The sequence below is a fragment of the Nonomuraea spiralis genome (assembly GCF_014648435.1).
In the GTDB taxonomy this organism is placed as follows: domain Bacteria; phylum Actinomycetota; class Actinomycetes; order Streptosporangiales; family Streptosporangiaceae; genus Nonomuraea; species Nonomuraea spiralis.
The window spans coordinates 392405-504900 of record NZ_BMRC01000003.1 but is presented as its reverse complement, the minus strand read 5'-3'; the positions used below and the strand labels follow the sequence as shown (position 1 = coordinate 504900).

Annotated in this window: 106 protein-coding genes, 2 tRNA genes and 1 riboswitch (2 of these 109 running past the window's edge); of the genes, 50 read left to right on the top strand and 58 right to left on the bottom strand. The window is 71.0% G+C overall.

Features of this window, described 5'->3' with window-relative positions; all coding sequences use genetic code 11:
• The 7 genes from IEZ27_RS09690 to IEZ27_RS09660 form a co-directional block, all read left to right on the top strand.
• Nucleotides 1-1021, top strand: the 3' portion of a protein-coding gene (locus IEZ27_RS09690; RefSeq protein ID WP_189646876.1) for an RNA polymerase sigma factor. Its footprint begins 557 nt before the window's first position; 1021 of the gene's 1578 nt are visible here — the last part of the coding sequence; its start codon lies off the left edge, out of view; it ends in the stop codon at nucleotides 1019-1021.
• 274 nt (nucleotides 1022-1295) lie between these two features.
• Nucleotides 1296-1664, top strand: coding sequence for a hypothetical protein (locus IEZ27_RS09685; protein WP_125636955.1), 369 nt, complete (start codon nucleotides 1296-1298; stop codon nucleotides 1662-1664).
• Nucleotides 1661-2791: a GNAT family N-acetyltransferase gene (locus IEZ27_RS09680; protein ID WP_189646875.1), complete on the top strand. Its 1131-nt coding sequence runs from the start codon at nucleotides 1661-1663 to the stop codon at nucleotides 2789-2791. The genes IEZ27_RS09685 and IEZ27_RS09680 overlap by 4 nt, the downstream gene beginning before the upstream one ends.
• Nucleotides 2792-2940: 149 nt before the next feature.
• Complete coding sequence (locus IEZ27_RS09675) at nucleotides 2941-3774, top strand: glycosyltransferase family 2 protein (protein WP_125636957.1); 834 nt, start codon at nucleotides 2941-2943, stop codon at nucleotides 3772-3774.
• Between the two features lie 11 nt (nucleotides 3775-3785).
• Complete coding sequence (locus tag IEZ27_RS09670) at nucleotides 3786-4727, top strand: glycosyltransferase family 2 protein (RefSeq protein WP_189646874.1); 942 nt, start codon at nucleotides 3786-3788, stop codon at nucleotides 4725-4727.
• Entirely contained in the window at nucleotides 4724-5527 is an 804-nt protein-coding gene (locus IEZ27_RS09665; protein WP_125636959.1) for a polysaccharide deacetylase family protein, read from the top strand. The genes IEZ27_RS09670 and IEZ27_RS09665 overlap by 4 nt, the downstream gene beginning before the upstream one ends.
• Nucleotides 5520-6836 carry a lipopolysaccharide biosynthesis protein gene (locus IEZ27_RS09660; protein ID WP_189646873.1) on the top strand — a complete coding sequence of 439 codons (1317 nt, stop codon included), beginning with the start codon at nucleotides 5520-5522 and terminating at the stop codon, nucleotides 6834-6836. The genes IEZ27_RS09665 and IEZ27_RS09660 overlap by 8 nt, the downstream gene beginning before the upstream one ends.
• Here the strand turns inward: IEZ27_RS09660 and IEZ27_RS09655 are convergent.
• Nucleotides 6808-7365 (bottom strand): hypothetical protein, encoded by a 558-nt coding sequence (locus tag IEZ27_RS09655; RefSeq protein WP_189646872.1) that lies wholly within the window; start codon nucleotides 7363-7365, stop codon nucleotides 6808-6810. The two genes, IEZ27_RS09660 and IEZ27_RS09655, sit on opposite strands and share 29 nt — an antisense overlap.
• A gap of 532 nt (nucleotides 7366-7897) precedes the next feature.
• Here IEZ27_RS09655 and IEZ27_RS09650 point away from each other — a divergent pair.
• Together IEZ27_RS09650 and IEZ27_RS09645 are read left to right on the top strand one after the other, a co-directional pair.
• A complete protein-coding gene (locus IEZ27_RS09650) occupies nucleotides 7898-10084 on the top strand; it encodes a hypothetical protein (RefSeq protein ID WP_189646871.1) in 2187 nt (728 codons plus the stop codon).
• Between the two features lie 70 nt (nucleotides 10085-10154).
• Nucleotides 10155-11360, top strand: a complete 1206-nt coding sequence (locus tag IEZ27_RS09645; protein WP_229823776.1) for a DUF418 domain-containing protein — start codon at nucleotides 10155-10157, stop codon at nucleotides 11358-11360.
• Nucleotides 11361-11393: 33 nt separating this feature from the next.
• On the opposite strand, the gene IEZ27_RS09640 is transcribed toward IEZ27_RS09645, so the two are convergent.
• The gene (locus IEZ27_RS09640) at nucleotides 11394-11858 is read right to left on the bottom strand and encodes a DUF2867 domain-containing protein (protein ID WP_189646869.1); all 465 of its coding nucleotides are present in this window, start codon (nucleotides 11856-11858) and stop codon (nucleotides 11394-11396) included.
• A 52-nt stretch (nucleotides 11859-11910) separates the two neighbouring features.
• Here IEZ27_RS09640 and IEZ27_RS09635 point away from each other — a divergent pair, with 52 nt between their 5' ends.
• Nucleotides 11911-12486: a TetR/AcrR family transcriptional regulator gene (locus IEZ27_RS09635; RefSeq protein WP_189646868.1), complete on the top strand. Its 576-nt coding sequence runs from the start codon at nucleotides 11911-11913 to the stop codon at nucleotides 12484-12486.
• A gap of 42 nt (nucleotides 12487-12528) precedes the next feature.
• Here the strand turns inward: IEZ27_RS09635 and IEZ27_RS09630 are convergent, their stop codons facing one another.
• The gene (locus IEZ27_RS09630; protein WP_189646867.1) at nucleotides 12529-13311 is read right to left on the bottom strand and encodes a class I SAM-dependent methyltransferase; all 783 of its coding nucleotides are present in this window, start codon (nucleotides 13309-13311) and stop codon (nucleotides 12529-12531) included.
• Nucleotides 13312-13452: 141 nt separating this feature from the next.
• Complete coding sequence (locus tag IEZ27_RS09625; protein ID WP_189646866.1) at nucleotides 13453-14559, bottom strand: PucR family transcriptional regulator; 1107 nt, start codon at nucleotides 14557-14559, stop codon at nucleotides 13453-13455.
• Between the two features lie 96 nt (nucleotides 14560-14655).
• Here IEZ27_RS09625 and IEZ27_RS09620 point away from each other — a divergent pair, with 96 nt between their 5' ends.
• A complete protein-coding gene (locus IEZ27_RS09620) occupies nucleotides 14656-15051 on the top strand; it encodes a cupin domain-containing protein (protein WP_189646865.1) in 396 nt (131 codons plus the stop codon).
• Nucleotides 15052-15251: 200 nt separating this feature from the next.
• On the opposite strand, the gene IEZ27_RS09615 is transcribed toward IEZ27_RS09620, so the two are convergent.
• The 3 genes from IEZ27_RS09615 to IEZ27_RS09605 all read right to left on the bottom strand — a co-directional run bounded on the left by IEZ27_RS09615 (nucleotide 15252) and on the right by IEZ27_RS09605 (nucleotide 18552).
• Nucleotides 15252-16643: a GH39 family glycosyl hydrolase gene (locus IEZ27_RS09615; RefSeq protein WP_229823774.1), complete on the bottom strand. Its 1392-nt coding sequence runs from the start codon at nucleotides 16641-16643 to the stop codon at nucleotides 15252-15254.
• A gap of 91 nt (nucleotides 16644-16734) precedes the next feature.
• Nucleotides 16735-17487, bottom strand: a complete 753-nt coding sequence (locus tag IEZ27_RS09610; protein WP_125636970.1) for an SDR family oxidoreductase — start codon at nucleotides 17485-17487, stop codon at nucleotides 16735-16737.
• Nucleotides 17488-17505: 18 nt separating this feature from the next.
• Nucleotides 17506-18552 carry a phosphotransferase family protein gene (locus IEZ27_RS09605; protein ID WP_125636971.1) on the bottom strand — a complete coding sequence of 349 codons (1047 nt, stop codon included), beginning with the start codon at nucleotides 18550-18552 and terminating at the stop codon, nucleotides 17506-17508.
• A 157-nt stretch (nucleotides 18553-18709) separates the two neighbouring features.
• Between IEZ27_RS09605 and IEZ27_RS09600 the strand changes: the two genes are divergently transcribed.
• Together IEZ27_RS09600 and IEZ27_RS09595 are read left to right on the top strand one after the other, a co-directional pair.
• Nucleotides 18710-19795 carry a GNAT family N-acetyltransferase gene (locus IEZ27_RS09600; RefSeq protein ID WP_189646863.1) on the top strand — a complete coding sequence of 362 codons (1086 nt, stop codon included), beginning with the start codon at nucleotides 18710-18712 and terminating at the stop codon, nucleotides 19793-19795.
• A complete protein-coding gene (locus IEZ27_RS09595) occupies nucleotides 19792-20943 on the top strand; it encodes a DegT/DnrJ/EryC1/StrS family aminotransferase (RefSeq protein WP_229823768.1) in 1152 nt (383 codons plus the stop codon). Before IEZ27_RS09600 ends, IEZ27_RS09595 begins: the two co-directional genes overlap by 4 nt.
• Here IEZ27_RS09595 and IEZ27_RS09590 read toward each other — a convergent pair.
• The gene (locus IEZ27_RS09590; protein ID WP_189646862.1) at nucleotides 20894-21613 is read right to left on the bottom strand and encodes a hypothetical protein; all 720 of its coding nucleotides are present in this window, start codon (nucleotides 21611-21613) and stop codon (nucleotides 20894-20896) included. The two genes, IEZ27_RS09595 and IEZ27_RS09590, sit on opposite strands and share 50 nt — an antisense overlap.
• Before the next feature lie 41 nt (nucleotides 21614-21654).
• Complete coding sequence (gene pdxR / locus IEZ27_RS09585; protein WP_189646861.1) at nucleotides 21655-23049, bottom strand: MocR-like pyridoxine biosynthesis transcription factor PdxR; 1395 nt, start codon at nucleotides 23047-23049, stop codon at nucleotides 21655-21657.
• A 71-nt stretch (nucleotides 23050-23120) separates the two neighbouring features.
• Here pdxR and IEZ27_RS09580 point away from each other — a divergent pair, with 71 nt between their 5' ends.
• The 8 genes from IEZ27_RS09580 (at nucleotide 23121) to IEZ27_RS09545 (ending at nucleotide 31846) form a co-directional block, all read left to right on the top strand.
• Nucleotides 23121-23759, top strand: coding sequence for a pyridoxamine 5'-phosphate oxidase family protein (locus IEZ27_RS09580; protein WP_189646860.1), 639 nt, complete (start codon nucleotides 23121-23123; stop codon nucleotides 23757-23759).
• An 85-nt stretch (nucleotides 23760-23844) separates the two neighbouring features.
• Nucleotides 23845-26247 (top strand): serine/threonine-protein kinase, encoded by a 2403-nt coding sequence (locus IEZ27_RS54935; protein WP_189646859.1) that lies wholly within the window; start codon nucleotides 23845-23847, stop codon nucleotides 26245-26247.
• Between the two features lie 113 nt (nucleotides 26248-26360).
• Nucleotides 26361-28043 carry a serine/threonine-protein kinase gene (locus tag IEZ27_RS54930; protein ID WP_189646858.1) on the top strand — a complete coding sequence of 561 codons (1683 nt, stop codon included), beginning with the start codon at nucleotides 26361-26363 and terminating at the stop codon, nucleotides 28041-28043.
• A 21-nt stretch (nucleotides 28044-28064) separates the two neighbouring features.
• On the top strand, nucleotides 28065-29447 hold the full coding sequence (locus IEZ27_RS09565) for a protein kinase family protein (RefSeq protein WP_189646857.1): 1383 nt from the start codon (nucleotides 28065-28067) through the stop codon (nucleotides 29445-29447).
• A gap of 46 nt (nucleotides 29448-29493) precedes the next feature.
• Nucleotides 29494-30651 carry a DUF2510 domain-containing protein gene (locus tag IEZ27_RS53735; protein ID WP_229823763.1) on the top strand — a complete coding sequence of 386 codons (1158 nt, stop codon included), beginning with the start codon at nucleotides 29494-29496 and terminating at the stop codon, nucleotides 30649-30651.
• Between the two features lie 68 nt (nucleotides 30652-30719).
• Nucleotides 30720-31313 carry an oligoribonuclease gene (gene orn / locus IEZ27_RS09555; protein WP_189646856.1) on the top strand — a complete coding sequence of 198 codons (594 nt, stop codon included), beginning with the start codon at nucleotides 30720-30722 and terminating at the stop codon, nucleotides 31311-31313.
• Nucleotides 31314-31381: 68 nt separating this feature from the next.
• Nucleotides 31382-31457: transfer RNA gene (locus IEZ27_RS09550), tRNA-His, on the top strand.
• A 185-nt stretch (nucleotides 31458-31642) separates the two neighbouring features.
• Entirely contained in the window at nucleotides 31643-31846 is a 204-nt protein-coding gene (locus IEZ27_RS09545; protein WP_229823760.1) for a helix-turn-helix domain-containing protein, read from the top strand.
• A gap of 66 nt (nucleotides 31847-31912) precedes the next feature.
• Here IEZ27_RS09545 and IEZ27_RS09540 read toward each other — a convergent pair whose 3' ends face one another.
• Nucleotides 31913-32584 (bottom strand): helix-turn-helix domain-containing protein, encoded by a 672-nt coding sequence (locus tag IEZ27_RS09540; RefSeq protein ID WP_189646854.1) that lies wholly within the window; start codon nucleotides 32582-32584, stop codon nucleotides 31913-31915.
• Between the two features lie 116 nt (nucleotides 32585-32700).
• Here IEZ27_RS09540 and IEZ27_RS09535 point away from each other — a divergent pair, with 116 nt between their 5' ends.
• A complete protein-coding gene (locus IEZ27_RS09535; RefSeq protein WP_189646853.1) occupies nucleotides 32701-33927 on the top strand; it encodes an NAD(P)/FAD-dependent oxidoreductase in 1227 nt (408 codons plus the stop codon).
• A gap of 31 nt (nucleotides 33928-33958) precedes the next feature.
• On the opposite strand, the gene lat is transcribed toward IEZ27_RS09535, so the two are convergent.
• From lat to IEZ27_RS09515, 4 genes are all read right to left on the bottom strand, one after another.
• A complete protein-coding gene (gene lat, locus IEZ27_RS09530) occupies nucleotides 33959-35227 on the bottom strand; it encodes an L-lysine 6-transaminase (protein ID WP_189646852.1) in 1269 nt (422 codons plus the stop codon).
• Nucleotides 35228-35302: 75 nt separating this feature from the next.
• Nucleotides 35303-35836 (bottom strand): HdeD family acid-resistance protein, encoded by a 534-nt coding sequence (locus IEZ27_RS09525; RefSeq protein WP_189646851.1) that lies wholly within the window; start codon nucleotides 35834-35836, stop codon nucleotides 35303-35305.
• A gap of 58 nt (nucleotides 35837-35894) precedes the next feature.
• Entirely contained in the window at nucleotides 35895-36542 is a 648-nt protein-coding gene (gene trhA, locus IEZ27_RS09520; RefSeq protein ID WP_125636985.1) for a PAQR family membrane homeostasis protein TrhA, read from the bottom strand.
• Nucleotides 36543-36589: 47 nt separating this feature from the next.
• Entirely contained in the window at nucleotides 36590-38122 is a 1533-nt protein-coding gene (locus IEZ27_RS09515) for a penicillin-binding transpeptidase domain-containing protein (RefSeq protein ID WP_189646850.1), read from the bottom strand.
• A 67-nt stretch (nucleotides 38123-38189) separates the two neighbouring features.
• Here IEZ27_RS09515 and IEZ27_RS09510 point away from each other — a divergent pair, with 67 nt between their 5' ends.
• Nucleotides 38190-38993 (top strand): spermidine synthase, encoded by an 804-nt coding sequence (locus IEZ27_RS09510; protein ID WP_229823758.1) that lies wholly within the window; start codon nucleotides 38190-38192, stop codon nucleotides 38991-38993.
• Here the strand turns inward: IEZ27_RS09510 and IEZ27_RS09505 are convergent.
• Nucleotides 38990-39667 carry a response regulator transcription factor gene (locus IEZ27_RS09505; protein WP_189646848.1) on the bottom strand — a complete coding sequence of 226 codons (678 nt, stop codon included), beginning with the start codon at nucleotides 39665-39667 and terminating at the stop codon, nucleotides 38990-38992. The two genes, IEZ27_RS09510 and IEZ27_RS09505, sit on opposite strands and share 4 nt — an antisense overlap.
• The gene (locus IEZ27_RS09500; RefSeq protein ID WP_189646847.1) at nucleotides 39660-41402 is read right to left on the bottom strand and encodes a sensor histidine kinase; all 1743 of its coding nucleotides are present in this window, start codon (nucleotides 41400-41402) and stop codon (nucleotides 39660-39662) included. Before IEZ27_RS09500 ends, IEZ27_RS09505 begins: the two co-directional genes overlap by 8 nt.
• Nucleotides 41403-41535: 133 nt before the next feature.
• Here IEZ27_RS09500 and IEZ27_RS09495 point away from each other — a divergent pair, with 133 nt between their 5' ends.
• On the top strand, nucleotides 41536-42888 hold the full coding sequence (locus IEZ27_RS09495) for a serine hydrolase (protein ID WP_189646846.1): 1353 nt from the start codon (nucleotides 41536-41538) through the stop codon (nucleotides 42886-42888).
• Here the strand turns inward: IEZ27_RS09495 and IEZ27_RS09490 are convergent.
• Genes IEZ27_RS09490 through IEZ27_RS09450 form a run of 9 tightly spaced genes read right to left on the bottom strand, consistent with a single transcriptional unit; the run spans nucleotide 42883 to nucleotide 54300 of the window.
• Nucleotides 42883-44421, bottom strand: a complete 1539-nt coding sequence (locus IEZ27_RS09490) for an amylo-alpha-1,6-glucosidase (RefSeq protein WP_189646845.1) — start codon at nucleotides 44419-44421, stop codon at nucleotides 42883-42885. The genes IEZ27_RS09495 and IEZ27_RS09490 overlap by 6 nt on opposite strands.
• Nucleotides 44422-45243: a carbohydrate ABC transporter permease gene (locus IEZ27_RS09485; protein ID WP_189646844.1), complete on the bottom strand. Its 822-nt coding sequence runs from the start codon at nucleotides 45241-45243 to the stop codon at nucleotides 44422-44424.
• 10 nt (nucleotides 45244-45253) lie between these two features.
• On the bottom strand, nucleotides 45254-46183 hold the full coding sequence (locus tag IEZ27_RS09480; protein WP_189646843.1) for a carbohydrate ABC transporter permease: 930 nt from the start codon (nucleotides 46181-46183) through the stop codon (nucleotides 45254-45256).
• A 3-nt stretch (nucleotides 46184-46186) separates the two neighbouring features.
• Nucleotides 46187-47476 carry an ABC transporter substrate-binding protein gene (locus IEZ27_RS09475; protein ID WP_125636994.1) on the bottom strand — a complete coding sequence of 430 codons (1290 nt, stop codon included), beginning with the start codon at nucleotides 47474-47476 and terminating at the stop codon, nucleotides 46187-46189.
• 35 nt (nucleotides 47477-47511) lie between these two features.
• A complete protein-coding gene (locus IEZ27_RS09470; protein WP_125636995.1) occupies nucleotides 47512-48267 on the bottom strand; it encodes an SDR family NAD(P)-dependent oxidoreductase in 756 nt (251 codons plus the stop codon).
• Nucleotides 48264-49448, bottom strand: coding sequence for an ATP-NAD kinase family protein (locus IEZ27_RS09465; RefSeq protein WP_229823755.1), 1185 nt, complete (start codon nucleotides 49446-49448; stop codon nucleotides 48264-48266). Before IEZ27_RS09465 ends, IEZ27_RS09470 begins: the two co-directional genes overlap by 4 nt.
• A 24-nt stretch (nucleotides 49449-49472) precedes the next feature.
• The gene (gene gcvPB, locus IEZ27_RS09460) at nucleotides 49473-51029 is read right to left on the bottom strand and encodes an aminomethyl-transferring glycine dehydrogenase subunit GcvPB (protein ID WP_189646841.1); all 1557 of its coding nucleotides are present in this window, start codon (nucleotides 51027-51029) and stop codon (nucleotides 49473-49475) included.
• Nucleotides 51026-52357 (bottom strand): aminomethyl-transferring glycine dehydrogenase subunit GcvPA, encoded by a 1332-nt coding sequence (gene gcvPA / locus IEZ27_RS09455; protein WP_189646840.1) that lies wholly within the window; start codon nucleotides 52355-52357, stop codon nucleotides 51026-51028. The genes gcvPB and gcvPA overlap by 4 nt, the downstream gene beginning before the upstream one ends.
• A complete protein-coding gene (locus IEZ27_RS09450) occupies nucleotides 52354-54300 on the bottom strand; it encodes a beta-galactosidase (RefSeq protein ID WP_229823753.1) in 1947 nt (648 codons plus the stop codon). The genes gcvPA and IEZ27_RS09450 overlap by 4 nt, the downstream gene beginning before the upstream one ends.
• Before the next feature lie 111 nt (nucleotides 54301-54411).
• Here IEZ27_RS09450 and IEZ27_RS09445 point away from each other — a divergent pair, with 111 nt between their 5' ends.
• From IEZ27_RS09445 to IEZ27_RS09430, 4 genes are all read left to right on the top strand, one after another.
• The gene (locus IEZ27_RS09445) at nucleotides 54412-55050 is read left to right on the top strand and encodes a GntR family transcriptional regulator (protein WP_189646839.1); all 639 of its coding nucleotides are present in this window, start codon (nucleotides 54412-54414) and stop codon (nucleotides 55048-55050) included.
• A 66-nt stretch (nucleotides 55051-55116) separates the two neighbouring features.
• Entirely contained in the window at nucleotides 55117-55938 is an 822-nt protein-coding gene (locus IEZ27_RS09440; protein ID WP_189646838.1) for a pirin family protein, read from the top strand.
• 66 nt (nucleotides 55939-56004) lie between these two features.
• On the top strand, nucleotides 56005-56553 hold the full coding sequence (locus IEZ27_RS09435) for a MarR family winged helix-turn-helix transcriptional regulator (RefSeq protein WP_229823749.1): 549 nt from the start codon (nucleotides 56005-56007) through the stop codon (nucleotides 56551-56553).
• Entirely contained in the window at nucleotides 56550-56915 is a 366-nt protein-coding gene (locus IEZ27_RS09430; RefSeq protein WP_189646837.1) for a hypothetical protein, read from the top strand. Before IEZ27_RS09435 ends, IEZ27_RS09430 begins: the two co-directional genes overlap by 4 nt.
• Before the next feature lie 31 nt (nucleotides 56916-56946).
• On the opposite strand, the gene IEZ27_RS09425 is transcribed toward IEZ27_RS09430, so the two are convergent.
• The 6 genes from IEZ27_RS09425 to ngcE form a co-directional block, all read right to left on the bottom strand.
• Nucleotides 56947-57273, bottom strand: coding sequence for a nuclear transport factor 2 family protein (locus IEZ27_RS09425; RefSeq protein ID WP_189646836.1), 327 nt, complete (start codon nucleotides 57271-57273; stop codon nucleotides 56947-56949).
• Entirely contained in the window at nucleotides 57270-58340 is a 1071-nt protein-coding gene (locus tag IEZ27_RS09420; protein WP_189646835.1) for a low temperature requirement protein A, read from the bottom strand. Before IEZ27_RS09420 ends, IEZ27_RS09425 begins: the two co-directional genes overlap by 4 nt.
• 112 nt (nucleotides 58341-58452) lie before the next feature.
• Nucleotides 58453-58998 carry a superoxide dismutase family protein gene (locus IEZ27_RS09415; RefSeq protein ID WP_189646834.1) on the bottom strand — a complete coding sequence of 182 codons (546 nt, stop codon included), beginning with the start codon at nucleotides 58996-58998 and terminating at the stop codon, nucleotides 58453-58455.
• Nucleotides 58999-59091: 93 nt separating this feature from the next.
• Nucleotides 59092-59946, bottom strand: coding sequence for a carbohydrate ABC transporter permease (locus IEZ27_RS09410; RefSeq protein WP_125637005.1), 855 nt, complete (start codon nucleotides 59944-59946; stop codon nucleotides 59092-59094).
• On the bottom strand, nucleotides 59946-60863 hold the full coding sequence (locus tag IEZ27_RS09405; RefSeq protein ID WP_125637006.1) for a carbohydrate ABC transporter permease: 918 nt from the start codon (nucleotides 60861-60863) through the stop codon (nucleotides 59946-59948). The genes IEZ27_RS09410 and IEZ27_RS09405 overlap by 1 nt, the downstream gene beginning before the upstream one ends.
• 4 nt (nucleotides 60864-60867) lie before the next feature.
• On the bottom strand, nucleotides 60868-62265 hold the full coding sequence (ngcE, locus tag IEZ27_RS09400; protein WP_229823745.1) for an N-acetylglucosamine/diacetylchitobiose ABC transporter substrate-binding protein: 1398 nt from the start codon (nucleotides 62263-62265) through the stop codon (nucleotides 60868-60870).
• A 204-nt stretch (nucleotides 62266-62469) separates the two neighbouring features.
• On the opposite strand from ngcE, the gene IEZ27_RS09395 reads away from it, so the two are divergent.
• Entirely contained in the window at nucleotides 62470-63735 is a 1266-nt protein-coding gene (locus IEZ27_RS09395; protein WP_229823740.1) for an alkyl sulfatase dimerization domain-containing protein, read from the top strand.
• Between the two features lie 34 nt (nucleotides 63736-63769).
• Here IEZ27_RS09395 and IEZ27_RS09390 read toward each other — a convergent pair whose 3' ends face one another.
• The 6 genes from IEZ27_RS09390 to IEZ27_RS09365 form a co-directional block, all read right to left on the bottom strand.
• The gene (locus IEZ27_RS09390; RefSeq protein ID WP_189646831.1) at nucleotides 63770-64660 is read right to left on the bottom strand and encodes a hypothetical protein; all 891 of its coding nucleotides are present in this window, start codon (nucleotides 64658-64660) and stop codon (nucleotides 63770-63772) included.
• A gap of 80 nt (nucleotides 64661-64740) precedes the next feature.
• Entirely contained in the window at nucleotides 64741-65283 is a 543-nt protein-coding gene (locus tag IEZ27_RS09385; protein WP_189646830.1) for an RNA polymerase sigma factor, read from the bottom strand.
• Nucleotides 65284-65593: 310 nt separating this feature from the next.
• Complete coding sequence (locus IEZ27_RS09380; protein ID WP_189646829.1) at nucleotides 65594-65893, bottom strand: hypothetical protein; 300 nt, start codon at nucleotides 65891-65893, stop codon at nucleotides 65594-65596.
• Between the two features lie 135 nt (nucleotides 65894-66028).
• The gene (locus IEZ27_RS09375; protein WP_229823733.1) at nucleotides 66029-66922 is read right to left on the bottom strand and encodes an RpnC/YadD family protein; all 894 of its coding nucleotides are present in this window, start codon (nucleotides 66920-66922) and stop codon (nucleotides 66029-66031) included.
• A gap of 232 nt (nucleotides 66923-67154) precedes the next feature.
• On the bottom strand, nucleotides 67155-68369 hold the full coding sequence (locus IEZ27_RS09370) for an aminotransferase class III-fold pyridoxal phosphate-dependent enzyme (RefSeq protein ID WP_189646828.1): 1215 nt from the start codon (nucleotides 68367-68369) through the stop codon (nucleotides 67155-67157).
• A complete protein-coding gene (locus tag IEZ27_RS09365; RefSeq protein WP_189646827.1) occupies nucleotides 68366-69307 on the bottom strand; it encodes a carbohydrate kinase family protein in 942 nt (313 codons plus the stop codon). The genes IEZ27_RS09370 and IEZ27_RS09365 overlap by 4 nt, the downstream gene beginning before the upstream one ends.
• Before the next feature lie 72 nt (nucleotides 69308-69379).
• Here IEZ27_RS09365 and IEZ27_RS09360 point away from each other — a divergent pair, with 72 nt between their 5' ends.
• Nucleotides 69380-69964: a TetR/AcrR family transcriptional regulator gene (locus IEZ27_RS09360; RefSeq protein WP_189646826.1), complete on the top strand. Its 585-nt coding sequence runs from the start codon at nucleotides 69380-69382 to the stop codon at nucleotides 69962-69964.
• A 40-nt stretch (nucleotides 69965-70004) separates the two neighbouring features.
• Nucleotides 70005-70643, top strand: a complete 639-nt coding sequence (locus IEZ27_RS09355) for a class II aldolase/adducin family protein (protein ID WP_189646825.1) — start codon at nucleotides 70005-70007, stop codon at nucleotides 70641-70643.
• Here IEZ27_RS09355 and IEZ27_RS09350 read toward each other — a convergent pair.
• The gene (locus IEZ27_RS09350; protein WP_189646824.1) at nucleotides 70640-72208 is read right to left on the bottom strand and encodes a DUF885 domain-containing protein; all 1569 of its coding nucleotides are present in this window, start codon (nucleotides 72206-72208) and stop codon (nucleotides 70640-70642) included. The two genes, IEZ27_RS09355 and IEZ27_RS09350, sit on opposite strands and share 4 nt — an antisense overlap.
• A 23-nt stretch (nucleotides 72209-72231) precedes the next feature.
• Between IEZ27_RS09350 and IEZ27_RS09345 the strand changes: the two genes are divergently transcribed.
• Nucleotides 72232-73449 (top strand): DUF4032 domain-containing protein, encoded by a 1218-nt coding sequence (locus IEZ27_RS09345; protein WP_189646823.1) that lies wholly within the window; start codon nucleotides 72232-72234, stop codon nucleotides 73447-73449.
• Here IEZ27_RS09345 and IEZ27_RS09340 read toward each other — a convergent pair.
• On the bottom strand, nucleotides 73443-74045 hold the full coding sequence (locus tag IEZ27_RS09340) for an NAD(P)-dependent oxidoreductase (protein ID WP_189646822.1): 603 nt from the start codon (nucleotides 74043-74045) through the stop codon (nucleotides 73443-73445). The two genes, IEZ27_RS09345 and IEZ27_RS09340, sit on opposite strands and share 7 nt — an antisense overlap.
• A 54-nt stretch (nucleotides 74046-74099) precedes the next feature.
• On the opposite strand from IEZ27_RS09340, the gene IEZ27_RS09335 reads away from it, so the two are divergent.
• The 5 genes from IEZ27_RS09335 (at nucleotide 74100) to IEZ27_RS09315 (ending at nucleotide 76650) form a co-directional block, all read left to right on the top strand.
• Nucleotides 74100-74450: a winged helix-turn-helix transcriptional regulator gene (locus IEZ27_RS09335; RefSeq protein WP_125637018.1), complete on the top strand. Its 351-nt coding sequence runs from the start codon at nucleotides 74100-74102 to the stop codon at nucleotides 74448-74450.
• 137 nt (nucleotides 74451-74587) lie between these two features.
• Entirely contained in the window at nucleotides 74588-74962 is a 375-nt protein-coding gene (locus tag IEZ27_RS09330) for a roadblock/LC7 domain-containing protein (RefSeq protein WP_189646821.1), read from the top strand.
• Between the two features lie 3 nt (nucleotides 74963-74965).
• The gene (locus IEZ27_RS09325) at nucleotides 74966-75850 is read left to right on the top strand and encodes a transcriptional regulator (protein ID WP_189646820.1); all 885 of its coding nucleotides are present in this window, start codon (nucleotides 74966-74968) and stop codon (nucleotides 75848-75850) included.
• Between the two features lie 29 nt (nucleotides 75851-75879).
• Nucleotides 75880-76251, top strand: coding sequence for a roadblock/LC7 domain-containing protein (locus IEZ27_RS09320; RefSeq protein WP_125637021.1), 372 nt, complete (start codon nucleotides 75880-75882; stop codon nucleotides 76249-76251).
• A gap of 27 nt (nucleotides 76252-76278) precedes the next feature.
• On the top strand, nucleotides 76279-76650 hold the full coding sequence (locus IEZ27_RS09315; protein ID WP_125637022.1) for a hypothetical protein: 372 nt from the start codon (nucleotides 76279-76281) through the stop codon (nucleotides 76648-76650).
• Nucleotides 76651-76658: 8 nt separating this feature from the next.
• On the opposite strand, the gene IEZ27_RS09310 is transcribed toward IEZ27_RS09315, so the two are convergent.
• From IEZ27_RS09310 to IEZ27_RS09295, 4 genes are all read right to left on the bottom strand, one after another.
• Nucleotides 76659-77528, bottom strand: coding sequence for an alpha/beta fold hydrolase (locus tag IEZ27_RS09310; protein WP_229823731.1), 870 nt, complete (start codon nucleotides 77526-77528; stop codon nucleotides 76659-76661).
• Between the two features lie 54 nt (nucleotides 77529-77582).
• Nucleotides 77583-78299 carry a hypothetical protein gene (locus tag IEZ27_RS55265; protein ID WP_308427266.1) on the bottom strand — a complete coding sequence of 239 codons (717 nt, stop codon included), beginning with the start codon at nucleotides 78297-78299 and terminating at the stop codon, nucleotides 77583-77585.
• 178 nt (nucleotides 78300-78477) lie between these two features.
• Nucleotides 78478-78612, bottom strand: a riboswitch (cyclic di-AMP (ydaO/yuaA leader).
• A 165-nt stretch (nucleotides 78613-78777) separates the two neighbouring features.
• On the bottom strand, nucleotides 78778-78978 hold the full coding sequence (locus IEZ27_RS09300) for a DUF5302 domain-containing protein (protein WP_125637023.1): 201 nt from the start codon (nucleotides 78976-78978) through the stop codon (nucleotides 78778-78780).
• Nucleotides 78979-79025: 47 nt separating this feature from the next.
• Complete coding sequence (locus tag IEZ27_RS09295; protein WP_229823723.1) at nucleotides 79026-80480, bottom strand: MDR family MFS transporter; 1455 nt, start codon at nucleotides 80478-80480, stop codon at nucleotides 79026-79028.
• 55 nt (nucleotides 80481-80535) lie between these two features.
• On the opposite strand from IEZ27_RS09295, the gene IEZ27_RS09290 reads away from it, so the two are divergent.
• From IEZ27_RS09290 to IEZ27_RS09275, 4 genes are all read left to right on the top strand, one after another.
• A complete protein-coding gene (locus tag IEZ27_RS09290; protein WP_189646818.1) occupies nucleotides 80536-81033 on the top strand; it encodes a PadR family transcriptional regulator in 498 nt (165 codons plus the stop codon).
• A gap of 84 nt (nucleotides 81034-81117) precedes the next feature.
• Nucleotides 81118-82095 (top strand): rod shape-determining protein, encoded by a 978-nt coding sequence (locus IEZ27_RS09285; RefSeq protein WP_189646817.1) that lies wholly within the window; start codon nucleotides 81118-81120, stop codon nucleotides 82093-82095.
• Nucleotides 82092-82661, top strand: a complete 570-nt coding sequence (locus IEZ27_RS09280; RefSeq protein ID WP_189646816.1) for a YetF domain-containing protein — start codon at nucleotides 82092-82094, stop codon at nucleotides 82659-82661. Before IEZ27_RS09285 ends, IEZ27_RS09280 begins: the two co-directional genes overlap by 4 nt.
• A 90-nt stretch (nucleotides 82662-82751) precedes the next feature.
• Nucleotides 82752-83216, top strand: coding sequence for a hypothetical protein (locus IEZ27_RS09275; RefSeq protein ID WP_189646815.1), 465 nt, complete (start codon nucleotides 82752-82754; stop codon nucleotides 83214-83216).
• Between the two features lie 25 nt (nucleotides 83217-83241).
• On the opposite strand, the gene IEZ27_RS09270 is transcribed toward IEZ27_RS09275, so the two are convergent.
• From IEZ27_RS09270 to IEZ27_RS09255, 4 genes are read right to left on the bottom strand one after another with little or no spacing between them, the layout of a single operon-like run.
• Nucleotides 83242-84456 (bottom strand): ABC transporter permease, encoded by a 1215-nt coding sequence (locus IEZ27_RS09270; protein WP_189646814.1) that lies wholly within the window; start codon nucleotides 84454-84456, stop codon nucleotides 83242-83244.
• Nucleotides 84456-85319, bottom strand: a complete 864-nt coding sequence (locus IEZ27_RS09265) for an ABC transporter ATP-binding protein (protein WP_379478558.1) — start codon at nucleotides 85317-85319, stop codon at nucleotides 84456-84458. The genes IEZ27_RS09270 and IEZ27_RS09265 overlap by 1 nt, the downstream gene beginning before the upstream one ends.
• On the bottom strand, nucleotides 85316-86449 hold the full coding sequence (locus IEZ27_RS09260; RefSeq protein ID WP_189646813.1) for an efflux RND transporter periplasmic adaptor subunit: 1134 nt from the start codon (nucleotides 86447-86449) through the stop codon (nucleotides 85316-85318). The genes IEZ27_RS09265 and IEZ27_RS09260 overlap by 4 nt, the downstream gene beginning before the upstream one ends.
• Nucleotides 86449-86964: a hypothetical protein gene (locus IEZ27_RS09255; RefSeq protein ID WP_189646812.1), complete on the bottom strand. Its 516-nt coding sequence runs from the start codon at nucleotides 86962-86964 to the stop codon at nucleotides 86449-86451. The genes IEZ27_RS09260 and IEZ27_RS09255 overlap by 1 nt, the downstream gene beginning before the upstream one ends.
• A 136-nt stretch (nucleotides 86965-87100) precedes the next feature.
• Between IEZ27_RS09255 and IEZ27_RS09250 the strand changes: the two genes are divergently transcribed.
• The 4 genes from IEZ27_RS09250 to IEZ27_RS54920 all read left to right on the top strand — a co-directional run bounded on the left by IEZ27_RS09250 (nucleotide 87101) and on the right by IEZ27_RS54920 (nucleotide 92154).
• Entirely contained in the window at nucleotides 87101-87757 is a 657-nt protein-coding gene (locus IEZ27_RS09250) for a response regulator transcription factor (RefSeq protein ID WP_189646811.1), read from the top strand.
• Nucleotides 87754-88953, top strand: coding sequence for a sensor histidine kinase (locus tag IEZ27_RS09245; protein ID WP_189646810.1), 1200 nt, complete (start codon nucleotides 87754-87756; stop codon nucleotides 88951-88953). The genes IEZ27_RS09250 and IEZ27_RS09245 overlap by 4 nt, the downstream gene beginning before the upstream one ends.
• 70 nt (nucleotides 88954-89023) lie before the next feature.
• On the top strand, nucleotides 89024-90640 hold the full coding sequence (locus tag IEZ27_RS54925; RefSeq protein ID WP_268246050.1) for a serine/threonine-protein kinase: 1617 nt from the start codon (nucleotides 89024-89026) through the stop codon (nucleotides 90638-90640).
• On the top strand, nucleotides 90637-92154 hold the full coding sequence (locus tag IEZ27_RS54920; protein WP_268246049.1) for a serine/threonine-protein kinase: 1518 nt from the start codon (nucleotides 90637-90639) through the stop codon (nucleotides 92152-92154). Before IEZ27_RS54925 ends, IEZ27_RS54920 begins: the two co-directional genes overlap by 4 nt.
• Before the next feature lie 25 nt (nucleotides 92155-92179).
• On the opposite strand, the gene IEZ27_RS09230 is transcribed toward IEZ27_RS54920, so the two are convergent.
• Genes IEZ27_RS09230 through IEZ27_RS09215 form a run of 4 tightly spaced genes read right to left on the bottom strand, consistent with a single transcriptional unit; the run spans nucleotide 92180 to nucleotide 98451 of the window.
• Complete coding sequence (locus IEZ27_RS09230; RefSeq protein ID WP_189646809.1) at nucleotides 92180-93130, bottom strand: hypothetical protein; 951 nt, start codon at nucleotides 93128-93130, stop codon at nucleotides 92180-92182.
• On the bottom strand, nucleotides 93127-95547 hold the full coding sequence (locus IEZ27_RS09225; RefSeq protein ID WP_189646808.1) for an AAA family ATPase: 2421 nt from the start codon (nucleotides 95545-95547) through the stop codon (nucleotides 93127-93129). The genes IEZ27_RS09230 and IEZ27_RS09225 overlap by 4 nt, the downstream gene beginning before the upstream one ends.
• Nucleotides 95547-96686, bottom strand: a complete 1140-nt coding sequence (locus IEZ27_RS09220; RefSeq protein ID WP_189646807.1) for an exonuclease SbcCD subunit D — start codon at nucleotides 96684-96686, stop codon at nucleotides 95547-95549. Before IEZ27_RS09220 ends, IEZ27_RS09225 begins: the two co-directional genes overlap by 1 nt.
• 10 nt (nucleotides 96687-96696) lie before the next feature.
• Nucleotides 96697-98451: an ATP-binding protein gene (locus IEZ27_RS09215; RefSeq protein WP_189646806.1), complete on the bottom strand. Its 1755-nt coding sequence runs from the start codon at nucleotides 98449-98451 to the stop codon at nucleotides 96697-96699.
• Nucleotides 98452-98860: 409 nt separating this feature from the next.
• Here IEZ27_RS09215 and IEZ27_RS09210 point away from each other — a divergent pair, with 409 nt between their 5' ends.
• Entirely contained in the window at nucleotides 98861-99640 is a 780-nt protein-coding gene (locus tag IEZ27_RS09210; protein WP_189646805.1) for a hypothetical protein, read from the top strand.
• Between the two features lie 12 nt (nucleotides 99641-99652).
• On the opposite strand, the gene IEZ27_RS09205 is transcribed toward IEZ27_RS09210, so the two are convergent.
• Both IEZ27_RS09205 and IEZ27_RS09200 read right to left on the bottom strand, forming a co-directional pair.
• A complete protein-coding gene (locus IEZ27_RS09205) occupies nucleotides 99653-100624 on the bottom strand; it encodes a LuxR C-terminal-related transcriptional regulator (RefSeq protein WP_189646804.1) in 972 nt (323 codons plus the stop codon).
• Nucleotides 100621-101580: a LuxR family transcriptional regulator gene (locus tag IEZ27_RS09200; RefSeq protein ID WP_185844818.1), complete on the bottom strand. Its 960-nt coding sequence runs from the start codon at nucleotides 101578-101580 to the stop codon at nucleotides 100621-100623. The genes IEZ27_RS09205 and IEZ27_RS09200 overlap by 4 nt, the downstream gene beginning before the upstream one ends.
• 118 nt (nucleotides 101581-101698) lie before the next feature.
• Here IEZ27_RS09200 and IEZ27_RS09195 point away from each other — a divergent pair, with 118 nt between their 5' ends.
• Entirely contained in the window at nucleotides 101699-105568 is a 3870-nt protein-coding gene (locus tag IEZ27_RS09195) for a S8 family serine peptidase (protein ID WP_189646803.1), read from the top strand.
• Between the two features lie 168 nt (nucleotides 105569-105736).
• On the opposite strand, the gene IEZ27_RS09190 is transcribed toward IEZ27_RS09195, so the two are convergent.
• Nucleotides 105737-105810: transfer RNA gene (locus IEZ27_RS09190), tRNA-Lys, on the bottom strand.
• A 100-nt stretch (nucleotides 105811-105910) separates the two neighbouring features.
• Between IEZ27_RS09190 and IEZ27_RS09185 the strand changes: the two genes are divergently transcribed.
• Both IEZ27_RS09185 and IEZ27_RS09180 read left to right on the top strand, forming a co-directional pair.
• A complete protein-coding gene (locus tag IEZ27_RS09185; protein ID WP_189646802.1) occupies nucleotides 105911-106750 on the top strand; it encodes an AAA family ATPase in 840 nt (279 codons plus the stop codon).
• A complete protein-coding gene (locus IEZ27_RS09180) occupies nucleotides 106743-108122 on the top strand; it encodes a vWA domain-containing protein (protein WP_189646801.1) in 1380 nt (459 codons plus the stop codon). Before IEZ27_RS09185 ends, IEZ27_RS09180 begins: the two co-directional genes overlap by 8 nt.
• 8 nt (nucleotides 108123-108130) lie before the next feature.
• Here IEZ27_RS09180 and IEZ27_RS09175 read toward each other — a convergent pair whose 3' ends face one another.
• The gene (locus IEZ27_RS09175) at nucleotides 108131-108895 is read right to left on the bottom strand and encodes a nuclease-related domain-containing protein (protein ID WP_189646800.1); all 765 of its coding nucleotides are present in this window, start codon (nucleotides 108893-108895) and stop codon (nucleotides 108131-108133) included.
• Nucleotides 108896-109065: 170 nt separating this feature from the next.
• Between IEZ27_RS09175 and IEZ27_RS09170 the strand changes: the two genes are divergently transcribed.
• Nucleotides 109066-109659: a TetR/AcrR family transcriptional regulator gene (locus tag IEZ27_RS09170; RefSeq protein WP_189646799.1), complete on the top strand. Its 594-nt coding sequence runs from the start codon at nucleotides 109066-109068 to the stop codon at nucleotides 109657-109659.
• Here the strand turns inward: IEZ27_RS09170 and IEZ27_RS09165 are convergent.
• The 3 genes in view from IEZ27_RS09165 to IEZ27_RS09155 are tightly spaced (each overlapping or abutting the next) and all read right to left on the bottom strand, a layout consistent with a single transcriptional unit that may run on beyond the window.
• Entirely contained in the window at nucleotides 109618-110673 is a 1056-nt protein-coding gene (locus tag IEZ27_RS09165; protein WP_189646798.1) for an acyl-CoA dehydrogenase family protein, read from the bottom strand. The genes IEZ27_RS09170 and IEZ27_RS09165 overlap by 42 nt on opposite strands.
• The gene (locus IEZ27_RS09160) at nucleotides 110670-111833 is read right to left on the bottom strand and encodes an acyl-CoA dehydrogenase family protein (protein ID WP_189646797.1); all 1164 of its coding nucleotides are present in this window, start codon (nucleotides 111831-111833) and stop codon (nucleotides 110670-110672) included. Before IEZ27_RS09160 ends, IEZ27_RS09165 begins: the two co-directional genes overlap by 4 nt.
• On the bottom strand, nucleotides 111830-112496 hold the 3' portion of the coding sequence (locus tag IEZ27_RS09155; RefSeq protein WP_189646796.1) for an acyl-CoA dehydrogenase family protein. The gene runs 536 nt beyond the window's last position; only the last 667 of its 1203 coding nucleotides appear in the window; its start codon lies off the right edge, out of view; its stop codon occupies nucleotides 111830-111832. Before IEZ27_RS09155 ends, IEZ27_RS09160 begins: the two co-directional genes overlap by 4 nt.

Sequence of the window (112496 nt, the reverse complement as noted above, 5' to 3'; positions counted from 1 at the left end):
CGCGCACTGCCCGGACCTGTCGGCGATGGTGGACTCCTGGGAGGGGCCGCTCACCCCGCTGCTGCGGCGGCGGTTGTCCGCGCACATCGCCGGGTGCGAGGTGTGCACCGAGGGCAAGCACCGGCGGGTCTCGGCCACCCGCCTGCTCGGCCTGGTGCCCGTGGAGTTCCCGCCGCTCTCGCTGCGCCGCCGGGTGATCGACACGTGCGTCAACCCTCAGCGGGACCAGACCAGGACGCTGATCACCGACCGCGGCGACAACTTCGACAGGACCGGCTTCCCCGTGGCCGCCGAACGGCGCTCGCGCCGCCGCCGGCCGCGCCGCCTCGGGCCGGTGGTGCTGGCCGGCGCGTGCGTGCTGGCCGCGACCGGGGCGGTCGTCGTGATGAACGGCGCCGACAGCGGGCGGACCGCGCCGGCCGCGATGCGCCAGGCGCCCACGCCCGCCCCCTCCGCCTCCGCCTCCCCCTCTGTTGACGAGCGGACGGTCACGCCGGAGCCGGCGCTGGACGACGAGCTGACGCCCGAGCCCACGCCGAGCCCGAGCGCCTCGAAGACGTCCGCGCCGGCCGCGCCGACGACGCGCCCGACGGCCCGGCGCTCCGGCGGCAGGCCGGCCGTGCCCACGACCGGCCGTCGCAGGCCCGTACCGGTCGCCCGGCTCGGCACGTCGTGCCCTGCCTCGATCGAGGGCGCGGCCAAGATCAGGATGCGGGCGCGCAACGCCTCGGTCTCCTGGGTGGCGACCGCGTCCCAGGGGCTGGACGTGTTCCCCGCCACCGGTTCGATCAAGGCGGGCGGGTCGGTGTCGATCTGGGTGACCGTCATCGACCCGAGCGCCGCCGGCCGCGGCCGGGTCTCTTTCACCTCGAACGGCGGCACCGCCAGTTGCTCATTGGCCTGGAACGCCGACCGCGCCCCGCAGCCGGACCCGCCCTCGGACCCGCCGGCCTCCCCCGAGCCGTCCGAGGCGCCGAGCGAGACCCAGGCCTCGAATCTGGACGCAGCACCCCAAGGGTGACGAACAACCCCCAGGCCAGAAGCGACATAACGGGATAAACCGGACCCTGGCTCGAACATCATAGGCCACATAGGGCATTCTGGTTAGCTTGGGGAACACGCCTGGAAACCCGGAGTGACCACGTCATGTGGCGGACGTCACATGAGAAAGTTCGCCATGCCGGTGAACCTCGGCGGGCCCCCAAGCGTCGGCATTGACGTGTCCGGACACGGATTGGTCCCATGAAATGCGATCAACCATGTCTTAACCAGAAAGATCAGGAGAGAAACAGGAGATGCTCAAGCACCGCAGAGCGCTGGCATGGCTGCTGGCACTCGCCTGCATAGCGGGAGCCGTAGTCGCCTTGTTCGACCTCGACACCCCGCTACGCCCGCTCCTGATCTCCTTGTTCCTTCTGGTCGTCCCAGGGGCCGCGGTGGTGGGACTGTTGCGCGATCGTGACCCGCTTGCCGCACTATCAGTAGGAGCTGCGGCCAGCCTCGTCCTGAACGTGCTCCTCGCCGAAGCCATGCTGCTGTTCAACGCATGGTCGCCCAGAGCAGGGGTGGCGACGGTCGCCGTGCTCGGAGGGTTCATGTACGTGCTTCGCGTGTTGTACCGGGGGAAGAACATGCAGACCGAACAGGGGGCCAGGGCAAGGTGAACATCCAGGTAGTACGCCCGAGAGACCTCGGCGACTCCGAACGCGCCCGATGGCGTGAGCTACAGAAGGCCGACCCCAGTCTGGACAACCCGTTCCTTTCGGTCGAGTTCGCCGTAGCGATGGACCGCCTGCGCGACTACGTGAGGGTGGCGGTCCTCTCCGACGGGAACGGCATCGCCGGTTTCTTCCCGTACGAACGGCACAGCTTCGGCATCGGCAAGCCGCTCGGCGGCTTCCTCACCACCTGCCATGGCCTGATCGCGACCCCCGAGCTGCGGATCGACGCGAAGGACCTCCTGCGCGCCTGCAAGCTCAGCGTCTTCGACTTCGACCACATGGTCGCCGGCCAGCCGACGTTCGCCCCGTACGAGGCCGACGTGCGCCCGGCCCCGGTGATGGACTTCACCTCCGGCTTCGACTCCTGGCTGGAGCAGGTCAAGTCCAACTCCCCCAAGAACCTCAAGACCGTCCGCTACAAGGAGCGCAAGTTCGGCCGGGAGCAGGGCGGGCTGCGCTTCGAGTGGAACGCGACCGACCCGGAGGTCCTGCGTACGCTCCTGGCCTGGAAGTCCGACCAGTACCGGCGCACCGGCCGGGTGGACCGGTTCGCCCAGCCGTGGATCGTCGAGCTGATCGACATGATGCATGCCGAGAAGTCATCGGACTTCTCCGGCATCCTCACCATGCTTTATGCCGGGGACGTCCCCGTCGCGGGCCATTTCGGTCTCCGTACCGCCACGACGCTTGTAGGGTGGTTCCCCGCCTACGACACCGAGTACGCCCGATACTCGCCCGGCATCGTCCACCATCTGCAGATGGCCGAGGCCGCCGCGAACGACGGGATGCACATGGTCGACATGGGCAAGGGCGGCAAGGAGTACAAAGACTGGCTCAAGAGCGGGGTCCTGTACGTTGCCGAAGGCCGCATCTCCCGCCCGTCCGCGACAGCGGCGGTGCACTGGATGGGCCGAACTCCTTTCAACAAAGCTCGAACAATCGTCATGGATCGACCGTCTCTTTATAGGGCGGCCGACCGCGTCCTCAAGGGCTTTGGTCGGGTGCGCACCTCGATGCAGCAGCAGCAGGAGTCACCCAATGTAGTCAAGGAACCAACGGGAGCGGGCTGAGCGCTCCCGGTACCACCCCCGGCACCAGCACACACCCTCACTCCACAGGACCCTTCAATGCTCCGCTCGTCGGCTCCGCCATTCCCGCAGCACCCGGGGATGACTCCGTGCGGTAGGCAGGGTCGGGCCCCGGAAGGATATCCCTCGCCATGAGTCCCGAGATCACCAAGCACAACGGCAAGGCCCAGAAGTCGCCCTTGCGTTCCATGCCTCCCCCGTCCAGCTTCACGCCGGTCACACCTCACCTGGCCATTTCCCCAACGGTGAGCGTGGTCGTCCCGGCGATGAACGAGGCCGAGAACCTCCCGCACGTCTTCGCGACGATCCCCCAGTGGGTCGACGAGATCGTGCTCGTGGACGGCAACTCCGTCGACGACACGGTCGCGGTCGCCAAGCGCCTGCGGCCCAACGTCAAGATCGTCACGCAGACCGGCAAGGGCAAGGGCGACGCCCTGTCCGCCGGCTTCGCCGCGTGCACCAGCGACATCATCGTGATGATCGACGCCGACGGCTCGACCGACGGCCGCGAGATCATCTCGTTCGTGGGCGCCCTCGTCACCGGGGCCGACTTCGTCAAGGGCTCGCGCTACGCCGCCGGCGGCGGCAGCGACGACCTGACGCTCAACCGGCGGCTCGGCAACAAGGTCCTCACGGGCATCGTCAACGTCATGTACAAGACCAGCTACACCGACCTGTGCTACGGCTACAACGCGTTCTGGGCGCGTCACCTCGACGTGCTCGACCTCGACTGCGACGGCTTCGAGGTCGAGACCCTGATGAACGTGCGGGCCGCCAAGGCCGGGCTGAAGGTGCACGAGGTGCCGAGCCACGAACGCAACCGCATTCACGGCGAGAGCAACCTGCGTGCCGTACGAGATGGCTTCCGTGTGCTCAAGACGATCCTGAAGGAGTGGCGCCGCCAGCCCTCCGACCCTCAGCCTGAGCCCACCGCCACTCCCGCCGCTGACCGAGGCGTCGCGTAAGAGGAACCGTTGTGAACACGTCTGTTGTCATCTGCGTCTACACCGAAGAGCGCTGGGAGGACATCAGGCAGGCAGTCGAGTCGGTCGAGAACCAGACACGCCCGGCACACGAGCTGATCCTGGTGGTCGACCACAATCCGGACCTGCATCTGAAGCTCAAGCGCGCCTATCCACAGGCCATCGTGGTGGAGAACACGCACGAGCAGGGGCTGTCCGGAGGCAAGAACACCGGTGTCGCCACGGCGACCGGTGAGATCGTCGCGTTCCTCGACGATGACGCGGTCGCCGATGCGGGGTGGCTGGAGGCTTTGGAGGAGGGCTTCCAGGTATCCGGTGTTGTGGGCGTGGGCGGGCGTACCGACCCGTTGTGGGCGTCCAAGCGCCGGCCCCGCTGGTTCCCGTACGAGTTCGACTGGACGGTCGGGTGCACGTACCGCGGCATGCCCGCGGTACGCGCGCCCATCCGTAACGTCATGGGCGGCAACGCCGCCTTCCTGCGCGAGGTCGTCGCCGAGGTCGGCGGCTTCCACAGCGGCATCGGCCGCAGCGTGCAGGGCCGCAAGTCGCGCCCGCTGGGCTGCGAGGAGACCGAGTTCTGCATCCGGCTGAGCCAGCGCAAGCCCGGCTCGGTCATGTTGTTCGAGCCCCGCGCCGTCATCGGGCACAAGGTGTCCAGGCAGCGCGAGGGCTTCGCCTACTTCAGGTCCAGGTGTTACGCGGAGGGGCTGTCGAAGGCCCTGGTCACGCGGGAGGTCGGCACCCAGGACGGGCTGGCCAGCGAGCGTGCCCACGCCATGAAGACGCTGCCGCTCGGCGCGCTGCGCGGGGTGGGCGACGCCCTGCGCGGCGACGTGGCGGGCCTCGGCAGGGCCGCCGCGATCGTCGTCGGCCTGGCCTGGACGACCTGGGGTTACGTGGTGGGTACCGCACGGCTGAAGGTGGCACGCTCATGATCCGCATTCCGATCCTGATGTACCACTCCGTCAGCGACACCCCCAACGACGAGACGCGCCCGCACGCCGTCCGGCCGTCCGACCTGTCCGAACAGCTCGCGTACCTGTCGGAGAGCGGGTTCACCGCGCTCACGCTGGGCGACCTGGTGGCCGCGCTGAACAAGATCGACGGCCGTACGGTGCCCGACAAGCCCATCGTGCTGACCTTCGACGACGGCTACGCCGACTTCCACAGCCAGGCGCTGCCCCTGCTCGACCGCTACAACTTCCCGGCCACGGTCTTCCTGACCAGCGGCTGGGTGTCCGACGCGGGCAAGGACGCCGCGGGCCGGCCGCTCGACGACATGTTGTCGTGGGGCCAGGCCCGCGAGGCCGCGCAGACCGGCATCGAGATCGGCGGCCACAGCCACAGCCACCCGCAGCTCGACCAGCTCCGCACCGACGAGCTGCGGCAGGAGCTGCGCCGGAACAAGGGCCTGCTGGAGGAGAAGATCGGCGCGCCGGTCGCCACCATGGCCTATCCCTACGGCTACTCCAGCGCCAGGGTCCGCCACGAGGTGCGCAAGGCCGGCTACTTCGCCGCCTGCGCCGTGAGCAACACGATCGCGGCCGACCGCCACGACATGCTCGCCATCCCCCGCCTGACGGTCGGCAAGCCGACGACCATCAGCATGTTCAGACGCGCCGTCGAAGGCAACGCCGTCCCGCTCATCTACCTGCGCGAACGCATCCTCACCAAGGGCTACGCGGTCGTCCGGCGGACGAGGTACGGACTGCAACGGGTGCGCGGAAATGTCTAGCCTGCGGGAAAAGATCCTCCGCGACCTCAGCAATCCGCTCTTCCGCCAGGGTTACGCCCTGATGGCCAACACGGTCGTCACGGGCACCCTCGGTATGGGCTACTGGCTGCTGGCGGCGCACTTCTACACCCCAGAGGAGTTCGGGCGCGGCCAGGCGGTGATCACCGCGATGCGGCTGTTCGCCTCGCTGACCGCGCTGGGCTTCGTGGGCGCGCTGGCCCGCTTCCTGCCGGTGGCCGGGCGGCGCACGCCCGAGCTCATCCTGCGCGGCTACGGCCTGGCCGCCGCCACGGGCGGGGTCGCGGCGCTCGGCTTCCTGCTGACGCTGCCGCTGTGGGGGGCGACGTACTCGGTGCTGGCCGGGTTCGGGCCGGGGTTGTTCTTCCTGGCCTCGGTGCTGGTGTGGGCCGTCTTCACCCTCCAGGACGTCGTACTGACCGGGTTGCGCAAGGCCACCTGGGTGCCGGTCAACAACCTGGTGTTCGGCCTGGTCAAGATGGGACTGCTGGTCGCGCTGGCCGGCGCGCTGCCCGACGGCGGGATCTTCGTCTCGTGGATGATCCCGACCGCGCTCGCGCTGATCCCCGTCAACTGGCTGATCTTCGGCGTGGTGGTGCCCCGGCACGTCAAGAGCGTCGGCGCCGCCCAGGAACCTCCCAAACTGCGGCAGATCGGCCGGTTCCTGGCCGGTGACTTCCCCGGGACGTTGTCGATCCTGGCGATCGTCTACCTGGTGCCCGTGGTCGTGGCGACCAAGGTGGGCGAGGCCACGTTCGGGCGTTTCTCGATGGCGCACACCCTGGCCAGCATGATCGAGCTGCTGGCCATGAACATGGCGGTGTCGCTGACGGTCGAAGGCTCTTTCGATCGTTCCAAGCTGGCGCTGAACTGCCGGCGGGCGCTGCGGCGCGGCTTCATGATCGTGACGCCGATCATCGTGGTCGCGTTCCTCGGGGCGCCGTTGATTCTGACGATCTTCGGCGCGCAGTTCGCCGACGAGGGCTCGACGCTGCTGCGGCTGATGGCGCTGGCCGTACTGCCGCGGGTGCTGATCGAGGTGTACCTGAGCGCGCTGCGGGCCCAGAGCCACGCGCGCACGCTGGCGCTGGTGCAGATCGGGCTGGCGGTGCTGGTGCTGGTGTCCACGGTGGCGCTCTTCCCGACCTTCGGGGTGAACGCGGTGGGTTACGGGCTGCTCTTCAGCGAGCTGCTGGTGGCACTTTTGATCTTCGGAAATCTTCGCAAAATTCTCAATTTTGGTGAAACTGGACAGCCGACTGTCACTCAGGGGTCGTCCGGGGCCGCATGATGGTCAACGTGAGGCAACGGGACGGCGATGGCATGACTAAGGGGAAAACCGGCTCTTCGGACGTTCGCAAGGACGCCGTGGAGGAGACAGAGGCGCCCTTCGATCCGGAGGCCACGGGTGTGATCCCGCGGCTGACGTTCGACACCGGGCAGGGCGGCGCCTCCGAGGACCCCGCGGATTCCGAGGAGACGTCGGAGCCCCCGGCGGAGGTGAACGCCGACACGACGACGGCCTTCCGCATCCCCGGGACCGTGCACATCGGCCGTCCCCCGACGGCCGACGAGCCGTCGTCTTCGGCGTCTTCGTCGTCTTCGGCGCCTTCCCAGGCGTTCGCCGAGCGGGACAAGGCTGAACCGCCGACGGTCGCCGGGCCGAACGCGTTCACGTCCGCGCCGCCGCATGCGGGTGGAGCTGCCCCGGCGGGCGACGCGCCCGCGAAGGAGGCGTCCGGTTCGGAGAGCGCGGCCTCGGACGGTTCGGCCTCGGCTCCGAAGGGGGCGTCCAGCGCCGGCACCATGCCGATGCCCACAAGCACCCCCACCCAGGGCGCGCCGGACACAGGCACAGACGCGGGCACTTCGAGTCCGGCGGGTTCGGGCTCGGCCGGCGGTGTTCGCGGGACCGGTGGCCGGACGGCCGGCGCCGATGGGAACAGCGCCAAGACGGCCGGCGCCAGTGGGAGCAGTGCCAAGACTGCGGGTGACGGCGGAGCCGGTCCGAAGGCTGACGGTGTTGGTGGGGCCGGGGCCAAGAGCGTCGGTGCCGGTTCCGAGACGGCCGGCACCGGGGAAGACGGGGCTGGGGAGGCTGACGGGCGGACCGTGGCCTTCCGGGCGCCGGGTTCCAGGGCGACTGACGGCAGCGCTGCTCGTGGCGGTTCCGCCCCTGGTGGCACTGCCTCCCGTGGTTCTGTCCCCGGTGGTTCTGTCCCCGGTGGTTCTGTCCCTGGCGGTTCTGGCCCCGGTGGTTCTGTTCCCGCTGGGGCTGGTCGTGGCGGTTCCGGTGGTGCTGCTGGGGTTGGGGTTTTGGAGGCTGAGGCCGCCGGGCCCGCTGGTGGGGTTGTGCGGGACGGGGGCGGAGGTGGGCAGAAGGGCCGGGTCGCCGGGGGGCGGGTCGGGGCGCTGATCGCCAGTGCGCCCAAGTGGTTGCCCGTGGTCCTCGTGCTGGAGGGCCTGCTCATGTACATTCTCGCCCTGCGCGTGGCCCCGGGCCCGCTGCGGGGTGTGGACCCGGCGAACATCAACGGCCTGGGCCTGATCTCGGCGCTGCCGGTGACGGCGTTCATCGCCATCCTGATCATGATCGTGTCGTTCTTCGTCACGGTCGCCCAGAGCACCGACCGCAAGTTCCTGTTGCTGTTCCAGATCGCCGCCATCACGTTCGCCCTGCACGGCGCGGGCGCGCTGGTGGCGTCCGAGCCGCGTTTCCCCACGGCGTACATTCATGCCGGTTTCGTGGAGTTCATCTCCAGGACGGGTGAGACGGCGATCAGCATCGACGCCCGTATGGGGTGGCCGGGCTTCTTCGCGTTGTTCGCGTTCGTGACCAAGGCCGCCGGCATCACCGACATGACGACGATCCTGCAGTGGACGCCGCTCCTGTCGAACCTGCTCTACCTGTTGCCGTTCGTCCTGATCCTGCGTCAGGTGGTGGCGACGACCAAGGCCCGCTGGTTCGCGGCGCTGCTGTTCATCCTCGTGCAGTGGATCGGGCAGGACTACTTCTCGCCGCAGGGCTTCACGTTCGCGCTGTATCTGGCGTTCGTGGCGATCCTGCTGCGCTGGTTCGGACGGGTGGAGCCGCGTACGAAGCCGGTCCCGCCCAAGGGGCTGCGCAAGCTGCTCGGCAAGCTCGACGCGATGACGCCCGGCGAACTGGCGAACACCGGTACGTACCGGGCCGACAAGCTGCTGATGTTGTTGATGTTGCTGGCGCTGTTCCTCGCGTCGGTGGCCTCGCACCAGATCACGCCGTTCATGATGATGGGCGTCGTCACCGCGTTCCTGATCTTCAAGCGGACCTCGCTGACGTGGGCGCTGCCGTTCTTCCTCGGGCTTGTGACGCTGGCCTGGATCAGCTACATGACGGTGGGATTCTGGGCGGGCCAGATCGACGCGATCTTCGGCGGGCTGGGCAGGATCCTGCAGAACCTCGGCAGCGCCACCTCCGACCGCGTCGAGGGCAGCGACCCGGCGCACGCGCTCGTGTTGCAGGCGCGGCTCGGCATCCTCGTCGTCATCCTCTCGCTGGCGGCGGCCGGGCTGCTCAGGCGGTTGCGGCGCGGGGTGTTCGACCGGGCCGCGCTGATCCTGCTGTGCGTACCGGTGCTGGCGCTGGGGCTGCAGAGCTACGGCGGCGAGATCGGCCTGCGCATCTACATGTTCGCGCTGCCGGGCTCCTGCCTGCTGGCCGCGTTCGCGTTCTTCCCGAACCTGCCGGCCGACAGCGCCGACGTACGCGAGGAGACCGTGCCGCTGCGCAAGCGGAACGTGCGCTTCAACCCCGAGCTGACCAGGAAGATCTCGGTCGTGCTCGCGGCCTGCTTCGCGGTCCTGTTCGCCTTCGCGTTCCTGCTGGCCCGGTACGGCAACGAGAAGTTCGAACGGGTCACCACGGGCGAGGTCGCCGCCCTGCACTACGTCTACGACCACGACAAGCCGAGCGCCAAGGTGCTCTACCTGGTGCCCAAGGAGGGCCCGGAGGTCACGCCGACCCTGCCGTGGGGCGAACGGGACGTCGAACTGGTCAACTTCGGCGTACAGGCGCTGGTGCACAAGGATCCGACGCAGATCGCCGACGCGGTGCGGAAGCTGAAGGAGCAGCCGCGCAACTCGTACCTGATGGTGAGCCGGGGACAGGTCAGCTACCTGCAGCTCAACGAGGGCTTCTCGGAGGACTGGGGGACCAGGTTCAGGGCGGCGCTGGACGCCTCGCCCGACCTGAAGAAGGTCTTCTCCAACGAGGACGCGGCGCTCTACACGTGGAAGAAGTTCGTGAAGGGGACGGAGATCCCCGATCCCAACCCGTACAAGGGGCGTGGCGACCCCACCTCGCCGTGGACGCCCGTGGGCATCGGGGCGCTGGTCGTGACCTGGGTGGCACTGTTCGGCTACGAGGTCATCCGGCTGAACGGGCCCAACCGGGCCAAACGGGCGCGTCGTGGGCTGGTGTTCCTGGCCGTCCCGGCGTTCGCGATCTCCCTAGCAGTGATCATCGAGAGATTCATCCACATCGCATCAAATAACTGAATTCACAGGAAACGCTAAGGTTTTGCGGGATGATATACGCCTGATGAGGACACAGGAGACACATCCCGCTATGCCCGACGCACGACTCGCGGCTGCGAGGATCGCTTCTGTAGACGCCCTGCGCGGATTCTCCCTGCTGGGGATCCTCGTCGTGAACATCGCCTTCCTGGCCTCCGGCTACCGGATGGCCGGGATGGCGGAGCCCGGCTTCGACTCCTCGCTCGACTGGGTCGTGCGCTGGCTCGTGACCCTGTTCATGGAGAACAAGTTCTACCTGCTGTTCTCCTTCCTGTTCGGCTACAGCTTCACGCTCCAGCTCGACTCGGCCGTACGGCAGGGGCGGGCGTTCGTACCGATGTTCCTGCGCCGCCTGGCCGGGCTGCTGCTGATCGGCCTGGCCCACGCGGTGTTGTTGTTCCCCGGCGACATCCTGACGACGTACGCCTTCGTCGGGATCGCGCTGCTGGTGCTGCGCAGGATCGGCCCGAAGACCGCGGTCGTGCTGGCCGTGCTGCTGACCCTGATGCTGGCGCTCGGCTTCCTGCTGCTGGCCCTGCTGGCCATGGTCGGCCTGGACACGTCCGGCACGGTCGCCGAGGGCACCGCCGAGGCCGCCAGGTCCGACACCGCGCTCGGCGGGATGTTCTGGCAGATCATCTCCGAGCACATGCGCAAGCTGTCCCTGATCGTCCTGCTGCGGGTGTTGTTCCAGGGGCCGGCGGTGCTGGCCGCGTGCCTGATCGGGCTGGCGGTCGGCAAACTGGGCGCGCTGCGGAACCTGTCGGCCCACACGGTGGCGCTGCGCCGGCTCCAGTGGATCGGGTTCACGGTCGGGCTGGCCGGCGCCTTTGTCTACACGCAGTCTGCCTGGAACCACACCGTGAACAAGTTCCTGGGCGAGGCCGTGGACCTGGTGACCGCGCCGCTGCTGGCCGCCGCGTACGCGGCCACGTTCCTGCGGGTGCTGCCGTACCTGCCGCGGGTGGGCCGGGCCTTGGCCGCCCCGGGGCGCATGGCCCTGTCCAACTACCTGGGCCAGTCGCTGATCTGCTCCCTGATCTTCACCGGTTACGGTCTCGCCCTCGTGGACCAGGTGAGCCCCGGCGCCGAGGTGCTGATCGCGCTGGGCATCTTCGCCGTCCAGGTGCTCTACAGCCATTGGTGGCTCAAGGGCCACCGGTACGGCCCGGTGGAGTGGGTGCTGCGCTTCCTCACGTACTGGCGCAGGCCCACGGGCGAACGGCACCGGGACCGCAACTCCACGCAGGCCGCCTGAGAGCCGCCCGGCCCGAGGGGCCGTAGGGCGTCGTCAGCCTCCGGACGCCCCCAGGCGGCGCCGGGCCGCACGGAGCATGGACCGGACGACGATCGGGTGCATGAACCGTACCGGCCAGAAGTAGAGCCGGCCGCGCAGGCCCTTCAGCCGGACCGTGGTCGTGACCCGCACCAGCCGGGCCTCGGGATCGACCGCCACCCCGCAGCGGAAGTCGAGATGCCGGTCGTCGGCCACGATCAGCGCCTCCTCCCCCTCGACCCGGGCGACCTGGAAGACGTCGCGCGGCGCGCGCGGGATCCCGATCAGCGGGACGATCATCTGGCGCAGCCCCATGGCGGCGGCGATCCAGAGGGGCAGGGACCGGATCGAGAAGACGGCCTTCGCCCAGGCCTGCGGATCGGTGGTCGCCCGGGGCGGCAGCACGCCGATGATCACGTCGGCGTAGTCGGGTGCGGGGATGTCCTCCAGCGCGGACGACCAGTAGACGGGTGTTCTCATGACGCCTCCATACGGTGCCGTATGGCGAGGACTATACGGTACCGTATGGCGGGTGGCGCAAGGGGGCCGGATCACGGCGGACAAGTGGGTGGAGGCCGCGTACGCGCGCTTCACCAGGACCGGGCTGGACTCGGTGCGGGTCGAGGCCGTCGCGCGCGACCTCGGCGCCACCAAGGGTTCCTTCTACTGGCACCACGCCGACCGCGGCGCGCTCGTACGCGCGGTGATGGAACGCTGGGAGGCCGAGGAGACCGAGCACATCATCGCGGCCGCCTCCGCCGAGGCCGAGCCGCGGGCCCGGCTGCGCGCCCTGTTCACCACGGTCGCGGCCCGCGCCGGGCGGCGCGGCGGCGAGAGCCGCCTCTACCTCGACGCCGAACGCGAGGGCGTCACCGACATCGTCACCCGGGTCACCCGCCGCCGCGTCGACTTCGTCGCCGGGCTGCTGGCGGAGCTGGGCTTCGGCGCGGAGGAGGCCGAACGCCGCGCGCTGCTCGCGCTGGCGGTCGTGCTCGGCCTTCAGCAACTCGAACGCGGCACGAGACCCCACATCCCGCTCGACCACGCCCTCCTCACCGAGACCGCCTTCACGATGGCCGTCACCCCGCCACCCGCCCGGGACCGGTGAGTGCCGGTCACCCCTCCGCCCGCCCGGCCCGATGAGAGCCGTTCACTCCTCCGGGCCGTTGTGCTGGAGTTCCAGGAAGTCCTGGTCGCAGCTCAGCCGGTAGCCCTCCGGCGTGCGGAAGTGCTCGTCGAGGTAGGCGGCGACCTCTTCCAAGACGGGCGGCGCCTGCGGCAACGGGATCACGTTGAGCATGAACTGCGCGATGGCCAGGGCGGTGTCCAGGTCGGGCATCGTGATGAAGGCCGGGTCGGTGCTGATGCCCACCTCCCACTCCGCGCCGGCGGTGGCCGCGAAGGCGCGTCCGAGGGCGTCCAGGTCGTAGCGGTGGCCGGTGAACCGGCGCAGCAGGCGCATGCAGTCGCTGTCCGGGTTCTGCAGGACGACCACGGTGAAGCCGCCCTCGGCGGTCCAGGACGCCAACCGCTGGAGCTGCGACAACCAGGACGGCTGGGGCAGGTAGTACAGGACGTGCGCGCACAACACGAGGTCGGCCAGGACGCCCGGCTCGGCGACGGCGATGTCCTCACCGAGGACGGTGGCCTCGGGGCACCTGCGGGCCAGCTCCGTCCGCATGTGCTCGTTGGGCTCGATCGCGATCGTACGGTCGAACATGGGGGCCAGCCAGGCGGTGGTCTCGCCCGTCCCGGCGCCGGCGTCGATCAGGGCGCGGTGGCGGGGCAGCCGGCCCACCACCCGGGCCAGCTCCTCGCGGGCCCGGATCTTCTGGTCGGTGTGGGCCAGGAAGGTGCTGAAGGCGGCGTCGTAGGCCGCGCTCATCGGGTCGATGATGTGCACGATGGGCGGCTCGCTGTTGTGGTCGGTCATCACAGCCCCTGACATCACAAGTCGGCTACTTTCAGCTTATGGATGACCACTGTACGTTCTCGGGGTGTCCGGATCGGTGAGGTGGTGGACCGTGCCGGGCGGCGACCGGCTGTACCCCGGTTCGCGGTTCGCGTCAGGGAGTCAGGTGTCGAGCAGTCGCCAGGAGGTGAGGGCGAGCCTGGCGCGGACCAGGCCGGTGGGGTCGGTGAGGTCGATGCCGAGGCTCCTGCCGAGTTGTTCGACGCGCCGGGCGACGCTGCTGTGGTGCAGGTGCAGCAGGTCGGCGGCGCGGCGCAGGGAGCCGGTGGCGCAGTAGGCGTCGAGGGTCTCCAGGTCGTCCGGATCGGCGGCCAGGCGGGTGACCGCGGCCACGTCGGCGTTGCCCCGCGCGACGTCCTGGGGCACCTCGGCCAGCAGCGCCAGCGCGCCCAGGTCGTCGTGGTGGACGACCGGCCGGCGGGCGGTGGTGAAACGCAGGGCCGTACGGGCTTCCTGCCAGCCCCGTACGGGATGCCCGGCGGCGCCGATGCCCGCGCGTACGCCCGCCGGGAACCGGGCCGGATCGACGGCGGTGGCCAGCACGACGCCCACGTCCGCGAGCGGCGCCGCCTTCACCGGCCTGGACGGGCAGATCAGCCCGGCGACCCGGTCCAGCGGCAACTCCGAGCGGACGGCGACGACCCGTACCGGTGCGTCGGCGGCGAACCCCAGCAGCCGCAGCGCGCGGGCCGTGGCCGCCTCGTCGCCGTCGGCGCTGATCACCAGCTCGACGAGGGCGGGGTCGGCCATGGTGGTGCGGGCGGGGCCGTACCGCTCGACGACCGCCGCGGCGGCGATGGCGAGCCGGTCCAGCAGCAGTTCGTCGAGCGGGACGGGCGGTCCGGGCCGCTCCAGCCACACCGCGCCGATCTCCTCCTCGTCGAGCGTGATCGCCGTCGTGACGTACGCGACCCGCCCCGCCGCGTCCGCGACGTCCGTGCCGTCCGTGGCGTCAGCAGGGGGCGCTGTAGGCGTTGTGGGCACGGCGGACGTGGTGGGCGCCTCGCGGCCGTCGGGGCCGACGCGGATGACCTGGCCCGTGCCGTGGAGCCGGATCCCGGCCACGCACTCGGCCAGGACCGCCGAGGCCCGGGCGAGCGCCGGGAGGTCCACCCGGCGGCGCATCAGCGTGTCGTAGAACATGACGACCCGGACCGCTCCCCCGGCCTCCGGATCGAGGTGCGACAACCGTTGGGCCAGTGCCTCCATGCCCAGGAGGATAGGCGACGATCGGCGCGCCATCCATGGCAGGTGCGCGACGGGTGGCGGATGATCCTCAGGGCGCTGATCGGGATGATGGCTCGTATGGATCTGGACAAGGGTGTCGTTCCGATCGATCTTTTCGCGTCCTCCGTGCACCTCCGGCGGGACGGCGAGATCCACACCGCGCGCCGTACCGCAGCCCCCGAGCCGGACGGGTGGCGGCTGACGGCCTTCCACGCGAAGACCGCCGCCGACGTGCACGCCGATCAGTGGGAGGTGCATCCCGAGGCCGAGGAGATCGTGTCCTGCCTCATCGGGAAGATCCGCCTGTATCTGCGGCCGGAGCGGGAGGGAGAGGGGGAGGAGGAGATCCGGTTGACGGCGGGGACGGCGGTCGTGGTGCCACGGGGGCGGTGGCATCGGATCGAGCTGGACATCCCGAGCAACATCATGGTCGTCACGGTGCCGGACGGCGGGCGACTGGAGGCTCGGGTGTGAGGTCGGGGGGTGTTGGGTGTGCTCGCCGTACGACCGAAGCCCACTGCAAGCGAGCGGTACGGGCGAGTGACCGTAGAGGCGGTGGCCGATTGGGCGTCGGGCAGCGCACCGGAGACGACCGGCTGGTGGCTCTTCCCGTCAACGACCTCACAACAGACCCACCCGGTGGCCGGTCAACAGAGCGGCAACCATCGGCGTCGTCAGGCGCCGCCCCGGCCGGACCACTTGATCTCGTACGCCCCCAACGTCACCGTCCTGCCGTCCACCGTCGCCGTGACCTCCCGGTCCGACGTGTTCACCATGACGACCTGTTGCTCCTGCGCCAGCACCTTCACCTTGGGATCCGACGACGTCACCGCCCCGTCGAGCCGCGCCCCCGCCGGGAACCACCGGGTGAACCCGCTCAGCAGCCCCGCCATCGGCATCTCGTCCCCCCGCCCCGGCGCCCACAGGCAGCCGGGACACTCACCGGTCCCCTTCACCTGCGGGTTCCAGTACAGGGCGGTGGTGACGCCGCTCCTGGCGAACTCGATCATCGCCGCCGCCTGCACCGCCGTCCGCCGCTCCTCGCTCCAGCCGGAGTTCTCCGGCTCGACGTACCACTCGGCCCACCACACGGGCAGGTCGCCGCTCTTCTGCCGCAGCCACGTCGTGATCGCGCTGAACTTGCCGAGCGCGGCGAAGTCGTCGGGAACGTTCCCCTTGTCGTTCGTCATCGAGGCGCCGTCGACGACGATGAAGTCCGCGCCCTTCTTGTGCTGGATCCAGTACTCGATCGCGTCGAGCGCCCGCTGGTCGACGGTCCCCCACGGGCCCTTCAGGTCGGAGAGGCCGCCGCCCGAGCCGCTCTCGATCGGCATGTACGGCCCGCCCACCTTGATCTGCGGATCCACCTTCTTCAACGCCGTGTAGACCTTGTTGTAGAGCTGCGTGTACCCCTCGGCGTCCCACCGGTTGGTCGAGGGGTCCCAGAAGCCCTTGAACTCGTTCCACACCATGTAGTACTTGACGGTCGGGTACTGCCTGGCCACCCGCGCGGCGAGTTTGGCGTAGTCGTCGAAATGCTCGGGTTCGGGGGCGACGGTGTGGTTCTTGCTCCAGTCGGTACGTCCGGGCTGCCCGCCCTTCATCCAGTCGGGCGCGCAGCACAGCGTGATCACCGGCACCGCCCGCGAGGACGCCATGAACGTCAGCCGCCGGTCGAGGTCGCGGAAGCTGAACTGGCCGGGGCTCGGCTCGGGGTTGCCCACGCCCCAGCCCATGATGTGCTGGTTCTGCAGCATGGGGACCCGTCCGAGCATGCCCCTGGCCTGGTCGACGACCTGCCGCGGCTCGGTCTCGGTGCTGTACTGGGTGTGCGTGACGCCCCACCGGGGCCAGTCCTGGAGCACGGGCGGCTGGTCGAGCTGGGGCGGCGCCTGCGAGGGCCCGACGTCGGCGACCTCGCCGCCCTTGAACCCCTGGCGCGAGTTCGACCGCATGCCCGCGTAGATCATGATGCCGACGACGAGCAGGACCGCGAGGAGGCCCGCCCCAAGGGCGATCGGCCAGGTCGGCCGTCTGCGCGCGTGTTTGCCCTCGCTCGGAATCACGGGAACGCTCCTTACCATCACGCAACGTACAAGGGCCAGGCAGTGCCCTGCCCTTATGACGGTAATCGTCCCGCTTGCGAAAGACTTGCCATCAATCAGAAGCGGGTGGCCGCTGACCGCCCGCGGGCCCGGGAACCCCGGTGTAACGGTACGGCACCGGCTGCCTACCCGGCTGCACGACGAGCAGGGTGCCCGGCGTCTCGGCGTAGAAGGCGGTCTCGACGGCGGCGGCGACGTCCTCGGCCGTGAGCAGCGGGAATCCGGCGTTCACGAACATCTCCCGCGCTGCGGCCACCAGCGGCGTGTCGGTGAATCCCGGGCACACCGCGTTGATCCGGATGTTGCGCTGGGCGAGCGGCTCGGCCAGCGCTCTGACCAGGCCGACGACGGCGTGCTTGGTCATGGTGTAGATCGGGTCGCCGGCGAAGGCCACCAGCCCGGCCAGCGAGGACGTGGCCACGATCGCGCCGCCGCCCGACCTGATCAGCAGCGGGACGCTGGCGCGTACGCCGAAGACCACGCCGTCCACGTTCACGCCGACGATCGCGCGGTAGCGCTCCAGGTCGAAGTCCGCGAGGTCGACGCCGCCCGAGATGCCGGCGTTGAGGTGCACCAGGTCGAGGCGGCCGTACCGCTGCTCGGCCAGCGCGACGGCCTCCAGAGAGGCTTCCTCCTCGCTGACGTCGGCGGCCAGCCACGCGCCCTCGACCTCCTTGGCCAGCCGTTCGACGCCTTCGCCGTCACGGTCGACGAGGACGCACCTGACACCGCCCGACGACAGCCGCCGGGCCACCGCGGCGCCGATGCCGCTCGCCGCTCCGGTGATCAGTGCAACTGTGCTCATGGCGCTCCTTGAGGGGGGTCAGGGCTGGTCGAGCATGCGATGGGCGCGGGAGATCAGCGTCGGCACGGCCGCGCCGATGCGGTCGAACCCCTCCCCCACGGTCTTACCCTGCTTGAACCGGGCGTGGATACCCTCCACGATGACCGCGAGCTTGAAGTTGCCGAAGGCCACATAGAACCCGAGGTCCGAAATATCGCGTCCCGACACCTTGGTGTAGTGGTTGGCGAACTCGGCGGCGTTCATGAAACCCGGCGCCGCCGTCACGTCCCCCGCCACCGGGATGCGGGCCCGCTCGTCGTCCCCGCGATCATGCCAGTACGTCAGCGTCAGCCCCAGGTCGGCCACCGGGTCCCCGAGCGTGGACATCTCCCAGTCGACCACCGCCATGATCTCGATCTCGCCCGGCGGCGGCGTCGATCGCACCAGCGTGTTGTCGAGCCGGTAGTCGCCGTGCACCAGCGTGCTGTCGGAGTGGGCGGGCAGCCGCTCGCGCAACCGCCGTACGAGACTGTCGTAGTCGGGCAGGTCGGCGGTCTTCGACCGCTCCCACTGCTGGCACCAGCGGTCGAGCTGCCGGGCCAGGTACCCCTCGGGCCGGCCGAAGTCGCCGAGCCCCACCTCGCGGTAGTCCACGGCGTGGATGGCGGCCAGCACCTCGGCCAGCCGCTCCGACAACCGCCGTGCCTGGGCCGGCGTCGGCTCGCCCAGCCGGGCCAGTTCGGCCCTGGTCTGCACGGCGGCGCCCGGCACGTACCCCATGACGTAGAACGGCGCCCCGACCACCTCTTCGTCGGCGCAGAAGGCGACGGGCTCGGGCACCGGGACGGGCGTCGGCGCGAGCGCGGAGATGACCCGCCACTCCCGGCGCATGTCGTGGGCCGTGGGCAGCACGTGACCGAGCGGCGGCCTGCGCAGCACCAGCCGGCGCTCGCGCGCCTCCACCAGATAGGTCAGGTTCGACCTGCCCCCGGAGATCAGCGAGACGGACAGCGGCTCCCCGGCGTCCGGCACGTTCCTGCCCAGCCACGCGACCAGTCGAGGCCAGTCGATCCCTGGTACGGTCATGGACACACATTAGAACGCCACTCGGTCCTGAAAACCAGCTGAGAGTTGGATAACGGTACGCTCGGCATATGCCAGGCACGGACTCCCATCCTTTAACCTGGCCATACACCTCTGACCTCATGCTGGTCGGATCGTGGTAAGCCGACAGTAGGAGCCCATGCGCGTCACCGTTACCCACCCTCGCGAACTGGGACAGCCCGAACTCAGCCGATGGCGCGCCCTCCAGGAGTCCGACGCCGCCTTCGACAACCCGTTCCTGTCCCCGGAATTCACTGTCACGGTGGGTGAGCTCCGCGACCTGGTCCGGGTCGCGGTCCTCTACGACGGTCCGGACATCGTCGGCTTCTTCCCCTTCGAACGCCATCCGCTGGGCATCGGCAAACCGGTCGCGGCCGGGCTCACCGACGCGCAGGGCCTGGTCCACGCCAAGGGCCTCGACCTCGACCCGCGCCGGCTGATCAAGGACTGCGGGCTGTCGGTCTACGAGTTCGACCACCTGGTGGCGGGCCAGCCGCTGCTCGGCGACGGGCGGCACACCGTGCACCCGTCGCCGATCATCGACCTGCGCGACGGCTACGGCCCCTACACCGAGACGCTCAGGACCCACTCCGGCAAGACGTACAAGACGACGCTGGCCAAGTCGCGCAAGCTGCAACGCGAGGCGGGCCCGCTGCGCCACGACTACGCGACCACCGACACCGGGCCGCTGCACACGCTGCTCGGCTGGAAGACCGACCAGTACCGGCGCACCGGCCGTACCGACCGCTTCGCCCACCGGTGGATCGTCGAGCTGGTCGAGCGGCTGCTCGCCACGCAGTCCGACAGCTTCGCCGGCGTGCTCGACATGGTCTACGTCGACGACGTGCCGATGGCCGGCCACTTCGGGGTGCGCACGCGTACGACGCTGGCCGGCTGGTTCCCGGCCTACGACACGCAGTACGCCAAGTTCTCCCCCGGGCTCATCCACCACCTGGCGATGGCCGAGTCGGCCGCCGCGTCGGGCGTCCAGGTGATCGACATGGGCCGGGGCGAGAAGGAGTACAAGGACAAGCTCAAGAACGGCCAGCTCGAAGTGGCCGAAGGGCGGGTGGCCAGGGCCGGCGTGGCGGCCGGGGTCCACTGGATGATGCGGGTGCCGGTGCGCAAGACGCGCGCCACGGTGATGGCCAACCCGCTGCTGCTCAAGACCGCGGACAAGGCGTTGAAAACCTACGGGCGACTGCGTACCGTCCTACAAGGGTGAGACTCATCGCGGAGCGCACCGGGCGACACTGCCTGCGGCTCCCCTCCAACCGCCTCGGCCTCTACCTCGCGCTGCGCCATTGGTGCGTGCCGGGTCAGCGGCTGCTCATGTCGCCGATCTCGGCCGACGAGATCCTCTTCCTCGTGCTGGCGGCCGGCCTGCGCCCGGTGATCGCGCCGCTGTCCCCGCGCGACGGCAACATCGACGTCTCCCGCACGGACCTGTCCACGGTGGACGCCGTCCTGACCACCAACCTGTACGGCCTGCCCGACCAGGTCTCCGCCTTCGCGGGAAAGATCCTGATCGAGGACGTGGCGCACGCCCTGGAGAGCTCGGCCGGGGGACGTCCGCTGGGCACGTTCGGGCAGGCGGGGGTCTTCAGCCTGTCCAAACATCCGGGCGCGGGCTCGGGGGGCGTGCTGGCCGTGGCGGACCGCGCCGACCTCCAGGCGCTCGAACACGCCCGCGACGAGCTGCTCGTCCCCGGCGGGCTCCGCGCCGACCTGGTCAGCGTCGCCACCTCCATGGCCCGCCAGGCCGCGCTGAGGCTCGATCTCGTACGTCCCGCGCTCGCGCTCATGCGCGCCCTCGGCATGCAGGAGGAGCGGGAGGGCTACCGCATCGCCCTGGAGGCCGACGCCCTGGAGCTGGCGCTCAAGCAGGTGCCCGCGCTGCCGCCGTTCGACCCGTGGGTACGCGCCGACCTGGCCGCCTACCGCGCCCGCCGGGGCCGTCTGGTCCGGTGGTACCAGTCCAGGCGGCTGGCCAAGGTGCCCGGCGAGCGCGCCCGGCGGCTGGCCGGGGTCGCGCGGCTGGCCGAGCTGCCCACGGTGGCCCCGGCCGTGCCGGACAACCTGGACCAGCCGCTGTTCCGCGTCCCGCTGCTGGTACGCGACAGGGACGCGGCCATCGCCGAGCTGGAGCGCCGCGGTGTGGCCACCGGCTACCTCTACGACCCGCCGTACGACGACTACGCCCCCGGGTTCACCGACGCCTCGCCCGACCCCGGCCCGGCGCGCTGGTGGGCACGGCACGTGCTCCCGGTCGACCCGGTGTACGCGGCCCGCTCCCTGCCCGTGCTGCGCGGCCTCGAACCGCCTACGCGGGGTCCGCGCGAACCAGCCGAAGGAACGCCCGCAGGCCGGTGATGACCTCCTGGTTGTCGTTCAGGCCGTCCACGGTCTCCTCGAAGCGGCGGGCCATGAGGGTGAGGCGCCGGCTCAGGTCGTGGTCGGCACGTTCCAGTCCGGCCCTGGCGGCCGCGAGCTCGGTGCCGACCTCCTCGACCTCCCGCGTGAGCCGTTCGGAGGCGGCGGTCAGCGCCTCGACCTGGTCGCGCAGCGCGATCACGTCGAGGCGCGGGTAGCGGGCCTCGCGCCCCAGCGTCCTGACCCGCTCGCGCAGGTGGGCGACGTACGCCCCGGCCGGCCGGAACGCGGTGGCCAGCAGGTAGAACCCGGCGAAGTAGTAGCCGACGTCCCGCCCCGAGAAGAACGTGACCACCGCGACCACGACGGCCGACACCACGTGCCCGGCGACCGCGAGGACGAGCATGCGGCGGGCGATCGTCCTGGCCTCCTCCTCGCGGCCGGCCGGGACCTCGATGCCGGACTCGCGGGAGACCGCGATCTCGTGCACGACCTGCCGGGCGGCGAAGGACAGGTTCCACGGGAAGGTCAGCAGGACGACCAGCCAGACCAGGCAGACCGCACCGAGGCCCAGCGACAGCAGCGTGGACAGGGGCACGCCCGCGTAGAGGACGAGCCACGCGGTGAGCGCCGTGGCGAGCAGCGAGACCAGCAGGAACCAGGATTTCATGCCCGCCACCCTGCCGACGGCGGGGCCGGGGCCGCCAGCGCTCAAGTACTCAATCCGGCCTGAGCATCCCGGATCAGCTCGGCCAGTACCGCGCAGCCGCGCCGGACGTCCCGCAGCGAGGCCGAGCCGTAGCCGAGGACCAGGCCGTGCAGGCGGGCGCGGTCGTGGTGGTGGCGGTCGGCCGGGTCGAGCAGCACGCCGCGTTCCCTGGCCCGTTCCACGACCCCCTGGACGGCGCCCGCCGGCAGCTCGGCCACGACGTGCAGGCCGGCGGTGTCGCCGCGCAGGCGGCAGACCGGGCCGAGGAGCTCCACGACGACGGCGCGGCGGCGGGCGTACTCCAGGCGCATCCGGCGCAGGTGGCGGTCGAGGTCACCGCTTTCCAGGAGAGTGGCGACGGCCTGCTGGACCGGTCCGCTGGTGCGGTCGGAGACCGCGGCGCGCAGGGCGGCGATCCTGGCGACCAGGTCGGGCGTGCCGACCAGCCAGCCGACGCCGACGTCGGGGGCGAGGATCTTGGACAGCGAGCCGAGGAGCACGACGCGGGTGGGGTCGAGGCCGTAGAGGGCGGGCAGGGGGGCGACGTCGTAGCGGAACTCGGCGTCGTAGTCGTCCTCGACGATCGTGGCGCCGGTGCTCCTGGCCCAGGCCAGCAGGCGTTCCCTGCGCGGGATGGGCAGCCGGCCGCCCAGCGGGTACTGGTGGGCCGGGGTGGTGTACAGGACGCGCAGGTCGCGCGGGAGGTCGTCGACGATCACGCCGTCCTCGTCGACCGGGCAGGGCACGACCTCGGCGCCCCTGGCCGCGAACACGGTGCGGGCCACGTGGTAGCCCGGGTCCTCGACGCCGGCCCGCCCGCCGCCCGCCAGCAGGGCCAGCGCGCACAGGTCGAGCCCGTTGCCGGTGCCCCTGGTGACCAGGACGTTCTCCGGGCCGACGGCCATGCCTCTGGCCCTGCGCAGGTGGTCGGCGAGCAGTTCGCGCAGGCGCGGCAGGCCGTGGAGGTCGGGCGAGTCGCCCGGCGGCAGCTCGCCCGCCTTGCGCCAGGCGCGCTTCCAGGCGGCCCGGTCGTAGTCGCGTACCCAGGGCTCGCCGGGGCGCAGGTCGATCCACTCGCCCGCGGGGCGGCGGGCGGGGGGCGGCGGTTCGTACGAACGCTCGCGGGGCGGGACGTGCGACTCCATGGCCGCCACGAACGTGCCCGACCCGTGCCGTCCCTCCAGCCAGCCTTCGGCGTAGAGCTGCTGGTACGCCTCGGTCACCACCGTCCTGCTCACGGAGAGCTGGTCCGCCAGCGCCCGCGTGGACGGCAGCCGTTCGCCCGGGGCGAGCGCGCCGCCCATCATGGCCTGCCGCAGCCAGCCGGCGAGCTGGGTGGTGAGCGGCACGGCCGATTCGCGGGACAGGGATACCGGCAGGTCAATGTGGGTGCGCACGGAAGTGGTCTCTAGGAAGGGTCCGATAGTGGCCCTACAGGATAGGTCCACTTCACGATTAGCGTCGAATCATGCTCTCCTCCACTCCCCGCACGACTCTCGGCCGAGAGAAGCACCGCGGCAGCACCGACCCGAACGACCTGTACGAGGTGCTGGACACCGGGCTGTTCTGCCACCTGGGTGTCGTGGTCGACGGCCACCCCATGGTGGTGCCCACCGGCTACGGCAGGATCGGCGAGACCCTCTACCTGCACGGCTCCACCGGCGCCCGGTCACTGCGGGCCGGCGGCGGCGACGAGGTGTGCGTGACGGTCACGCACGTGGACGGCATCGTGCTGGCCCGGTCGGTCTTCAACCACTCCGTCAACTACCGTTCGGCGATCATCTACGGCCGCGCCCGGCTGGTGACGGACCCGGACGAGCGGCTGGCGGCCCTGCGGGCGCTCACCGAGCAGCTCGCCCCCGGCCAGTGGGACTACGTCCGGCAGCCCACGCGCAAGGAGCTGGCCGCCACGGCCGTGCTGGCGCTGCCGCTGGACGAGGCGTCGGTCAAGATCCGCCGCGGGGCGCCGATCGACGACGAGGAGGACTACGCGCTGCCGGTCTGGGCGGGCGTGCATCCCCTGGTCACGACGTGGGGCGAGCCGCAAGCGGATCCGGCACTTCCAGAAGGTATCGATATACCAGTTCACATCCTCCGTCGGGAGTAGTTCCATGAATCCGGAACCACCTGGCAAACCCGACTCCTTGATCACGCGTCTCATCAGGTGGGCCGGCTCCTGATGGGAGAGGGCGATGGAGTGGAGTGCTCCCGGTTACACGGAGATCAGACAGCTCGGCGCGGGCGCCAGCGGGCGGGTCGCGCTGGCCGTGCACGACGAGACGGGGGTGCGGGTCGCGGTCAAGTACCTCTCCGAGGCGCTGCTGCGCGACCCCGCCGCCCTGTCCCGCTTCCAGGCCGAGGCGCGGGTCCTGACCTCGTTACGCGACCCGCACATCGCCACGATGTGGGAGTACATCCAGGAGCCGAACGGCGCCTGCATCGTGATGGAACTGGTCAACGGCGTCTCGCTGCGCGCCCTGCTGCGCGAGAACGGCACCACCGAGCCTGAGGCCGCGCTCGTCGTGCTCAAGGGCTCGCTGCTGGGCCTGGCCAGGGCGCACAAGGCCGGGGTCGTGCACAAGGACTACAAGCCCGAGAACGTGCTCGTCCGCGACGACGGCGTGAGCAAGCTCGTGGACTTCGGCGTCGCGGTCCCGCAGGGCACGGCCACGCATCCCGAGGGGACGCCGCCGTACATGGCGCCGGAGTTGTGGGCGGGGCTGCCCGCCACGCCGGCGACCGACGTGTACGCGGCCACGGCGGTGTTCTTCGAGTGCCTGACCGGGCACCGGCCGTACCGGTCGACCGAGCCCAGCGTGCTCGGCTACCAGCACGTGCACGCGCCCGTACCGTTCCACGACGCGCCCGAGCCGGTGCAGGCGCTGATCCGGCGCGGTCTGGCCAAGGAGCCGCTGGACCGGCCGCCGAGCGCCCTCGCCTTCGTGGACGAGCTGGAGGCCACGGCGCAGGCCGCGTACGGCGAGGAGTGGGAGGAGCGGGGCAGGCGGCGCCTGGCCGCGCTCGTGGCCCTGCTCGCGCTGCTCCTGCCGGTCCCGCAGCAGCCCGTCCCCGAGGTGAGCACGTCGCTGGCCAGGACCGTCTTCCGCGGGCTGCGGTCCAACGCGGTGCGGGTGGGCATGGGGACCGCGCTGGCGGCGGTGGTGACGGTCGCGGTGGTGCTCGCGCTCGCCGCCCGGCGGCAGCCCCCCGAGCAGCCGGTCGGGGCGGCCGCGGCGGTACCGCCCGCCACGGTCACGACCGAGGACGTCGCCGCCCCGCCGAGCACGCCCGAGGCGACGCCGGAGACCTCCCCCGAGGAACGGCCCACGCCCACGGCCTCGCCCCAGCTGCTGCTGCCCCCGACGACCACCGACCCGGAGCCGCCCGCCACCACCGCGGCCCCGCACCCGCCGAGCGCCGGGCCCACGAGGAAACCCACGAGGCAGCCCACGAGCAAGCCCACCAGGACCGCATCGCCGAAGCCCCCGCCGACCCCCACCCGCACACCCACTCGCACGCCGACCCCCACGCCGACGCCCACGCGGACTCCGACCCCGACCCCGACCCCGACGCCCACGCCGACTCCCACTCCCACTCCCACTCCCGTCGCGACCGTCCTCGGGGTGAGCGTCGGCGACGTGACGGTGGACGGCGACGGCGTCGCGCGGGCCTCGGTGACCGTACGGACCGGCGGGGCCGCCGCCGTGACCGCCACCGGGACGTGGACCGCTCCCGGCAGCGGCGGCCGTACCCAGAGCCTGCGGCTGAGCGGCGCGACCTCCTACACCCGGTCCTTCACCTGGGACCTCGGCGAACGCCCCTGCGGCAGGACCGTCACGCTCACCGTCCTCACCTCCCCCGCCGCGCCGGGCGGCGCCCGGTCCTCCTCGGTGTCCGTGCCGGACTGCCCGACGCGGGTGAGCGGGCTGCGCGTCTCGCTGGTGATGCCCGACGCGCCGGGCCTGACCGCGCGCGCCCAGGTCAGGGTGACGGCCGACGGGACCGGCGAGATCCCGGTCGAGGCCGCGTTCGCGGTGAACGGCGACACCGTCGGCACCCGTACGGCGACCTTGTCCGGCCGTACCTCCTACTTCCGGGCCTTCGCCCACTCCTTCAGGTCGCGCCCCTGCGGCGCCACCCTCTCGGTACGGGTCCGCGCCGGCGACCGTACGCAGACCGCCCGTACCGAGGTCACCTGCCCGCCCGCCGTGAAGCAGGTCTCGATCGTCAGGGCCGGGCCCGGCGAGAGCGGCCTCGTGGCGACCGTCTCGGTGGTCACGGCCGACGACCGGCCGGTGACGCTCGACGTGGGGTTCCTGCTCGGCGGCGAGCAGGCCGGCTCGGAGCGGCTGACGTTGTCCGGCGACACCTCCTACACGAGGACGGTGAGCCGGTCGCTGAAGATCCCGTGCGGCACGACCTGGGCCGTCACGGCGAGCACGTCGCCCGGCGCGGCCAACGGCTCCGACCGGGCGAGCGGGAGAACCCCGGAGTGCCCCAGGGAGACCCCCAAACCAGAAGAGACCCCAAAACCGCACGAAACACCCAAACCGCAGGAATCCCCACAATCAGACACTCCCGACAGGGGCGACTGACCTCCCGATTCGGCCATATCGGCATATCGGTGGTGGGAAAGCCCTTCCCTCTGGTTAAGCTACGCAGCGTTTGATGCGGGTGGGGGCCCGATGACTCCAGAGGAGACCGTTTTATGTACGGCGAAGGGCAGTGGGGGGTCCCCGGCTATACCGAAGTCCGGGAACTGGGCAGCGGTGCCGCCGGCCGGGTGGTCCTGGCCACGCGCGATCACGACGGCGTGGAAGTCGCCATCAAATACCTCAACGACGAGCTCAGGTCCGACATGGGCTTCGTGGCCAGGTTCCGGCACGAGGCCCGGCTGATCGGCACCCTGCAGAGCTCGCACCACGCGCGCCTGATCGACTACGTCGAGTCCGGGCAGGGCGCCGCGATCGTCATGGAGCTGGTCAACGGCGTCTCGCTGCGCGAGATCCTCCGGTCCGAGGGGCCGACCGGGGCCGAGGCCGCGCTGGTCGTGCTCAAGGGCTCGCTCCAGGGCCTGGCCGCCGCGCACTCGATCGGCGTCGTCCACCGCGACTTCAAGCCCGAGAACGTGATGGTCCAGGGCGACGGCGTGAGCAAGCTGGTGGACTTCGGCATCGCGGTCCGGGCCGGCGAGGGGGTCAGCGCCGCGGGCACGCCGCCGTACATGGCGCCGGAGCAGTGGGCGGGCGGTCCCGCCGGGCCCACGACCGACGTCTACGCCGCCACCGTGGTGTTCTTCGAGTGCCTGACCGGCACCCGGCCCTACCGGGCGCCCAACATCGCCGCGCTCGCCCGCCAGCACCAGAGCGCGCCGCCACCCGTGGAGGAGGTGCCGCAGGCGCTGCAGGGCCTGGTCGAACGCGGCCTGGCCAAGCAGCCGGACGAGCGGCCGCCGTCCGCGGAGGCGTTCCTGACCGAGCTGGAGGCCATCGCGGCCGAGGCGTACGGCGCCGACTGGGAGGAGCGCGGACGCCGCCGCCTGGCCGCGCTCGCGGGCCTGCTGATCCTGCTGTTCCCGAGCCCGCTGCACGATCCGGTCGAGACGCAGACCGCGCTCACCGAGACCCGCTTCCCCGAACCCGCGCGCCTGCTCAGCAAGCTCTCGGCCAAGGTCGCGATCGGCGCGGTCGCCGTCGGCGTGGTGGTCACCGTGGGCGTGATCCTGGTCAACTCCTCCACCGACGAGCCGGTGCTGCGGGCGCAGACCAGCGAGGTCACGCCGAGCGGGGCCGACCCCGTGATCGAGGAGCCGACCGAGGAGGAGCCGACGGAGGAGGAGCCGACCGCGACGCCGGAGGAGACCACCTCCGAGCCCGACCCGACGCCGACGTCCACGGCCCCGGCGGTCTCGACGTCGCCGCCCGTCCTGCCGACGGCGACGGCGTCACCCTCGCCGTCGCGGACGCCCCGGCCGACCCCGACGCGCAAGCCGACCAGGAAGCCGGTCAGGACGCCGACCCCGACCGACTCGCCGGAGCCGGACATCACGGGCAAGAACAGCACGACCAGCAACGGCAGCAAGCCCACCTCGGCCGCCCCCACGCCCACCCCGACCCCGACCTCCGCCCCGCCCACGAGGACGCCCCCCACCCGGACGCCCCCGACCAGCACGCCCCCGACCAGCACGCCGCCCTCCGAGACGCAGGAGCCGACCCGGACCTCGACCGACGACGGCGGCGACGGCGGAGGCGGCACCCAGACGCCCACCCTGGACCAGGTGGGCAAGGCGCAGGCCGGACTCCTCGCGCTCGGCCTGATGACGTCCGGCGCGGTTCCGGTCACACTTGCGGTGAAGCGTCGCATGACGGGACGTCACAGAAAGCAGCGCTAGACGCGCCGGGGGGCAACGGCGATGGACAACCCTAGGAACGGAATCGCCGGGTTCCGGCTCACCGAGCACACCTGGATGACCGAGCTCGGCAACTGGATCGACGCCATCTCGCCGGACGGCCGCAGGGCCGGGGCGCTGCTGTTCGACCCTCGGGTCATCGGCATGCCCGGCGTACGGGAGCGTGTGGTGAGCGCCGTCATGACCGACCAGCACCTCGTGCTGGGCGGCCTGGGCGGGCTGATCCCGGTGGCCGACGTGGTGGCGGCGGGCGACCAGGTGTGGCTGCTCACCGCGCAGGCGGTCAGCCCGACGCTGGCCGACCTGCTCTCCGGCGCGCCCATCGACCCGGCGGGGGCGGCGTCGGTGCTGATGGAGACCGGGCAGACGCTGATCGCGCTGCACGCCGCCGGGGTCACGCACGGCTCGGTGCACCCCGGGACCGTGGTCGTCACCGCCGAGGGGGCCGCGCTGCTGTCCGAGCGCGGCCTGTCCGACGCGATCCGCGGCCAGGTCTCGCCGCGCGAGCGCGACGCGGCGGGCTGGGCGTCGCTGGCCCGCGGGCTGGCCGCCGCCTTCACGCAGACCGCGCCGCGCGCCGCCGGCCTGTTCGAACGGGCCGCCGGCACGGCCACCACGCTCGGCCTCGACGCGGCCAGGACCCTGCTGTCCCGGGAACGCGAGGCGCTGCCCGGCGGCCTGATCAGCCGGGACGCCCTGGCACGGGCGGCACGCGGCAGGTCGGCGTTCGCGCAGGCGCCGTTCGCCACGCAGCCGCCGCCGGCGCCGCAGGACGAGGGCGACATCGTCACGCTGCTGCGCGTGCCGGCGTCGGGCTCGCAACCCCGGCTGCAGTTCGGTCCGGGGGTGGGCACCGGGACCGGGACGGCCCAGCAGCGCCAGGAGACGACGGCCGAGCGGATCTGGCGCGAGGGACGGACCGGCGCCCCGACCGTCCACCAGCCGGGGAACCGGACCGCCGGCCGGGTGGCCAAGGTCTCGCGGCGACGACGGCGGCGCACGATCCTGTCCTCGGCGCTCTTCGCGGTCATCATGGCGGGCGCGATCATGGCCTGGTTCAGGCTGACGGACGTCCCCGAGCTGACGGTCATGTCGATCGACGTCACCGTGCCGAAGAAGACGCTGGGCTGCGACGACGCGATCGTCGTGACGGGCAGGGTGGTCACGAACGGGGGCGTGGGCGAGATCAGCTACGAGTGGCGCAAGAACCTGGACAAGGAGGTCGTCAAGGGCACATTACGCACAAGGTCGGACCAGACGTCGTACTCCGTGCCGCTGCGCTGGACGTTGTCGGGCAAGAGCAGCGTCAAGGCGACGGCCACGCTCAAGGTGCTCTCACCCGGCCCGGCGCGTACGGACAAGGCGAGCTTCACGTACAAGTGCTGACGCTCGCTGAATGCGCAACAAAGCGGTTCTTACTAATCTGACGGGCATGACCACGCAGACCCCCGCGGGCTGGTACCCCGACCCGTACGGAGAGCCGCAGCTCCGCTGGTGGGACGGCAACCAATGGACGGACGCCACCCACGCGCAGGAGCGGCAGCCGCAGCCGCAGGCCCAGCAGCCGTCCTCCGGGCCACAGTCCGGCCCCGGGCCGCAGCCCCAGTCGTCCCCCGACTGGTCGGCCACCCCGGCGAACCCCACACTCCAGTACGGCCAGCCCTCCTTCGGACAGCCCGCCTACGGGCAGTCCGCCCCCGACCAGCAGCCCACGCAGGCGCAGCCCGGCTACGGCCCGCAGCCGGGCGGGCAGCCCGGCCCGCAGCACGGCCCGCAGTCCGGTCCGTGGGCCGGTGGCCCGCTGCCCGGCCCCGGCTACGCGCCGCCGCCGCCCAAGCAGGGCAACCCGCTGCCGTGGGTGTTCGGCGGGCTGGCCGCGCTGGTCGTGGTCGCGCTGATCGTGGTGGCCGGGATCTTCTTCGTCAACCGCGGCGGCAGCACCCCTGTGGCCTCGCCCTCCACCGAGGACACCCAGCCGTTCCCGACGGAGGAGCCGCCCTCCAACGAGCCGCCGACCGAGCCGCCCGCGCAGGGCGGCGAGCTGCCGCAGCCGCAGGACGGCCGGATCACCGACCCCAAGAGCGGCCTGTCCTACCAGGTGCCCGACGGCTGGAAGGTGCCCGCGTACGGCGACGTCAACGGCTCCGACCCGACGCAGCAGATCTGGACGAGCGGGGTGAACGCCAGCTCGCAGGAGAACTACGAGGGCGAGAAGGACTGGATCGGCAACGCCTACGCGGGCCCGCTGGCCGCCCTGATCCCGTACGCGGGCGCCTCGGGGCTGGAGGAGACGGCGAAGGCGCTGTTCATGCAGTTCAGCACCGAGTTCTACGAGCCGCAGCACACCACCAAGATCATCGAGAACAAGGCCGTGAAGATCGGTGAGAACCAGGCGTGGGTGATGCAGTTCCAGCTCGACTTCACCGCCGTGGCGGAGGCGAAGGGCTACAAGTGGAAGAAGGAGAACGCCGCGCTCGTGCTCATGGACCGAGGGTCCGGCCAGCGCCCGACGCTGCTGTACGTCTCCGTTCCGGACAATCTGGGCACCGACGTGGTCGGGAAGGTTCTCGGCTCGCTCAAGCCCGCGTAACCGGTGGTACTAGGCTGGTGGGGTAACAAGCGGGCGGATTGCTCCGAGCCGCTGGGCGAGGAGATCGAATGAGTGACGTGCTGGTCTGGATCGACTGCGAGATGACCGGGCTCGACCTTGGGTGTGACGCGCTGGTCGAGGTGGCGTGTGTCATCACCGACAGCGAGCTCAATCAGCTCGACGAAGGCGTGAGCGTGGTCATCAAGCCGCCGCCGGAGTCGCTGGAGCAGATGTCGCAGGTCGTGCGCGAGATGCACACCGCCTCGGGCCTGCTGCCCGAGCTGCCGGGCGGGGTCACGCTGGCGGAGGCGGAGTCGCTCGTGCTCGACTACATCCGGCGGCACGTGCCGGAGCCGAAGAAGGCGCCGCTGTGCGGCAACTCGATCGGCACCGACCGCACGTTCATCGCCAGGGACATGCCCGGGGTCGATGCCTGGCTCCACTACCGGATGGTCGACGTCTCCTCGATCAAGGAGCTGGTCCGCCGCTGGTACCCGCGGGTCTACTTCGCCGCCCCCGAGAAGCAGGGCGGACACCGCGCGCTGGCCGACATCACGGAGAGCATCAGGGAGCTGCGTTACTACCGCGCGGCCATCTTCGTGGGCCAGCCGGGCCCCGACTCGGCGACCGCGCGGCAACTCGCCGAACGGGTCAGCGGGTAATTGGATGGCGTAAAGACTCCCGAACCCCGCTACACTTTTCCTGTGCCGTCACGGAGTGGGCGGTCATGGTGGGTGTAGCTCAGTTGGCAGAGCGCCAGGTTGTGGTCCTGGATGTCGAGGGTTCAAGTCCCTTCACTCACCCCAAGCACACGGCCGGTCCCTCGGGACCGGCTGTTGTCGTTTTCTCCCGGCAACGTCCCCAAATCAGGACAATGCGAGTTATGCTCGCTGTCTACCGCTAACGCCGGAAGCACGGGGGCCATCGGCGATCAGACCGTCTGCGCGCCCCCGGAGGCCGGATGAGAGTCGACGACGCAGCGTTCGATAGCGTGATCACGTCCTTGAGCAAACGCGAGGCCGAGGTCATGGACCTGATCGCCACGGGCCGGTCCAACGGCCAGATCGCCCAGTGCCTGTTCCTCAGCGAGAAGACCGTGAAGAACCACGTCAACCGGATCTACGCCAAGCTGGGCGTCGACTCCCGGGTGACGGCGATCGGACTGTGGCTCTCGCTCAGGAAGGACGGCTCCTGAGCCGGTCGGGTCCCTTGCCGCGGGGCCCCCGCCGTGGCCTGCCCGCGGGTGACGGGTCCGGCGGGGTCAGCCGGGCTGGATGCGGCGGCCGGTCAGGCGGGTGGGCCTGATCTTCAGGTAGCGCTGGCGCTGCCCGCCGGCCCACGGTTCGACGCCCGTCTGCTCCGCCTCGGCCCGTTCCTCGTCGGAGGTGACGTGGTGCAGCGAGCCGTGGACGAGGACGCTCCAGCCGCCCCGCGTCACCTCCTCGATGCGGTCGACCTCGAACGCGACCCCGTACTCGACGTTCTCGACGCCGGTGCTCAGGTCCTGGTCGGTGCTGCCGCCCGACACGGTGCGGAACACGATCGAGCCCTCGGACATCCGGAAGTTCACCGGCAGCACGGTCAGGCCGTAGCGGCCCTCGAAGGCGATCCGGCCCACTCCCCCGGGCCGGAGCAGGTGCAGGCACTCGTTCTCGTCGAGCACCTCCAGCGTGGCGTGGGCCGCGGTCGGGCCTGTCCCCAGCGGGATCCCGGCCACCTCGCCGAGCAGCTCCTCCACGGTCGTCTCCAGCGCCACGGCCAGGCGGGCCAGGGCCTCGCGCACCGAGATGCCGGACTGGTCCTCCAGGTAGGCGACGTAGCCGACCGCCACGCCCGACCTGTCCGCCAGGTCCTGCCTGCTCAGGTTCAGCGACTCGCGGCGTTCGGCTATCCGGCGGCCCAGACGTTCCATCGTGGTCACTTGCTCAGACATACGTGGTGCCCTACCCCGGATCTCCCCACCTCCCGGTGGTGTATCCGGCAGAAATGGTTTAAGTGATGCCCCGTGTGCCATATGGACCATGGAACGGAATCCGGAGGGACGTGATCATGGTGCAGAGAGCTCGCGTCGTCGTCGTGGGGGCCGGCTTCGCCGGGCTGTCCGCGACACGGGAGCTGGCCAAGGGCGGCGCGCTGGTCACGCTCGTGGACCGGAATCCGTACTCGACCTTCCAGCCCCTGCTCTACCAGGTGGCCACGGCGGGGATGGGCACGTCCGACGTCTCCTACCCGATCCGTACGTTCTCCGCGAAGTGGCCGAACGTCCGCGCCCACCGGGCCGCGCTGAGCAAGGTGCACCCCGGCGAGAAGCGGGTGGAGTTCGAGGACGGCTCCGCACTCGACTACGACTACCTGGTGATCGCCACCGGCGTCACCACCAACTGGATCGGCGTGGGCGGCGCCGCCGAGAACGCGCTGCCGATCTACTCGCTGCACGACGCGGCCGACCTGCGGCGACGCCTCCAGCACTACCTGGAGGACACCGCGGCGGGCCGGCGCGAGAGCGCCCACGTCGTGATCGTGGGCGGGGGCGCGACCGGCGTGGAGACCGCGGGCACGCTGGCCGAGTTGCGCCGCCGTACGATCCCGCTGACGCACCCCGAGATCCGGCCGGACCAGACGAGCGTCACCCTGGTCGAGCGGTTCGACTACGTGCTGGCGCCGTACAAGCCGCGGCTGCGGGACGCGGCGGCCGCGGCGCTGCGCAGGAGAGGGGTGCGTATGCGCCTGGGAGCCACGGTGGCGGGCGTGGAGCCGGACGCGGTCGTCCTGGACGACGGGACGCGCCTGCCGAGCGACGTCACCGTCTGGGCCCTCGGCGTGACCGCGCCCAAGCAAGTGGCCGACTGGGGGCTGCCGCAGGGCAAGGGCGGCCGGATCACGCTCACCGAGGCGCTCAACGTGCCCGGCCATCCGGAGATCTTCGTCGCCGGGGACCTGGCCGGGCAGCCGAACGCGCTGCCCCAGCTCGCCCAGCCGGCCATCCAGATGGGCAAGCACGTGGGCCGGCAGATCCTCGCCGCCGCGCACGGACGGCCGCTCAGCGCCTTCTCCTACCGCGACCCGGGGATCATGGCCACCGTCGGCAAGGCGGAGGCCGTGCTCCAGCTCGCGAACGGGCTGACCATGCGCGGCCTGCCCGCCTGGCTGGCCTGGATCTTCGTGCACGTGGCCTACCTGCTGGGCGGGCGCAACCGGGTCAGCGTGCTGCTGAACTTCTTCTGGCGCTACGGCGGCCCGCGCCGCAGCGCCACCAGCATCGCCTCACCGGACTGAGCCGCCGCGTCGTAGGTGTGCGTACGGGCGCTCAGAGCGCGGCGGACAGTGCGTTCAGGCCGTGTTCGAGGTCGGCCTCGGGGATGTTCAGCGCCGGGCGCAGGCGTACGGATCGGGGCCCGCAGGGCAGCGCCAGCACGCCGTGCTCCTCCCTGAGCCGGGTCACGAAGCCGTCGCGGGCGGCCTGGTCGGGCAGGTCGAAGGCGCACATGAGCCCCCTGCCGCGCACGCCCGAGACCGTGTCGGGGTGCTCGGCCTCCAGCTTGGTGAGCCGTTCGAGCAGCTCGCCGCCGAGCGTGCCGGCGCGGGCGATCAGGCCCTCACGCTCGACGATCTCCAGGATGCCGCGGCTGCGGACCATGTCCACCAGGCCGCCGCCCCACGTGGAGTTGATCCGGCCGCTGAGCTGGAAGACGTTGTCGGCCACCAGGTCCACCCTGCGGCCGGCCATGATCCCGCCCACCTGCACCTTCTTGGCGAAGGCCACCACGTCGGGGGCCAGGCCGAGCTGCTGGTAGGCCCAGGGCGTGCCGGTGGTGCCGCCGCCGGTCTGCACCTCGTCCAGGATGAACAGGGCGTCGTGCTCGTGGCACAGGTCCTGCATCGCGCGCAGGAACCCGGCCCGCATGTGGTTGTCGCCGCCCTCGCCCTGGATCGGCTCGGCGATGAAGCAGGCGATGTCGTGCGGGTGGCGTTCGAACGCGGCCCTGGCCTGGGCCAGCGCGCGCTCCTCGGCGGCCTCCACGTCACCGAGGTGAATGGCCGGTACGTCGATGCGCGGCCAGTCGAACTTCGGGAAGCGGTCGGTCTTGCCCGGTTCTGTGTTGGTCAGGCTCAGCGTGTAGCCGCTGCGGCCGTGGAAGGCCCGGGTCAGGTGCATGACCTTGGTGCCCAGGTCGCGGGGACGTCCGGCGGCCTCGTTGCGCCGGCTCTTCCAGTCGAAGGCGGTCTTGAGCGCGTTCTCCACGGCCAGGGCGCCGCCCTCGACGAAGAACAGGTGGGGCAGCTCCGGGTCGCCGAGCACGCGGGCGAAGGTGTCGACGAAGTCGGCCAGGTGCTCGGTGTAGATGTCGGGGTTGGCGGGCTTGTTACGCGCCACCTGGCCGAGCAGGGCGGCGAAGTCGGGGTCGAAGGGCGGGTTCACACCGAGCGGGGCCGAGGCGAAGAAGGTGTAGAAGTCCAGGTAGCGACGGCCGTTGCGGGCGTCGACCAGCCAGGAGCCGCGGCTGAGTTCGAGATCGAGGACGAGACGGTAACCATCGACGAGCAGGTGGCGGGCAAGGCGGGTGTGTACGTCCATGCCTTCTCCAAGATCGTTGGACAAGCCGGAGGTTCCTCATGAGAAAGACCGGCATATCCGTAAAATTTATGGTAGTCATGCCCTCGGAGTGAAGTTCTTCACACGAAGTGACAGAACAATCATGGCGATTCCGTACAGGATGGCGAAGATGCCGATGAGCCAGACGAGGCTCAGCATTCCGGCGCCGGGCCAGATGAGGAGCAGGATGCCGAAGATGACCGAGAGGATGCCGCCCACGATGAGCATCCATTCGTTGTCGATGACCTTGCGGAGTTGGATGCCGGCCACGATCTCGGAGACACCGGAGAAGATGGCCCAGAAGGCGATGAGGTAGAGCAGGGCGAGCGAGGTGATCCCCGGCCAGACGAAGGCCGCGATACCCGCCAGGATGCTGATGACGCCGGAGAAGATCAGCCAGCCCCGCGACCGTGTCTCGTGCCGGAACGCGGCGAACAGGGCGAAGACGCCGGAGACGATGGCGTACGCGCCGAAGAAGATCACCAGTACCAGCAGCGTGATCCCGGGCCAGATCAACGCCAGCACGCCGAAGATGATCGCGGCGATACCGCGTACGAGCAGCAGCCACCACGAACGCGAAATTTCCTGCATACTCGTCTGCTTTCCGTGATCCACGCGAAAACAGACCAGCATTGAGTCAAATGTCGGCCTATATGTGGGAGTAGACCACGATCGACACCGCTATGTACTGCACCAGGTACGCGGCCACCGTGAAAGCGTGGAAGACCTCGTGGAAGCCGAACCAGCGCGGAGAAGGATCGGGGCGGCGCAGACCGTAGACGACGGCCCCGGCCGTGTAGAACACCCCGCCCACCGCCACGAGCACGACGGCGGCCACCCCCGCCCCCTGGAGCAGCTGCGGCATCACGAAGATCGCGGTCCAGCCCAGCGCCAGATACAGGACGGTGTAGAGCCAGCGCGGCGCACCCATCCAGAACACCCGGAACAACACCCCGGACAGCGCGCCGCCCCAGACGACGGAGAGCACGGCGATCCTGGCCGCGCCGTCGAGGGCCAGCAGCGCGAACGGCGTGTAGGTGCCGGCGATGATCAGATAGATGTTGGCGTGGTCGAACCGGCGCAACACCTCGGCCAGGCGCGGCCCCAGCGTGCCCCGATGGTAGGTGGCCGAGATGCCGAACAGCAGCCCCGAGGTGATGGCGTAGACGCTGGCCGCCAGCCGGGCCTGAAGGGTCGGGCCGAGCGCCACGAGCACGAACCCGGCCACCAGCGTCACGGGCAGCGCCCCGGTGTGCAACCAGCCACGCAGCCTCGGCTTCACGGTGATGGTCGTCATGCAACCTACGGTACCGTAGGTTACGGATTGAGCCAGAGTGCGCCTGGTCACAGTCCGTTGAGGAAACGCACCGCGATCGGCACCGCGGCCGAGCGGCCCGATCCCCCGTTCCGGACGAACACGCAGAAGGCCAGGTCGTCGCGGTAGCCGATGAACCAGCCGTGCGACGTCCGCCCCTCCACCTCCGCGGTCCCCGTCTTGCCCGCCACACCCGCCGGCAGCCCCGACCCGCTCGCCGTACCGTGGTCCACGACCGCGGCCATCATCTCCCGCAGCGCGCCGACGACCCCCTCCTCCAGCCGCACGTCCGGGAACGGCTCACCGTCCACGCGGCGGACGTCCTCCTTCGACAACAGGCGCGGCGAGCGCCAGGTGCCGCTCTGCACGGCGGCGGCCACGGTCGCCATGCAGAGCGGGGTGGCCACCACCGTGCCCTGGCCGATGACGTTCAGGGAGAACATGTCCGTGTTGTCGGTCTGCTGGATCGAACCGCACCTGCCTCCCACACCGGTCGCCATCGGCCGGTCGAACCCCCACCGCGCGGCCGTCCTGCGCAGATCCTCCATCGTCAGCCTGGTCGTCGCCTGCTCGACGAACGTGGTGTTGCAGGAGTAGGCGAAGGCGTCGGCGAAGGTGACGGTGCCGCGCTCCGCGTCGCCGTCGTTGCTGATCAGCGCCGAGAACGGCGGCGCGTACGAGGCCGGGCACCCCACCTCGTCGGCCGGGCTCATCCCCTTCTCCAGCAGCGCGGCCGCCACGATCGTCTTGAACGTGGAACCGGGCGGGAAGGCGTCGCGCACCGCGCTGAAGTTGTCCTCCAGCCGGTCGGCCAGGGCCAGGATCTCGCCCGTGCTCGGCCGGACGACCACGATCGAGGAGTTCGCCACGCCGTCCAGCGCCCGCGCGGCGGCGGCCTGGACCTGGCGCGACAGCGTGGTGCGCTCGACGTTCGCCTTCGGCAGGCGGGTCAGCAACGCCTTGTCGGGCTGTCCCGGCGACTTCGCCACCAGCTCCAGGCCGTGGTTGGCCGCGGCGAACTCGGGTTTGAGCGGGTTGAGGTAGGCGTCGGCGTAACTGTCGTTGGGGATCTTGTCGCCCTCACTGGTGACCAGCTCGGCCGCCGACGCCTCGACCTCCTCCAGTTCCAGCGTGCCGCCGTCCTTGAGCAGCGGGTGCAGCGTCTCGGGCGTCCACAACACCCGCCACGCCCGGTCCCGTACGCCCAGCCGCAGCAGGCTGTCGAACGGCCACGACCCGAGGTCGGTCAGCTCGCGCACGCCCGAGAAGCGCACCTCGGCCGACTCCTCCCCCGTGCTCCGCACCGGTCCCGGCGTGAGCTCGATCGACTTGACGTGCAGTTCCTCCGACAACGACCGGTGGCGGTCGTAGAAGTCGGCGGGCGGCCGGTCGACCAGCAGGGCCATACCCACCACGTCCCCCTTGCGCCAGGCGTCGAAGTACCCGGCGGCCGTCCGCGCGGCGCTGCCCTTGACGTGGCCGGCGGCCAGAAAGGCGAACAGTCCCGCGCCTGATATCGCGACAATCGCGATGACGAGCACAATCAGCCTTCGGCGTCGCATACGGTTCTCCCAGGGAGGGATCAGCGTGGCACGTGGACAGCGGGAACCGATGCCTGGCCTTTATCCGGTGACGTTCGGCGAGGTCGAACTTCTCCGGGACCTGGACAGGCAGGACGGCTGGGTGCTGTCCAAGGATGGCGTACCGCAGTCGTACGTTGACCTACAAGACCCGACATTTCTGGATTTCGAGTACGTCCGGCTCATGGCGGACGTCATCGACCTGCTCCGCGAAGGGCCGCTGAGCTGCGTCCACGTCGGGGGCGGCGCGTGCACGATCCCCCGCTACATCGCCGCCACCCGCCCCGGCTCCCGGCACATCGTGATCGAGCCGGACGGCCTGCTGGTGAACCTGGTACGCGAGCAGCTCGACCTGCGCTCGGTCCCCCGGCTGAAGGTCATCGTGGCCGGCGGCCGCGAGGGCACGGCCAAGGTGTGGGACGCCTCGGCCGACCTGGTCGTGCTCGACGCGTTCACGGGCGCCACGATGCCGGTTGAGCTGGCCACCGCGGAGTACATGGGCGACCTGGCACGGGTGCTGGCCCCGGACGGCACGCTGCTGATCAACCTGGCCGACGGCAAGGGCCTGGCCTTCGCCAAGCGGCTGCTGGCCACGGTGTGCGACGCGTTCCGGCACGTGGCGCTGCTGGCCGAGCCCGGGGTCATGCGGGGCCGCCGGTTCGGCAACCTGATCGTCGCGGCCTCGCGTACGGAGCTGCCGCTCGACCCGCTGACCCGGCGCGCGGCCGGCGGCCTCACCCAGGCGCGCTGCGTGCACGGCGAGGCGCTGAAGAACTTCATCGGCGGCGCGTACCCCATCAAGGACGGCGACCCCGTCCTCGCCCCGGTCCCGCCGCCCGCCGTCTTCGGCTAGCGGTCGGACGGGCCCAGGTAGGCGAGGACGGCGGCCACCCTTCTGTGCACGTCGCCGCTGTTCTCCAGCCCGAGCTTGGTGAAGATCGCGTTCACGTTCTTCTCGACGGACGAGATCGACAGGTGCAGGGCGCGGGCGATGCCGGCGTTGGAGCGGCCGTGGGCCATCTCGCGCAGCACGTCCCGTTCCCTGGGGGTCAGCGAGTCCCCCTGGCCGCGTACCTCGCGCCTGGCCAGCAGGCCCTCGACCACCTGGGGGTCGATGACCGAGCCGCCACCGGCGACCGCCCTGATCGCGCCGAGCAGCTCTTCGAGGTCGCCCACGCGGTCCTTCAGCAGGTACGCGAACCCGGCCGTCCCGTGCTTGAACAGCTCGAAGGCGAACAGCGCGTCCGAGAACTGCGACAACACCACCACGCCGATCCCGGGATGGCCGGACCTGACGCGGTGGGCCGCGTCGATGCCTTCGAAGCCCTGCCGCCACTCGCCTCCCGGCATGCGGATGTCGGTGATCACGACCTGCGGCTCCAGCCGGCGTACGGCGTCCAGCAGCTCGTCGGCGTCGCCGACCGCGCCGACGACCGTCACCTCGCCCGACAGCTCCAGGAGCTGCCTGGTGCCCTCGCGTACCAGGTAGTGGTCGTCGGCCACGACCGCACGGATCGGCTCAGGCATCGGCGGGCACCCAGGCGTGCATGCGTGTCCCCTTTCCGGGCTCGCTGTCGAGTTCCAGGCCGCCGCCCAGCGCGTCGAGGCGGTCGGCGAGCGTGGCCAGGCCCCGGCGGCCGGTGGTGTCCGGGGTGAAGCCCGCGCCGTCGTCGGCGACCGTGGCCCGTACGCGGCCGGGGACCAGGGTCAGGCGTACCTCGATCCGGGTGGCGGCGGCGTGCTTGAGCGCGTTCGCGACGGCCTCGCTGACGGTGAAGTACATCGCGCCCTCGATCTCGTCCGTGAAGCGGCGGGCCCGCAGCCCGGGGTCGGAGACGACCTTCGTGGGCACGGGCAGTCCCGAGCAGCGTTCCTCGACGGCCTCCACCAGGCCGCCCTGGCTGAGCGCCGACGGGTGGATGCCGGCGGCCAGTTCGCGCAGGTCGGCGAGGGTCTGGCGGGCCTGTTCGCGCAGGCGGCCCAGCGTCTCGGGACCGGCGCCGGCGACGCGGGCCAGCTCCAGGCCGGCGATGAGGGCGACGAGCTGCTGCTGCACGCCGTCGTGGATGTTGCGTTCGATCCGCCGCCGCTCGGCCTCCTGGGCGTTGACCAGGCGGGCCACCAGCCCGGCGCTCTGGATCGCGAGCCCGGCGGGCACGGCCAGCGCCTCCAGGACCCGCCGGTCCTCGCGGTCGTACCGGCCGGCCCTGCGCGGGCCGAGTTCGATGTGGCCGAGTCCGCCGCGTACCGGCACGGTGAGCGCCGCCCGGCCCTCCTCCTCGCCCGCGGCCATCCGGGTGCCGTCGGCCAGCGCCACGGCCGCCCACCGGGCCTCCAGCCCGTCGCGTACGGCCGCGGCGAGCCGTCCGAGCTGCTCGACCGGCTCGGGCGTGGCTGCGAGGGCGGTACTCAGCCCGGACAGCACCTCGTCCACGGTGGGCCGGACGTCGAAGATCAGGTGCAGGCGGGAGCCCCGCAGGCCGAACCGGATGTCGAGCAGCCGGTGCCGGACGATCCCCACCAGGACGGCGGTCGGCAGCGGCGTCATCACCGCGAAGATGCCGAGCAGCGCGGCGCCCCACAGCCGCGCGCTCAGCACGTACAGGAGCAGCACGCCGGCGAGGAGCTGGACGGTGGTGCCGGCGACCATCCAGGCGTACTGGCCGCGTTCGGCCGCCTCGCTGCGCCGCCAGCGCACCACGAGCCCGGCCAGGACGACGGCGGCGGTCAGGAAGACGAGGAGCTGGCCCAGCGCGCTGGCCAGGGACGCCCAGATCAGGGCGGCGGACGGCTCGGCGGGCAGCTGTCCCGGCCGGGCGGGATCGGTCACGAACAGTCCGAATCCCACCGTGTGCATGGCGATCGCGATCCCGCCGATCCAGGCCACGGGCCGCCAGCGGCGGGACGGCAGGCGGCCGTCGGGGAAGAGCAGCGGGACGAAGATCCAGGTCAGGCCGTAGTACATGGCGTAGAGCGCGGACATCCAGACGACGACCGGCCCGTCGTAGTGGAACCTGATGGCCAGGCCGGTGCCCAGCGAGCCGAGGCCGAGGCAGGCCGCGGCGACCAGGAACAGCCAGCCGTAGCGCAGGTCGGGGCGGCGGACGACGAGCAGCCAGCCCAGCGCGGGCAGCACCACGCCGAGGACGGCGTAGGCCCAATCCTGCGGCGCGGCGCCCAGCCCGGACTCCATCAGCGCGCCCGCGAGGGTGCCTCCGGCCCCGATGGTCGCCAGCGATCCGGCGAGCAGCCTGGAACTCATAGACCACCATCGTCCGGAGGATCAGAAAGGGCGTCTATGAGGTTATCCGCACATTTCATACGGCTACCCTCACCTGCGAGAACGGTGGCCCGTATGGTGGGCGCGGGTCCGGCGCGCGTTGTTGGCTGGAGTCATGTCTCACCACAGGTTCCCCGTTCTGGCGACGGCCGTCCTGGCGGCGGCGGTGACCGCCTGCGCGACGCAGCCCGTCCCCGCCCTCGCGACGGTCTCGGCCGCCCCCACGTCCACCCCCGCCGCCCGCGCGGCCGTGGAGATCCCCGACACCCCCGCAGGCAGGCAGCTGACCTGGCTGCTGGACGCGGTCAACCGGCTGCCCATCAGCGACGCCGAGCTGGCCGGGCACTTCGCGCCCACCTTCCTCCAACACATCCCTCCGGCGCAGCTCAACCAGGCGCTGGCCGGGTTCGGCGGCATGCGGCTGGACCGGCTGGACCAGGCCCAGGAGCGGTCGCTGTCGGCCACCGTCGCGGCGGGCGGCAAGGCGTTCACCCTCGCGCTCGGCGTGGACGGGACCGGCAAGGTCGACTACATCCAGTTCACCGCCACGGCGCCGGCGAGCTGGTCGGAGCTGGACCGGCGGTTGCGTCAGGCCGCGCCGCGGGCCGGCTTCCTGGCCGCCGAGGTAACCGGCGACGGCCGCTGCCGCCCGGTCCACGCGGTGGCCGGCGAGAAGAGTTTCCCGCTGGGCTCGATGTTCAAGCTGTACGTGCTGGGCGCGGTGGCCGAGCGGATCAGGAGCGGCGCGTTCGGCTGGGACACCAAGCTCACGATCAGGCCCGAGCTGAAGAGCCTGCCGAGCGGCGAGCTCCAGGACCGTCCCGACAACAGCGAGGTGACGGTGCTGGAGGCGGCCCGGCTGATGATCTCGATCAGCGACAACACCGCCACCGACCTGCTGATCGACAAGGCCGGCCGCCGGACGGTCGAGCGGGTCATGCGCTCGTGGGGCGGCGACCGGCGCAACGTGCCGTTCCTGACGACCAGGGAGCTGTTCGTGCTCAAGGGCGCCGACTACCCCCGGCACGCCGAGCGGTACCTGTCGCTCGGCACGTCCGCCCGCCGCGCCTACCTGGACAAGGTGGTCGGCAAGGTGCCGCTGTCGAAGGTGCGGCCCTGGAGCGAGCCGCGCGACCTGGACAGGCTGGAGTGGTTCGCGACACCCGTCCAGGTCTGCCGGGCCTACAGCGGGCTGGCCGGGCTGAAGGACGCCCGCGTCGGCGAGATCCTGTCGATCGCCGACGCGGGGCTGCGGCTGGACAAGGCGCAGTGGCCCAGGGTGTGGCACAAGGGCGGCTCGGAGCCCGGCCTGCTGGCCATGAGCTTCCTCGCCCGTACGGCCGGGGGCCGGACGTACGTGATGTCCACGTCGGCCGTGAACCCGGCCGCGCCCTTCGACCAGGGGCCCGTCGCCCAGGAGTTGCTGGCGCTCACCCGGGGCGCGTTCGCGCTGGTCAAGAACTCATAGGGCGGCGTGGGCGAGGTCGATGAACAGCGCCGAGGACCAGCCGAAGCCGCTCGTGGCCCGGCCCGCCCGCCGCCCCGTGAGGGGGTTCCAGTACTCGTAGAGGCCGCCGCCGTCGCGCACCATGGCCAGGGTGCGCGCGGCGAGCTCGCCGGCGACCTCGGGGTGGCCCGAGCGGCGCAGGCCGTCGATCAGCAGGTAGTTGACGTTGAGCCAGACCGGGCCGCGCCACATGGCGTCGGGGTCGAAGCGCGGGTCGTCGAAGGCCACCGTGGGGACCGGGCGTTCGGCCCAGAAGGCGGGCGAGGTCAGGTCCTGGACCAGCCGGTCGGCGATCTCGGCCGGGAGGCGGCCGGTGAGCAGCGGCATGAGGTCGAGCGGGGTGCGCACGTCGGCCTCGCCCGCTCCGGCGACCTTGGTGACGAAGCGGTGGCCGTTCCAGCGGCGTTCGACCATGCGGTCCACGAGCGCCTGCGCCCTGGCCCGCCATTCGCCGTCGTCCGCGCCCAGGGCGGCGGCGATGTCGCCCAGGCGGTCGTACTGGAGCGCCAGGTAGGAGTTCAGGTCCGGGGGCTCGGCGCGGGGGCCGTGGTCCCAGATGGGGCTGTCGTCCAGCCCGGACGAGTACGGGTGCAGGTACTCGGCCAGCCCGTCGCCGTCGGGGTCGGAGTGGGTGAACCACCACTCCTGCGACCGGACCAGCGGCTCGTAGACCTCGGCCAGGAAGGCGGGGTCCGGGTCCACCTCGTGGATCTTCCACACGGCCCACGCGGTGAGCGGCGGCTTGGTCACGGGTACGACGTGCCGGATCGGCTCGCCGCCGACGTGCTGGGCGAGCCTGGCCAGGTCGGAGCGGGGCAGGTCGGTGGTCTCCGCGAGCACGCCGTGGTCGTGCACGACGTCGGGGATCAGACCGTCGGGGCGCTGGTTGTCGAGCAGGATGCGGATCTGCTCCCTGGCCAGGGCGGGGTCGGCGTGCCGGAGGGCGATGGCGTGGAAGTAGGAGTCCCAGTTCCACAGGCCGACATATCCGTACTTGGACGGGATGAGGGATTCCCGGCCCTGGATGTCCACCAGGTTGACCGCGAGCGTCCACCACGCCTGCTCTGCGCGTTCGCGCAGTTCGGCGGGTACGGCGGGCATCCTGGCGAACCAGGCGGCCCAGCGTTCGGCGGCCTGCGCCAGCACCTTGGCGCCGTCCAGGAGGGCCGGTTCGCCGGCGAGCGTGACGCAGCCGTCGACGGACGCCTCGCCGCCGTCCCAGACGGCCCGGACGCCCTCGCCGATCGCGACGAGGGTGTCCGGGCCGGCGAAGGCGAGGGTGACGTCCCCGTCGAACTCGACCCGGTCCGGCAGCGCCCGGCGTACCCGCAGTTCGCGGGCGCCGGCGTAGAAGCGCAGGCCGGTGCGGACGGTCGTGTCGTCGAGCCGCGTCTCGTAGAGCGCGCGGGCGACGCGCAGCGAGCCGTCGTCGGCCGCCATGACGAGCAGCCGTGAGCCGCGTTCGGTGAAGGGACGTTCTCGCAGGTCCAGCACTTACTTTCCTCCAAGGCCCGAGGCGGCCATCGAGTTGATGATCTTCCGCTGGCCGATCAGGAACGCGATCAGCGTCGGCACCACGGCGATGGCCGAGGCCGCCAGGATCTGCCCGTAGTCGGTCGCGCCGTGCTGCTGGGCGAACTGGCTGAGCAGCAGCGGGACGGTGAACAGCTCCGGCGTGTTCAGGAAGATCAGCGGGAACAGGAACGAGTTCCAGGACGCCAGGAACACGATGATGCCGAGCGCGCCGAGCCCCGGCCGGATGTTGGGCAGGACGATGCTCCAGAAGCACCGCCACCGGCCCGCGCCGTCGATCCTGGCCGCCTCCTCCAGCTCGATCGGCACCGCCCTGATGAACTGGCGCAGCAGGAACACCGCGAACGGGTTCGCCACGGACGGGATGATCAGCGACAGGTGCGAGTCGATCCAGCCGAAATTGGCCAGCATCAGGTAGAGCGGCACGATGGTCACCTGCGAGGGCACCATCTGCGTGGCCAGGAACACCACGAACAGCACGCCCGAGCCCCTGAACCTGATCCGGGCGAAGGCGTAGGCGGCCATGGCCGAGGTGAGCAGGGTGAGCGCCACGTTCAGCGCGGCGATGTAGAAGCTGTTCCAGTACGCCAGCCCGAACGGCATGGTCGACAGCGCGTCGGGATAGTTCTGCCAGGTCCAGGGGGTCGGCAGCCACGCGGTCGGATCGTTGATCATCTGCCGCACGCCCTTGGCGGAGGTGAGCAACATCCACACGAAGGGGAACAACATCAGCAGCCCGCCGACCGTGAGCGCGGCGTGCAGACCGATCTGCCGTGATCTCATGCGTACCGCCTCACGAGTCGTAGTGGACGAAGCGCTTCTGCGCGGCGAACTGGACCAGTGTCACGAGCAGCGTGAGCACCAGCAGGATCAGGGCGGCCGCGCTGCTCGGGCCGAACTCGAACTTCTTGAACCCCAGGTCGTAGATGTGGTACACGATCGTGCGCGCGCCCTCGTTGTCCTTGGGATCCACCAGTACGTAGATCTGGTCGAACGCCTGGAACGAGCTGATCACCGCGACCACGGACGAGAAGAAGATCGTGGGCGACAGCAGCGGCAGCGTGACCGACCGGAAGATCCGGAACGGACCCGCGCCGTCGATCCGGGCGGCCTCGACGACCTGCGGCGGGATCGTCTGCAGCCCGGCCATGAAGATGACCACGTTGAGGCCGAGCGAGGACCAGATCGTCACGACGGCGATCGCCACGATGACCCAGCCGGGGCTGAGCAGCCAGTCGGGGCCGCCGATGCCGAACCAGTTCCGGAGCGAGGTGTTCAGCACGCCGTTCTCGTCGCCGGCCAGGATGACCTGCCACATCAGGGCGACGGCCACCGAGCTGGTGACGACCGGCATGAAGTAGACGACCCGGTAGAAGTTGCTGCCCTTGATGTTGTTCAGGGCGACCGCGATCAGCACCGCGAGGGCGAGCCCGAAGGGCACGGTCAGCAGCGCCAGCTTGATCGTGTTCCACACCGCGCGGCCGAACAGCGGGTCGGTGAGCTGGTCGGCGAAGTTGGACAGCCCGGCCCACGACTTCTCCCCGAGCCCGTCCCAGTTCATGAAGGCCAGCACCACGGAGAACCCGAGCGGGATGACCAGGAACACCACCAGCAGGCCGACCTGCGGCGCGAGGAACAGCGTGGCCCACCAGCCGTCCCGGTCGCGCAGCTTCTTGGCGGGCCGCGCGGCGGTCTTGCCGCGCGGCCCGGCGAGCACTGCCATCGGCTAGCCCAGCTTGCCGTCGACGAGGGACTGCAGCTCGGTCATGCCCTGCTCGAAGCCGAGCTTGCCCTGCCAGACCTTCATCAGGTGCTCGTTGATCGAGGCGGTCAGGCCGGGCACCGCGACCTCTTCGGGGTAGTTCGCGAAGCCGGTGTCACGCACGTCGAGGAACGTCTGGGCGTGCGCCGGGTAGTTGCCGGCCAGCACGATCTGCTCGGCGCCCTTGATCGACGGCACCGCGCCGCCGTCCTTGAGCCGCAGCGCCTGGCCCTCCTTGCTGACGAACTCCGTCAGGAAGGTGAAGGCCTCCTTGGCCTGCTTGGTGCCCTTGTTCAGCGACAGGTACGAGGCCGCCACCGCCCCGGGCATCGGCTCGCCGCTCTCGGACGGGAACGGGACGATGTCGTAGTTGTCCAGCTCGCCGCCCTTCTTGACGATGTCGATCACCCAGCGGCCGCCGGCGTAGAAGCCGACCTTGTGCTTGATGAACTGGGTGTTCCCGCTGTTGCTCGCGGGCTGCAGGTCCGCGCTCAGGAACGTCTTGTCCTGGTAGCCCTTGGCCAGGGTCTCCAGCGCCTTGCGGGACTTGGGGTCGGTGGTGGCGACGAACTTGCCGCCGTCCCAGACCTTGCCGCCGAAGCCGCTGACGACCGAGTACGTGGAGCCGTACCAGTTCCAGTAGACGGACCCGCCCAGGCCCGCGGCCTTGAGCTTGGCGTTCATGTCCAGGTACTTGGCCATGGTCCACTGCTTGGACGCGTTGAGGGTGGCCGGGTCCTCGGTGATGCCGGCGGCCTTCAGGGCCTTCTTGTCGTACCAGAGGACCTCGGGGTTGGTGTCGTTCGGGACGCCGTAGATCTGGCCGTCCTTCTTGGCGCCGCCGTAAATGCCGTCGTAGAAGTCCTCGGGCTTGCTCTTGGAGTCGGCGCCCGCGAGCTGGTCGTTGAGCGGCGAGACGACCCCGGCGGAGACGAACTTGCCGATGTTGTCGTCGCCCACGAAGAACACGTCGGGAGCCGTGCCGCTGGTGAGCTGGGCCAGCAGTTTGGGGTGGTAGTCCTCGTACTTGGCGACGGACTCCAGCTTGAGCTTGATGTTCGGGTGACGCTGCTCGAAGTCCTTGGTGAAGGACTCGTAGAGCTTGACGTCCTCGGCCGATCCCCACGTGGACCAGCGGATGGTGACCTGCCCTGCGGCGGCGTTCCCGCTCACGCCTGGAACGTTCCCTCCACCGCCGCTGCAGGCGGTGGCGGCGGTGGCGAGCAGACCCAGTACGGCCAGCGCACGCTTCATGATGGGCTCCTTCGGGGGGGTGGTGCTGTTGAGGGCTACGCGAGCCCGCCGCCGTCGACGACGAGCGCGGAACCGGTGACGTAACTGGCGGCGTCGCTCGCCAGGAAGAGGACGGCCTGGGCGATCTCCTCGGGGCTGCCCGAGCGGCCCATCGGCCGGTCGGCGGCGTCGGCCTCGAAGGCGGCCCAGTCCTCGTTGAGCTGGCGGGCCTCGTCCCGCAGCATGGGCGTGTTCGTGTCGCCGGGGTTGACGGAGTTCACCCGGATCCCGGCCTTGGCGTGGTCGATCGCCAGCGCCCTGGTCATGTTGACGACGGCCGCCTTGGAGGCGCAGTAGGAGATCGCGTTCCCACCGCCCTTGAGGCCCCAGCCGGAGCCCGTGTTGACGATCGAGCCGCCCTCGGTCATGAGCGGGACGGCGTGCTTGCACATCAGGAACACCGAGCGCACGTTGACCGCCATCACCCGGTCCCACTCGTCGGCGTCGAGGTCGAGGACGGTGGTGCGGCGGATGATGCCCGCGTTGTTGAACAGCACGTGCAGGCCGCCGTAGGTGTCCACGGCCGTGCGGACGATGCGCCGGCAGTCCTCCTCAGCGGACACGTCCCCCTGGACGGCGACCGCGGCCGCCCCCGACGCCACGATCTGCTTGGCCGTCTCCTCGGCCCCCGCGCCGTCGATGTCGGCGACGACGACCTGGGCGCCCGCCTCGGCGAAGAGCAACGCCGTCGCGCGACCGATGCCGGAGGCACCGCCGGTGACGATCGCGACCTTGCCATCGAGCCTGTTCATCCGTAGAACTCCTCACTTGCCGCACAAATGCGATAAATCGTGCTTTCGCGGTATCCGGTGATCACTCGTACGTGCCCGGCCAGCTTCCGGTCCAGTTCCTGGTCACCGCTGTCGGCCAGCAGCGGCCGCCCTCCGAGCCCGGCCAGCTTCTGCTGCGTCGCCAGCACGACCAGCCCGTCCCCACCCCCGGAGACACTGCTGGGAACGCCGCCGGAGACACCGCCGAGCACCTCGTCGAGCACCCGGGGGGAGACCTGCTGGTTGCCGCGTCCGAGCACGAAGCCCTGGCCGCCGATCACCGACAGCACGAGGACCGCCTCCCGGCCGCGTACCAGCTCGAACAGCTCCCCCTCGGTCACGTCGGCGGCCACCAGGTCGGCGCCGCCCGTACGGGCCTCGACCACGTCCACGCCGAGCAGCGTGGTGGCGAGCCCGAGCTCCCTGCCCACGGCCGCCGTGGTGGCGCCGGGGCCGAGCACGTAGCGCACCCCCGGCCGCAGCCGGGCCGCGATCTCCCGGGCGATGCCCTCGACCGTGGCCGGAGCCGCGTCCGAGGAGCCCGCCTTACGTCCCGACAAGGCCGCGCGACCTGCCGGGACGCGCAGGCTACCGTAGAGCCGGGGGCTGACGAGCCCGCGCCGGTAGCGCTCCTCGTCCAGGTCCACGACCTCGGCCTCGGCCGTCCCGGGCCGGGTCAGGAAGTCCGCGGCCACGAACCCGGCGGTGGCCGGGCTGAGCGCGAAGCACCCCGAGTACACCTTGACCCCCGCCGGGATCCCCAGCACGGGCGGCGCCGCCGCGCCGAGCTCCCGCACGGCGTCGAGCACGTCGCGGGCCGTGCCGTCGCCGCCGGCGAACAGCAGCAGGTCCACGTCCGCGAGCGCCGTGACGGCCGCGCGGGTGTCCGCCGCGGTGGTCACGTCCTGGCCGCCGGAGGGCACCAGCTCGTACGGGACCGCGGCGGCGCGGGCACTGTCCTCGCCCATGGCCCCCGCCACGGTCACCAGCCGGAGGCCGGGACGGCGGGCGAGCAGCGTGGCGACGGCCTGCGCGGCCCGCCGCCCGGCCTTGGGCTCGGCGCCCCTGGCCAGCGCGGCCCGCTGTACGCCGGCCCCGTCGCTGCCCTTGAGCCCCACGGCCCCGCCCAGCCCCGCGACCGGGTTGACGACCAACCCGACCACGCCGTTCCCTCCGGAGGCCATGGGTCAGCCGCCCGCGGACAGGTGCTTGCGCACGTAGGCGCGCCAGGTCGGCGCCCACTGCTTGGGGTCGTCCAGCGGCGTCGGGTCGATCTTGTGGATCGTCTGGTTGTACGGCGCGCCCTTGACGAACTCCGGATCCCGCCGCGCCTCCGAGGCGACGTGCTCCAGGATCGCCGCGTACTCGTCCAGGTCCTCCCGCGAGTACGACTCCGTCGGCTCCAGCGTGAACGGCTCGGGCACCAGGTACGGGTGGTGGCTGGTCCAGTAGTGGACCCCGAAGTCGGCGGCGCGCACGCCGATCTCCTCCGAGTGCACCCCCGTCTCCTCCGACAGCTCCTGCCAGGAGTAGCGGACCTGCTCGATCCTGCGCTGATCCCACGGCGCCGAGGCCCCGGGGATCTGCAACACCTTGTGCATCAGGTAGTTGTTGTTCAGCACGGCCGTCTCGGCCACCTCGCGCAGCCCCTCCGCGCCCAGGGCCATGATCCAGGCGTAGGCGCGCACGATGTTCGGGGTGACGCCGAGGAACGGCCGGATCTTGCCGACGGTCTGCGCAGGCGTCTCCAGCCCGTACGAGCTGCCGTCGAACGACACCACCGGCCCCGGCAGGAACGGCTCCAGGTCAGGCGAGACGCCGCAGGCGCCGGCCGCCGGGCCGCCGCAGGCGTGCGGCGTGGAGAACGTCTTGTGCAGGTTGAAGTGGCACAGGTCGAACCCGGCGTCGCGGGCCCTGGTGATGCCGAGGATGCCGTTGGCGTTGGCCTGGTCGTAGCAGGCCAGGCCGCCGACCTCGTGCACCAGGTCCACGAACTCCTTGATCCGGGAGTTGTAGATGCCGGTGTCCTCGGGGTTGGTGATCATCAGGGCGGCCGTGCGGGGGCCGACGGCGGCACGCAGGGCCTCGAGGTCGGGCAGGCCGTTGGCGTCCGGCATGAGGGTGATGACCTCGTACCCGGCGGTCTTGGCGCAGGCCGCGTTCGACGGGTGCGAGAACATCGTGGTGATGACCTGGTCCCGGTGCCCCTCGCCGCGGGCGGCGTGGTAGGCCCTGATCATGGCGATGTTGGCGTAGATGGCCGCCGAGCCCGAGCCGGGCTGGAGCGACACACGCGACATGCCGGAGATCTCGGCCAGCATGCGCTCCATCCGCCAGTAGATCTCCAGCACGCCCTGCACGGTCTCCTCGTGCTGCAGCGGGTGCAGCTCGGCGATCGCGTTCGCGAACTGGTCGTTGACCTTGGGGCTGTACTTCATCGTGCAGGTGCCCTGGCCGACGTCGATGTTGAGGTCGACGCCCAGGTTCTCCTGCGACAGCCGCAGGTAGTGGCGCAGCACGTGGAGCTGCGACATCTCCGGCAGCGCGGGCGGGGTGGCCCGTCCGACGCCCGCGGGCAGCTCGACCTTCTCCGCGCCCGGCTCGGGCACGGCCATGCCGCGGCGGCCGGGGCTGGACAGCTCGAAGATGATCGGCTCGTCCCAGCGTGCCTGGTGGAAGCGGCGCAGCGGCGGCTTGGGCGCCACCGGCAGCTCCGCGAAGGACTCGGCTCCGTGACCGCTCATGCCTGCACAACCTCCTGTACGGCTGCCGCGAGCCGGTCGATGTCGTCGATGGTGTGGCGTTCGGTCACGCAGACCAGCACCGTGCGCTCGTCCAGCTGGACCCCGCCGTAGATGCCGCGCTCGCGCAGCCGGGCCAGCAGCGCCGCCGCGTCGGGCACCTCGATCGCGAACTCGCGGAAGTGCACCGCGCCCTCGTGCCGGACGGTGACCGACCCGGCCAGGGCGTTCATGGCGTAACGGGTACGGGCCAGGACGGTCTCGCCCAGGTCCTTCATGCCCTGCGGGCCCATGAGCGCGAGATAGACCCCGGCCGTGATGCCCCACAGGGCGGCGGCGGTGCCCACCCATTCCTTGCCCTCCTCGCGCACGGCGAAGGAGGTGCGGTCGTAGAAGACGTCGCCGAAGCCGTACTCGCCGGGGACCTTCGTCGGCGCGATGCCGAACAGGCGCGAGGGGAACTCGGCGACCAGCGGCTCGTGGTCCTGGGTGGCGATGTAGCCGGCGTGGCCGCCGCCGTAGTTCTGGTGGATGCCGAGCGACTGGATGTCGCCGCAGACGATGTCGGCGCCGTAGGAGGCGGGCGGGGCCAGGACGCCCAGGGAGATGGGGTCGGCGCTGACGACCAGCAGCGCGCCGTGGGCGTGGGCGAGGTCGGCCAGCTCGCGGCCGCGGGTCTCGACGACGCCGTAGACGTTCGGGGTCTCCAGGTAGATCGCGGCGTAGGAGTCGTCGAGCGTGATCTCCCCCATCTGCCCGTCGGCGGCCACGGGGGCGAGCTCGACGGTGATGTCGGGGGCCAGGAAGTCGTGCAGCTTGCTCAGCTTGTCGGCGCTCACCGCGCCGGTGACCAGCACCTTCGACCGCTTGGTGTAGCGGCAGGCCATGCGCAGGGCGGTGCCGGAGGCCTGGAAGCCGTCGTAGGTGGGGACGTTGACGACGTCCATCTCCAGCAGCTCGCCCATCATGCTGACGTACTCGAACAGGGCCTGGAAGCGGCCGTGGTCCTCGTACGGCTCGCCCGCGTACGCGGTCAGGAACTCGCTCCTGGAGTTGACCTCGTCGCAGACGGCGGGCACGTGGTGCGGGTAGCAGCCGTGGCCGAGGAAGCTGAGCGCCTCCTCGGTGTCGGTGTTCCGGTCGAACAGCCCCTTCATGTGGCGCACCAGGTCGCGCTCGGCGGTGAACGGCGCCGGCAGGTCGAGCGGCCGGTCGAGCCGCAGCTCGGCGGGGATGTCGGCGTAGAACTCATCGACGCTCGACGCGCCGACCGCCGCGAGCATCTCGGCTCGCACGCCCGGCTCGGCGTTGGGTATGTACGGGTGCGTCACTTCTCTCCTTCGATCCTGAGCACGACGGCGTCGCGAGGGGCCAGCTCGATGCCGCCCCGCAGTTCGGCCCCGGTGAGCAGGTCCGTCCCGGCGTACGGGAGCGTGACCTGCCGCGGAGCGGTGGTGTGGTTGAGGAGGAACAGGTGGCCGCCCCTCCTGACGGCCTCGACGCCCTCCGGCACGTCGACGCGCTCGATGCCGTCCAGCAGCGGCTCCAGCACCGGCGTCACGTCGTCGAGCACGCAGCCGACGTAGGTGACCGGGCCCTTGCGGGTGACGGCGGGCAGGCCGTCCAGGTCGCCGCCCTCGAACAGGGCGACGGGCTCGGCGCCCTCCAGCCTGATCCACTCGGCCCAGGTGCGGGCCTCGCCCAGGCCGGTCCGCTGGACCTGCCCGTCGGCGAGCGGCCAGAACTCCTCCACGGCGATGCCGAGCAGCCCGGCCAGCGGACCGGGCGCGCCGCCGGGGTGCACCCGGTCGCTCTCGTCCACCACGCCGCTGAACGGCCCCACGACGAGCCTGCCCTCGTACGCCTCCAGCGCCGCGGCCTGCTCGGCGGTGCACATGTAGAGGTTCGGGGCGATGACCAGCTCGTACGACGACAGGTCGCGGCCGGGCGGCGCCAGGTCCACGGCGATGCCCCTGGCGTGCAGCGGGGCGTACCAGGACAGGAGCAGTTCCTTGAGCTTGAGCCGGTTGGACGGCATGGACTCCGGGGCCTCCAGGGCCCACCAGCTCGGCCAGTCGAGCAGCAGCGCGACCTGGGCGCGGGTCCGCGTCCCCGCCACCTCCGACAGGTTGCGGAGGTCGCCGCCGAGCGCCAGGGTGTCCCGCCAGCCGCGGGTCCGCGTCCCGCCGTGCGGGAGCATGGCCGAGTGGAACTTCTCGGGGCCGTACCTGGCCTGCCGCCACTGGAAGAACATCACGCCGTCGGAGCCGTGGGCGAGTGCCTGGAGGCTGTGCAGGCGCATCATGCCCGGCGGCTTGGGGACGTTCACCTCGCGCCAGGACACCGCGGACGGCGCCGACTCCAGCAGCAGCCAGGGGCCCTGCCGGAGCGAGCGCATGAGGTCGTAGCTGAGCGCCACCTGCACGTGGGAGCCGGGGTCGGCGGGGTCGGGGTAGGCGTCGTCGCTGACCAGGTCCTCGGCGGCGGCCCACTTCCAGTAGTCGAGGCCGTGCAGGATGCTCATGAAGTTCGTGGTGACGGGGACGCCCGGGGTGACCGCGCGCAGCGCCGCCTTCTCGGCCAGGAACAGCTCCAGGAGCGCGTCGCTGCAGAAGCGCCGCCAGTCGAGCACCTGGGCGGGGTTGACCGGGCCGGGCGCCGTCCTCGGGGGCTCGACCTGGTGGAAGCCGGTGTAGTGCTGGCCCCAGCAGGAGGTGCCCCAGGCGTCGTTGAGGCCGTCCACGGTCGCGTACCGCGCTTCCAGCCAGCGGCGGAAGTGGCGGGCGGACTCCGGGCAGAAACATTCGAGTGTGTGGTCGGCGTACTCGTTGCCGATGTGCCACATGGCCAGCGCGGGGTGCTCGCCGTAGCGCTCGGCCATCACGGTGGCCAGCCGTACGGCGTGCTCGCGGTAGACCGGCGAGCTCGGGCAGTAGCCCTGCCGGGAGCCGAACTCCAGGCGCACGCCGTCGGCGTTGACCGGCATCATCTCGGGGTGCTCGCGCACCAGCCACGGCGGCGGCGTCGCGGTCGCGGTGGCCAGGTCGGCGGCGATGCCGTGCTCGTGCAGCAGGTCCAGCACCCGGTCAAGCCACCCGAAGTCGTACGAACCGCGCTCGGGCTCCAGGCGTGACCAGGAGAACACCGCGACGGTCGCCATGTTGACCCCGGCCTCGGCCATGAGCCGCGCGTCCTCGGCCCACACCTCCTCCGGCCACTGCTCCGGGTTGTAGTCCCCGCCGAACAGCAGCCCCGGTATCCGGGTCAGCCCCACTCGAACTCCTCGATCATGCAATGTAATATTTTGTATGCCGAATTCATAGTGCAGTATTTTGCATCACGTCAAGGGTTAAGATTCGGTTGTCCTGAACGAGAGGGAGTTGCCATGCCGATCGAGCGGCGACCGTTGCGCGAGCAGATCAGGGAAGAGCTGCTGAGCAGGCTTGATCGAGGCGACTTCGCCGCCGGGACCGACATAAACGAGGCGTCCCTCGCCGCCGATCTGGGCGTCAGCCGCACTCCCCTGCGCGAGGCGCTGATCACCCTGGCGGGCGAGGGCGTGCTGGAGAGCAACCAGGGGCGCGGCTTCCGGTTCGCCCCGGTGAGCAGGCGGGAGTTCAGGGAGCTGTGCGAGATCGTCGCCGCCCTGGAGGCGCTGGCCCTCGACTGCTCCGACCCGGCCCACCTGCGTTCCATCGCCCCCGACCTGGTGAAGCTGGCCCAGGACTTCCCCGACAACGTGGCCGAGCAGCAGATCATCGAGCGTCACGACGACGAGTGGCACGACCTGCTGCTCAGCGGCTGCCGCAACGAGCGCCTGCTCGACCTCATCACCAGCGTCAAGGCCGGCATGCGCCGCTACGCGCACCTGATCGCCGGTGACGACGCCCCCCTGGAACGCGAGGCCGCCGAGCACCGCCGCATCGCCGATTTCCTTCAGGCGGACGACCTGCCCAACGCCACCCAGGCCCTGCGCGACAACTGGATCAACGGCATGGAACGGATGATGTCCCGCATCCCGTGACCCCTCACGGAATAGTTGAAAACTAAACTTGGTTGAGAGGGGCAGATCCGCTGGAAGGAGCGCGACATGCCCGCCGTAACCGTTGAGAACCCGCTCACCCTCCCGCGCATCCCCGAGCCGGTGGCGGGGATGCCGCAACGGAAGGTGCTCGCCGTCGAGCCTGGCGGCGATCAAGCTCGAATCACGTACATGATCGACGGCGTCATGGAGCACCTCGACTCCAACGGCGGCGGCGGCACGATCACCAACGGCGACACCCAATGGATGACCGCCGCCTCCGGCATCCTGCACAAGGAGGCGCCGCCGGAGTGGCTCGTGCAGAAGGGCGGGCTGTTCCACGGCATCCAGCTCTGGGTCAACCTGCCGGGCGCCAAGAAGATGATCGCGCCGAAGTACCAGGACATCGGGCGTTCCAGCGTCGCGCTGCTGAGCAGCCACGACGGCGGCGCGCTGGTGCGGCTCATCGCCGGCGAGCTGGCCGGGAGCACCGGTCCCGGCAGCACGCAGACGCCGATCACGCTGCTGCACGCCACCATCACCCCGGGCGCGCGGCTGACCATGCCGTGGCGCAAGGACTACAACGCCCTGGTCTACGTGCTCTCCGGACGCGGCACGGTCGGCGCCGAGCGGCGGCCGCTGCACGACGGCCAGCTCGCGGTCTTCGACGGCTTCGGCAACCGGCCGGGCCTGACCACCGTGGGCGAGACCATCACGATCGACGCCAAGGACACGCTCGACGTGATCGTGCTGGGCGGCGAGCCGATCGGGGAGCCCGTGGCGCACCACGGCCCGTTCGTCATGAACACCCGCGCCGAGCTGGTCCAGGCCTTCGAGGACTTCCAGGCCGGCCGCCTCGGCACCATTCCCGCCGAACACGCCCACTCCTGACGTCCTGCCCCGGCGAAGGCCCGTGCATCACGCACGGGCCTTCGTCTTTTCTGGTAGAAATTCATTGTGAAGGACGTACATAAATTTGAACAGGGGCCCGACGGCTCCTTCTTCGACCCACTGGCCAGGGCGGCCATGAGCGAGTTCCTCGGCGGCGGCGACACCGCCGAGTTCGAGGCCGCCGCCGCCGTACGGACGGCGTACCAGGCCGTCGAACGTATGCGCGCGCACGGCAGCGAGGGGCGCGGGCTCAGCTCGGGCGCCCTCGACGTACTGCTGCGCCTCGGCGCGGCGGGCGCCGGCGACGGCATCAGCATCGGCGAGCTGGCCCAGGCGGCCGGGGTCAGCTCGCGCAACGTCACCGGCCTGGTGGACACCCTGGAACGCGACGGCCTGGTCCGGCGGGTCCAGGACAGCCGGGACCGGCGTTCGGTGCTGGCCGTGATCACCGACGAGGGCCAGGCGTGGATCGAGGCGTTCCGCACGCCGTCCAGGATGGCGATGCGGGCCATGTTCCACGGGTTCTCAGCCGCCGACCTGACGGCGCTGCGGCACCTGTGCCTGCGGCTGGCTGACAACCAGCAGCGGCTCTCGGCACATCTGGAGGGACGATGACGAGCACCCGCGAGGTGGTCAGGGCCTACCACGAGGCCAGGTTCCGCGGCGACGTACCGGCCGCGGTGGCGCTGATCGGCGCGGAGTTCTCCTTCAGGAGCCCGTTCGTCTCCTCGGCCGACCCCACCGGACACCTGGCGGGCATCGAGAGCCTGGTGAGCGTGGTGACCGGTATCGACCTGATCAGCGAGCTGTACGGCGAGTCGGAGGCGACGCTCGTCTACGACCTGCACACCGCCACGCCCGCCGGGACACAGCGCACGGCCGAGCACTTCAAGCTCGGCCCCGACGGCCGGATCAGCGCCATCATGCTGATCTTCGACGCCGCACCCTGGCAGCCGATGGCCTCGCTGATCACGTGAGCCGATCAGGTGAGCTGGTCAGGTGAGCTGGTCAGGTGAGCGGCAGCGCGGCGGCGGTCTGGCGCCAGATCGCGCCGTCCCGCACGACCAGCGTGCCGAACGTGGTGACCCGGTTCCCGCCGACGGTCATGACCGCGTTGTAGAAGATCACGTCGTCCTCGATCCGGAGCGACGTGATCTCCTCCACGCGCGGCCCGGCCGCCAAATAAGCGGTGAACAGGTCGCGGATCTCGGCGGCGCCCCTCGCGGCCCGGTCGAACCGGACGACCACGGCGTCGTCGTGGTACTGGGCGAGCAGGGCCTCCAGCTCGCCGTCGGCGATGGCGGCGAGCTGGCGGTCGAACAGGTCCTTGGTCACGGTGTGCCTTCCGGGGAGGGGCGCAGCAGGTCGTAGGCGACCTGCGCGGCGCCGTACAGGAGGATGAGCGGCAGCGCCGCCGCGACGGGCAGCGCGGACGAGGCGAGTGTCAGCACGGCGGCGGCCAGCCGGACGGCGCCCGCCCGCCGGTCGGCCGAGCACAGGTGTTGCAGGCCCAGCACGGCGAAGACCAGGGCCGCGGGCACCCCCACGGACCAGCTCGCGCCGGACGGCTGCACGAGCGCGTGCTCGATCCCGATGCCGAACGCCACCAGCCCCAGCGACAGCGGCAGGTGCGAGTACACCCACACCTGCCCGGCCAGCTTGGTGCGCAGCACGACGGACTCGTCGACATGGGCGAAGTACAACCACCAGAAGGCCATGGCGATGGCCACCCCGGCCAGGGCGACCAGCAACACGGACGGGGTCACCTCGTGCCCCTTGAGCCCGGTGACCACGGCCGCGACCACCTCGCCGAGCACGATCACGACGAACAGCCCGAACCGCTCCGGCAGGTGCTCGCTCTGCGGCGGGAGCCTGCTCTGGTGGCGGCGGCTGAGCAGCGGCGTCGCCAGGTCGATCACCAGCGCGACGGCCCAGAACGCGTACCGCTGCGGCGGATCGACGGCGAGGGAGGCCAGCCAGACGGCCGCGGCGACGGTGAACCCGGCCGCGTAACGCACGGTCAGCGGCCTGGCCTCGGGCACGTGCCGGCCGGCCCGGACGTAGGCGACGATCAGCAGGATCCGGGCGGCGGCGTAGGAGAGCGCGAACAGGGCCGAGCGCTCCTCGATGTCGCTGACACTGGCCGCCATCGTGGCAACGGCCAGGATCTGCGGCAACGCGAGCAGACGATGGCTGACGTCGTCGGTGTCGAACCGGTTGGCGTAGAAGACGTAGCCCGCCCAGCACCACCAGACCGGTACGAACAGCCCGACGAAGGTGAGGACGCGGCCCGCGTCGGCGCCGCCGGCGAGCACGTCGGCCAGCTCCGCGACGGCGACGACGAAGACGAGGTCGTAGAGTAGCTCCAGCCAGGTGGCCCGGCGGGTCGCTTGTTCGAACAACCGTAAACGGGGCGGCTGCCACTGGCGGCTAGTCAACGCGAGACCTCCACTATGTAATTGTGTAATTATGCACGCTTTCGGCTAGTACGGCGTCAGCCCCGGCCCCCGTCGGCTAGTGCAGCGTCAGGCAGGCCACCCGCGGACCCGCCTCGCCCGCGTGGGCGCCGCTCCTCTTGGTGGCCTTGGCATGGATGACCAGCGACTTCGGCAGGGCCGCGGGGTCGAGACTCCAGGAGTGGCGGGCCGTCGAGCGGCCCGCGCCCGACCCGTCGGTGGCGACGTCGAGCCACACCTCGCTGGCCGGGTCGGCGTGGCCGGGGTCGTGCTGGTAGTGGCCGCCCGCGTCGTCGGGGTCGGTGCCGCAGGCGGCGGTGTGCAGGTGGGCGCCGTAGTGGCGGTTGGGCAGGAAACCCTCCACGACCAGCGAGGTGCGGGTCGTGCCGCCGGCGGACTCGGCGGTGAGGCTGGCCAGCGCGCCCGCCGGGGCCAGGCGGCGGTCGTAGGCGATGGCGGCGGTGTCGTCCGAACCGAACTCGCCGGCGCCGCTCAGCGCCACCGCGCCCGCGGGGCTCGGCTTGGTGACCTGCTGCAACGGCGCCGGCGGCCCGGCGCAGGCCGCCGTCGTGAGCAGGACGAGCAGGAGTGCGGGCGCGCGCATGAGGAACCCCCCGGGTGTGCTGGCGAGAGGTCACTCACTCTAATGAGTAGCCGTACGGCTACGCGACGTGTTCGGCGAATCGGCCGCCCGGCCTCACTTCAGCGCCCCGGAGCTGAGCCCCGACTGGATCTGCCGCTGGAAGATGATGTAGATGATCATCACCGGCAGGATGGTCATGCTGAGCGCGGCGAACAGGCCCGGCCAGTCCGCCTCGTAGCCGGCCCGGGTGGAGATCCTGGCGATGCCGAGGGTCAGCGGCCACTTCTCCGGCGCGCCGCCCATCAGCGCCAGGGGCAGCAGGTACTGGTTCCACTGCCCCAGGACGTTGAAGATCGTGATGCTGACCAGGCCGGGCTTGGCCATCGGGACCATGATCTGGAAGAACGTCCGGGTGTGCGAGGCGCCGTCGATCAGCGCCGCCTCGGCGACCGCCTCGGGCAGCGTACGGAAGAACGCGGCCAGGAAGAAGATCGTGAAGGGCAGCGAGTACGCGATGTAGACGATGATCAGGCCGATGTGCGAGTCGAGCAGCCCGAACTGCTTGACGACGAAGAACAGCGGCCCGAGCGCCAGGAAGATGGGGAAGGCCAGACCGGCGACGAAGTAGTAGTAGATCAGCTTGCCGCCGATGAAGTTGTAGCGCGCCAGCACGTACGCCGCCATCGAGCCGAACAACATCGTGCCCGCCGTGCCGAAGAACACGACGATGACCGTGTTCAGCATGTACTGCCCGACGTGCGCCTTGTCCCAGGCCCGGCCCCAGGCGTCCAGCCGCAGCGCCCCGGGGAGCTGGAGCGGGTCGCCGAAGATCTCGGTGTTGGTCTTGAACGAGGCCAGGAACGTCCACAGCAGCGGCAGGATGATCAGCAGGGCCCAGACGGCCAGGGCCACATGGGAGAGCCCGCTCAGCACGCCGGGGCGCGGCCTGCCCGCTCCACGCGAAGCCATCAGAGCTCAACCCTTTCACGCCTGGTCGTACGGAGCGTCAGCACGGCGAACGTCACGGTCAGGAAGAACAGCACGACGCCCATCGCCGAGGCGTAACCCACCTTGTGGTAGTCGAAGGCGGTCTTGTAGATGGTGATGGGCAGGATGGTGGTGGACCCGTCGGGCTCGCCCCGGTCCCCCGCCAGCACCTGGATCAGCGCGAAGCCGTCGAAGGCCGCGATGCCCAGGTAGATCCAGCCGACCTGGAGGGTGTCCCGCAGCAGCGGCAGCGTGATCGAGAAGAACAGCCGCACGCGGCCGGCCCCGTCGATCGAGGCGGCCTCGAAGTAGTCCTTGGGGATGGCGGCCATGCCGGCCGAGAACAGCACCACGTAGAAGCCGACGGCCTGCCAGACCATCACCGCGATGATCGACCACAGCGCCAGGCCCGGCTCGGTGAGCCAGCCGATGGGCTCGCCGAGCCCGAACCTGGCCAGCGTGCCGTTGATCACGCCGTCCTCGTCGGGACGGTAGATGGCCTGGAACAACACGCCGACCACGGCCACGGCGAGAACCTGGGGGAAGAAGAACACCACCCGGTAGAAATTCGACCCCCAGACCCCGCGCATTCCCGCGCCCCGGGTGCCGCCGCCGAGATTCAGCAGGAACGACAGGAACAACGCGATGACGATCGTCAGGAGCGGCAGCACGAGCAGGAGAATCCCGTGATTACGCAGGGCCTGCCAGAAAGTGTCGTCGTCGAACAACCGGCCGAAATTGTCCAGGCCCACGTAGCGGACGACCGAGCTGACGCCGTTCCAGCTCGTCAGGGAGAGCTGGAACGCCTGAACATAAGGGCTGATCACGAAGACCGTGTAAAGCGCGACCGGGACGGCCAGGAACCCGATCACGAATCCGTACTTGCGCAACCGCTCCATGTGCTCAGGCGCTCCGCGTCTGCTTGGTGACGGAGTCGTCCTTCTTGATGTCGTCGGCCTTCTTCTGCATGCGGGAGCAGAATTCGTCGGCGGTGATACGGCCGGACATCAGCACATTGGTCTGCTCCCAGCCGTAGTCGAACAGCTCCTTGTACCAGCCCTCGAACCGGGCGTCGGTGATGATGTTCTCGCCGGCCGCGTCCTGCGCCTTGGAGGCGCTGACCAGGCCGGGCGGGAACCCGGAGCTGTCGGCGGCGCCGGTCACGACCGTGAGGTTGTTGGTCTTCTTGGTGAAGCCCGCCGCGCCCTCCTTCGACAACATGAGCCGCAGGTACTCCATGCCGCCCTGCGGGTTCTTGCCCTTCGCCGCGACAACGAAGTTCTCGCCCACGCCGACCTGGATCGCGCCGTACGGCATCTTGTCGGAGGCGGTGACGTCGGGGATGGGGGCGATGGCGTACTCGAAGTCGAGCGGGATGTCCTTGGTCATCTCGTTCTCGAGCCAGGAGCCGCACGGGTAGAACAGCACCTTGTTCTGGAGCTGCTTGACCTGGGTCTGGGTGTGGTCGAGGCCCAGGTACGCCTTGTCGCCGTACTTCTGCTGGATGCCCACCCAGGCGGCGACCGCCTGCTTCATCGCCTCGCTCTGCCAGGCGTTGTCCACCAGGTTGTCGATGTCGATGATGACCTGGTTGCCGCCGATCTTGGCGGCCGTGTAGAGGACGTTCCAGAGCTGGTAGTACGGGCCCTTCTTGCCCGGGTAGGCGAAGAGCGTGATGCCCTCCTTCTTGGCCGCCTCGCCGAGCGCGGTGAACTCGGCCCAGGTCTTCGGCACGCTCCAGCCCTTGGCGGCGAACAGCTTGGCGTTGTACCAGAGCGCCCGGTGGGACACGGTGTAGTTGAGCACCAGGTCCTTGCCGTCGAGCTTGCCGTTCTGCAGCACGAGCGGGGTGATCGTGTCGCGGACCTTCTTCGAGGGGTCGTCGAACGAGGGCGCGTCGTAGAGCGGGGTCAGGTCGGCCAGGTGGCCCTCCGTCGCCAGGGCGGCCAGGTCGAGCGCCTCGGGGCCGGAGTTGTTGATCACGTCGGGCATGTCGTTGCCGACGATGCGCGGGCGGAGCTGGGTGCCGATCTGCTGGGTCGCGGTGTGCTTGACCGTGACGCCGGGATAGGCCTTCTTGTACAGCTCTTCGTGCAGGTCCTTGGCGTAGGAGTCGCCGTAGCCGCCGCTGAAGATGACCACTTCGAGCGGCTTCTTGGCGTCGACGCCGAAGGGGTTCTTGGGGTCCGCCGAGGCCGCGATCGACGTGGCGGGCGCCGCCGAGGGCTGGTCGCCGCCACCGCCGCTGGTGGCGCAGGCGCTCAGCAGGCTCGCGCCGGGGCCGGCCACGAGCGCGGTCATGCCGATACGGCGGAGCAGCTGACGCCGAGTTATCTCGCCCGGGTGGGTCATGGGGGCTCCCGAAGAGGATCAGTTAGGAAAGTTTCCTAAACGTTTGCCCGAACGTACGAACGGCCGCCGACACGCGTCAAGGGGGCGCAATCGAGACGTGACCTTGCCGTGATCCCTTATCTAGAATGTCGTTCTAGAAGGATGGTGGGTCACATGATCATCGAATACGCGGACCGGGTGTGGCGCGGCGAGTCTGACGACAGCATCGTGGACACGGGCATGGAGGGCAAGGGCGTCCAGACTGTCACGAACGGCGTGGGCTGGTGGCCCGGATTCGGTAACGCGATCACGTTCGAGACCGAGGGTGAGCTGCTGCTCTTCGACACCAGCGGACCATGGGCCGCCGCCCGCCTGCACGAGGACGTACGCCGCTGGTCCCGCGCGCCGCTGACCACCGCGTTCTACTCCCATGGTCACGTGGATCACGTCTTCGGTACGGGACCATTCGAGCAGTCCGGCCCACGAGCCACAATTTATGCCCATAAGGCAGTTGTTGAGCGGTTTGAGCGTTATGTGCTGACAAATGGTTATAACACGGTGATCAACCAGCGGCAGTTCCAGAACACCCGTCTCCGCTGGCCCACCGACTACCGGCGGCCCGACGTGACCTACACCGACGCGCTGACCGTACGGCGCGGCGGGCTGACCTTCGACCTGCTGCACGCCAAGGGCGAGACCGACGACGCCACCATCGGCTACGTGCGCGAGCACCGGCTGCTGCTGCCCGGCGACCTGTTCATCTGGGTCACGCCCAACTGCGGCAACCCGCAGAAGGTGCAGCGCTACCCGCGCGAATGGGTGCACGCGCTGCGCCGGATGGCCGCCCTCGACGCCGAGATCATGTTGCCCAGCCACGGCGCGCCCGTCTTCGGCGCCGACCGCGTCCGGCAGGCGTTGTTGGAGACCGCGGAATGGCTGGAGTCGATCATCACGCAAACGCTGGACCTGCTCAACGCGGGCGCCAGGCTCGACGAGATCGTGCATTCCGTGAAACCGTCCGAACGTTATTCCGACCGCCCCTACCTCCGGGCCCGGTACGACGAGCCGGAATTCGTCGTACGCAATCTCTGGCGCCTCTACGGCGGCTGGTACGACGGCAACCCGGCCAATCTCAAACCGGCTCCGGACGCCGTTCTCGCCAAATCCGTGGCGGAACTCGCGGGCGGCCCGAACGCGCTCTGCGACGCGGCGCTCAAAGCCCTTTCCGAAGGCGACGAACGACTCGCCGGACATCTCGCGGAAATGGCCGCCCTGGCCGCCCCTGACGACCCGGGAACACACCGGGTCAGGGCCCAGGTTTTCGCCGCCCGGGCCGCCGGAGAACAGTCGCTCATGGCAAAGGGCATCTTCTCCTGGGCCGCCGCGGAATCCTCGGCCAGGACGGATCGGGAAACCCCGGCACGCCCCGAAGACGCTTAGAGGCCATCGAGGACGGTGCCGGGGTTCCGCGGAATCAGGGACTGGGCCAGCCGGATGGCGGGCGATCGGCCCTCGGCAGGGAGTCCTTGGGGACGTCGGAGGGAACCACGACGTCCACCCGTACCGTGTCGGAGGCGACCTTGTGCGCGCTGTCGACGATCCAGTCGTCCTTGACGTGTTCCGAGGCGACGTCATAACCGCCGCCGCTGCCGTCGGGCTTCGTCCACAGCGCCACGTACTCGATCTTCAGGCCGCGCCGCGACAGCTCGGCCTTCGCGTGCGAGACGGGCTTGCCCATGAGCTCGACGCCCGCCACGCCGTCGGCCGCCACGCCCATGGTGCTCGGCGCCAGCGAGGCGTACCGTTCGCCGGGCCTGGCCGGGCGGCCGATCCCGATGATGACCTTGCCCTTGTACCCGGTCGGCATGGAGATGGTGCCGCACCAGACCGACGCGCAGGTCTCGCCGCCGCGGACGGTCACGCCGGTCCCCGACGGGAACTCCCCCGGGGTGGCCGGGCCGAACAACATGCCCGCGTACTCGGGCGCGACGGGGATCTTCTGCACTGTAGCGTCCAGGCCGACGGCCCTGAACGCCTCGGTGTAGGTCGCCGCGTCCGCCTCGGGGTCGGTGATGACGACGTCGATGAAGTCATCGCCGGTCTTGAGCGTGACGGCGGCGTTGGCGTACTCGGTGGCCGGGCCGCCGAGCGGGAGCGTGACGGCTAGCACGGCGGCCAGCCCGGCCGCCACCATCCCCAGCAGGAACATCCTGCGCGGCGCGCGGCGGCGCGGGCTCCTGACGGGCCCGCGCTCCTCGGCCGTGATCGACTCCATGAGCGCCCGCGCCCCCGCGCCGGACGCCCGCCCCGCCGCCTCCCCCGCCAGCACGTCGTCACGCACCCTGGCGAGATCGGCGATGCTCACAAAGGGCTCCTTGTCCGGCAACGAGCGAGATCGACCCTTCACAAAGGGCTCCTTGTCGGGCAGCAAGCGAGATCGACTCTTCACAACGGGCTCCCTTCGAGGGCGACAGCTTGCGTGTGCTCGACCCCTGCCTCGGTCAGGCGGCGGGCGAATCGCCGTCGGGCGCGGTAGAGCCTGACCCGTACGGCGTTGCGGGTGATGCCGAGGGTCCTGGCGATCTGGCCGGCGTCCAGCTTCTCCCAGGCGACCAGGGCGAGCAGCTCCCTGTCGTCGTCGGAGAGCGTGCCGAACGCCTGGGCCAGCGGCGACAGGTCCTCGGCGGTCAGGCCGGCGGACAAGGGCGCGGCGGACAGTTCCGCACGCAGGGCCTCGGTACGCCGCTCGTGGCGACGCTCGCCGCGCCTGTGGTTGGCGAGTGCCTTCCTGGCCACCCCGTACAACCAGAGCCTGGCCTCCTCCCCGTGCGGCACCTCCTCGATCCGCCGCCAGGCGATCATGAACGTCTCCGCCACGACGTCGGCCGCGTCGTCGGGATCAGGGCATCGGCGCAGCGCGTAGCCGAGCAGGGGTCTGTAGCAAGATGCGTAGAGCTCCTCGAACCGGCTCTCGGGATCGGCTCCCATCCGGTCTCCTCACGTGGACGTCAACAACACCTCCCCCATGTCCGGATTTTTCCCAGCATTACAGGCTTGGAGGGGAGGGGTCGGATTTCCATTTCGATCAGGAGCGCCGGCCCGGCTCGTTCAGTCGCCTCCCGTTGGACACCCTGCTACCGGAGGGTCCGCGGCTCCAGGGCGAGGGAGTCCCACAGTCCGGAGTCGGCGAGGCCGAACGCCATGCCTCGCCGTCCGTCGGAGACGGGGACGTCCCGGGACACCGTGATCCCCTGATCGAGGGCAATGCGCGGAAGAGCGCGGCCCATCCGCCACCGATCTACCACCTGGCCAGGCCGTCGGAACCCTGACGGCGCTGCTCATCCAAGTCGTCGAACACCTCATGAGCAGCCTGAACGCTGATCGCACGCAAGGCCCACCGCTTGAACAGATCGACATCGGTACAGGCACTGATCCGCGCCCGAACATCCTCAGGAACATCGATCCCGCGCGAAACCAGCAGATACAACACGCCCTCTGACCAAGTTTCCCGGATGCCCTGCAGGCGGCCTTCCGCACGGCCCTGGTCATAGTGCTGGCGCGCGAAAGGGCTGTAGACCGGCCAAGAAGCGGACGTCATGATCCCCCATCGAAGGGCGAAGAAATATGAACAAGACGACGCGACGGGCGGCCATGCACCCTCGGTCGCCTCCCGACCAACCGGTCGACCAGCCGTGGTCGTCGGATCCCCGACGACCACGGCTGTGAACTCGCCCTAACGGCGCTGCTCATCCGAGTCGTCGAACACATCCTGGGCAGCCTGAACACTGGCCGCACGCAGAGCCCAGCGCTTGACCAGATCGACATCGGTACAGGCACTGATCCGCGCCCGAACATCCTCAGGAACATCGATCCCGCGCGAAACCAGCAGATACAACACGCTCTCTGACCAAGTTTCCCGGATGCCTTCCGCGCGGCCTTCCTGGATGCCTTCAGCGCGGCCCTCCTGGATGCCTTCTGCGCGGCCTCGGCCGTAGTGCTGGCGCGCGAAGGGGCTGTAAACGGGCCAGGCAGTGGACGTCATGATCTCCTCCAAGATGCGCCTGATCTCGGGCACGGACATGCTGTATGCGTATTCACTATACTTCGGAGCGTGTTCGTCGCGGGTCTCCGCCAGCGCGGCGGTGAACGCCTCGACCACCTTCCGGTCGCGCCCGTGGATCATGACGGACATGACCGCGAGCTCCAGGTGGGCGGCGGCCTCGTACGGATCGGTGATGGCGGGGACGTCGCCCGGCCCCAGCACGCACGCCTGGAGCCGGTAACCGGTCAGCCCCGAGTCGATCGGCCGGGAGTAGTGGGCGGCGGTTGCCCGGTCGGGACAGACGACCAGGACGGTCACGTCACACTTGAGCATCAGCCACAGCGAGGCGGCGTAGCGGGCCAGCTGCCGCGGCTCCTTGGACTTGTCGTGCTGGACCTCCACGATGATCGCGTGCGCGGGACTCTGCGGCGGGCCGAGCACGATGGTGATGTCCGGCTCGATGTCGTCGGACGGCCGGGTGTTGAACGTACGGTCCTCCTGCCGGACCAATGGGGTGTCGGGCAGGTCCACGCCCATGAGGTCACGCAGGATCTCGACCGCCAGTTGCGGGCGGTCGACGAACATCTGCCTGAGGGCGTCGTGTCGGGGGGACGGCATGGCACTTATTGTCACACGATGAACGCGCAGAGTAATCGCGTTCGGTCGAACGGACGGCCGTCTCGGTTGTCGGTTCTCCCGTCCCTGGAGATGGGCTCTCCGCTGCTGGGAGGCGGGTTTCCGCAGGCCCGCCCGGTGACCGGGCGACGGGCGGGCCGACCGCAGGCGCCGAAGGCGCCACCCTGGCAGCGTGCGCAGGTCAGGCGAAGTGGGTGCGGGTTTCGGCGAAGGCCTGGTCGGTGCCCTCCAGTGCGCGGGCCACGTCCTGTTCCGTGTGGGCCGCCGACATGAACCAGTTGTGCCACGGGTGCAGGTACACACCGTGCCGGAGGCACGCGTCGCTCCAGTACAGGGCCGTGGACAGGTCGGCGTCGCCGTCGAAGCTGAGCCACGGGATGGTCACCGGGCCGGTCTGGTTCACGACGAAGCCGTGGGACTTGGCCTGGGCGTACAGGCCCTCTCTGAGCTGGGTGCCGGCGCGTTCCATGGCGGCGATGCCGTCCGTGTCGCGCAGGGTCTCGATGGTGGCCTTGGCCGCGGCCATCGCCACCGCCGAGAACCAGAACGAGCCGGTCGTGTAGAGCGTCTGCGCCGGTCCGCGCAGGGCGTCCGTGCCGGTGACGGCGGCGATCGGGTAGCCGTTGGCCATGGCCTTGGACCAGGCCGTGAGGTCCGGCCGCACCCCGTACGGCTCCCACGACCCCCGCAGGTCGATCCTGAACCCCGCCCGCACGTCGTCGATCACCAGGGCCGCCCCGAGGCGGTCGGCCAGGGCGCGGGCGCCGCGCGCGAAGGCGGGCTCCACGAGTTCCTGGTCCTCGAAGGAGTCGTGCTTGAAGGGGGTGCAGATGATCGCCGCGACGTCGCCCTCGACGGTCGCGGCGGCCGCCTCCAGGGACTCCAGGGAGTTGTAGGTGAACTCGACCAGGTCGGCGCGCTCGTTGGGGGTGGTGCCGGCCGGCGAGGGGGTGCACCAGGGGTCGGCGCCGTGGTAGGCGCCGTGCGCCATCAGCACCTTCGTACGCCCGGTGGCGGCGCGGGCGACCATGAGCGCCTGGGTGGTGGCGTCGGTGCCGTTCTTGGAGAACATCGCCCAGTCGGCGCTCGGCACGGTGTCCACCAGCAGCTCGGCCAGCTCGACCATGATCGGCCCGGGGCCGTTGAGGCAGTCGCCGAGCGCGAGCTGGCGGGCGGCGGCCTCCTCGACGCGCGGGTGCCGGTGCCCGAGTACGACCGGGCCCCAGCTGCACATGAAGTCGATGTACTCGCGCCCGTCCACGTCCCATTGGCGGCAGCCCTCGCCGCGCTGGAAGAACTGGGGGTAGCCGGGGGCGAAGATGGCCGCGTTGAGGTGGCCGTACATGCCGCCGGGGACGACCTTCAGCGCGCGCTCGCGGAGTTCGGCGTCTGTCATGCGAGAGTCCTTAGGGTGGATTCGAGGTCGGTGAGGCCCGCGTCGGAGCCGAGGCCGGTGGCCACGCGGGCCGCCGCGGCGGTGCCCCAGCGGGCGGCCTCCAGCACGTCGCGGCCGTGCAGGAGCCCGGTCAGGAACCCGGCGCAGTACGCGTCGCCGCACCCGGTCGTGTCGGCGACGTCCGTCTTCAGCGCGGGCACCGGTACGGGGCCGCCGTCGGCGGTCACCACGAGACTGCCGGCCGCGCCGAGGGTGACGAGCACGCCCTTGGGGCCGTCGGCCAGCAGGGTCGCGGCGGCGGTGGCCACGTCGGCGTCGCCGGTGAGCCCGGTCGTGAGCCCGGCCATGAGCAGGGCCTGCGACTCGTTGGGCAGCACGTAGTCCACGTGGGGCAGGAACGCGCGGGCCATCCCCAGCAGGTCGGGCAGCTCGGACAGCAGGTCCATCGTGACGATCGTGCCCGCCGCCCGTACCTCGTCGAGCAGGGCGAAGAAGGCGGGGTCGCCCAGCCCGAACGTGACGTCCACGCCGCCCAGGTGGATCGCCCGCGCCCGGCGCAGTACGTCGAGGTCCAGGTCGGCGAGGGTGACGCCGAGGTTGGCGCCGGGTACGTGGAAGCTGGGCCGTCCGCCGTCGGGGCGGATGGGCAGGATCGAGGCGGCGGTCTGCTCGCCGGCCCTGCGGACCAGGCGCGAGGCGTCCACGCCGCGCTTGGCGAGGACGGCCACCAGGAAGTCGCCGAGCTCGTCGTCCCCGATCGCGCCCATGGTGATCACGTCGTTGCCGAGTTTGACCAGGTCCACGGCTGTGCCGGCGGCGGCGCCGGCGGCCGTGAGGCGGATCTGCTCGACGAGTACGGTGTCCTGGCCCTCGGGGATGTGTTCGACGGGCCTGGCGAGGATGTCGACGATGTGCACGCCGACCGTGGCGACGGTCATGGACTAAATAGACAGACGTCCGAATAAAAAGTCAATATGGTAGGAGTCGTCGCGAGAAGAGGGGGGATCCCGGTGCCGAAGATCGTCGATCACGATGAGCGCAGGGCGGAGGTCCTGTCGGCGGCCCGCAGGGTGATCGTCAGGGACGGCATCGACGCCGCCACCACCAGGGCCATCGCCAAGGAGGCCGGCTACTCCAACGGAGTGCTCGCGCACTACTTCGCCGACAAGGACGAGATCCTGCTGTCCGCGCTGCGCCAGTCGCACCAGCGCATCAGGGCCCGGCTGACGCGCAAGGTCGAGGGCGTCACGGGCCTGGCCGCCCTGCGCGAGGTGCTGCTGGACAATCTGCCGCTCGACGGCGAGCGTACCCAGGAGAGCCGGCTGGAGGTCAGCTTCTGGAGCCGCAGCCTCGCCTCGGAGCGACTGGCCGAGGTCCAGCGGGCTGAGGCCGACGAGCTGCGCGCCGCCGTACGGGAGCTGCTGGGCCAGGCCAGGACGGCCGGCGAGCTGCGCGCGGACGGCAACCTCGACGACCTCGCCGAGCACCTGCTCGCCCTGGTCGACGGCCTCAGCCTGCACCTGCTGCTCTACCCGGGCCGGCTCACCCGCGTCGACCTCGAACGCCTGATGTTGCAGGCGCTCGACCGCCTCTGACAGTGGAAGTATTTCGGACGACCGACTACTCTGCGGTCGCATGAGCCTCCGCGAGCAGTTGTGCGAGTACGGCAGGCGCGCCGTCGAGCTGGGCCTGGTCATCGGCACCTCGGGCAACCTGAGCGTGCGCCGGGGCGACCAGGTGGCGGTCACCCCGTCCGGGGTGGCGCTCGACCGGCTGACGCCCGAGATGTGCCCGATCGTGGACACGGACGGCCACCTGATCGAGGGCGAGCTGCAACCGTCGTCGGAGACGCCGATGCACCTGGCCGTCTACCAGGCGACGGGCACGCAGGCGATCGTGCACACGCATTCGGTGTTCGGCACGGTCGTGGCCACCACGATGACCGAGCTGCCGCCGGTCCACTACAACGCGCTGCTGCTCGGCGGCGTCGTCAAGGTGGCCGAGTACGCCACGTACGGCACGCCGGAGCTGGCCGCCAACGTGCGGGCGGCCCTGGAGGGCAAGCAGGCCGCCCTGATGGCCAACCACGGCGGGGTGACCATCGGGGCGACGATGGAGCAGGCGTTCGAGGCCACCCGGCTGCTGGAGTGGCTGTGCGAGGTCTACGTGCGCGGGCTCGCGGTGGGCAAGCCGGCGGTCCTGACCGACGAGCAGCTCGCCGCCGTCGTGGACCGCGCGGCCAACCCCCCGACGTTCCCGCGCCGGGACGGCTAGGCCAGCGCGGCCTGTTCGGCCAGGCCCAGCGGCAGCCCGCCGGAGCCGGCGATCCGGTCGTGGAACTCGCGCGCCGAACCGCTGAACGACTCACGGATGCGGTCGATCTCGATGGCCCCCGTGAGGTACGACGGCGCCTGGGTCGGCCAGGCGCAGTAGCGGTTCACCTCGCCCTGGGCGGTGCCGGGCGACAGCGACGCCTTGGTGGCCATGAACGTCTCGGCCTCCTCGATCGACATGTCCTCGCAGTGCAGCGCGGTGTCCACGACGATCCTGGCGGCGCGGAAGATGCGGCAGTCCAGGTGGGCCAGCTCGGTGGCGGGGGTGTCGAAGTAGCCCTGCTCGTGCAGCACCTTCTCGACGTAGAGCGCCCAGCCCTCGGTGAAGTACGGCGTCCTGAAGACCTTGCGGACCGTACGCGGGTTGCCCGCCATGTACGACAGGTGCCAGTGGTGCCCCGGGTACGCCTCGTGCACGGCGATCGAGGGCATCTGGGCACGCGAGTTGGTCCGCAGCCGCTGGCGTACCTGCTCAGGCGTGAAGTGGTCGGGCGTGTAGGGGACGAAGAAGATGCCCGTCCGCGAGCTGCTGAGCGGCGGCGGCGACAGGTAGTGGGCGACGGACAACACCGGGCGGGTGTACTCGGCCGACGGCAGGACCTCGCACTCCTCCCCCTCGGCGAAGGTGACCAGGCCGCGGTCGCGGACGAACTCGCGGGCCCGGCGGGTCTCGGCCTCGTACTCGGCCCGCATGGCCTCCAGGGTCGGCGGATGGTCGTCCATCAGGGACTCCATCGCGGCCCGCCAGTCCTCGGTGCCGTTGACGCCGAGAGCGACCCGGCGCATGCGGGCGTCCAGGTCGGCCCAGGCCGCCTTGCCCTTCTCGTGCAGCTCGGCGGCGCCGTACCCGAGCATCTCGCGCTCGCGCAGCAGCGTGGAGTAGAGCTTCTCCCCCATCCGCCAGGTGCCGCCGCACTGGAAGCCTTCGAGGAAGACGACCAGCGCGTCGAACGCCTCTGCGGCGGGCTCGGCGGCCGCGGCCAGCCGGGCGCGCAGGGTCTCGTCGGCGACCATGGACGGCAGCGTCCTGGTCAGGAAGTTGCGGCCGGTACGCGCCTGGCCGATCCCCCGCGTGACCAGCAGCGGCGCGGCGAGGTCGGGGTCCAGGTTGGCCTGGCAGGCGGCCAGCACGCCGGGCACCTCGGCCAGGCGCGAGACGGCGGCGGCGACCAGGTCGGCCTCCGGCTTGAGCCGCTGCTGGAAGGGGTTGAAGAGCGAGCTGAACACGGCCGTGACGTACGGGCCGGGGCTGCGCCGCCACTCGGGCCAGGATTCGAGCGCGACCGAGCCCCGCAGCTGGGACAGGACCAGGTCTCTGTCGATGGCGTCGTCGAGGGAGGCTACCGGCAGCTGCGAGAGGCGTTCGATCCAGCGGGTCTCTTCGCGGGCGCGGGACTCCCAGGCGGCGGCGGTGAAGTCGCCGAGGGTGTGGTCGTACCCCTCGGCTCCCAGTTGGCTGGCGACGACCGGACGGTCTGAAAAGTACCAATTGAGAAACTCGTCCACCTGCGCACCTTATCCTGACGGTCATGCCCCTGCAGATCACCGGCGCGCTCGGAGACCCTGACCTCATCCGCCTTCCTTGGGACGTCCCGCTGGCGGACTGGCCCCGGCATCACCTGGTCGATCTGCCGCGCGGCATCTCCCGGCACGTGGTGCGGTTCGCCCGGCTGTCCGGCAAGGTCTACGCGATCAAGGAGATCAGCGAACGGTACGCCAAGCGGGAGTACCAGCTCCTCTGGGACCTGGCCCGCCTGGACGCCCCGGCCGTCGAGCCCGTGGCGTACGTCACCGGCCGCGACGAGGGCCTGGACGCCGCGCTGATCACCCGGCACCTGCAGTTCTCGCTCCCCTACCGCGCCGTGATGTCCGGCACCCTGCGGCCCGACACGCTCACCCGCCTGCTCGACGCCCTGGCCGTGCTGCTGGTGCGCCTGCACCTGAACGGCTTCTACTGGGGCGACTGCTCGCTGTCCAACACGCTCTTCCGCAGGGACGCGGGCGCCTTCGCCGCCTACCTGGTGGACGCCGAGACCGGCGAGATGCACCCGATGATCAGCGAGGGCCAGCGGCTGACCGACATCGACGTGGCCCACACCAACATCTTCGGCGAGATGCTCGACCTGGAGGCCGGCGGGCTGCTGCACCCGTCGATCGACCCCATGGAGACCGCCGAGGACATCGTCACCCGCTACCACCGCCTGTGGGCCGAGATCACCGACAGCGAGATCATCGACGAGGTCGACTGGCACCGCGTGGAGCACCGCATCCGCCGTCTGAACCTGCTCGGCTTCGACGTCGCCGAGATGATGGTGCGGCGCAAGGTCGGCACCGGCCGGCTGATCGTCCGGCCGAAGGTGGTGGACGCCGGGCACCACCAGCGGCGGCTGCTCCGGCTGACCGGCCTCGACGTCGAGGAGAACCAGGCCAGGCGGCTGCTCAACGACCTGGACGGCTACCGGGTGGCCCAGGGGCTGCGGCACGAGGACGAGTCCATCGTGGCCCACCGCTGGCTGGCCGAGGTGTTCCACCCGACGGTCGACGGCATCCCCGCGGAGCTGCGCGGCAAGCTGGAGCCCGCGCAGCTCTTCCACGAGATACTCGACCACCGCTGGTACCTGTCGGAGGCGGCGGGCGCCGACGTCGGGCTGGCCACGGCCGTGAAGTCGTACGTGGACAACGTGCTGGTGCACAAGCCCGACGAGAAGGCGCTGCTGCCCGACGAACCGGACGAGGACGTTCAGTAGGCGACCGTGATGCGGGTGCGCGGGTGGGCGTTCTCCTCCAGTTCGTCGGTGACCGCGACCGCGTAGTCCTCGGCCGAGATGAAGCTGCGGCCGTCGGCGTCGCTCAGCAGGTCGTCGCGGCCGATCCGGTAGACGCCGGTGCGCTCGCCCGGCTCGATCACGGCGGCCGGCGAGATGTACGTCCAGTCCAGGTCGGTCACCTCCCGGTAGAGCCCGAGCGCGGCCCGCGCGGACCTGGCCTCCTTCTTGTAGATCTCCGGGAAGCCGGGCGTGTCGACCAGGTCGACGCCGGGGGCGACCTGGAGGCTGCCCGCGCCGCCCACGATCACCACCCGGCTCACCCCGGCGGCCCGCAGGCCGTCGATGAGGGCGCGGTTGGCGGCGAGGAACGGCGGCTCGGGCTCGGTGCCGTCGCGCGGCGGGGCGATGGCCGAGACGACGGCGTCGTACCCCTTGGCGATCGTGGCGGCGTCGTGGACGTCGCCCTTGACGGGACCGCGGCGGCTGACGCCGGTGACGTCGTGGCCGCGCTCGATGAGTTCGCTGACGATGCGCTGACCGATCATCCCGGTCGCGCCGAACACGAGGATCTTCATGAGAAGCACAGTATCCAACAGATACTGGTTACTTCATCGTGCTATAAGTACCTTATGGATACTGGCGACGCCTTTGACCCGAACTGCCCGACCAGGCTGGTCCTGGACCGGATCGGCGACAAGTGGTCGGTGCTGGTGCTGCTCAGCCTCATCGACGGGCCGATGCGCTTCACCGCGCTGCGCGGGCGTATCAACGGGGTGACGCCGAAGGTCCTGACGCAGACGTTGCGCGCCATGGAGCTGGACGGGCTGCTCACCCGCGAGGTCTTCGCCGAGGTGCCGCCGCGGGTGGAGTACACGCTGACCGACCTCGGGCGTTCGCTGCACGCGCCGATCTCGGTGGTCGCGCGGTGGGCCGAGGAGAACGTGCACGAGATCCTCCGCCATCGCGAGAAAATTTCGTGAATTGATCTTATTTCCGCACTAGTGATGGTTTTCTTCGCCCTGGCCGTATAAAAACGTATCTCTCGTTTAATGGCGTGACTTCTGGCTACTCGCGGCCCCCTACGCTTTCCCCGTCCCACGACGGAGGGAGAACGGCGGTGCTGGGAGTGGACACCTGCCTGGCGGAGGTCATGTCAATACCGGGCGCGCTCGACGCCATGCTGGTCGACGGCACCAGCGGTATGGCGGTCGCCTTCAGCAGCGCGTCCGGCGTGGACGCCGACAGGTCCGCCGCGGCGCTGACCGAGGCGCTGCGCGCCACCACCGACGGGCTGACCCGGACGTGTCCCGGCGAGATCGTGCGCATCGACGACATGCTCGTCACCACCGACCGGGGGCACCACCTGCTCCGGCTGCTGGAGACGGTCTTCGAGGGGCCGCTGGTCATCTACGTACGTCTCGACCTGGAACGGTCGAACCTCGCCCTGGCCCGCTACCGCCTGCGGGCCATCGCCGGCCTGCTGACGACCTGAGCCATGACCGCCCTCGACTCGCTCCTCGCCGGACTCGCCCGCGAACGCGCGACAGGGGCACTGCGGCTGGGCAGGAACGGCACGGTCTTCCTGTCGGACGGGCGCGTGACGTACATGGAGTGCGCGCAGACCCCCGGCGTCGAGCGGCTGTTCGCGGCCAGGGGGCGGGTGTCGGAGTCGGCGCTGCGCGCGCTCCAGGCGGACGGCGGCCGCGCCCGGCTGCTCCAGGAGGGCCCGGTCACCCTGGCCGAACTCCAGTACGCCGTCCTCGGGGTGGTCCTGGACGCCGCGTTCTTCCTGCTGCCGGTGACCGGCGTACGGCCGAAGTTCCGGCCCGGGGAGGAGCACTGGCTGGGCGGGCAGTGGTTCTTCGACGTACCGGAGCTGGTACGCGAGTGCGCCCGCCGCCGCGACCAGCTCACCGGCATCTGGCCCTCCTCCGACGTGGACACCCAGCCGGTACGGCCGATCCCCCGCCTCCCCGGGCACGGGGTCGCGCTCAGCCAGGTGCAGTGGGAGGTCGTCGTACGGGCCGACCAGAAGGCGACGCCGCTGGAGCTGGCCCGGCATCTGGGCCGGTCGGGCTACTCGGTGCTCCTGGCCGTCAGGAAGCTGGCCGCCGCCGGGCTCCTCGCCCCGCCGGACCCGGCACGGCCCGCCGCGACGCCCCCGCGCCGCCCGGACGACACCCCAGGCACGGCAGACCCGCCGCCCAGACAGGTCCCGAGTCCGGACCCCCTGCCCCGACGGGTCCCGAGCCCGGTGCCGGTGCCCGCGCGCACCGGGGAGGGCGGCTCCCACCAGGCCGCCGGGCCGCGGCCGACGGCGGACCCGACCGATCTGACGCTGCTGCGGCGGCTGAAGAAGGCGCTGGAGGAGATGCCGTGAGGTTCCCCTCACGCAGGAGGAGGCCACCTGTGGAGCTACGGCAAGAGGTCCTGGCGGAGATGGAGCTCCTGCGCGGCCGTACGCCGGACGTCACCGGCAGCGTCGCCTGCACCGTGGACGGCCTCCAGATCGCCTGCGACCTCGAAGGAGAGACCGGCGAGCGGGCGGCGGCGCTGTCGGCGGCCCTGCTCGCGATGAGCAGCCGGATGCTGACCATGACGGGCCGCGGGACGTTCGAGGAGACCCTCGTCTCCGGCACCGCCGGTTTCGTGGCCTTCTACGCCGCGGGCCCCACCATCGTCCTCACGGTCCTGGCGGGACCCGGCGCCAACGTCGGGCTCCTCCGGCTGGAGGGCAGGAAGACGGCGGCCTCCGTGGCCGCCGTGGCACGCAAGCACTGACCATCCCGACCGAAGCGGAGGAAAAGCATGGCAGGCATGGACGTCTCCCTCAAGGAGATGATGGGCATCGACGGCACGATCGGCGCGGCGATCGTCGACCACGGCAGCGGCATGGCGCTCGGCACGCTCGGCGGCTCGAAGGAGCTGGATCTCCAGGTCGCGGCCGCGGGGAACACCGAGGTCATGAAGGCCAAGCTGCGCACGATGGACTCGCTGGGCCTCAAGGACGGCATCGAGGACATCCTGATCACGCTCACCGCCCAGTACCACATCATCCGCCCGATCACCGGCCGCAGCGGCAAGGGCCTCTTCCTCTACCTCGCCCTCGACCGCAACCGCGCCAACCTGGCCCTGGCGCGGCACATGCTCAAGGTCATCGAGGAGAAGCTGGAGCTCTGAACACCGCCTCACGGCTCCGTGACGGCCGCCGTCACGGAGCCGGTGTGCGCGCCGACCTCGGCGACGATGGCGGGCCAGAGCGGGCGCGGCAGGTCGTGTCCCATGCCCGGGTACGTGACCAGGCGGGCGCCCGGGATGGCGGCGGCCGTGGCCCGGCCACCGGCGACCGGCACGAGCTGGTCGTCCTCGCCGTGGATGACCAGCGCGGGCACCTTCAGCCCGCCCAGCGGCGACGTACGGTCGCCCGAGGCCAGGATGGCGGCGAGCTGGCGGGCCGTGCCGGCCGGGTCGTGGCAGCGGTCGAAGGCGAGCCCGGCCAGCCTGCTGACACGTTCGCGGTCCAGCTCGTAGCCGGGGGAGCCGATCACGGCCCAGGTCCGCAGCGCGTCGGCGACGACCGCCTCGCGGTCCGCGGCGGGCTTGGCGAGCAGCACCGCTGCGGCCGCCTCGGTCGGCGGGGCCGCCTGGGGGCCGGGCGTGGACATGATCGAGGTCAGGCTCAGCACGCGGCCGGGATGCCGGATGGCCAGCGCCTGGGCGATCATCCCGCCCATCGAGGCGCCGACGACGTGCGCGGCGGGCCATCCCAGGACGTCCATGAGGGCGGCGCTGTCGTCGGCCAGGTCGTCCAGCAGATACGGCGAAGGCGCTCCCCATTGGGGAACGCCCTCGTCGTGGAGATGGGTGGACAGGCCCGCGTCGCGGTTGTCGAACCTGACGACGTGGTGCCCCTGCTCGGCCAGGAGTTCACAGAAGTCGTCGTCCCAGTGGATGAGCTGGGCGCCGAGTCCCATGATGAGCAGCAGGGGCCGTCCCGCGGGGGAGCCGAAGCTCTCGTAGGCGATCTCGATGCCGTTCGCGGCTGCGCGCTGGATCACAGCGACCAGAATGTCATTCTGGTCGTTCGGCGTAAAGAGCCGTATGTCCGGGGATCAGTCGTTGAGGAGCTTGCGCAGGCGCTCGCCGCCGAGCACCACGCCACCGCCGGCCACCACCAGCACGCCGGCCATGACGGTGCCGCCCATCGCGACGGACTTGCCGATCCCCTCCTGGCCACCGGCGGAACCGGCGGCGTCGTCGGCGGCCTGCGCGGCCTCGACCTTGGGCGGCTCGGCGGGGTTCGAGTCGTACCTGCTCCACGCGCCGGTCGAGAAGGCCACGGGGTAGTTCTTCTTGCCCTTGCCGTCGCCCCACTTGGTGATGACGTAGTCGATCTTGATGTGGCCGCGGCCGCCGTTGCCGTCCACACCCAGGGTGTCGGAGTTGAAGGTGCCGCCGGTCAGTTCGGCGAAGGTCTTGGCGTCGAGGTCGAGCATGACCCCGCGGTTGGAGGGCACACCGGGGCCGCGGTCACCGACGAAGAACGGCATCTTCTTGCCGTTGAACGTCACGTAACCCTCGGTCATCAGGGGCCAGCTCGGGCTGGCGGCCAGGCCCTTCTGCATGGGCTTGCCACTGGCGGGAAGTCCGGTGTCGCCGGCGCGGCCGGAGGAGTCGTCCCAGAAGTAGGAGGCCGTGGTGGACCCCTTGAGCAAAATCTTCTGGTCGTCGCCGGTGTCGGCGTGGGCGCAGGTGGCGCCGATGGTCAGCGCGCCCAGGGCGGACGCGGACAACAGGGCGATGGAACGCAGGCCAAATCGAGCAGACATGATGCAGTGAGTCCTTCGCGAGGGGACAGGGGGAACGCGCGCGACTACGGTCCGTAACCAGGCATGAGCGCCGAAAGGGCGGTTACGCGGCGCGTGGGGGAAAGTCGGGGAAGAGGCCGCTCAGCAGGCGGCCGTCACTACACTGCCTGGGGGAACGACGAGGTGGTACATGCGGGTCAAGTCCTCTCCATCTCGCCTACCGGGTTAGCTGACGGGTTCGGGCGTGGAGATGCCCTACCGGCACGTGGCCGGATTCACCCCAATGAGATGGGTCCCCGGTTCCCGACAAGTCGGGATTCGGCGCCAGCTGTCGCCCCTCTCCTGGTAGGGACTACGCCACCAGCTGGTAATTGGTTAAGACCGTACCCAGAGAAACGGACAAATACAAACGAATCGTCATGAATCGGGTAAAGATCTACCTGTCATGGCAAAGAGAAAGGGGGCACGGCATGCCGTACCCCCAGAGAAATTGGGCCTTTCAGCCGCCGCTCTTGCGCCTGAAGGATCTTTTACTCGCGGCCGGACCGTGCGCCCCGTGGATCTTCGACGGGTCCACGCCCTTGCCACCCGCGGCCGAGTCGGCGTGCTGGTTGCGCTTGCGTTCCAGCGCCTCGCGGAACTTGCGCTTCATCTCGTCCTCGGGAGTCTCGTCGACTTCCGGCTCCGGTGTTTCCGCCATGAGGACCTCCTGGTGTTGGGGACATCCACAGCTTCGCATGACGTCGCTTACGACGCGAAACCGGCCTCCACTCTGCTTTCCGCCGCCGGCGCCTGCTCCACCCGCCTGCCCGGCATCATGACCAGCGCGACCAGGGCGACCACCGCGCCCGCCACCCCCAGCGACGGGATCACCACGGCCGCCGCCGAGGCGTGGGCGGCCGCGAGCCCGTGGACGGGCGCGTCCGTGCCGATGACCGAGGTGTACGCGGTGCCGCCCAGCGCCAGCGCCACCGAGCCGCCGATCTGCCGGAAGAAGGTCAGGTTGGCCGAGGCGGTGCCGATGTACCGGGGCTCGACGGCCTGCTGCACGGCCACGGTCAGCCCCGACAACATCGGGCCCATGCCGAGCCCGATGAGCACCATCCACCCGGCCAGCACCAGGCCGTCGGTACGCAGGGTCAGGTTCAGGCAGAGCAGGCTGCCGGCCACGAGCAGGAACGGCGCCACGACCAGCCACGGCTTGTACGTGCGCGTCCTGGACATCAGCGTGCCCATGAGCGCGCTGCCCGCCACCATGGCCAGCGTCATCGGGTAGATCCGCAGCCCCGACTCGGTGGCGCTGACGCCCAGCGCCTGCTGGAAGTAGCGCGGCAGGAACACCACGCCGGCGTACATGCAGAAGGCCGTGAAGAACGAGGTCGCGTTGACCAGCGTGTACGTGCGGTCCCGGAACAGGTGCAGCGGCATGATCGGGCTCGCCACCCGCCGCTCGACCAGCACGAACACGACCAGCAGCACCAGCGCCAGCAGGATCGGCCCGGCCACGGGCAACGAGGTCCAGGAGTTGCCGTCCAGGCCCTTCTCGGTCAGGCCGAGCAGCAGCGCGCTGACGGCCACGCTGAACACCGCGATGCCCGCGTAGTCCGGCCGGCCCTCGCCGCCCGTACCGGGACGGAACGGCAGCCGCAGCACCACGATCGCGATCAGCACGATCCCGAGCGGCACGTTCACGTAGAAGGCCCACCGCCAGCTCGCGTGGTCGGTGAACAGCCCGCCCAGGAACGGCCCGGCCAGGTACGTCAACGCCATCACGCCGCCGAGCGCGCCCTGCACCCGGGCGCCGTTGCGCCCCGGCGGGAACATCTCCATCACCAGCGCCAGCGAGAGCGGCAGCAGCGCGCCGGCGCCCAGCCCCTGCACCGCGCGGAAGGCGATGAGCTGGGTCATGTCCTGCGCGAGGCCGCACAACGCCGACCCGGCCACGAACACCGACATCCCGAGGAGCAGCAGCGGCTTCCTGCCGTGCTGGTCGGAGAGCCTGCCGTACAGCGGCACGGTCACGGTGGAGGTGAGCAGATAGGCGGTGACCACCCACGTGTACAGCTCCGTGCCGCCCAGTTCGCCGGTGATGCGGGGCAGCGCGGTGCCCACGATCGTCTGGTCGAGCATCGCCAGGAACATCCCGCCGAGCACCGCCAGCAACACCAGGCCGTTGCCCTTGGTCTTCATGTCATTAGTCACAGGTGAAGATTGATATGTAAGAGCTGACATGTCAAGTCTTCGATATGCTGAGTGCATGTCCCTGCGGATCGCGCTCCTCGGCCTGCTCACCGCCAAAGGCCCGGCCAGCGGCTACGACCTGGCCAAAAGGTTCGAGCACTCGCTCAACCACGTCTGGCAGGCCGGGCACACGCAGATCTATCCCGAGCTGGTCAAGATGGCCGCCGACGGCCTGGTGACGGTCGAGGCCGAGGGCGCGCGGGGCCGCAAGATCTACGCCATCACCCCCGACGGCAGCCGGCTGCTCACCGAGTGGCTGATCGAGCACGACCCGTCGGCGACCATCCGCAGCGAGACCGCCCTCCAGGCGTTCCTGCTGCCGCTGCTCGACACCGAGCAGGCCATCGCCGTGGTCGAGCGCATCAAGGGCCACTTCGAGGCCCGTCTCGCGGTGCTCGACTGCCAGCCCGAGGGCCAGTTCGGCAATTACGCGCTGTCCCTCGGACTGCGCCAGATGCGCTCCGGCCGGGAGTGGGCCGAGGAGACCCTGGCCGCCCTGCGGCGCGAAGGGTAAAACGGAACTCTTCGCTTCCTGGTGTTGCGTTGGAGAAGCGCCGGAAATAGACCCAGGCATGATGGTCAACCTCCCTGTAGGGCGATGAGGCTCCTGGGTCGTGACCTGGCGATGGATCTCGGCGCGGCCAGCACGCGGATCTATGCCAAGGGCAAGGGCATCGTGCTCGACGAGCCCTCGGCCGTCATGCGCGACAGGGAGACGGGCAAGGTCGTCGGCTACGGCGCCGAGGCCGCGGACGGCGCGGACGGCGAGACGTACTGGCCGATCAGCGACGGCCTGCCCCAGGACGGCGAGCTCACCCGGCGCATGATCAGGCACTTCCTGCACAAGGTGCACCGGCATCCCTTCCCCAGGCCGCGCCTGGTCATGGCCGTGCCCGACGACTTCACGCCGATCGAGCGGGTGGCGCTGCGCGACGCCGGGTTCGAGGCGGAGGCCCGCGGGATCCTGCTGGTCAGGCACGCGGTCGCGGCGGCGCTCGGCGCGGGCCTGCCGCTGGACGACAGCACCGGTCACATGGTCATCGACATCGGCCGCGACGCCGCCAGGATCGCCGTGCTCTCCTGCGGGTCCGTGGTCACCGTCGGCACGGTACGCGGCGGCGGGGGCGCGGTGACCCGGGCCGTCGCCCGCCTGGCCGAGTACGAGCACGGCCTGCTGGTCGGCGAGCGGGAGGCCGAGGCGGCCAAGCTGTGCTCGGTACGGGAGCCGGCGGGCAACGTCCTGCTCCACGGCAGGGACGCCGACACCGGCGAGGAGCGCGCGGTCGCGCTGCCCGCCGAACGCGTCCGCGAGGCCGCCGCCCAGCCGGTCGAGCACATCGTGCGGGCCGCCGAGTACACCGTGGAACGCTGCCCCGCCGAACTGGCCGCCGACCTGGGCGAGGGAGGACTGGTGCTGGTCGGCGGCGGCGCACTGCTGCCCGGCCTGCGCCGGCGGCTGCGCGCGGGCCTGTCCATGCCGGTCCGCCGCGCGGAGCGGCCCACCGACTCCGTGGCCCTCGGCCTCGGCCGCTGCGTGGAGGACCTGGGGCTGATCGCCAGGCTCAGACACCGGTGAGCGACCTGTTCGCCCTGGGGGTCTCGTTCGCCGACAAAGCCGTCAGGACGATCGTGGTCTACCTGACGATCGCCGCGCTGATCCGCATCATGGGCAAACGCGGCATCGCCCAGCTCAACAACTTCGACTTCGTCGTCATGCTGCTGATGAGCAACGTCGTGCAGAACGCGATCATCGGCCCGGACAACTCGCTGATCGGCGGCGTGGTGGGCGTGGTGATGCTGGTGGCGGTCAACTCGGTCGTGGTACGGCTGGCTGCGGCCGTGCCCTCGATCGGCCGGATGGTCGAGGGCGACCCGGTGGTCCTGGCCCGCGACGGGCACTTCATCCCCTCCGCGCTGCGCCGGACGGGCGTACGGCAGGCCGACCTCGACGTCATGCTCCAGCTCAGAGGGGCCGACAGCGTGTCCGACACCGACCTCGTACGCCTGGAGCCCGGCGGCGCGCTCCTGGTCCGCCTGCGCGCCGAAGAGGTGGAGGCCGAACGCGGCGACGTGGACGAGCTGCGAGCGCGCCTGGAACGCATCGAACGCAAGCTGGACGAGCTGAATGGCAGGCCCTCATGAGAATGCGCGGCCGGGCGCCCTTCGACATCGATCCTTAATCTTGTGTTTATACGAGCTGCAATCGGAATTGATCTCCGATAAAGTCCGATCGTGCGCCTGGCTGGTCGCTCGGTCGTGATTTCCGCGGTGCTTTTCTGCGTCGGGGTCGCGGCAGCCTGTACCTCCGCCGGGCAGCCCTCCTTCGAGGAGGCGGCCAGGCGGCTCACCGCCGACACCGACGCCCTGCTCGCCGCCTCCACGCTGACCGTGTCGCCGGCCCATCGTTCCGACGAGACCGAGGACCGCTCGTGCCTGCCCGGCCAGGTGCGCCGGCTGGTCCAGGCCGAGGGCGAGGCCGCCGACGCCCCCGACGGGCTGCTGCTCACCCTCCAGGACATGGGCTACGACCAGATCGTGGACGACCTGGACCTGCGTGACGAGAGCACGGGCGTGTCCATCGTGCGCAACCCCGAGACGAACCTGACGTTCGAGCTCACCGTCCTCGACGGGCCGAACGTCAGGATCGTCGGCAGGACGACCTGCTACACCCCGGCGAACGAGAGCACCGCCCCCTGAACCGCGCTCGGGAGACTCAGAGGGCTCAGGGGGCGGACAGTGCCTCCGTCGGCGACAACCGCGAGGCGCGTACGGCCGGGTAGAGCCCCGCGACCGCGCCGATGACCAACGTGGCGACCAGGCCGCCGACCGTCGCCCACCCGGGCACCACGGCCGGCCACTCGCGGGAGAAGGCGTAACCGACGGTGACGCCGGCCCCCAGGAGGATCCCGCCCGCGCCGCCCAGCGCGGACAGCAGCAGCGACTCGGCGAGGAACTGGGTGCGGATCTGGCCGCGGGTGGCGCCGAGCGAGCGGCGCAGGCCGATCTCCGCACGGCGTTCCAGCACCGAGATGACCATCGTGTTGGCCACGCCCACGCCGCCCACGAGCAGGGCGACCGCGCCCACGCCGAGCAGCAGCCCGGCGAACGCCTGACCGGTCGCCTGCTTGGCGGCCAGCGCGTCGGACGGGCGGGAGACGTTCATCTCGTTGGGCGCCTCGGGGTTGGCCGTGCCGGCCAGCACCGAGCGCACGGCCTCCAGCCTGGCCTCCTGCGAACGGGTGTAGAGCGTGGTCGGATGCCCGTCGAAGTCCAGCCTGGACTCCGCGACCGGCCATCCGACCAGAGCCGCGCTGTTCAGCTCCTCGGCCAGGGGCACCGGGTCGAGCACGCCGACCACCGTGAACCGGACGCCGCCGACCACCACCTGCGTGTCGGGGGTGACCGTGCCGATGCCGAGCCGCTGTGCGGCGGCCGAGCCGAGCACGACGGCCGGGTAACGCTCGGTGGCCGCGTTCAGCCAGGTGCCGCGGCGGACGGTCGCGCCCACGGTCGGCAGCAGGTCGAGGCGGGCGGCGATCGTGATGAGCCCGTTGGTCTGGGGCTCGGGGATCTCCTCGCTCCGGTAGACCTTGGCCGCGGCCACGCTCCCGGTGGACGAGACCGACTCCACCGGGCCTATGCGCTCGATCATCGCCTCGGCGTCCATGGGCATCTGGGCCGCCTCGCCCATGAGCGTGGTGCCGGAGGAGACGGTGAGCAGGTTCGTGCCCAGCGCGGACAGCGTACGGTCCAGTTCGGCGCTGGAGGAGGATGAGATCCCGACCACGCCGATCATCGCGGCGATGCCGATCGCGATGCCGAGCGCGGACAGGAACGCCCGCAGCGGGCGGGTACGCAGGCCGACCGCGCCCACGCGCATCACGTCGCGCGGCCGCATCCTGGCCGGGGAGAGCCGGGGCCGCTCCAGCGTGGCCATCACGCCACCTCGGATTCGACGGGCTCCCGCACAGACGACCCCGAACCGCGGCCTTCGCCGGGATCGCGCTCTTCGCCGGAACCACGCTCTTCGCCGGGATCGCGGACCTCGCCGGAACCGTGGCCTTCGCCGGTCTCCGGGTGGTTCGCGGCGGAGTCGGAGACGATGCGGCCGTCGCGCATGCCCACCTGGCGGGGCAGGCCGGCGGCGATCTCGCGGTCGTGGGTGATGATCACGATGGTGGTGCCGCTCGCGTTCAGCTCGTGCAGCAGGTCCATCACGCCGTTTCCCGAGACCGAGTCCAGGGCGCCGGTGGGCTCGTCGGCCAGCAGCAGCGGCGGGTCGCCGGCCACCGCCCTGGCGATGGCCACGCGCTGCCGCTCGCCGCCGGACAACTCGTGCGGCTCGTGGTAGGTCCGGTGCCCAAGGCCCACGCGGCGCAGCGCCGCCTCGGCCCGCCGGCGCCGTTCGGACTGCGGCAGGCCGGTGTAGATCAGGCCGTCGGCCACGTTGTCCAGCGCGGTGACCCTGGCGGCCAGGTGGAAGTGCTGGAAGACGAAGCCGATCGTGGTCGCGCGGAGCGCCGAGAGCTGGTTGTCCGACAGTTTGGACACGTCGTACCCGTCGATCTCGATGCGGCCGGCGGAGGGGCGGTCGAGGGTGCCGACGAGGTTGAGCATCGTGGACTTGCCCGAGCCCGACGGGCCGACGATGGCGACGAGTTCACCGTGCCCGATCTCCAGCGACACCGAGTCCAGCGCGGCCACACCGCCGGGATAGGTCCTCGACACCCCGGTCAACGAGATCATGGCGTACGCCGCACGGGGTGCCGCGGTCGTACGGGCGGTCGCGGGGTGGGTCATTTCGGGATTCCCACGGTCATGCCCTCGGTGAGCCCGTCGCCGGAGACCTCGACCCGGCCGCCGGCGAACAATCCCGTCTTGACGGCGAGGTATCGCGATCCGCCGTCCTCGACCACTTCCACGCCGTACCCGCCCTCCTGCAGCGCCACGAGCGCCGACACCGGCACGGTCAGCACGCCCTTCCGCCTGTCGGCGGTGAACGTCACCTTCACCGCCGCCTTGTCCAGCCCCTTCGCGGCCTTGGCCGTCCCCAGCGAGACCAGCACCTCCAGGCGGGTCTCCGGGTCGGCGTTCTGGCCCTCGCCCGGCTCGATGATCGTGGCCACCTCGGTGATCCGGCCGGTCACGTTCTTGCCGTCGGGCATGGTGACCGAGACCTTGGTGCCCTTCTTGGCCATCCGCTGGTCCTCAGCCGCCAGCTTGGCCGTGACGACCTTCTTCGTGCCCGTGTACGTGAGGACCTTCTGCCCGGGGGCCGTGGGCTGCCCCTTCTCGGCCTCCATGCTCTCCACCCGTACCTTGCCAGGGGCGAAGACGACCCGGCCCAGCTCCACCTCGCCGGTCTCGTCGAGGCCGCGGTCGTCCTGCCACTCCCTGACCGCCTGGGCGGTGTCGTAGGTGTACTCGTCGTCCACCGTGAAGCCGTCGTAGCCGAGTTTGCGCAGGTTGCGTTCCAGGTTCTCGACGTCCTTGCCCTTGGTGCCGATCCGCAGGTCGCGGTAGGCGGGGGTGGTGCCGTACAGGAGCATGACCGGTTTGTTGTCCAGGCGGTACAGGGACCGGCCGCGGCTGATCTGGTCACCGCTGTCCGGGAGCCAGGTGATCGTGCCGGGTTTCCTGGCCACGGCCGTGGTGACCGGGCCGTAGCCGAGCTCGCCGTCGGCGTCCCTGGTGTCGTTCAGCGTCTGCCGGACGACCGGGGTGCTGGCCGGGGGCAGCGCGGCGGCCGACGTGGCCGGGGTGGCGCCGCCGTCCAGCAGGCCGCCGGGATTGATCGCCAGGACCGCCGCCCCCGCGACCGCGGCCACCCCGAGAAGGGCGATGATCGTCCGCCCGCCGCGGCGGCGGCGGCCCGGGCGGGGCGGAGGGGCCTCCGGGCCGGCCTGGCCGTCGATGGTGGCCGTCCCCATCAAGAGCCTCCCTGTCCCCCGCCGATGTTCATCCGGCACTTCTCTTGCGCGGACTTGAAGTCGGGGTCCTCGCCGACCTCGCGCGTGATGCGCACCATGCCGCCCTCGGGGTCGGGGAACGCCTCCACGCCGTTGTCGCGCATGCACTGGGCCTGCTTGCGCATGGCCTCGGCCGTCTTGGGATCGTTGCCCTTGCCCGACGTCATCCCGGCGGGCTGGAACTCCTTGCAGGCGTCCATGGCCTTCTGGATCTTCTCCGGGCTGCCGGAGCTCTTGTCGAACTTCATCTGGATCCGGCCGTCCGGACCGGGGTCGGGGACGTCCACGCCCTGCTCGCGCAGGCAGGTGGTGTACTTGATGGCCTGTTCGCCGCGGTCTGCCGTGGCCGGGGCGCTGGCCGCGGGCTTGGCGCCGGTGCCGGACACCGACGCCACGTCCGATCCGCCCTGCTGGCCGCCGCACGCCGTCAGGAACAGCGCGGCCGCGGCCAGCGCCATGAGGGGTCGTCCTCGCATGAATGCTCTCCTTCACCGGAAGCCGATTGGCGTTACGAGGGGAGATGCAATACGCGACCGTGTTTCCCCGGCGTTTCCATCCCGGGCTTATCCGGATCAAATGCCGCCCACGCGAGAATCGAGCCGGAGGTACGGAATGCGGGTGCTGGTGGTGGAGGACGAGCGCATGCTCGCCGGCGCGATCGCCGAGTGGTTACGCGAGGAGACCCACGCGGTCGATCTCGCCCACGACGGCGAGGCGGCGCTGGAGCGGATCGCGGTCAACGACTACGACGTGGTCGTCCTGGACCGCGACCTGCCGCGCGTGCACGGCGACGACGTGTGCAGGGAGCTGGTCGCCTCCGAGTCCGACGCGCGGGTGCTGATGCTGACGGCCGCCGCCCAGCTCGACGACCGGGTGAGCGGGCTGTCCATGGGCGCCGACGACTACCTGACCAAGCCGTTCGCCCTCCCCGAGCTGGCGGCGCGCGTCCTGGCGCTCGGGCGGCGCTCGCGGCCCGCCGCGCCGCCGGTGTTGCGCCGGGCCGGGATCACGCTGGACCCGGCACGCAGGGAGGTGTTCCGGAACGGGCGGTTCGTCCCGCTGTCGAAGAAGGAGTTCGCCGTGCTGACCGAACTGATGCGGGCCGGCGGCACGGTCGTCTCGGCCGAGCAACTGCTGGAGAAGGCGTGGGACGAGCACGCCGACCCGTTCACCGGCGTGGTGCGGCTGACGATACTCAAGCTGCGCCGCAAGCTCGCCGACCCGCCGGTGGTGGAGACCGTGCCGGGAGTGGGGTACCGCATCCCATGAGACTGCCGCACCCCACCCTGAGGCTGCGCCTCACGCTCGTGTACGGCGCGCTCTTCCTGGTGGCGGGGCTGACCCTGCTGGGCGTCACGTACCTGCTGTTCAACCAGCAGCTCACGCAGTCGTTCGAGAACCGGTTCATGACCAGTGACGGCACCCGCAAGAACGTGATCTTCCTCAAGCAGGACGGCGTCGAGCTGATCGGCTCCGCCGCCGTCAAGTGGATGCGGCAGCAGGAGGAGGGGGTGCGCGAGGCCGCCGTGACCTCGCTGCTCACCCAGGGCGCGATCGCCCTCACCGTCGTGTGCGGGATCGCCGTCGGGCTGGGCTGGGTGGTGGCCGGACGCGTACTGGCCCCGCTGCACCTGGTGACCGAGACCGCGCGCCGGATCGCCGCCGCCCCGATGGCCGAACGCGGCCTGCACGAGCGGATCGCGCTCAACGGCCCCCCGGACGAGGTCAAGACGCTGGCCGACACGTTCGACACGATGGTGGAACGGCTCGACCACTCCTTCGACGGCCAACGCAGGTTCGTCGCCAACGCCTCGCACGAGTTGCGCACGCCCCTGACGCTCAACCGGGCGCTGGTGGAGCTGGCCATGCACCGGCGTACCGCCTCCGACGACGTCAAGGAGCTGGGCGAGAACCTGTTGCAGATCAACGCCCGCCACGAACGGCTCATCTCGGGGCTGCTGCTGCTGGCCCGCTCCGAGCAGGAGATCGCCGACCGTTCCCCGGTGGACCTCGCCGACGTCGTCACCCACGTGGTCGCCCAGACCGCGCGTGACGCCGAGGAGGCGAGGGTCGTGGTGAAGGAGGACGCCGGTCCCGCGCCGACCGTGGGCGACGCGCTGCTGCTCGAACGGCTGGTGCACAACCTGGTGGAGAACGGCGTCCGGCACAACCTCGACGACGGCACCGGCTGGGTGCGGGTGTCGAGCCGTACGGTTCCCGGCGGGCTGGTCGAGGTGGAGGTGGGCAACAGCGGGCCGAGCGTGCCGCCGTACGACGTGCCGCTGCTGTTCAAGCCGTTCCACCGGCACGGGGCCGAACGGGTGGTGACGGCGATGAGCGCAGGGCTCGGGCTGTCGATCGTGCGCTCGGTGGCCGTCGCGCACGGAGGGGACGTGACGGCCCGGCCCCGCGAGGGCGGTGGGCTGATCGTTACGGCGACGCTGCCGGCTGCTCGCGCAACTTGACTACAAATCCTGATATTGGTCGCTATCGTAAGTAACTTCGTTCATTTCAGTATCAGGAGTCACTTCTCTCATGGCGCACGTCGAACCGCTGCGGGAGGGTGATCCGGCGGCCGTGGGGGCGTACCGGCTGCTCGGGCTGCTGGGCGCGGGTGGCCAGGGGACCGTGTACCTCGGGCGGGCGCCCGACGGGCGGACGGTGGCGGTCAAGGTGCTGCGCCACGGCGCCGGGCCGGACGAGCGGTTCGCCAAGGAGATCGAGGCGGCGCGGCGGGTGGAGCCGTTCTGCATCGCGCAGGTGCTGGACGCGTCCCTGGGGCCTCAGCCGTACATCGTGACCGAGTACGTCGAGGGCCCTTCGTTGCAGCAGGCGGGGCGCCATACGGGGGCCGACCTGCAACGGCTCGCCGTCGCCACGGCCACGGCGCTGGCCGCCATCCACCAGGCGGGCGTCGTGCACCGGGACTTCAAGCCCGCCAACGTGCTGCTCGGCCCCGGCGGGCCGCGGGTGATCGACTTCGGCATCGCCCGTGCCGCGGACGCCTCCGCCACCGTGACGAGCGGCATCGTGGGGACGCCCGCGTACATGGCGCCCGAACAGCTCGCGGGACAGGTGGTCGGGCCGCCGGCGGACGTGTTCGCGTGGGCCGCGGTCGTGGTCTGGGCGGGCACCGGGACGCCGCCGTTCGGCCAGGACACGCTGCCCGCGATCATCAACCGGATCCTGAACAACGAGCCGCTGCTCGGCGACCTGCCCCGGCCGCTGCGCTCGATCGTGTACGACTGCCTGGCCAAGGACCCGGCGGCCCGTCCGACGATGCGCGACGTCCTCCTCCGCCTCCTCAGCGGCGACGCCCCCACCCCGTCCCACCCCTCCCCCTTCCAGTCCCAGGGACCGGGACACCCCGCACCACCGGGCGCCGGTCCGGCCGGAGCCATGGGACAGGGGCCGCCGCCGAGACCCGGTCCGCCCGGCGCTGTGGGGCAGGGGCCGCCGCCGTTCCCCGGTTCGGGGGGACGGCGTCGTGGGCGCAGGCGGAGTGTGGTGCCGCTGGCCGCGGGGTTGTCGGTGGTCGTGGCCGCGGCGCTCGTGGGCGGGGTCGTCTGGCTCGCCCCCTGGTCGCGCCTCCCCGGCTTGTCCGCGCTCACGGCCCCCTCCGCCACCCCGACGTCTCCCCCCTCCACTCCCACCGCAAGGAAGTCGCAGCGGAGAAGCACCCCGAAGCCCACCATCACCAGGAAAGCGACCTCCAGGCCCACCACCCGCCGCCCCGCGGAGTCACCCACCCCCCGCCCCACCGTCACCCGCACCACGACACGTCCGACCCCCACCCCCACCCGCACCACCAAGAAGCCGGTCACCGCCGCCAGGGCCAGCGTCGGGGAGATCACCCTGTCCGGCGGCCCCGGGCAGTCCGCCGGAAGCGGCTGCTACATGCCCCCCTTGCACTTCCAGGGCCGCGTGGAATCCACCAAACGCGAGATCTGGGTCTCCTACGCCTGGCTGATCGACGGCAAGAGCGTCGAGCGCAGCAGGTCCTGGGTCTCCGAGGACGACTACAGCGCCTACATCACCGCAGGCCAGTACATGCTGAAGGCCGGCCGCCACACCGTCACCCTCCAGGTCACCGCGCCCAGCGCCACGACCAAGAGCGTGTCCCTGACCATCTGCACGATGGACGACGGATGACGATGCCGCCGGCCATCGGCCCGTACCTGCTGGTCAGGCAGCTCGGCGAGGGCGGCCAGGGCGCCGTGTACCTGGCCGAGGCCCCCGACGGCGCCCGGGTCGCGATCAAGGTCCTGCACGAGGGCGCGTCCGGCGACGGCCGCTTCGCCAAGGAGGTCGCCGCCGCGCGGCGGGTGGAGCCGTTCTGCGTCGCGCAGGTGCTGGACGCCTCGCTGGGCGGGCGGCCGTACATCGTGACCGAGTACGTCGAAGGGCCCTCGTTGCAGCAGGCGGGCCGCCATGCGGGTGCCGACCTGCAACGGCTCGCCGTGGCGACCGCGACCGCGCTGGCCGCGATCCACCGGGCGGGCGTCGTCCACCGGGACTTCAAGCCCGCCAACGTCCTGCTGGGACGCGACGGGCCGCGGGTCATCGACTTCGGCATCGCCCGCGCCGCGGACGCCTCCGCCACGGTCACCAGCAGCATCCTGGGCACGCCGTCGTACATGGCTCCCGAGCAGTTCGCGGGCGCCACCGTCGGCCCCGCGACCGACGTCTTCGCCTGGGCCTGCGTCATGGTGTACGCCGCCACCGGCGTCCCGCCGTTCGGCAACGACTCGGTGCCCGCCGTACTCGGCCGCATCCAGTACGGCGAGCCGCAACTCGCCGGCGTGCCCGAGCCGCTGCGCTCCATCGTGGCCGCCTGCCTGGCCAAACACCCCGACGCCCGCCCCACCATGCAGGACGTGCTCTTCCAGCTCATAGGCGGCCCCCGCCCCACGCCGCCGCCCTCCCCCGGCCGTCCGGCCGCCCCCCACGTATGGACCGGCCCCTCCGGCCGCCCACCCGCCGGCCCGACGCACCCCTCCGCCCACGGGCACCCCCGCCACCCTGCGGGCGGACGCCCACGGACCGGGCTCGCGCTGCTGGCGGGCGGCGTGGCGCTCGTCCTCACGGCCGCCACCGCGACGGCCGTCTGGGTGTGGTGGCCCACCGCCCCGGGCCGGAACACCACGAACACCACGAACGCCGCCGCACCTCCCACCACGCACGTCCCCGACAGCCGCAGATCCGGCACACGCCGATCAACCACCCGCAAACCCGCGAAACCCACCAGATCCCCGCAGCCCACCACCACCAGGCCGACGCCCACCACCAAACCGACATCCGCCAGACCGACGCCCACCAAACCGACGTCCACCGCCAAACCGACGACCACCAGGCCGACGACTCCCGCCAAGGGCGGCGTGACCTCTGCGGCCCTGACCTACCAGGGCATCCGCGTGGGCGGCTGCTGGCGCTACGACCTCAACGTCTACGCCGACGTGACCACCACCGTCGGCTACGACTACCAGTGGCTCGTCAACGGCCAGAGCCAGGGCAGAAAGGTGGCCACCGCCTCGACCAGGCCCGTCCTGCCCTCGATCACCTGGAAGGGCAAGGGCAGCTACACCGTGGTGTTCCGCGTCCTCACCCCCACCAGCCTCCGGCGCAGCGTCACCGTGAACATCTGCGACGTCGACAAAGGCTGGTAGCGGCCCCCGTCCGGTGGCCGGCCGGTCAGCCGAGTTGCGCGGCCGTGCGGAGGGAGCGGTAGAGGAGGCGGGGGTCGCCCAGGTGGTGGCGCAGGAGTTTCTCCAGGCCGCCGATCGGCACCAGGTTCTGGGGGGCGCGCGGGTCCTTGTAGTCGACCCCGGCCAGCGCCGGCAGGGCCAGCGTTACGGCGTCGGCCAGGTGTACGACCTGCGCCGGGTCGAGGTCGGCGCTGGCCTCGCAGCGTGCGATGCCCGCCCACGGGGCCGTCGACTGGACCGGGAGCCGCAGGTACCAGGCGTGCCTGCGCCAGCTCGTGCCCATGAGGAACACCGGCGTACGCTGCCCCGGCGTGAGCGCGGCGACCACGGCCGACTGAGGCTGCGGCAGGTACGCCGCGTGGTGCGTCTTGATGTAACCGACCGTCCGCGGCAGATGGGTACGCCCCCGCAGCGGCCCGTCCACCAGCAGCAGGTCGTCGCCCAGCGAACGGTGCCGGACCGCGAGGTCCACCTCCAGCTGGGTGACCTGGCGCTGGAGGGCGAGCGACAACTCCTCGAAGCTGGAGTCGGCCGCCTTGTTCGGCAGGTAGGCGGCGTGGGCGGTCTTCACCTCCGGCGCGTACGGCGAGGCCGAGATCAGCGACCTGTTGACCTCGATCGCGGCCGGCTCGGCCCCGTCGGGGCCGCAGCGTACGATCCCGGCGGCGTAGGAGGCGGCGATCCCGGGGACGGGCATCGGCAGGTCGGGGTCGTGCACCCACACGCGCGCGTCGATCCGGCGCACGCCGTCGGCGACCAGCAGCGTGTCGGGCGCGGCGGCGTCGGGGCCCGGCGTGACGGGCTTCCAGTCGGCGGCCGGCCGTTCGATGTCGAGGACCAGCTCGGCGCTGGTGGCGCCCAGCTCGGACAGGGCCTCGACGGCGATCGCGGCGGCGTAGCCGGGGTCCCAGGGGTCGACGGTGAAGCCCGAGGTCACGGCCCCACCTTCCGTACGTGCGAGCCCTTGGCGTCGCGCAGCACCTCGAAGCGGGCCGGCACCCGGTCGGCCAGCGCCGGGACGTGGGTGACGACGCCGATCATGCGTTCCTGGCCGGCGGCCAGGCGTTCGAGCGTGGTGGCGACGGTGTCGAGCGTGGCGGGGTCGAGGGTGCCGAACCCCTCGTCGAGGAAGATCGAGTCGAGCCCCCTGGCGACGGCCCCGGACAACGCCAGCGCCAGGGACAACGCGGCCTGGAACGTCTCGCCGCCGGACAGCGTACGGGCGCTGCGCCGCAGGCCCGCCTCCCCGTGGTCGATGACCTCGATGTCCCCGGTACGCTCGCCGAGCGCCAGCTCGTACTGGCCGTCGGACAACTCCATCAGCGTCTCGGACGCCGTGGCGACCAGCACGGCCAGGGCCTCGGCGCACAACCAGCGTTCGAAGGCGTTGGCCCGCAGGCGCAGCGCCAGCTCGTGGGCGACCTTGGCCTCGTGCTCCTTCTCGGCGACGACCTTCTCCAGGTCGGCGGCCCGCCTGCGCTCCTCGCGGACCCGTTCGAGTGCGCCGTCGGCCCGCGCGACCGCTCCGGCGACGGCCGCGCCGAGCTGGTCGGGCGTGGCGTTGCGCGGGACGGTGACGCCGTGCTCGGCCAGGCGTTCGGTCAGCTTGTGGCGTTCGGCGGCGAGCCTGGCGGTGGCCTGGGCGAGCTCCCGCTCGCGCTCGGTCAGGGCGGCGCGGGCGGCCTCGGCGGCCCGGTCGCGCCAGCCGAGCAGCTCGGACCAGGCGTGGTGGAGGTCGTCGCGGGTGAGCGACGGCGGCGGGTCGTCGGAGGGCGCGAGCACGAGCAGCCGGTCGCGGGTGGACCCGAGGGTCTGCCAGGCGCTCTCGGCCTGCCGTTCGACCTGCTCGGCGGCGGCCCGCGCGCGTTCCAGCTTCCCGCGCGCGCCGCGTACGGCGGTGCGGGCCTCGGTGGCCAGGGCCTCGGCCTTGACGATGGCGGCCAGCCGCCCTTCGATCTCGGTACGGTCGCCGGGGGCGGGCAGCGCGGCCAGGTCGGTGTCGAGCCGGGTCGCCTGCGCGGCCAGCATCGACGCCGACGTCTCGGCCTTGGCCAGGGCAGCCCGGCCCCGGCCGGCGCGGTCGCGGGCGGCGGCGAGGGCCCGGTCGGCGGCGCCGAGATCGGCGGGCCGCTCGTGATGGGGCAGCTCGGAGAGCGGGCGCAGGCAGAGCGGGCACGGCTCCCCCACGGCCAGCCGATGCGTCAGCGCGGCCGCGGCGTGGGCGTCGCGCAGCCGTTCGCGTTCGTGTTCGGCCTCGGCCAGCGCGTGCTCGGCTTCGGCGACCTTGGGGACGAGCCGTTCCAGCGAGGCGGCGGCCTCGGCCGCGGCCGCGCGGGCGTCGGCGGCCTGGGTGGTGAGCCGCTCGCGGGCGTCGAGCGCGGCCAGCGCGGCGACCGGCTCGGCGCGGTCGCCGAGCGCCGCCAGCGCCTCGAACGCCTCGTGCTCGTCGGCCTCCAGGGTCGCCACCTCGGCGCCGAGCGCGGCGACCGCGTCGGCGGCCTCGCGGCGGGCCGAGGCCAGCGTCGGCACCGCGGGCGGCATGCGCAGCGCGGCCAGCGCCGACTGCCGTTCGGCCACCGACGCGCGTTCCTGCTCGGCCCGGCCGATGTCGGCCTCGCGGGCGCGCAGCAGGTCGAGGTCGGTGTCGAGGGTGCCGGCCAGCCGCCGCAGCGCGGCCAGGCCGTCGGCCAGCTCGCGCTCTGCCTCGTCGGAGGCCCCCGCCAGCTTGGCGAGCTGGTCGCGGGCGAAGGCGGCGGCGCTTCGCGCGGCCTCCTCGTCGCGGGCGGCCCGCTGCCTGATCAGCTCGTAGACGTCGGCGTCGAGGAGCTGCACCAGCAGGTCCTGGCGTTCGCGCGGCGCGGCGTGCAGGAACTCCGCGAACCGCCCCTGCGGCAGCACCACGCACTGGGTGAAGAACTTGTACTCCAGGCCGGTCACCCGCTGCACCTCGGGGGTGACGTGCTCGCCCTCGGCGAGCGACTTCAGCACCATCTCGTACGCCACGTCGAGCGGCGCCGCCGGGTCGAGCTCGTCGATCCTGGCCTCTTTGGTACGCACGGTGCCCTTGGCGTCGCGGACCAGCGAACGCACCACGCCGTAGCGCCGCCGGTCGCTCTCGAACACCAGCGCCACCTTGCCCGAACCGGCCGAGGGGGCCAGGGCGTGGGCGATGACGTTCTCCTTGCCCCAGCGCGGGACGGTGCCGTACAGGGCGAAGCAGATCGCGTCGATGATCGTGCTCTTGCCCGCGCCGGTCGGGCCGACCAGGGCGAAGTACTCGGTGTCGGAGAAGTCGACGGTCGCCGGCTCGCGGAAACTGCCGAAGTGGTCGAGGTGCAGCAGCAGGGGACGCATCAGCCGGTCACCTCGTCGTAGAGCCGGTCGAACAGGGTGGCGACCTGGTCGTCGTGGCGGCCGGTCGCGCTCAGGTACTCGCGGAACAGCTCGCGCGGGCTGCGCGCGGCCGAGCCCGCCCTGCGCACCGCGGGCACCGGACGGAACCGTTCGTCGAGCACGACGTCGACCGAGCCCGGCAGCAGGTCGCGTACCTGGTCGGACAGGCCGACGCGGGGTTTCTCCTCCACGATCACCTTGAGCCAGTCGTCGCCCGCCTCCAGGCCCTCAAGCTGCTCCAGCGTGCCGCGCACCGTACGCAGCCTGCGCGCCGAGGCGAACGCCAGCTCGCGCACCACCGCGGGCCGCCCCGGCGTGACCTCCACCAGCAGCGCGCCGGGCGTGTTGCCCTCCTCGCCGAAGTCGACGGCCAGCGGCGAACCGCTGTACCAGATCGGGCACGGGCCGGGGATCTGCTGCCGGCGGTGCAGGTGGCCGAGGGCGGCGTACTGGGTGGAGACCGGGAAGGCGCTGGGCTCGAAGTAGTAGGAGAAGATCGACTGGGCCTCGCGCTCGCCGCCGCCGAACGCGCCGCCCGGCAGGGTGCCGTGGGTGGTGATCAGGTTGACGGTGTCGTTCTGGAAGCCGGCGGTCAGCGCGCCGACCAGCTCGGAGATGCGGGTGGCGTAGTCGCGGTTGTGGTCGGCGGCGGTGCCGGTGAGCACCTCCGCGGCGCGTACGACATAGCGGTGGGACAGGAACGGCAACACCGCCAGCCGCACCGGCTCCCCCGACCGCGCCGTGAAGGCCAGCGTGCCGCCCGCGTCGGGACGGCGGAAGACGCCCACCATGTGCATGCCGAGCTTGCCGAGCACCGGCCGGTAGACCTCGAAGAGCTGTGGGTTGTCGTGGTTGCCGGCCAGCACCACCACGTCGCGGCCGTCGCCGCGCAGCGCCATGAGCGCGTTGAGCACCAGCGACTGGGCCTCGGGTGTGGGCGCCGAGGTGTCGAACAGGTCGCCGGCCACGACGACGGCGTCCACGTCATGGGTACGGGCCGCGGTGACCAGCTCGCGCAGCACGTCGCGGTGCTCGTCCATGCGGGAGCGGCCCTTGAGCACCTTGCCCACGTGCCAGTCCGCGGTGTGCAGGAATTTCACCGAGCTCCCTTCAGAACGGCGGAATGTCGTCTTCGACGCCCGGCAACCCCTGGAACGGGTCGGCCGACGGGCTCACCCGGGACGCGGCCTCGGCCGGCCGGGTCGCCCAGGCGGGGAAGGGGAACGCGACGGCCAGCGGCACCGGGATCTCCGGCTGGGCGACGAACATGGTGCCCGGTTTGGCGATCGTGGCGCGTTCCCGGACGGCCGGGGGCAGCCAGCCGTACTCGGAGCGGGCGGCCTCGGCCGGGTCGAGGCGGCCCGCGACGCGTACGGCGCTGTTGGAGACGATGCGGCGTTCGACCTCGGAGGCGGTCTGCTGGGCGCCGATGAGGATCACCCCGAGCGAACGGCCGCGCTCGGCCACGTCGAGCAGGATCTCCTTGATCGGCGAGTCGCCCTCGCGCGGCGCGTACTTGTTCAGCTCGTCGAGCACCACGAACAGCAGCGGCTTGGCCGTGCCCGAGGTCTCCTTGCGGTGGAACTCGCCGCGCAGCACGACGCCGACCACGAACCGCTGGGCCCGTTCGGGCAGGTTGTGCAGGTCGACGATGGTGACCTGGGCGTCGGACGTACGCACCGAGTGGGCGCGGAAGAACGGCAGGTCGCCGCGGACGATCGGGGACAGCGGCTTGACCGCGCTGCGCAGCCGGCGCAGGAAGGCGTTGACGGTGCCGAGCGGGGTCTGCGCGCCGGTCCACTCGAGGCGGGTGGCCTCGTCCTGCAACTGGTCGGACAGCAGCTCGACCAGGTCGCCGAAGGTGCGGCAGGCGGTGCCCCTGATCATGACCGCGCCGCCGTCGCCCACCGGCTCGGCCCACGACTTCAGCCGGGCCGCCACCTGGCCCACGAGCAGCGAGTACCCGGCGCGCTCGTCGTCGGCGTCGGCGAAGACGAACCGCAGCAGCTCCTCCTCGCACAACTCGACCAGCGTCCAGAAGAACGAGCTGACCCCCTGCGTACGGGCCGACACGTGCGGCACGCCGTTGGGGTCGCCCGGCCGCGGCGGCGCGAAGACGTGCACGCTGCCGAACGGCTGCGCGGGCAGCCCGAGCCTGGCGTACGCGGCCCGCGCCCTCTCGTCGAGGCGGACGTTGTCGTGGTCGAGGAAGAGCAGGTCCTCGCCCTTGACGGAGAAGATCAGGGCCTTGGTGTTGGCCGACTCGGCGTCGAGCACGCCGGAGTTGAAGATCGAGTAGAGCAGGAACGTGGCGAAGGACGTCTTGGTGGCCACGCCGGAGACGCCGGAGATCGACACGTGCGCGCCGCGGGTGCCGTCGAGGAAGTCGAAGTTGACGTAGAGGGGCTGGCCGTCGCGGCCCATGCCCATCGGGACCCGGCGGTCCATCACGTCGAAGTAGAGCGCCTGGTCGCGGTCGCCCGCCCCGGCCACGAAGACCTTGGAGCCGGGCAGCGGCGGCACGAACACCTCGGGCTCGACCCTGGTCACCCGCACCTCGGCCACCTCGACCACGGCGGCGGGCAACGCGCCCTCGGCGATGAGGAACACGTCGGAGTCGTAGGCGGCGCCCTCGTGCCTGGCCTCGACCGTGGTCACCACGCCCGCCACCAGCACCGTGCCGTGGCCCGGCACCTCGCGCCTGGTCACCACGACGTCGTCGAGCTGCAGCACCTTGCCGGGCTCCAGGCCGACCCAGAACGACAGCGGTGAGGCGGCCTGGGTGCCGAGGACCCGCCCGACCGCCTCACCGGTCGCCGCCGCAGCAGAAGACGCCTCCCGGCTCGCAGCCCCGTTGACCGTCACGAAACCCTCCACCCCCAGACATGCCCTTCCAAAGGAGAGTAGTCGGGGCCCGGGGATGCGTCCGGCTCATCGAGGTCTTCGCCGCGCCGCGTCAGAACGCGAACACCGCGTCGGTCCAGGTGTGCCGAGCTCCGTGAGCCACCCACCGCAGCCCGCCGCGCCCGTGACGGACCGACCGCGACATCGTCACGCATGGACTGTCGCGGATCGAATGTCTTGCGTCGCACGTTCACGAGAGCCCGGGGCCTCCGCCGTCAGGGTGATCATCTTGATGGGAGCCATGGATACCAGCCGGGTCCGACAGAACCGCTCCGCACGACGGGGTTGTCCGGATGTGGACAGCCCGGTCAACCTGTCGGCCTCGCACACCGTCCCCTTTGTGCCACATCCGTCACAAAGGGAAATCGCCGTGCGCCTGCAACTGATCCTGCCCCTGGCCGTCCTGCTGTTCTCCACGCCCGCTCCGGACGGCGGCACCGCCGTCGTGTACACGTGCACGACCCGCGCCACGGGCGAGACGCAGACCGTCAAGATCGACCTGACGCTCACGGTGCCCGCCACCGCCGCCGTGGGCAAGCAGTTCACCATCGGCTGGCGCGGCTCGTACGTCGCGGGCGCCGAGCTCCGCGCCCCCGCCACCGGCCTGGACGGCGAGGTCAACCTGTACGCCTACGCCTCCGTCACCGGGATCGACCGGCTGACCTCGGCCACGGGCGTCGGCCGTCCCGGAACGATCGTCCCGGGAGCGGTCATCCCCCTCCCCGGAAGCGTGGTCGACGTGAAGACGACGCCGCGGCACCCCGGCACCGGCACGGTACGTCCCGCGGCCGTCAACTTCGGGCCGACCCCGCAGAAGCCCCTGATCGAGTGTGACCCGCAGGACAAGGAGGCGCTGACGTCGTACCCCCTGACCGTCACCGGCACGGGCGACGACACGGAGACCACCCCCGGCCCCGACACCACGGACACCGCGAGCACGCCCCCGGAACCGGGCTCCCCCACCAAGACGCCCGCCGCGCTGCCGACGGGCGGCGCGGACACCGGCGGCGGCGGTGAGACGGGCCCCGACGGGCGGGTGCTGGTGGCGGCCGGGGCGCTGACCCTCGCCGCCGCCCTCACGGGGTTACGCCTCCGCCGTCGTACGGACGGAACCGGCTCACCTGCGGTTCCCGGCCAGGAAGGCTCATGAGCCCGGCCGCCCCTACGCGCCGCGCGGGTCCTCCGGGGTGCTCCGGGCCTGGGATCGGGCGGCCTGTACGCCGGCCTGGAAGCGGGTGTGGGCGCCGAGCCTGGCCATGAGCTCGGCGATGCGCCGCTGGGCGGTGCGGTAGCCGATGCCGAGCTGGCGGGCGATGGCCTCGTCGGTCAGGCCGGTCAGCAGGAGGGCGATCAACCGTTCGTCGTCCTGCGGCGCCTCGCGCGAACCGGTCAGCCGCATCGGCAGCGCCCGCTCCCAGGTGCCCTCGAACAGCCTGCTCAGCGCCTCCAGCAGCCCGGAGGGGTGCACCAGGAGCGCCGCGGAGTCGGGCGACTCGTAGCGCAGCACCAGCAGCGCGAACCGGTCGTCGACCAGGTAGAGCTTCATCGGCAGGCTGGGCAGCACCCTCGCCAGCTGGCCCGCGCCGATCATCTCCTCGATCTGCCGCAGCGCGCCCGGCCGGTCGATGAAGTCGCGCTCGTAGATGACCCGGCTGATGATGCCGCGGTCCAGCAGCTCGCGGTGGGCGGCCACGCTGGCGTGCCGGTCGAAGTACGGCGGCTGGGAGAAGGTCCGTACCTGGTGGCGGGCCGCGCGCTGGAGCTGGAGGAGGCGTTGCCGTACCGCGGCGGCGCCGGTGATCACCTCCACGACCAGTGGCGGCTGCTGTCCGGAGGCGCGCTGCTGGAAGGCGTCGTCCAGGTCGGCGGCGCGTTCCCTGGCCCGCGCGAGCCCCTCTTCGGCGACGGTGAGCAGCGCGTCGAGCGCGACGTCGGGGGCGACGGCGACGTACCGCGCCGGTTCGTCCGGCAGCCGGTTGACCAGGCCCTTGCTCTCCAGCCCGCTCAGCAGCACGGGCAGGCCGGGGCCGGCGAAGCCCGCGGCGAGCCGGTCGAGGGTGGCCGGCGAGCACTCGACGAGCAGCTCGTAGAGCTCCTCCTCGGCCGGGCCCAGCCCGAGCGCTTCGAGCGTCACCGCAGCCAGCCGCGCAGGACGGCCTGGTAGCCGGCCTGGAACCGGGTCTGCGCGTCGAGCTGGACCATCATCGCCTGCACCCGCCTGCGTACCGTACGCACGCTCCAGCCGAGCTGCGCCCCGATGGCCGCGTCGGTCAGCCCCGAGATGAGCAGGGGCAGCAGGTCCTCGTGCGCGTCGGCGGGACTCCGTTCCTCGGGCAGCCGGGCCTGCCCCTGCCGCACACCCAGCGGGACGGCGCGCTGCCAGTTCATCTCGAACAGCGCGCCGAGTGCCTCCAGCAGCGTCGGGTCGTGCACCACCAGCGCGGATTCGACCAGGTGCAGATCGTGCCGCAGCGGCACGATCGCCGTCGGCCGGTCGTTCAGGACGAGCTTCATCGGCACCTCGCCGACCCTGGCCTGCTCGCCGGCGGTGATGTAGTCGGTGACCACCGTCAGCGCCCCGGGCAGTTCCATCGCCTTCCTGTCGTACAGGACGCGGTAGTTCACGCCTCTTGCCAGCAGGTCGAACTCGCGCGCGTTCTCCCCGATCACCCCGGCGTACGGCGGCGCGTCGAACACCCGGATCGAGGCGCGCGTCTCCCGCTGGAGCCGCTCGAAGCGGTCGTTCACCGCCTGCCTGCCGATCACCACCTCGACCAGCCCGGCGGCGTCGCGTTCGGTGCCCGCCCGGTGGAAGGCGGCGCTGAGCCTGGCGATGCGGCCCCGGGCGGCGGTCAGCGTCCTGGCCCTGGCGCTGATCAGCGCGTCGAGGCCCATGCTCGGGGCGACCGCGGCGTACCTGGGCGGGTCCTCCGGCAGCCGGGTGACCAGGCCGAGTTCCTGGAGCCGCGCGCAGAGCGCGGCCTGCGGGCCGGCGAGCCGCTCAAGGTCGGCGGCCGTGATCGGCGAGACCTCGATCAGCGTCTGGTACAGCGCCTCTTCGGCCGTCGACAGGCCCAGGGATTCGAGCATGCGCCCATCGTGTCCTCTTCCCGCCAACGGCGTGAAGAGGACGAAAGGTCATCTTTCCGGATATGGCGCGGAATGGGAGGTTTTGTGTGCTCGATCATGTACTACTCCGAGGAGAACCATGGCTCGCCGCCCGCTCGCCGGGCTGACCGCGTTGGGGTTGGTCCTGTCCATGGGGATGGCCACGCCCTCCCCTTCACCCGAGTCCGCCGACACCCCGGCCCCCGCCCCGGGCGCCTTACCCGCCGCCACCCAGCTCACCCTGATCACCGGCGACGTGGTGACGTACGGCAAGGCCGCCGACGGCACCCCACGCGCCGACGTCAAACCGGCCAGGCGCGCCGGAGGAGCGCCGGTGACCTTCGTGACCCTGCGCAAGGGCGACTCCTTCTACGTCTTCCCCTCCGACGCGATGGCCCCGGTGGCCTCGGGCCAGGTGGACAAGGGCCTGTTCGACGTGGCGTACCTGGCCGCCAACGGCTACACCGACGCCCAACGCCCGACCCTGCCGGTCATCGTCCAGTACGGCGCCGCCGAGCAGCCCGCCGCGACGCTGTCGGCGCGGGCCGACGCGCTCCCGGCCACCGCCTCGCCCGTCGCCCTGACCAGCGTGGGCGGCGCCGCCGTCAAGGTGGACAAGAAGGCGGCACGGGAGTTCTGGGCCGCGGCCGCCTCGTCCCCCACCGTGTCCCCCTCTGCGCGCGCGACCGCGCCGAAGGCGATCTGGCTCGACCGCAAGATGAAGCCCGTGCTCGACAAGAGCGTGCCGCAGATCGGCGCGCCGCAGGCCTGGGCCGCCGGCTACAAGGGCAAGGGCGTCAAGGTCGCCGTGCTCGACACCGGCGTCGATCCCGACCACCCCGACCTGGCCGGCCGGATCGGGGCGATGGCCAACTTCACCGACGATCCCGACGCCCGCGACGGCCACGGCCACGGCACCCACGTCGCCTCCACGATCGCCGGCTCCGGACGGTACACGGGCGTGGCGCCCGAGGCCACGCTCCTGGTGGGCAAGGTGCTCGACTCGTCGGGCACGGGCACCTCGTCGCAGGTCATCGCGGGCATGCAGTGGGCCGCCACGCAGGCCAAGGTGGTCTCGATCAGCATCGGCGGCGAGTACGAGGACCAGAACGGCCCCATCAACCAGGCGGTGAACACGCTCAGCGCCGAGACGGGCGCGCTGTTCGTCGTGGCCGCCGGCAACGACGGCGGCAGCCGTACCGTCAACTCGCCGGGATCCGCGGCGGCGGCGCTGACGGTCGGCGCGATCGACCGTGAGGAGAAGCTGGCCCCCTTCTCCAGCAGGGGCCCGAGCCCGTTCGACTACGGGCTCAAGCCCGACGTGGTCGCGCCCGGCGTCGGCATCGTCGCGGCCCGCGCGCGGGGCACGTCGATGGGTTCGCCCGTGGACGAGCTCCACACCGCCGCCTCCGGCACCTCGATGGCGACCCCGCACGTGTCGGGCGCGGCGGCCATCCTCGCCGGACAACACCCCGACTGGACGGGCCCGCAGCTCAAGGCGGCGCTCATCGGCACCGCGAAGGACGACGGCCTGCCCGCCTACCAGCAGGGCTCCGGGCGCATCGACGTGGCCAGGGCGGTCACCCAGCAGGTACGCGGCTCGGGCAACCTCGACTTCGGCTTCCTGAGCTCCCCGCAGAACGGCCCGGCCACCAAGACGATCACGTACGCCAACGACGGCGACCAGCCGGTGACGCTGGCCCTGCGCGCGAGCATGGCGGCGCACCGCGGCACCGCCCCCGAGCGGGTGCTCAAGCTGGACCGCGACACGCTGACCGTCCCCGCCCACGGCACCGCGGACGTGGCCGTCGCCTTCGACCCGTCAGGACCGGCCACCTGGTACGAGGGTTCGGTGGCGGCCACCGGCGGCGACGTGGTCGTGCGCACGGCCGTGGGGGCGTTCGTCGAGCCGCGCAGGGTCAAGCTCAAGACCGAACTGATCATGCCGGACGGCGCGACCGACGCGGTCTCCGTCCCGTGGATGTTCATACGTACCGACGACCGCGACGACCTGGACTCCTTCTACCAGACGGTCGAGGGCGAGGCGAGCGTCTACCCGGGCACCTTCAGCGTCAACACCATCGCCGCCTGGCGGGGTGAGAACGGCGAGTGGCAGCAGTCCCTGCCGACCGCGCCCGAGGTCAAGGTGGACCGGGACACCACGGTCACCCTCGACCTGCGCAAGGCCCGCGAGGTGCGCCTGGAAACCCCCCGCGCGACCGAGACCTACCTGTCCCAGTACGCCCTGCGGCGTACCACCGCGACCGGCGTCGTGGCCGACTTCCTCACCTCCTACCCGGCGTACGGGCTGCACCACTACTGGATGTTGCCCACCGAACCGGTCAAGCAGGGCGCCCTCGACCTCATCGGCCAGTTCTGGCAGGGCGCGCCGCTCGTCACGATGAAGGCCGCCGGACGCACGCTCGCCCCCCGCTACGTGGGCATCACCCCCGACATCCCCAAGCTGACCGGCAAGCAGACCCTCCCGCTGGTCGACGTGGGCCACGGCACCGACCTGTCCGGCCTGGACGTGAAGGGCAAGCTCGCCCTGCTCGACCTCGGCGACCTCTGCCCGGACACGACCTGCTCCGGCGACGGGCTCGACCGCGTGGGGGCCCTGGCGGCCGCCGGCGCGGTGGGCGTGCTCGGCTACGGCGCGTCCGGACGGGCCTTCCTCGACCCGACCGGCAGCTGGGCCTTCTACCCGATCCCGACCATGAGCCTGCCCGCCGACCAGGGCAGGGCGCTGGCCCGCAAGCCGGTCAAGGTCAAGGTCGAGGGCAGCCCGGCCACGCCGTACATGTACTCGCTGTTCTTCCCCGAGCGTGGCCGGATCCCCGCCGGGCTCGACTATCGGGTGACCAAGAAGAACCTCCAGGAGATCGACGACCGCTTCCACTCCGACCGCCCCGGCACCGTACGCATGAGCTGGACCCCCGTGCTGCTCAACGGCTCCGAACCGTTCGTCGCGTGGGGTCTCGACGGCTCCTGGCAGGCACGGACCACCGTGACCGAGTACGTCGGGCCGGTCTCGCCCGACGTGACGTGGCAGCGTGACGTCCGCATGCGGTACGACGAGGGCGACTCCTCCAGAACCGGCTACACCACGGTCGCACTCGACGTCTTCACCAAGGCCGGACGCCGGACGGAGCGATGGGGCATGCAGCCCAGAGTTCCCGGCGCCCCGCGCGACAGCGACCGCGTGATCGACTCGGGCACGCTCACCTGTTTCGCGTGCCGTACCGGCGACCTGTTCACGGCGGCGGTGCCCGTCATGGGCCCCGAACCCAACCACCAGGAGCCCTTCACCTGGAGTGCCAACTTCCAGGCGTGGGCCGGCGGCAAGGACGAACTGCACCTCTACCGCGACGGTCAGGAAGTGCCCCTGGAGGAGAAGATCGGCGCGCTCGGGCCCGTCGGGATCAAGCTGCCGACCTTCACCCTTCCGTCCGACGAGGCCGAATACCGGCTCACCGACACCTTCCACACCCCGCAGCCGGGACAGCGGTTCGCGACCGACGTCGAAACGGCCTGGACCTTCCGCTCCAAGCGCCCCGAATCCGGGATGAAGGACCTCACCGACGGCCTGTGCGCGGGCTGGCTCGTCACCCAGGTCCTGGCCCCCTGCGCGCCGGTACGCCGGCTCAACCTCAGCTACGACCTGGACCTCGACCTGGACAACCAGGCCACGGCCGGGCTCGCCCGCCGCATCACCGTCACCGGCTACAACGGCTCCTTCGGGCAGCCCGACGCCAAGCTGACCACGCTCCGGCTCTCGGCCACGTTCGACGGCGGCGCCCACTGGGTCCCCGTCCCCATGTCGGCCTCCGGCGACCACACCTTCACCGGCACCATCACCCATCCGCCCCTACCCCGGACCGACGGCACCGTCGGCCTCCGCGCCCAGGCCACCGACCAGGAGGGCAACACCGTCGACCAGACGATCCACAAGGCCTACGGCCTGAAGTAACCCTGACGAACGGCCCGACCGGGGCGGCTGGACGAACCCTGCCGACGAGCGCGCCCCGGTCCCCGTCCTGCCCCAGAAACCCCAGCCTGGCGTACCGAGCTGGGGTTTCTGCCGGAACGCGAACAGCGCACCCCTTGCGGTGAAGGGATGCGCTGTTCGCGATTGCTGTGCGCCGCCAGGGACTCGAACCCCGGACCCGCTGATTAAGAGTCAGCTGCTCTAACCAACTGAGCTAGCGGCGCTTGCAGAGAGGAATATACCGGTGATCCGCATGTTGGTCGAATCGACCGCGGTTGAGCTCCTGCCGCTAGAATAAAGTTCGGCCCGCAGACAGGAGCACCGATGTTCGACTCGCCCGCCGACGTGACGGCGCGGCTCGCCGCCGTGGACTATCTCTCCGACGACGCCATCTCCACCTCGGTGTTCCTCGCCGCCGCGCTCGGCAAGCCGTTGCTGGTGGAAGGTCCGGCCGGCGTGGGCAAGACGCAGCTCGCCAAGGCCGTGGCCCAGGCGACGAGGTCCGAGCTGGTCCGCCTCCAGTGCTACGAAGGGCTCGACGAGGCCCGCGCGCTGTACGAGTGGAACTACAAGAAGCAGTTGCTCCGCATCCAGGCGACCAGCGCCGACGACGACATCTTCAGCGAGGAGTTCCTGCTGGAACGCCCGCTGCTGAAGGCCATCAGGTCGGCCGACCCCACCGTGCTGCTGATCGACGAGACCGACAAGGCCGACGTCGAGGTCGAGGGGCTGCTGCTGGAGCTGCTGTCCGACTTCCAGGTCACCATTCCCGAGCTGGGCACGATCGCCGCGACGCGCCGGCCGTTCGTGCTGCTCACCTCCAACGCCACCCGCGAGTTGTCGGAGGCGCTCAAGCGGCGCTGCCTCTACCTGCACATCGGCTACCCGACGCCGGAGCGCGAGCGCGACATCGTGCTCGCGCAGGTGCCGACCATCCGCGCCGACCTGGCCGAACAGCTCGCCAGGACGGTCGCGACCATGCGGGCGCTGGAGCTGAAGAAGGCGCCGTCGGTCGCCGAGACCGTCGACTGGGCCAACACCCTGCTGGCCCTCGGCCGGGACGAGCTGGACGAGGCGACGGTCGCCGGGACGCTGGGCGTGGTGCTCAAGCACGCCTCCGACCAGGCGCGGGCGGTCAAGGAGCTGGGGCTGCCGGATGCCTGAGCGCAGGTCCCTGGTCGACCGGCACGTCGGGTTCGTGCACGCGCTGCGCGAGGCGGGCCTGCCGGTGTCGCTCGCCGAGGGGCTCGACGCGGCCCGCGCGCTGCGGGTGATCGACCTGAGCGAGCGCGAGTCGCTGCGGGCCGCGTACGCGGCCACGCTGGTCAAGAAGCCGGCCTACCGTCCCGGCTTCGACGTACTGTTCGACCTGTGGTTCCCGTCGTCCACGACCGGCATGTACGCCCCCCGCCCCGACGACGGCCGGCTCGACCCGCGGGCCGCCCCGGTGACCGAGCTGCGCGAGCGCCTGGCCGAGCTGCTCACCGGCAGCACGGACGCCGAGCTGCGGGAGTTCGCCCAGGCCATGGTCGAGAGGTTCGGCCGCCAGCAGACGACCGGGCCCGGCCGCCAGAACTGGTTCTCCTACAGCGTCCTGCGTGCCCTGTCCCCCGAGACGCTGATGGCCCGCATCCTGCAGAACGTGCTGGCCGGGCAGGAACGCGGCGGGCTGGCCGAGAAGACCGTACGGCAGCGGGTCAACGCCAACATCGCGCGGTTCGAGCAGGCCGTGGCCACCGACGTGCGCCGCCGGATCGCCGAGGACTCCGGGATCGAGCGCATCGCCCGCTCGGCCGTGCGCCCGCCGCTCGACCAGATCGACTTCCTGCGCATCACCAGGGCCGACCTGGCCAGGCTGCGCAAGGAGGTCTACCCGCTGGCCAGGCGGCTGGCCGCGCGCCTGACGATCAGGCACAGGAGGGGGCGCAGGGGGCGGCTGGACTTCCGGCGCACCGTACGGGCCTCGCTCCAGAGCGGCGGCGTGCCGCTGACCACGCACTTCAGGCCGCCCCGGCCGCACAAGCCCGAGCTGGTCATCCTCTGCGACACCAGTGACTCGGTCTCGTCGTTCGCGCACTTCACGCTGCTGCTCACGTACGCGCTGCGGGAGCAGTTCACGAAGGTGCGGGCGTTCGGGTTCGTGGACCGGGTGGACGAGATCACCCGGTTCTTCGTGCCCGGCGCGGACGTCGTGGAGGCCATGACCCGGCTCGCGGACGAGGCCGACATGGTCCGCTTCGGGCGCACGAACTACGGCCACTCCCTGGAGGGCTTCGCCGAGCGGTACGCCGACGCGATCGGCCCGCGGACGTCGTTGCTGATCCTCGGCGACGCCCGTTCCAACTACCAGCCGCCGGCCCTCGACGTGCTCAGGAGCCTGACCTCGAAGGCGCGCCACGCGTACTGGCTCAACCCCGAGCCGAGACCGCAGTGGGACACCGGCGACTCCGTCGCGAGCGAGTACGGCACCGTCGTCGAGATGCACGAATGCCGCAACGTCGCCCAGCTCACCGCGTTCATCGAGACCCTGGCCTGAGGGGGCGGTCAGACCTTCTGCAGCTCCCTGGCCGCGGTCCTGGCCAGCAGCTCGATCTGCTCCTCGGTGAACACCACGCCGTCGACGGCCTTGATACGCCTGGAGACCAGGCGCGGCTTGATCAGCGTGAGGCCCTCGCCGGCCACGACGCCGCCGCGCGGCAACAACCCGCAGTGGACGGCCAGCATGGGCGAGATCGTGACCTGGATCCCGGTCTCGCGGGTCAGCAGCTCGGCGAACGCCTCGGCGGTGTCCACGAGCGGTTTGGCCCACTTGGTCCCGTACTTCTCGCTGAAGAACAGCCTGCCGTTGTAGCAGCCGATCTCGGTGTCGGGACTCCAGGACTCGTTGTCGATGACCCAGATGCCCGCCGGGCCGATCACGAGGTGGTCGATGGAGGCCTGGTCGCGGATCGCGCGGCCGTCGAGCACCTTGTAGCCGTGTCTGCCGAGCTGCCTGCGCAGCAGCCGGCCGGTGATCGCCTCACCGTGGCGCGCGCCTCGCCATACGGCCGTCGCCCGGAACGAGCGCCAGTCGATGAACCAGTCGACCGCGGCCACCAGCCCAGCCGTGACCGCCCCCCAGAACGGGACGAACTCGGAGCCGAACCTCAGCGCGAGCAGGGCGCCGACCACGAGGCCCACGCCCGCCTTGACGTACCTGGACCGACGCCGGTTCTGGGCGTCCTCGCGCCAGAACTTCTCGTACCACCACTGCGGGGAAGAGCCTGTGTACTTCTCGTCCTGCTGTACGTAGATAGAGCCACCGGGCACGGCAAACTCCCCGAATGAGTAGAAACCCTCAGGATCTGCCACACCGAAGATCCCTCGCCGGTCAAGTGATACCCAAGCACGAACCAAGGCGAGCCTAAGGTGACGGAAATAGAACCCGCAAGACCGTCAACCGACCAGTCGGTATGCTATGGCGGGTGACAAGGGGGACCATGGTGAGAGAAGAACCCGTCCGGCAGCGGTTGCTGGCCGAGGCGACGCGGCTGTTCGCGGCCCGCGGCTTCGAGGGAACGTCGGTGCAGGAGATCGTTCTGGCGGCAGGCGTCACCAAGGGCGCCATGTACCACTATTTCGACTCCAAAGATGATCTGCTGCACGAAATCTACGCCCGCCTGCTGCGCATGCAGATGGACCGGCTGACGCGGATCGCCGACGGCCCCGGCACGATCCGCGAGCGGCTGCACCGGGCCGCGGCCGACGTCGTCGAGACCACGACCGCCAACCTCGACGACTCCAAGATCTTCTTCAGGTCGATGCACCTGCTCGCCACCGAGAAGCAGAAGACCGTACGGGCCGAGCGCCGCCGCTACCACGAACGTTTCCGCGACCTGGTGGCCGAGGGCCAGCGTACGGGTGTCCTCAGCGACCGGGTGCCCGCCGAGCTGGTCGTCGACTACTTCTTCGGCTCGGTGCACCACCTGGGCACCTGGTTCCACGCGGACGGGCCGCTGACCGGCGCCCAGGTGGGCAGACACTTCGCCGACCTACTGCTGACCTCCCTCGGGGCCGGGGACGCCGGCGAGTGAGGCCAGCGCCTCCCGGTGGTCGCCGGGCGTGCCGAGCGCGATCTCGGTGGCCTTGGCGCGTTTGAGATAGAGATGCACGGGGTGCTCCCAGGTCATCCCGATCCCGCCATGGAGTTGCAACGCCTCCTCGGCGGCGCGTACGGCCACCCCGGCGTTCCACGACTGCGCCACCGCGACCGGGATGTCCCCGAGGTCGGCCGCCGCGCCGCGGGCCGCCGCCCTGGCCCTGACGACGTCCAGCCAGAGGTCGGCCAGCCGGTGCTTGATCGCCTGGAACGAGCCGATCGGCCTGGCGAACTGGTGGCGTTCCTTGACGTAGGAGAGGGTCGTGCCGAGGCACCATTCGGCCACGCCGAGCTGCTCGGAGGCCAGCAGGCCGGCCCCGAACCGCAGCACCGCGGCCAGGTCGCACTCCCCGACCTCCCGGGCCGGCGCCCCGGAGAGGGTGACGGCGGCGACCGGCCTGGTCAGGTCGAGCGAGGGCACGACCTCGACGACGGCGTCGGCCACCTCGTACAGCCTGCCCTCGAACGGGACCAGGAGCACGTCGGCCACGTCCGCGCCGGCCACGCCTGTCACGGTCCCGGACAGCCGCCCATCCTCCAGCCGCAGCGCCGCCCCCCGGCCCGGCCGGTACGGCGAGGCCGCGAACGACACCACCAGCGCCGCCGTCCTGCGCCCCTCGGCCAGCTCGCCGAGCAGCGCGTCACCGGTGGGCAGCAGCGCCCGCGTGGCCAGCACCGCGCTGGTCAGGAACGGCACCGGCGCCACGGCCCGGCCCAGCTCCTCCAGCACGACGGCCGCCTCGCTGGCCGACGCGCCCGCGCCGCCCAGCTCCTCGGGGACGAGCAGCCCGGCCACGCCGATCTCGCCCGCCAGCGTCTTCCACAGGTCGAGGTCGCAGGGCTCGGACCCGACCCGCCCGAGCACCGCGGCGGGCGGGCAGCGGTCGGCGAGCAGGCCGCGCACGGCCGCCCGCAACTCCTCCTCGACCTCGGAGTAGAGCAGAGTCATCGGGGCAGGTCCTTCCAGGGCACGTCCTTGTCGACGCGGGGTTCGGAGGGCAGGCCGAGCACCCGTTCGGAGATGATGTTGCGCAGGATCTCGGACGTGCCGCCCTCGATCGAGTTGCCCTTGGCCCGCAGGTAGCGGTAGCCGGGGCCGCGGCCGTAGAAGTCGACGTCCTCCGAGCGGCGGAAGGACCAGTCGTCGTAGCCCAGGTCGCGGCGGAACTCGACGTCGAAACCGGACAGCGCCTGGTTGAGCCTGGCGAACGACAACTTCATGCCCGAGCCCTCGGGGCCGGGCTCGCCCGCGGCGAGCTGCTCGCGCAGCCGGGCCCCGGACAGCCGGGTCACCTCGGCCTCCACCCACAGCGACAGCAGCCGCTGGTGCAGCTCGTGGGTGCGCAGCTCGGGATGCTCGTGCCACGCCTCCAGCACCGCGCCGACCATCCCGCCGCCGCGCCGTACGGGGGCGCCGCCGATGGCGACGCGCTCGTTCATCAGCGTGGTCTGCGCGACCCGCCAGCCGTCGCCGACCTCGCCGAGCCGCAGGTCGTCGGAGAGCCGTACGCCGGTCAGGAACACCTCGTTGAACTCGGCCTCGCCGGTGATCTGCCGCAGCGGCCGCACCTCGACGCCGGGCGCGTGCATGTCGCAGATGAAGTACGTCATGCCGCGGTGTTTGGGCACGTCCGGGTCGGTACGGGTGACCAGGATCGCCCAGCGGGAGTGATGGGCGCCCGACGTCCACACCTTCTGGCCGTCGACCACCCATTCGTCGCCGTCCCTGACCGCGCGGGTGCCCAGCGTGGCCAGGTCCGAGCCGGCGCCGGGCTCGCTGAAGAGCTGGCACCAGATCTCCTCGCCGGTCCACAGCGGGCGCAGGAAACGCCGCCTCTGCTCCTGCGTGCCGAACGCCAGGATCGTCGGCGCGGCCATGCCGAGGCCGATGCCCTGGAGGCCGCTGTTGATCTGGGGGGTGCCGGCCAGCTCGTGCTCGACCACCTGTTGCAGCTCCCTGGCCGCGCCCAGGCCGCCGAGCCTCTCGGGGAACCAGACCCAGGCCAGCCCGGCGTCGAACCGGGCCCGCAGGAACGCCGCCCGGTCCCCGCCGGGGTCGTGCGCGTCCAGGAACGCCCGTACGCGCTCCTTGATCTGTGCTTCGTTCACATGAACCTCTTCAGCTCGCGATAGGCCAGGGACCGCTTGTGCACCTCGTCCGGACCGTCGGCCAGGCGCAGGGAACGGGCGCCCGCCCAGAGCGCGGCCAGCGGGAAGTCCTGGGAGACGCCGCCCGCGCCGTGCACCTGGATGGCCTTGTCCAGGATCCATTCGACGGTGACCGGCGTGGAGATCTTGATGGCCTGGATCTCGGTGTGGGCCCCCTGGTTGCCCACGGTGTCCATGAGCCAGGCGGTCTTGAGCACCAGCAGGCGCAACTGCTCGATCCGGATGCGGGACTCGGCGATCCAGTCCTGGACCACGCCCTGCCGGGCGATCGGCTTGCCGAACGCCGTCCTCGCCAGCGCCCGCTCGCACATCAGCTCGACCGCGCGCTCGGCCATGCCGATCAGGCGCATGCAGTGGTGGATGCGGCCGGGGCCCAGCCTGGCCTGGGCGATGGCGAACCCGCCGCCCTCCTCGCCGATCAGGTTGTCGGCCGGTACGCGTACGTCCTCGAAGATCACCTCGGCGTGGCCGCCGTGGTCGGCGTCGGTGTAGCCGAAGACGTGCATCCCGCGTTTGACGTGCAGCCCCGGGGTGTCGCGCGGCACCAGGATCATGCTCTGCTGCCGGCGCTTGGGCGCGTCGGGGTTCGTCTTGCCCATGACG

Excerpts from the sequence above, each read along its gene's own strand:
- IEZ27_RS09590 (WP_189646862.1), bottom strand. The coding sequence starts at position 21,613 with ATGAAATCCTGGTTCCTGCTGGTCTCGCTGCTCGCCACGGCGCTCACC.
- IEZ27_RS09645 (WP_229823776.1), top strand. The coding sequence starts at position 10,155 with ATGCCCGACGCACGACTCGCGGCTGCGAGGATCGCTTCTGTAGACGCC.
- IEZ27_RS09165 (WP_189646798.1), bottom strand. The coding sequence starts at position 110,673 with ATGACTCTGCTCTACTCCGAGGTCGAGGAGGAGTTGCGGGCGGCCGTG.
- IEZ27_RS09675 (WP_125636957.1), top strand. The coding sequence starts at position 2,941 with ATGAGTCCCGAGATCACCAAGCACAACGGCAAGGCCCAGAAGTCGCCC.
- IEZ27_RS09245 (WP_189646810.1), top strand. The coding sequence starts at position 87,754 with ATGAGACTGCCGCACCCCACCCTGAGGCTGCGCCTCACGCTCGTGTAC.
- IEZ27_RS09255 (WP_189646812.1), bottom strand. The coding sequence starts at position 86,964 with ATGCGAGGACGACCCCTCATGGCGCTGGCCGCGGCCGCGCTGTTCCTG.
- IEZ27_RS09630 (WP_189646867.1), bottom strand. The coding sequence starts at position 13,311 with ATGACCGACCACAACAGCGAGCCGCCCATCGTGCACATCATCGACCCG.
- IEZ27_RS09285 (WP_189646817.1), top strand. The coding sequence starts at position 81,118 with ATGAGGCTCCTGGGTCGTGACCTGGCGATGGATCTCGGCGCGGCCAGC.
- IEZ27_RS09315 (WP_125637022.1), top strand. The coding sequence starts at position 76,279 with ATGGCAGGCATGGACGTCTCCCTCAAGGAGATGATGGGCATCGACGGC.
- IEZ27_RS09620 (WP_189646865.1), top strand. The coding sequence starts at position 14,656 with ATGGATCTGGACAAGGGTGTCGTTCCGATCGATCTTTTCGCGTCCTCC.
- IEZ27_RS09580 (WP_189646860.1), top strand. The coding sequence starts at position 23,121 with ATGCTCTCCTCCACTCCCCGCACGACTCTCGGCCGAGAGAAGCACCGC.
- IEZ27_RS09225 (WP_189646808.1), bottom strand. The coding sequence starts at position 95,547 with ATGCGTCCCCTGCTGCTGCACCTCGACCACTTCGGCAGTTTCCGCGAG.
- IEZ27_RS09565 (WP_189646857.1), top strand. The coding sequence starts at position 28,065 with ATGGACAACCCTAGGAACGGAATCGCCGGGTTCCGGCTCACCGAGCAC.
- IEZ27_RS09445 (WP_189646839.1), top strand. The coding sequence starts at position 54,412 with ATGCCGATCGAGCGGCGACCGTTGCGCGAGCAGATCAGGGAAGAGCTG.
- IEZ27_RS09345 (WP_189646823.1), top strand. The coding sequence starts at position 72,232 with ATGCCCCTGCAGATCACCGGCGCGCTCGGAGACCCTGACCTCATCCGC.
- IEZ27_RS09335 (WP_125637018.1), top strand. The coding sequence starts at position 74,100 with ATGGATACTGGCGACGCCTTTGACCCGAACTGCCCGACCAGGCTGGTC.
- trhA (WP_125636985.1), bottom strand. The coding sequence starts at position 36,542 with ATGACGACCATCACCGTGAAGCCGAGGCTGCGTGGCTGGTTGCACACC.
- IEZ27_RS54920 (WP_268246049.1), top strand. The coding sequence starts at position 90,637 with ATGACGATGCCGCCGGCCATCGGCCCGTACCTGCTGGTCAGGCAGCTC.
- IEZ27_RS09665 (WP_125636959.1), top strand. The coding sequence starts at position 4,724 with ATGATCCGCATTCCGATCCTGATGTACCACTCCGTCAGCGACACCCCC.
- IEZ27_RS09355 (WP_189646825.1), top strand. The coding sequence starts at position 70,005 with ATGAGCCTCCGCGAGCAGTTGTGCGAGTACGGCAGGCGCGCCGTCGAG.
- IEZ27_RS09540 (WP_189646854.1), bottom strand. The coding sequence starts at position 32,584 with ATGTCTGAGCAAGTGACCACGATGGAACGTCTGGGCCGCCGGATAGCC.
- ngcE (WP_229823745.1), bottom strand. The coding sequence starts at position 62,265 with ATGACCGCGCTCGTGGCCGGCCCCGGCGCGAGCCTGCTGAGCGCCTGC.
- IEZ27_RS53735 (WP_229823763.1), top strand. The coding sequence starts at position 29,494 with ATGACCACGCAGACCCCCGCGGGCTGGTACCCCGACCCGTACGGAGAG.
- IEZ27_RS55265 (WP_308427266.1), bottom strand. The coding sequence starts at position 78,299 with ATGTCTGCTCGATTTGGCCTGCGTTCCATCGCCCTGTTGTCCGCGTCC.
- IEZ27_RS09290 (WP_189646818.1), top strand. The coding sequence starts at position 80,536 with ATGTCCCTGCGGATCGCGCTCCTCGGCCTGCTCACCGCCAAAGGCCCG.
- IEZ27_RS09325 (WP_189646820.1), top strand. The coding sequence starts at position 74,966 with ATGACCGCCCTCGACTCGCTCCTCGCCGGACTCGCCCGCGAACGCGCG.
- lat (WP_189646852.1), bottom strand. The coding sequence starts at position 35,227 with ATGGACGTACACACCCGCCTTGCCCGCCACCTGCTCGTCGATGGTTAC.
- IEZ27_RS09485 (WP_189646844.1), bottom strand. The coding sequence starts at position 45,243 with ATGAGATCACGGCAGATCGGTCTGCACGCCGCGCTCACGGTCGGCGGG.
- IEZ27_RS09265 (WP_379478558.1), bottom strand. The coding sequence starts at position 85,319 with ATGACCCACCCCGCGACCGCCCGTACGACCGCGGCACCCCGTGCGGCG.
- IEZ27_RS09430 (WP_189646837.1), top strand. The coding sequence starts at position 56,550 with ATGACGAGCACCCGCGAGGTGGTCAGGGCCTACCACGAGGCCAGGTTC.
- IEZ27_RS09365 (WP_189646827.1), bottom strand. The coding sequence starts at position 69,307 with ATGACCGTCGCCACGGTCGGCGTGCACATCGTCGACATCCTCGCCAGG.
- IEZ27_RS09200 (WP_185844818.1), bottom strand. The coding sequence starts at position 101,580 with ATGCTCGAATCCCTGGGCCTGTCGACGGCCGAAGAGGCGCTGTACCAG.
- IEZ27_RS54930 (WP_189646858.1), top strand. The coding sequence starts at position 26,361 with ATGTACGGCGAAGGGCAGTGGGGGGTCCCCGGCTATACCGAAGTCCGG.
- IEZ27_RS09525 (WP_189646851.1), bottom strand. The coding sequence starts at position 35,836 with ATGCAGGAAATTTCGCGTTCGTGGTGGCTGCTGCTCGTACGCGGTATC.
- IEZ27_RS09395 (WP_229823740.1), top strand. The coding sequence starts at position 62,470 with ATGATCATCGAATACGCGGACCGGGTGTGGCGCGGCGAGTCTGACGAC.
- IEZ27_RS09605 (WP_125636971.1), bottom strand. The coding sequence starts at position 18,552 with ATGACCGTACCAGGGATCGACTGGCCTCGACTGGTCGCGTGGCTGGGC.
- IEZ27_RS09385 (WP_189646830.1), bottom strand. The coding sequence starts at position 65,283 with ATGGGAGCCGATCCCGAGAGCCGGTTCGAGGAGCTCTACGCATCTTGC.
- IEZ27_RS09185 (WP_189646802.1), top strand. The coding sequence starts at position 105,911 with ATGTTCGACTCGCCCGCCGACGTGACGGCGCGGCTCGCCGCCGTGGAC.
- IEZ27_RS09300 (WP_125637023.1), bottom strand. The coding sequence starts at position 78,978 with ATGGCGGAAACACCGGAGCCGGAAGTCGACGAGACTCCCGAGGACGAG.
- IEZ27_RS09600 (WP_189646863.1), top strand. The coding sequence starts at position 18,710 with ATGCGCGTCACCGTTACCCACCCTCGCGAACTGGGACAGCCCGAACTC.
- IEZ27_RS09340 (WP_189646822.1), bottom strand. The coding sequence starts at position 74,045 with ATGAAGATCCTCGTGTTCGGCGCGACCGGGATGATCGGTCAGCGCATC.
- IEZ27_RS09170 (WP_189646799.1), top strand. The coding sequence starts at position 109,066 with ATGGTGAGAGAAGAACCCGTCCGGCAGCGGTTGCTGGCCGAGGCGACG.
- IEZ27_RS09375 (WP_229823733.1), bottom strand. The coding sequence starts at position 66,922 with ATGTTCGTCGACCGCCCGCAACTGGCGGTCGAGATCCTGCGTGACCTC.
- IEZ27_RS09250 (WP_189646811.1), top strand. The coding sequence starts at position 87,101 with ATGCGGGTGCTGGTGGTGGAGGACGAGCGCATGCTCGCCGGCGCGATC.
- IEZ27_RS09640 (WP_189646869.1), bottom strand. The coding sequence starts at position 11,858 with ATGAGAACACCCGTCTACTGGTCGTCCGCGCTGGAGGACATCCCCGCA.
- IEZ27_RS09660 (WP_189646873.1), top strand. The coding sequence starts at position 5,520 with ATGTCTAGCCTGCGGGAAAAGATCCTCCGCGACCTCAGCAATCCGCTC.
- gcvPB (WP_189646841.1), bottom strand. The coding sequence starts at position 51,029 with ATGAGCGGTCACGGAGCCGAGTCCTTCGCGGAGCTGCCGGTGGCGCCC.
- IEZ27_RS09470 (WP_125636995.1), bottom strand. The coding sequence starts at position 48,267 with ATGAACAGGCTCGATGGCAAGGTCGCGATCGTCACCGGCGGTGCCTCC.
- IEZ27_RS09505 (WP_189646848.1), bottom strand. The coding sequence starts at position 39,667 with ATGCCTGAGCCGATCCGTGCGGTCGTGGCCGACGACCACTACCTGGTA.
- IEZ27_RS09440 (WP_189646838.1), top strand. The coding sequence starts at position 55,117 with ATGCCCGCCGTAACCGTTGAGAACCCGCTCACCCTCCCGCGCATCCCC.
- IEZ27_RS54935 (WP_189646859.1), top strand. The coding sequence starts at position 23,845 with ATGGAGTGGAGTGCTCCCGGTTACACGGAGATCAGACAGCTCGGCGCG.
- IEZ27_RS09475 (WP_125636994.1), bottom strand. The coding sequence starts at position 47,476 with ATGAAGCGTGCGCTGGCCGTACTGGGTCTGCTCGCCACCGCCGCCACC.
- IEZ27_RS09610 (WP_125636970.1), bottom strand. The coding sequence starts at position 17,487 with ATGAGCACAGTTGCACTGATCACCGGAGCGGCGAGCGGCATCGGCGCC.
- IEZ27_RS09370 (WP_189646828.1), bottom strand. The coding sequence starts at position 68,369 with ATGACAGACGCCGAACTCCGCGAGCGCGCGCTGAAGGTCGTCCCCGGC.
- IEZ27_RS09685 (WP_125636955.1), top strand. The coding sequence starts at position 1,296 with ATGCTCAAGCACCGCAGAGCGCTGGCATGGCTGCTGGCACTCGCCTGC.
- IEZ27_RS54925 (WP_268246050.1), top strand. The coding sequence starts at position 89,024 with ATGGCGCACGTCGAACCGCTGCGGGAGGGTGATCCGGCGGCCGTGGGG.
- IEZ27_RS09410 (WP_125637005.1), bottom strand. The coding sequence starts at position 59,946 with ATGGCTTCGCGTGGAGCGGGCAGGCCGCGCCCCGGCGTGCTGAGCGGG.
- IEZ27_RS09480 (WP_189646843.1), bottom strand. The coding sequence starts at position 46,183 with ATGGCAGTGCTCGCCGGGCCGCGCGGCAAGACCGCCGCGCGGCCCGCC.
- IEZ27_RS09625 (WP_189646866.1), bottom strand. The coding sequence starts at position 14,559 with ATGGAGGCACTGGCCCAACGGTTGTCGCACCTCGATCCGGAGGCCGGG.
- IEZ27_RS09270 (WP_189646814.1), bottom strand. The coding sequence starts at position 84,456 with ATGGCCACGCTGGAGCGGCCCCGGCTCTCCCCGGCCAGGATGCGGCCG.
- IEZ27_RS09495 (WP_189646846.1), top strand. The coding sequence starts at position 41,536 with ATGTCTCACCACAGGTTCCCCGTTCTGGCGACGGCCGTCCTGGCGGCG.
- IEZ27_RS09415 (WP_189646834.1), bottom strand. The coding sequence starts at position 58,998 with ATGCGCGCGCCCGCACTCCTGCTCGTCCTGCTCACGACGGCGGCCTGC.
- IEZ27_RS09535 (WP_189646853.1), top strand. The coding sequence starts at position 32,701 with ATGGTGCAGAGAGCTCGCGTCGTCGTCGTGGGGGCCGGCTTCGCCGGG.
- IEZ27_RS09380 (WP_189646829.1), bottom strand. The coding sequence starts at position 65,893 with ATGACGTCCGCTTCTTGGCCGGTCTACAGCCCTTTCGCGCGCCAGCAC.
- IEZ27_RS09515 (WP_189646850.1), bottom strand. The coding sequence starts at position 38,122 with ATGCGACGCCGAAGGCTGATTGTGCTCGTCATCGCGATTGTCGCGATA.
- IEZ27_RS09260 (WP_189646813.1), bottom strand. The coding sequence starts at position 86,449 with ATGGGGACGGCCACCATCGACGGCCAGGCCGGCCCGGAGGCCCCTCCG.
- IEZ27_RS09195 (WP_189646803.1), top strand. The coding sequence starts at position 101,699 with ATGGCTCGCCGCCCGCTCGCCGGGCTGACCGCGTTGGGGTTGGTCCTG.
- orn (WP_189646856.1), top strand. The coding sequence starts at position 30,720 with ATGAGTGACGTGCTGGTCTGGATCGACTGCGAGATGACCGGGCTCGAC.
- IEZ27_RS09180 (WP_189646801.1), top strand. The coding sequence starts at position 106,743 with ATGCCTGAGCGCAGGTCCCTGGTCGACCGGCACGTCGGGTTCGTGCAC.
- IEZ27_RS09405 (WP_125637006.1), bottom strand. The coding sequence starts at position 60,863 with ATGGAGCGGTTGCGCAAGTACGGATTCGTGATCGGGTTCCTGGCCGTC.
- IEZ27_RS09500 (WP_189646847.1), bottom strand. The coding sequence starts at position 41,402 with ATGAGTTCCAGGCTGCTCGCCGGATCGCTGGCGACCATCGGGGCCGGA.